Consider the following 115,343-nt stretch of genomic DNA (forward strand, 5'->3'; position numbering starts at 1 on the left):
AGCTAGGCCAGTAGACCAGGCTTTTACGCAAGTGTAACGATGAAAAACATCGTTACAGCGAGAAGCAGGCCCAGCGGATCAGCCGCAATGATGAAAAACATCGTTGGAGGCAGAGCTAGGCCAGTAGACCAGGCTTTTACGCAAGTGTAACGATGAAAAACATCGTTACAGCGAGAAGCAGGCCCAGCGGATCAGCCGCAATGATGAAAAACATCGTTGGAGGCGATACAGAGTCGCTGAGCAACCGCGAATTAGCGGTCAAAAAAGAAAGCCGTTAGGGGGAACTCCTTGTCCTTAGCGGCTTTTTTTGTAATTTCACAAAAAAAGTTTCTGATGTTATGAAACTTTACAAACTTCTTTCATATAAATTGACCCATGGGGATAGCGCATTTACAATGAAACAAATCTTGATCAAGAATGGTTAACATTTACATAGTTATCGAGGTGATGGGTAGTGGCGCTAACGCTTCAGAAAGTGAATGAACTAACACTGGAAGGGTTCGTCGAGGCATTCGGCCCTTTGTTTGAGCACTCCCCTTGGGTAGCAGAGCGGGCGTGGAGCTCTAGGCCCTTCATAGCAAAGCAGGATCTAATCAGCAGTCTAGAAAGGGAAGTGTGGCGCGCAGATCGGGAAGAGCAGTTGGCTCTGCTGCGAGCCCACCCTGATTTGGGAACGCGAGTTCGCATGACGGACCATTCCGTAAATGAGCAGGCTGGAGCGGGCCTGAACCAGTTATCACCGGAAGAATATGAGCAGTTTCTCCAGCTTAACAAGCAGTACACGGAGGCTTTTCAGTTTCCGTTCATCATGGCCGTCAAGGGCCAGACCAAGGAGACGATTCGCGAAGCGCTGAGCCAACGCATTCATCGAGAGGTGAAGGAGGAGATAGGCAAGGCTTTACAGGAGGTTTGCAAAATCGGGCGGTTCCGCCTAGAGGCTGTGCTAGTAGACGAAGCGGAGGGGAAAGCGATGAAGAACGGATCTGAGAGAATCATGTACTACGGAAAAGGAGACGTATGGGTGTACAGGTCCTACGCAAAGCCGCTAACCAATCTTACGATAATACCTGAATCTGGTTTTGTGGGACGAGACAATATACTTTTTGGGATGAATATCAAGGTGGCGGTTAGCGGAGAGAAGTTTTTCACTTCTTTTACAGAAGGGGATAATACGCTGGTCGTGGCCACGGACTCCATGAAAAACTTTATCCTGCGCAAAGCTGGAGAATATGAAGGCGCAACGGCTGAAGGATTCCTCGCATTCGCAAGCCGTAAGCTGCTAGAGACATATCCTCAGATGACAGGCGTGAAAATGACAGCCGATCAAGTTGCTTTTGATGCTTTGCCGGTACCGGGAGCTGGAGGTTTCGAGAATGGCAATCTGGTTTACCGGTATTCACAGAATGAGCATCCGACAGCCAAGGTAGAGATTACGCGGACGGAAGAAGGCAGCGCTATTCTGGAGCATGAAGGCGGTATTGCCGATCTGAAGCTAATTAAGGTGAAGGGCAGTTCATTCGCAGGTTTCGTACGAGATGAGTATACAACACTGCCAGAATCTTATGATCGCCCGCTCTTTATTTTCCTAGATATCGCTTGGAGCTATGAAGAAGTGGAGGATGCGCTGGACTCGGATCTAGGACGTTATGTGGCTGCTGAGCAAATTCGGGACATCGCACATACGGTATTTCATGAGCAGCACTCGCCATCGATCCAAAATCTCATCTACCGTATCGGACAACGCGCGTTACTTAGGTTTCCGCAGTTAAAAGAGGTTCGGTTCGAATCGAATAACCGTACTTGGGAAACGATTCTGGAGCAGGCTACGGCAGGTGAAGGAAAGGTGTTCACAGAGCCGAGACCTCCGTATGGTTTTCAAGGCTTTTCGATGACAAAGCGTGATCTGGAGGGACTATAAGCTATGAGCGCCGGACTAACAACGCACGTTCTGGATATCAGCCAAGGCAGACCCGCCGAAGCTGTACGTATAGAGCTATACCGACTTCAGGAAGGAAGGGCAGAGCTTCTTCGTGCGGACGTCACGAATGCGGATGGCCGGTTACAAGGGCCGATGTTAAGCGGGGAAGATTTGGTGCTTGGAACTTATGAGTTAGTTTTCCATGTCGGTGATTATTTCAGGGAAACGGGAGTCTCTCTATCCGATCCTCCATTTCTGGATCATGTTCCCATTCGTTTCAGCGTTGCGGCAGTAGACAGCCATTATCATGTCCCCCTCTTGATTGCGCCGTGGGGATATAACACATATAGAGGAAGCTAGTGTTTGATAAAAAGCGGGGCTATATCTACGTCCGAGGGAGGATTTCACATGGATGATAAACAGTTTGACCTCGTGATTCGCAAAGGTACCGTTGTCCTCATGGATGCTGTGCGGCAGGTAGACATCGGTATTCTGGGCGGCAAGATTGCTGCGCTAGGAGAAAATCTCAAGTACACGGAGCAAACGCCTGTTTATGAGGCGGAGCACCTGCATATTCTGCCCGGCATGATAGATGCTCACGTTCATTTCAACGAACCGGCGCTTGGTCACTGGGAGGGGTTCGCGACTGGCTCGGCTGCTCTCGCAGCTGGCGGATGTACAACATTCATCGATATGCCGCTTAATGGTGTCCCTCCAACTGTAAGGCTCAGCGCTCTAGAACAAAAGTTGGAAGCAGCTGCAGGACACTGCTTGGTCGATTATGCGCTGTGGGGCGGACTGGTTCCGGGCAATCTCGGGAATCTGCAGGAGCTGGCGGAAGCCGGTGTCATTGGCTTCAAGGCCTTCATGTCTTGTCCCGGCGGAGAAGGAGAAGATATTTTCGCTGAGGTGGACGAAGTAACCCTCTATAGAGGGATGCAGGAGATCGCCCGCTTGGGGCTCGTGCTCGCTCTTCATGCTGAAAGCGAAGAGATCGTAGCCAAGCGAGCCGCTAAGGCTCAAGCGGAAGGCAGACACGGAGCGCTCGACTTCGTCGCAACGAGGCCGATTGCTGCGGAGCTGGAAGCGGTGAACCGCGCGCTGTGCTACGCAGAGCAGACGGGCTGCCGGCTGCACTTCGTGCATATTTCCAGCGCGGAGGGTGTGCAGGCCATCACGGAGGCGAAGGCCAAGGGGCTAGACGTCACGGTGGAAACGTGTCCGCATTATTTGGCACTGACCAGCGCCGACCTGGTGCAGCTGGGACCGGTTGCGAAGTGCGCGCCTCCACTGCGCACGGCGGAAGATCAAGACCGGCTGTGGGCGGAGCTTATAGCCGGGCGGCTCGACATCCTCGCTTCGGACCATTCCCCATGCCCGACTTCCATGAAGCAGGGGGATTTCTTCGAAGCGTGGGGCGGTATCTCCGGGGCGCAGAGCTCCATGGAGCTGATGCTGGATGAGGGGTATCTTCGCAGAAATGTGCCGCTGCCTGAGTTGTCGAGGATGCTTTCGCTTGAGCCTGCCAAGCGTTTTGGCCTGTATCCTCGCAAGGGGGTTATTGCTGTCGGAGCGGATGCCGACCTCGCACTAGTTGATATGAGCAGGGGCTATACCCTGCAGGCGAAGGATTTGCTTTATCGCCACAAGCATAGTCCCTATGTGGGGCGGACGTTCGGGTGCCGTGTGAAGACGACATTTTGCCGTGGAAGCAAGGTGTATGAGCTTGGAGAAGGAGTTGCGGAAACGGCTGATGGTGCGTGGTTACGTCCCACAGTGATCGTTGGAGGTGAGGTCGGTGGCTAAAAGAGTACCGGATTCACGCGATCTGCTGTCCCAATTCGGAGAGCGGATGCTTGAGGAGCTTACGGAGCTTTCCTCCTATGGCGCTGATGCAGAAGGAGGAGTGACTCGGCTCCTTTACACAGATCCATGGCTTCAGGCGCAGCGAGCGATTGTTAGCAAAATGCAGCAGCTAGGGCTGGAAGCCGGTTTCGATGCGGTTGGCAATGTATTTGGCACATTGCCAGGCAGTCAGCCCAGTGCGAAGCCGATACTGACAGGATCGCATATCGATACGGTCAAAAACGGTGGCAAATACGATGGCGCATTCGGTGTCGTCGCCTCGATGATGGCGCTCGGTTATTTGAAAGCAGCTTACGGGACACCGAAGCGGACATTAGAAGCCGTCTCGTTCTGTGAAGAAGAGGGAAGCCGCTTCCCGCTTGCCTATTGGGGCTCCGGGCATGTCACAGGCGCAAGATCCTTGCTGCTTGCGGCCGAGATTGCCGATCAGGGCGGCGTTACTTTGCTTGAGGCGATGCGGCAAGCTGGCTTTGATACTGCAGCGAATGGGCAGCAATATCCGGCAAAACGCGAATTCATTGGCGGCTATATCGAAATTCATATCGAACAAGGTTCTATTTTAACCTATAAAAAGAAACAAATTGGCATTGTAACGGCCATCGTTGGCCAAATTCGACTGACCATACAGGTAACAGGCAGCTCCAATCATGCGGGAACAACGCCAATGAGGATGCGCAAGGATGCGCTCGCAGGAGCGGCCGAAATGGTGGCAATAACGGAGCAGATGGCCCTTGAGGCAGGAGAGCCGCTTGTTGCTACTGTCGGGCGTTTGGAAGTGAAGCGGGGAACCTCGAATGTGGTGCCGGGAGAAGTGGAGTTCACACTGGATATTAGGCATACTGACGAGCCGGAGATGCGTACATTTTGTGTAAGATTGCTAACAAAGCTCGAAGAAATCGCGATGCGAAGAGGGCTTACTATAGAAACGATTCAAAATTTACATGCTCCACCAGTCGCTATGCAGGAAAGCCTTTCGAATGAAATTGAGGCTGCCTGTGAAGCCGGCGGATTTCAGCATATGCGGCTGCCGAGCGGTGCAGGACACGATGCTCAGCTGTTCGGACCCATTTGTCCGACGGCGATGATTTTCGTACCAAGTGTTGGCGGCATAAGCCACAGTCCTGAGGAATTTACGGAAGCGGGTGATCTAATTGCCGGATTCCACACACTGGTTCACGTGTTATACCAATATGGCTATGGGGGAAAAGCAGATGAAATTCTATAAAGACTTGTCGCCCTCGCTGAGAACCATTATGACTCCCGGACCTGTAGAAGTCGATCCTCGGGTGCTTCGTGCAATGTCGTATCCGATTCTGGGGCAGTTCGATCCGGAATTCACAGAACTGATGAATGAAACGATGGAAATGCTTCGCGACGTGTTTCAAACGAGTAATCAATGGGCTTTTCCAGTAGATGGCACATCGCGTTCTGGCATTGAAGCCGTACTTGTAAGTGTCATTGAACCAGGAGATAAGGTGCTTGTTCCTATTTATGGACGTTTCGGTCACCTGCTTGTGGAAATCTCTGAACGCTGCGGCGCAGAGGTTCTCATGTTGGAGCGGGAGTGGGGTTCTGTTTTCGACACACAGGAGATCATAGACGCGATCCTAAGGGAAAAACCGAGCATCGTGGCGATGGTCCACGGCGAAACGTCCACGGGCTGCATCCAACCGCTTGATGGGATTGGCGCAGCATGTCGGGAAGTAGACGCGCTGCTTGTCGTGGATGCGGTAGCAACGATTGGTGGTGTCCCGGTGCAGACGGATGCTTGGCAGCTCGATGCTGTCATCGGCGGGACACAGAAGTGTCTGTCTGTCCCGTCCGGGATGTCGCCGATTACCTATAATGATCGTGTTGAGGCTAAGGTGTTACGGCGTAAAACGATCGAACGGGGGCTGCGCGAGAAAGGGGCGGCTGTTTCCAGCTTGAAGCCTGTGGCGAGCAACTATTTCGACCTGGGTATGCTGCAGGATTACTGGAGCCCGAAGCGGCTCAATCACCACACGGAAGCGACATCCATGCTCTATGCTTTGCGCGAAGGGCTGCGCCTAGTCCTGCAGGAGGGACTGGAGGAACGTTACCTTCGGCATAAACGTCATGAAGCTGCGCTGGTCGCCGGCCTGCAAGCCATGGGGCTTACGCTGTACGGGAACCCGGACTGCAAGCTGCCGGTCGTAACCTGCATCCGTATTCCGGATGGGATTGACGGCGAGTCCGTGCGTTCGATGCTGCTGAATACGTTCGGGATTGAAATTGCCAGCTCTTTCGGGCCGCTAAAAGGTCAGATTTGGCGAATCGGTACGATGGGCTTTAGTTGCAGTCAAAAGAACGTACTCCACGTTCTTGGTGCTCTGGAAGCTGTTCTCCTCTGGCACAGAGCCGATGTGAACGTTGGTGCAGCGCTGCAAGCAGCCCTAAATCAATATGCTCGCAAGGAGGAGGAACAGCCATGTTAAACATCATGCCGCGAGCGGAACGTGCCATGGTTGCTACGCCTCATTATTTGGCGAGCAGCGTGGGGAGCGCGATTCTGCAGCAGGGAGGCAATGCTTTTGACAGTGCGATTGCGATTAGTGCGACACTTGGCGTTGTTTATCCGCACATGACGGGCGTTGGCGGGGATGCTTTCTTCCTGATGTATGATGCAGCAACAGGTACTTATACGGGCTTCAACGGAAGCGGGAAGTCTGCTGTGTTAGCGAACCCTGATGTCTACAGGGCTAAAGGCTTGCAAGCGATTCCGCAGAGAGGGATTCTAAGCGCGATCACGGTGCCGGGTATGGTGGATGCCTGGTGGCAGGTGTGGGAGAAATACGGCAGACTGCCGTGGGAGAAGCTGTTGGAACCCGCAATTGCTTATGCAGAAAAAGGATTTCCGATTTCACGCAATTTACGCTTCTGGATGAAGAAGGATGAAGGATTTATTCGATCCTCTGAGCAGCTTAGCGCGCTTTATATGCCTGGCGGTGAGCTTTTGAAGGAAGGAGATCGACTGGTTCAGAAAGAGATGGCGGAGACGCTGCGCCAGATTGGGCGGGACGGCCGGGATGCTTTTTACAATGGCGTTGTCATGAAGGCTGTTGTGGAAAATATACAGCGGGATGGCGGATTGCTGCAGGAGGAGGATTTCACGAGTTATGCCGGAGAATGGATGAAGCCGCTCTCTAGTACGTACCGTGGATATGAGATTTTCCAAATGCCACCGAACTCGCAAGGATTCACAGCGTTAATGATGATGAATATGCTGGAAAATATAGAGGTAAGTGCGGTTCCCAGGGCTTCAGCCAATTTTTATCACATCATGTCAGAAATTATTAAGAAGGCATTTAAAGACCGTGATTTGTATTTGACAGATCCGAACTTTCGAGAGATTCCGCTGGAGCATCTGCTGTCCAAGGCTTATGCCAAGGAGCTCTGGCAGGCGATTCAAGATGAGCCGTTTAAGGTAAGTGAACACTTGTCTCCGGCAATCGGTCAAGATACGGCTTATGCAGCTGTGGTTGATGAGGCGGGCAACTCTGTTTCCTTCATTCAAAGCTTGTATTTCGACTTTGGCGCTGCGTATGTCCCGGGGGATACGGGAATTATTATGCAAAATCGGGGCTCATTTTTCTCGCTGGACTCTGCGTGTGCGAATGTGCTGGAGCCGAAAAAAAGGTCGTTCCATACGTTAATGCCGGCTATTGTCAGTAAGGCAGGTAAGCCATACATGCTATATGGCACACAAGGCGGGGAGGGTCAGCCGCAAACGCAGCTTTCCATCTTGACCGGTGTGCTGGACTATGGATTGTCGATTCAAGAAGCGATAGCACTGCCCCGTTGGGTTTACGGACGTACGTGGGGGGAAGATGGAGATGCTTTAAAGCTAGAACATCGTCTGGATGATGAAGTGTATGCCCGTCTCCAAAGATGGGGGCACCATGTAGAGCCAGTGAAAGCATGGGATGGCATTATGGGCCAAGCGCAGGGGATTGTCATTGATGAGAGGGGCTTCATGAGCGGAGCTGCGGACCCGCGAGGTGACGGTTTAGCAATCGGCTGGTAACACGATAAGGCTATATAAAGCGAGGTGCGGTGAGTGATGGAAGCCTACGACATTTTACAAGCGGTAGAGAATTGTGAGCAGTCAGCTGTGCTGGCGACGGTCATTCATGTGGAAGGGCATGCCTACCGTAAGCAAGGGGCCATGATGCTGTTGCTCACGGATGGCAGCTTGTACGGGAGCATCTCCCCGGGCTGTCTGGAAGCCGATCTATCGGGCTATGTGCCTTTAGTCGAGGCATCACAGAAGCCGCAAATGATTGAGTATGATATGCGGCCTGCCGATGATTTCGGCTGGGGCGAAACGATCGGGTGCGGCGGGTTAATTCGCATTCTGCTGGAACCAGTGACAGGTGAGCTGCTTGTTCACCTTCTAACGGCCAAAGCGGCCGTGGATCGAGGGGAAGTTGTACAGCTTACACGCTCGTTTACGGAGGGGTATTCCGATACGCAGTATAAGTTGTGCGGTATCGATAAGGCTGCTTCTACTTCTGACCACAATTCGTTGTCTAATGCGTATGTCTACACTTTCAAACCTAAGCCTAGAGTCATCGTGTTTGGAGCTAATCAAGACGCTATCCCGCTTGCAGGGCTGGCTGTAAGCAGCGGATTTCGCGTAGTGGTCGCGGACTGGCGCGATGCTTACTGCACGGAGGAACGTTTTCCCGGTGCGCAGACGGTAGTTGCTTTTCCAGGAGAGCTGGTTGAAAAGTTAAGATTGACCTCATCTGACTACGTCGTGGTCATGAGTCATCAGTTCGATAAAGATGCTGAGTTCGTGCGGGGAGCCATGAAATCGCGACTGCGCTACCTCGGCATTATGGGCTCACGTTCGCGATCCGAAAGACTGCTGGATGGTGTGGAGCCGCCCAAATGGGTGCATTATCCCGTTGGCTTAAACATTGGCTCTGAAGGTCCTATCGAGAATGCTATCAGCATTGTAGCGGAATTGATTCGTATAAAGCGTGGTGTACGCGCAAATGAAGATTGGAGCACCTCCGTCAGATCAGGAGATATCCAAGGGTCCTGCCCATGGTGAACGCCAGGAAACGAAAGATCGTTGGCGTCTATCTGGCAGCCGGAAGCTCTAGGCGAATGGGGACATCGAAGATGTCCTTAGAACTGGCGAAGGGTGTTCGGCTAGGTGGAGTTGCTCTCCAGCAAGCGCTGAACTCTGAGCTATGGAGTGTAGTTGTTGTCGTGCGCGAAGGCGACTCCTTGGATTGGCTGCCGGCATCTGCTTTAGCACAAATGCTGCAGGGGCGCTGCCAGATTGCCTTCTGTCCAGATGCAGAAAGCGGAATGGCGCATTCTCTGCGCACGGGCATTCAGACGGCCAAGGAGCTGGGGGCAGAGGGGATTATGGTTCTGCTGGCAGATCAGCCATTCATCGATGAGGGCATGTTGTTAGGCCTCACGAATGCGTTCAATGAGCATGCAGGAGAGGATTTTATCGCCAGCGGGGATAAGGGTCAGCCGAAGCCTCCGCTCATTATGGGACCGAGCATGTGGCAGGCTGCAGCTTCGCTCGAAGGGGATGTCGGGGCGCGGTCCCTGTTTCGCTCGGCATTGTATCTGGGACGTATCATTGAGGCAAACGAATTGCATTTCATGGACATAGACACTGCAGACCGATATGAGGAGGCAAAAAAGCTGTTTGCCGATTACTTCATGTCAATTTAAATGACATAATTGTAGCCGAAAGTGCATTATTACTAATGATGCGCTATTTTTTTATACAAAAACACAAAATGATGTTAAGTTAGTTGACTCTGTTTTTGCAAATTGTTTATAGTTGATCTAATTTAACTACGGATAATATGTGAAAAACAGCGGTTCAGTTTACGCTGAGGAGGTTTTGTTCATGTCAGTTCCTTTGTACCAGCTGCCAGAGCAGCAGCCTTCGGTGTGGCAGCCGACGAGCGTAGAGGAAGCCATGCAATTAAAACAGCAATGGGGAGACAACTCGGTGTTGATCTCAGGTGGCACATGGCTTCGCACACGATGGGAAAATGGTCTTTCGTCGACCCCGCAGCACTTGATCAGTTTGGGGAGCATTCCAGCTCTTTCGGGTTTAACCATTGACACTTTAGGTCATGTTCATATAGGTCCAGCCTGTTGTTTGTCTGATTTGATGGAGAATGAGCTGATGAGGCAGCGATGCGGACTGTTGGTGCAAGCTTGTTCTGAGATTGCAGCGCCTTCTGTACGAAATTTAGCTTCGATCGGAGGCAATGTGGTAACCCGTACGGGAGATCTCATTCCTGTTCTCCTTGTTATGGATGCTCAGGTGGGTTGGTCAGATGGGCAAAAGGAGCGTATGCTGCCGCTAAAGGAGTGGCTGGAAAGTAAGCATTTTACCTCCTATGAAATGATGACCAAGATTGTGGTGCGAGCTTCTGAGCAGGATCATACAGGGCGGATTGAGGCAAAACAGACTGAGGCAGAGCAGCAGACTAACGTGGAGCTGAACAAGGCAGAACAAATCGATCAGGACGCGAGCCGGTCCCATGAGTTTTATTTAAAGGTGGGACGCAGGGAGGCGTTTACCCCATCTGTTGTAACAGTTGCGGGCAGTTTAAGGATGGATGCGGACGGAACCATTGCCGCTATCGCATTAAGTGCAGGCGGAGGAAGCGCTATTCCGGCGAGGTTCACAGAGCTGGAGGATGCGGTCACAGGTAAGCTTTTATCCAAAGAGGTCCTGCAAACTTTGCACAAGGGAGTGTCTGAAGGGTTCGAGGCTGTAGCTGATGATTACGCAGGTGTTGCTTACCGGAAGATGACGGCAGCGAATCTCATCGTTTCCGAGTGTTATAAAGCTTGGCGAAAAGGGGGCGGAGTCTATGCTCCTAGGTCGTGATACGTATGCGAAAAAGTGGATCATTCGTCCCGATGGTGAAGAAAAGGTCACGGGAAAGCTCCAATACCTCACGGATTTAACAGCACCGGGTATGCTGCATGGGAAAGTGCTGCGAAGCAAGTACCCGCATGCGTGGATACTCTCCATAGATACGAGCAAAGCCAAAGCGACCGCGGGTGTTCGCGCCGTTATTACAGCAGAGAATGTGCCGGGCATGAATTTGTTCGGCATTGCCTTTCCTCACCAGCCTGTCCTGTGCCACGAACGTGTCCGATACATTGGTGATGCTGTGGCGGCTGTAGCAGCGGATACAGAGGAAATCGCGGAGTACGCGCTTAGTTTAATAGAAGTTGTCTATGAGCCGCTGCCCGTTGTAGACAATCCAGAAACGGCACTGGACGACGGGACTGTGCTCCTCCATCCCGATGGCAATCTGCTGCATCGAACTCATTTGAAGCAAGGTGAAGCGGAGTCTTCTTTTGCAGAGTGTGCGCACATTGTAGAGGAGACTTATTACACTCCGAGGCAAATGCACACGTACATGGAAACAGAGGGCGGTCTATTTATTCCGGAAAATGATGGCCGACTTACGGTGTACTCGCCAACGCAGCATGGCTATAAGGATCGGATGCAGCTAGCCCGTATTCTCGCCATGGAAGAAGAGCAGATTCGCGTAGTATCCAGTCCAATTGGCGGATCATTCGGCGGGAAGGATGAGCTGAATGTGCAGCCATTTGGCGCCATGCTTGCGCTTATGACGGGCGCTCCCATCAAAATGCACAATTCCCGCAGGGAGTCAGTCATTGCCGGGATCAAAAGGCATCCGATGCGGATCACAATGAAAACAGGTACAGATGCAAATGGACACCTCATTGCACATCAAGTCAGTATCCTTGCAGATACAGGCGCTTACGCAACGCTGGGCTGTGAGGTGTTGAACTTTGCAACTGAACATGCCATAGGGCCTTATACAATTCCTCATATCGATGTAAAAGGGACTAGTGTTTATACGAATAACGGCGTATCCGGGGAGTTTCGGGGCTTTGGCGGCAATCAGGTGATTTTTGCCGTGGAGAGTCAGATCGAGCGGCTGGCTGAGAAACTCGGGATGGATGCTTGGGAGCTGCGCAAGCTGAATCTGCGCGCACCGAGTGATCCCGGGCCGATGGGCCAAGAGATTGTGCCGACCGAAGGCGCCAGCCAAGTATGGCACAAGGCGCAGGAATCGCCGCTTTGGGCGAAACGGGGCAAGCCGCAGGTCAGCAGCCAGGAGCCGTGGCTGCGCCGAGGCGTCGGCGCCTCGATAGTGATGCACGGTGCCGGGCTCGGCCTCGGCATTCCGGATCACTCCGGCGGACGCATCGAGCTCACGCCGGAGGGCAAGATCCAGGCCTCCTTCGGCTTCGAGGAGTTCGGGCAAGGGCTTTATGCAGCACTCACGCTGATGCTGCAGGACTGCTTCGGCTGCGCCGCCGATGACATCCGTATCGTCATCGGCGATACCGACCGCGTGCCGAGCAGCGGCTCGAGCACGGCGTCCCGCGCGACCACGATGATGTGGCGCGCCCTGCAGCGGCTGAAGCCGCCGTTCGTGCAGGCGCTGCTGGAGCAGGCGGCTGATCTTGGCGGCTTCGCGCCGGAAGAACTGACAACCGGCGTAGGCGGACTCCATCGCAGTGGCGATGGGGAGGGGCAGCCGGTTGTGACGTATGCGCAGTTGGCGGCGGCTGCCGATCAGGCAGCGAAGCCGATACTGGCGCAGACCGTGTTTGACTACCCGACGACACCGGCGGGGCAGGTCGGGGCGCATTATTTGTACTCCTACGCAGCAGCTGTCGTGGAGGTGGAAGTGAACATGCTGACAGGACGGGTGAAGGTGATTCAAACCGATCACGTTATTGCAGCAGGGCCTGTCATTAATCCGATGGGCTTCCTCGGTCAAATCGAGGGAGGCAGCGTAATGGCATTGGGCTTCACCTTAACGGAGGACGCCGCCATGCAGGAGAGCTCCTATGTAAGGCATAATTTGGACACTTACCTGATTCCAACTTTTCAAGATAGTCCGCAATTGATTCGTGTAGAAGCGATTGAAGAATTACCCGAGGGCGATACATTCGGCCCGCGTGGGGTAGGCGAAATCGGCAGCGTCGGATTGGCGCCTGCGATTACGGCAGCGGTTCGGCAAGCAACCGGCATTTGGGTGAACCGGCTGCCGATTTCACCGGAACATATCGTGCAGTCCATCGATTGGTTAGAAGGGGTGGAGGCCATTGATTAATACAACGTATGTACTCGAATGCTCCATTAACGGGAAAGAGATTGCAATTCCGGTTCCTGCTTCCAAGCGGATGTCAGATATTTTAAGAGACGACCTGCGTTTAACTGGAACCAAAGTTTCTTGTGAGATTGGACGATGCGGCGCCTGCATGGTGCTGCTTGATGGGAAGCCAGTGAATGCGTGTCTGTTAATGGCTTATCAAGCGGCAGGCAAGCAGGTGACCACTATTGAGGGGATATCCGGAGGGGAAACGCTGCATCCTGTTCAACAAGCCATGTTAGAGGAAGGAGGGCTGCAGTGCGGTTATTGTACCGCAGGGATGGTTGTCACGTTAACGGCCTTGTGGGCCAAGAACCCCGCCCCAACGAGAGCGGAGGCCGAGCAAGCGCTGTGCGGCAATTTATGCCGCTGCACCGGGTATGAAGGGATTTTCAGAGCGGTAGAACGATGTGGTTTGTCGATAAAAAGAGAGGGGTAGAAGCCATAATGCCAAGAAAACTGATGTTGTCCTTAACTGCTATCTTCCTAATGATCCTATCCGCTTGCTCCAGTTCACCCACATCAACGACGAGCACCACGACAGCACCAGCAAGCTCCCCTGCGGCAGCTTCGACGGCAAGTACAACCCCTGCATCAACAGAGAAAAAGCTGCCAAGAGTCGCCTTTGTTTATATCGGAGTGCCCGGTGACGGAGGTTGGACTTATGAGCATGATCAAGGCCGTTTGATGATGGAGAAAGAGCTGGGTATCAAAGCGACTACGGTTGAAAATATTCCTGAGGGTCCAGATGCGGAGCGGGTTTTCGAAGAGTTGGCACAGAAAAACGATATCATTTTCGGAACCTCTTTTGGCTATATGGACCCGATGTATAATGTGGCACAAAAGCATCCGAATGTGAAATTCCTCCACGCCACAGGCTACAAAACACTGCCTAACATGGGCACGTACATGGGACGCGAGTATCAAAGCGCCTACCTCGTCGGCATGGCCGCCGGCAAAATGACGAAAAACAATCATATGGGCTATGTGGGCGCGTTTCCAATTCCAGAAGTCATTTACACCATTAATGCTTTCACCTTAGGTGCACAAAGCGTGAATCCGAACGTGGACGTTTCCGTCGTTTGGAGCAATACCTGGTTCGACCCGGCAACAGAGAAGCAAGCGGCAATATCACTTTTGGACAAAGGCGTTGATGTGCTGGCTGCCTATCAGGATTCGCCTGCGGGCATTCAAGCGGCTGCTGAGCGCAAGGTTTGGGGCATCGGCAACGATTCCGACATGGGTCGATTCGCACCGGAAACGTACATTTCCAACCCGAAATGGAACTGGGGCCCTTACTATGTGAAAGCTGTAAAAAGCGTCATGGACGGCACTTGGAAATCGGAAGCTTACTTCGGCAGCATGAAGGAAGGCATCACTGAAATGGCACCGCTTGGCAAAAATGTGCCAGCTGACGTGAAGGAGCTTGTCGAGAAGAAAAAGCAGGAGATTTTAGCGGGAACCTTCGATGTGTTCCAAGGCCCAATTGTCGATCAGGATGGCAAAGTCCGATTTGAGCAGGGTAAAAAGATGACGGATGAAGAAATCCTGGGTACAACTTGGTTTGTTAAGGGCATTAAAGGTGTCATTCCGAAATAATGAGGGAAGGTTGTGTGTAGGACGATGACGATACAAGATAGGACTCTTCTTGATGAATGGCATCCGGTATTGTTGTCGTCGGCGCTGACGGATCGACCGGTTCCTGTTGTTGTACTGGGGGAGAAAGTGGCTGTTTTCCGTACCTCTGAGGGTGTTCACGCCTTCAAAGACCTGTGCATTCATCGGGGCGTGCCGCTCTCACTCGGCAAAGTGAAGGGAAATGAGCTCGTCTGCGCCTATCATGGCTGGTCTTATAACGGCTGCGGGACGTGTACGCGAATTCCTTCACTACCTGCTAATCGGGCTATTCCCTCGAAGGCGAAAGCTTTTGTCTACACCTGTGTGGAGGCGCACGGATTTATCTGGGTTTGCTTGGGGACGCCGGCAGGCCCGCTGCCGAGGGTGAGTGCTTATATCCCGGAAGGCTTCAAAGAAGTATGGATGGGGCCGTATACCCTGCAAGCCGCAGGGCCTCGTATTATTGAGAATTTCCTCGACGTATCCCACCTTATGTTTGTTCATGAGGGTCATCTGGGCGATAGTAATTATGCTGAAATTGGCGATTATCAGGTACATGAGGAGGACGGTGTCCTCACCTCGGAGGAAATCGTCGTCTACCAGCCCGATCCTGATGGGACGGGACGTGGGGTACATAGCCGTTACGTGTACGAAGTGTATGGCCCGCTTAGTGTTGCTTTTACCAAAAGAGATCGGGATACGGATCATATCTTCCGTTTGTTCCTCATGGTGCTGCCGGAATCCGAGCAGCGCAGCCAAGCTTTCATGCTTAAGCAGCGGAACTATGCGTATGAGGAGCCGGATGAGATGTTCATCCAGTTCCAGGATCTGCTGATCGAGCAGGATCGTGTAATGGTCGAAAATCAGAAGCCGGAGCTGCTGCCGCTTGATCTTCAGGCGGAGCTGCATTTGAACACCGACCGATTAAGTATTGCGTATCGCAAGCGGCTTCGTGAATTAGGTGTGACGTTTGGGACGGCGTAGTTGTGGTGAAATGAGTAGGGCTATCGAAGGGGCTGGGGAAGGCCTTTTTGGTAGTCCTTTTTGCATGGTAAGCCGTGGATATGGGAACTGTGGTCCTTTATTTTTGCGATTTAGAGCAGTTTGGAAGCCAAGGGGAACTATGATCCTTTATATAAGCGAGATTGGGCAGAATGAGGGTGAATTTGAGGGAATAAGGGACTGTGGTTCCGTTTGTACAGTGATTTATGCGATATTGGCTAAAATAGCGGACTCTAGTTCCTTTTAACATTATCTTTATCTATGTTGATTCGCCTTGTGGGTTCGGTAGGTCTATCAATGAGGATTTCTCGCCGTAGCAGCTCATTCAAGAGAAGGTCTATGAATTCATCTTCGAGCTCTAATTCTATCGCTTCCAAATAAGCCTTAATTAAACTTTCAAGGCTTAGTGCATGTAAGTGCATCTTACTACCTCTTTCATGTTGTCATCGTTTTCTTCCATTTTTAATTAATGTCATCCTTCGGGAATGGCGCAGCCATGTGTAGTAGCTTCGTAGATCGCGCAGCTCTATACTTTCGCTCATTTTCCCGAGGAACGTAATCACGATCATTTTATGTAAGGGGTCACCTAGCAGATCTGTCTCTGTCTCATCGACTACAAATTGAGCAACAAAAAGCAAATCATCATCGATCACATAGACATCTTCTTCGTTCCTGTAATAAGAAGCGATGCTACCGCTCTTTAACTTTTCCCACAGTAAGGCATAAATGTCATCGAGTTGGGTCGATTCGTTACCGAGACGAGTGCGATATCGGCTGTGCGCATGATGGGTGATGATGATGTCGACCACTTTTTTATCGGAAAGTTTGATATAGAAGGGGTCGTAGGTACTCCATCGATTCATTGTTTTATCTCTCATACCTAGATCTCCTCTCAACTCAGAATAAGATGATTATATGAATTTCCATATATATACTAATTATCATATAATTTGTTTCACTTCTTCACATCGCAAATGTATATGGATTGTATGCAAACTTTTTGCGCGAAGATGTAAAATATGTGCGTGAAAATGCAAAAAAGATTGCATAACAGCTAAATGCTGGTTATACAATCCTTTTTGTTTTTGGTAAAATAAGGTTGGCGAAATTACCACCAGTTACAGATCGGCTCTGTTTGTTTCTTTTCTTTAATTGTAAAGATTTTCATTACCGCCGACGTTTCCTCTTGAGAAATACCAGCTAATAGAGGAGTTGAAACTTGATTTAGCTCGATATTTTTAAGCATGTGTACGACATCGTGCAGTTTCGGAGCTAACTGAATGTTCAGCATATTAGGACTCCCTTCATATATCTTAGTAATTGCTAGATATATTGTATCAAATAGTTGGAGGTATGTGGAAGATGAGAAAAAGTAAAATGTATATATTTGTCGTAAGTATTTTGGTCCTAGTATTTTTACAATTATGGTGTTCTTCGGTAACATTCCATCACCCTTATGTTGGTATATATATATCATTAAATAACCAGGAGCAATGGGAAGTTGTCGAGTCTCACCCTGAGAGTGCAAGCGCGAAGTTAGGCATTGCGGTAGGGGATATTGTCAAACTAATTGACGGGTTACCTCCAGAAGAATCACAGGTTGTCGTGAAATGGGGAGCTATCGAACAGGCAGATACATTGCTTATTTCGAAAAATGGGATGGATAGCGAGTATCATGTGGAGAGCAGCACAACGATATATGATATGATCCCGCTGGTTGAAGAGTTTGTCTGCCTATTTTTAGCAGGCATTCTCTTATTGAAATTACGTCGCTCACAGTCAGCTAGGTTGCTTGCCGCGGTATTTTTAACTATGGCTGTTATTTATATGAGCCTTGGCGCCTCGATACGAGGAGATCTAGTTGGAAAACTATTAATAGCAAACTTTATGACAATATTGCCTGTTGTGTTTTTACATTTTATAGTCGTGTTTTTTATTGAAAAGGGAGAAGTACAATTATCTACTCGATTCATTAAGTATTTGTACGCCATTTTGTTAGCTGGGGTTATGCTAAGAGTGCTATATTTTTTTCCATCGATGCAAAAGTTATATCGTTTGGACGGTTCCGTAACATTAGGAGTATTTATTATTGGCTTCTTAATTAATATAAGTGTAATAGCCTATATGTATTTTAAAGTGCGGAAACAACACAGTTATTTATCAAGCATAGTGAAAAGTGTGTGTTTTTCGCTATTTATTTCTATTTTCCCGATCATTTGCTTATCTTTTTTACCTAAACTTTTTCTGGGAAGTTGGGTTATTGATGGGATTTATACAAGCTGGATCATTATGTTATTTCCCATTTCTTTTATTTACTTAATTGCTTCCAATCAACTTTATGATATTGGTCTTGTCGTTCGTCGGTTTCTGTTCGCAGGTCTTATGGCGATCATACCTGTTAGTTTATTTACGGGGGCGTATGCCTTTCTATTTAGCAATGAAGTGAACGAGAAGCAGATTTTATTTGTTTTCATAGGATCGACAATACTGGTTTCCCTATTGCTCTATGCAGCCGAATATTGGACAACTCGCCTAGAACCTTTTCTTTTCCCTAAGAAGCATGTTTTGCAACAAGCGTTAAAGAAAATTTCTAAAAGCCTAGGTGCTATCTCAACTCTTAGAGAGTTGAAAGATATTATCCTTGTAGACATTGTGAACACGATGCAAGTTTCAGGAGGTGCGATTGTTTTTCTGCATAGGGATGAGATAGAAATTATTATGCAAGGTGAAATTGATGCTTTAGAAATCGAACAGTTGGTGAAGGGGTCAATCTTACTTAATCATCCGGACTATACAAGTATAGAGATGTCGGGGCATGAGGCATACACAGGCTATTTGATCATGACGCGCAAAAAAACCAATACATTCATTTCAAAAGAAGAGAAGCAGTGGCTCCAACTCATTACTTCTTATTTGGAAATTAGCTTGGAGAATGTGCACTTAATTCGCAAGCTAACGGTTAATTTACAACAGTTTGCGGCTCAGCTTCCGCATGAAGGGGTAGCGCAAGATATCCAATGGTTTCGTAAGGTAATGTTTGAGCTTCAAGAAGAAGAGCGGATTCGTATTGCGACGGATTTGCATGATACGACGATGCAGGATTTGTTTTTCCTTAAAAGGAGAATTTCCTCCATTGCTGATAATGGTACTTTGATGAAATCCGATCAAGATCAGCTAAATAATATGAATAATTTTGTTGATATGATTAATGCGAGTCTGCGTCAGAGCTGCTTTGAGCTTAATCCACATTTATTGAGAGAAGTAGGGTTAATTCAAACTCTTCAAATGTACATTGAGAAGGAAGCATACACGACTTCATTTGAGCTTTCCATTGAAATAAGTTCTGATTCTAGAATTGAAAGTAAAGATTTGCCGACAAAACGTCATATATTCCGTATTGTTCAGGAGCTATTAAATAATGCAAAGAAGCACTCACAGGCGGAAAGAGTCAGATTTGTAATTGAAGAAGCTAATCATCAATTCTATTTACACTATGAGGATGATGGCATTGGCTTTAATGAGCTTAATGAAGGAGTACAAAAGGAAATCGGGGCTTCTGGTATGGGAATCGAACAAATAAAAAGTAGGGTTATACATATGGATGGTAAGATGGATCTGAGTACTCTGAAAGGTAAGGGAATGACGTTTAGAATGTGGATTCCGGTTGAGGAGGTCAGTTCTGTATGAGCGATGTTATCAAAACATTAGTTGTCGATGACCATCCTTTATTCGCTAGGGCAACGAAAGCTTTGTTGGAACAAATGGATCGGATCGAAGTCACTAGGGTTGTCAGTAACGCGAAACAATGTCTGGAACAAGTTGCACTTCTACAGCCTGGACTTGTTTTTCTTGATTATCAACTGCCTGATCAAAGCGGAATGGAAGTAGCAGCGGAAATCAAACGCAAATATCCACACATTCATATTGTTATATTTACGGGGATTGAATTAAGCAGTATTTACAATAAATTAATTGAAACGAAAGTAAGCGGCATTCTGTCTAAAGAATCAAATGAACGGACGATTATTAATATGGTGAATTGTATACTGGATGGTCAAACGATGCTGCCGTTATCTTTTTTTCATCAGATGCAATTGAACGTCGTTACGGATGTGACAGAAGATTTCTCATTGCAGGATGAGGAAGTGAATATGTTGAATATGCTCATGAAGGGCGCCACTCACGAACAAATTGCAGATCAAATTTATATGAGTAAACGCACGGTAGATAATTATTTACGGAAAATTTACGATAAATTAGGTGTGAAGTCCAGAACGGAAGCGCTGCAAAAGTTCATAAAAAGCAAGTATTACGATTAAGTGGAGCAAATCATTGACACCTAAAGAACATGTACTCTACTATAAACATAAAGTAAGAGGCAGTGGCTTCCTGTTATATGCATAAACATGTAAATAATCTTAAGAAGACCGGGAAGGCATTAGCCTTTTCCGGTCTTCTCTGCTGTTTAGACGAAGTTTCCATTCTTTACCATAAGAGACAGAAGTGAGGCGAATGGAGCATGAAGCAAAGCGTAGAAGAACATATGATTCGATTGGTGGACGAGTACATTGAAGTAAAGGGTTTAAATGAGCTTCTGAAATCTTTCATTGCCGATAAAGAGAAAGAGAATGGAGCGTGGGCGAAGGTTACGCTTTGCACGCATTATATGTTGGGTGGAGATTCTCCGCATATTGAGCGCTACGCGGCACTCGTGGAGTTGGCCAACTTAATCTTGGACATTGTGGATGATCTGCAAGATCAGGATCAAGAGGACAAGCCGTGGATGAAGTGCTCGCAAGCGGAGGCATTGAATGCCATTCTGGCGCTGCTAATGGGATTCTTTGGAGAGTTGGGGCATCTGCAAGTGAAGTCGGAATGGTTAGTAGAGGTGACGAGGATCATTGCGCGTTCGATTAACGGTCAGCATAAGGATGTGGTGAATGCTGCAGAGACGGTTGAGCATTATCTGGAGATGACGCAGGAGAAATCCGGCTCTCTCTTTCGCTTGGCGTGTTTCATGGGATATGTGACGGTGGATCCCCCGCGGGGGACGATTGAGCAGCTTCATGAGTTGGCCGATTGTATCGGGCTCATTCATCAGATTCAGAATGATATGCGCGACATCGTTCGCATTGATGTGAAGAATGATTTGTACGACAAGAAGCGTACGTTGCCTATCTTGTATCTGCTATCCGTTGAGGACGAAAGGTTTACTACATTAAAGGAGTACTATGATGGGAAAATTACATCGGATGTTCTTCTGCAGGAGAAGGAAGCGTTTATTCAAATGATCACGGACTCTGGATGCCTAGAGTATGGACGAGTTGTGCAGTCGATGTGTGTTCAAAAGGCGGAGGAGATTTATGAGAAACTGCAAGCTGTTTCTCCTTGGAAGGAAAGGTTCCGGGAGGTGACGTACGGTAGTTTTAGGGAGGAAGGATAAGGCTGCCAAACACGAAGGAGTTTGGCCCGCCGCTTGATGGATTGGCTTAGGAATATGAAAGCCGATAGACTCAATCGCGTGTGTGCGATTGGGTTTATCGGCTTTTTTATATAGTATGAACTGGAAAAACTCCTGTTAAATTGGTTCAATACACCCGTTTCTGTGTTAATTCGTGTTATTAACGGGAGGAATTCCATGTAAAGATGCTGACACCGGGTCGTTCGTCGAAATAGCGGTAGTTTTTCCTGATATTCAGTGGTCTCGTAGAGCACGGTGGTGGTAGTGGGCGAGGACAAGACAGGACGCATGTCCAGCTGTGATGTGAAAATTTATTGTCTTGAGATCATTGACAATCATTATCATTTAAAATAAAATAAATACTATATTATAATAATTATAAAAAAGAAATTATTCTCACCGTGAGGAGGATGTTGTACATGAGTCAGAACCCCAATTACTTAACGACTAACCAAGGCGCACCGGTAGGCGACAACCAGAATTCCAGAACAGCAGGCCAGCATGGACCTACGCTTCTGGAGGACTACCATCTACTTGAGAAAATTGCGCATTTCGACCGGGAGCGCATTCCAGAACGTGTCGTGCATGCGCGCGGAGCGGGAGCTTTCGGAACGTTTAAGGTAGAGCATGCGATGAACCGTTACACCAAAGCGGCGTTCCTCGGTGAAGAAGGCAAAGAAACATCGGTATTCGTTCGCTTTTCGACCGTTATTCACGGTCAGAGCTCACCGGAAACGGCACGTGATCCGCGGGGCTTCGCGGTCAAATTTTATACGGAAGAAGGCAATTACGATCTGGTCGGCAACAATCTTCCGGTATTCTTTATCCGTGATGCGATGAAGTTCCCAGATATGGTGCATTCCCTGAAGCCAGCGCCAGATACGAATGTGCAAACACCGGACCGCTATTGGGATTTCATGTCGCTCACGCCGGAGTCCACGCATATGCTGACCTGGGTCTTTTCGGATTATGGCACACCGGCTAACTACCGGGAGATGAATGGTTTTGGCGTGCATGCTTTCAAATGGATTAACTCCTTTGGCAATTACGTGTATGTGAAATATCACTGGAAGCCGCATCAAGGTGTACGCAATTTGTCCAAAGCGGAAGCGTCCGTCGTGCAAGGAGAAGATTTCAGCCACGCCACGAGAGATTTGTACGATGCCATCGCTAGCGGCAATTTCCCGAAATGGGATCTGCATGTACAACTGCTCCAGCCGGAGGATCTGGATGCGTACGATTTCGATCCGCTGGATCCGACGAAAGTATGGCCGGAAGACATCATTCCTCTGCACAAAGTAGGGACGATGACGCTGAATCGCAATCCGCAGAACTTTTTCGCTGAGGTTGAGCAAGCTGCTTTCGCTCCGAGTGTGTTAGTAGCAGGAATTGAGCCGTCCGAGGACAAGCTGCTGCAAGGGCGTCTGTTTTCCTATCCCGACACGCAAAGACATAGGCTGGGTGCCAACTACCTGCAAATTCCGGTGAACTGCCCGTATGCTGCGGTACGTAACAATCAGCGCGACGGAGCTATGCAAATGAAGCCGCAGCCCGGCAGTGTGAACTACGAGCCGACCCGTCATGCCGATGCTCCTAAGGAGGCGCCGGAGTACCGAGATAGCTCCATGCCGCTTCAAGGCCAGGCAGCCAGGCAAAAAATGGCCAAAACGAATGATTTTGCCCAAGCCGGAGATACATTCCGCAGCTTCAGCGAGCGGGAGCAGGCTAATTTCATTTCCAATCTGCTCGGCGACCTTTCTTCTGTTCATGAGAAATCGAAGTTACTGGCTATCTGCAATTTCTATCGTGCAGACGCCAAACTGGGTGAAGCCCTTGCAACTGGCCTCAATGTAGACATTTCCGGTTATTTGCAGCATTTGAACCGATAAGAACGCACATGTGCGTCGGCAATCATAGACTATAAAATGAAAAATCGCAGAGGAGGTTTCCATGATGGCAAAGCATGATCTGAACCAAGCGCTGCAGCGGATGCGCGCCAAAAACATCCCCCTAACCCCACAACGGTACGCGTTATTGGAATTTTTATACGAGCAGGGCAGTTACACAACGGTCAAAGAGATTTGCGAAGCGTTAGTCGTCAAATATCCGACGATCAATGCAATGACAGTGAACAGCTCACTGCATGTGTTCAAGCAGCTCGGTTTGGTGAAAGAGCTTTCCGTGATCGGAAGCTCCATGCGGTATGAAGCTGCGCTAAGTTCATGAGCAGCTAAAAAAAATAAGCGCCCCACTCGCTACAAAGAAGCTCTCTCACAGCTTCACGTAGTGGATGGGGCGCTTTTTGGCATGCTGATTATATCTCACTTAAAATCAGACAGCGGAATCGGAAACTCTAGAATGCCGAGCGCATAAGGGGCATATTCGTAGAGCCCGAAATAAACGACGACGGTGTCATCTTTTAAATAAAAGCCCTGATCGTTACGAATAGACTCGAACGGCTCAATAAGTTCATAATCTTTCGCTTTCAATTGCTTCTTAATCTCTTGATTGATAATAGTCTTGTAGTTAGCATTGTTCGAAGTCACCTGCTGAAGATTCAGCTCATTCCCCGTATCCAAATCGAACGTATGAGCATCCCAAGAATAGAACCCGTGTGCACCACCAGAAAATGTATAAACAATAAAATAGAGACTTAGCTTATGGTCCTGATTATAAGTAACTTGATAGTTCACGTCGAACGTGTTCGGGAAATCAGGTGCTGTACCGCTGTTCTCTTCGGTAAGATCTGTTAATTGCTGGATCGCCGCGGCTTTATATTTGGATATCTCATTTTGGATGAATGTATTAATCTTCGCGCTCGCAGCGGCATTCACCCAGCCTTCAATCTGCGGATACTGCAGGCTGATGCTCCGATTATCGGTCTTCGTTTGCTCCTCGGACTTGTTCGTCAGCTTAAGTTCATTTTCCTTAATTTTGGAAATGCTCACGACACGGCTTTCATCGTTGTAACCGATCTTATAGCCCATCTGCTCCAGAAGCAGGCGAAGCGGCAGGTAGGTAGTTCCATCGATAATGACAGGTGGCAGAGGCGCGAAGAAAGTGTGACCATTCAGCGAATATTGCATGCTTTGGTTTTGCATGCTCATGGTCTTATTAGGCCCGGTGACGGTGACGGTTTTGGTCGCTGCATCCCACGACGTCGTCAAACCCAGCTGTTTGCTAAGAAAAGCGAGGCCGACATAGGTGTCGCCATCCTTCGATTTGCCGCCCGGAACACTCACCAGTTGATCGCCAATCTGAATATTAATCGTTGCGAGCTGTACGCTGAAATCAGTGCTATCCGACTGTGCATACACGCTTGCCTGCTGCGGGAGAAGAGCTGGACTTACAGCGACTAGCAGGGCTGTAGCCAATGCGATTTTTGCTGTGAACATCTTCTTTTTCATTTGAACTCTCTCCTTTTTGAAGTCATCTATATAATTAGACGATATTTGCACGGAAAAGTTTGTGGGATTCTTCGGATTTGTCGAAAAAAATGTGAGCATGACCTTCTTCATTTTACCCTATTTCCGTATATGTCTAACATAGAAGGGAGGGTTGAAATCAGAATGTAGATTCAAACAGGTGTTTATTGGTAAAAAAACGTCCAAAAACGAACTATTCAAAAGATTTACCTGAAAATCGTTCGTTTTTTGAAATTGACATGACACGTCAGTTGGTAGTAAACTAGGGAAGCGGGAAATGAAGCCGCACTAATTGAAAATGTCGAATCAACTCGTATAAAATCAGGGATAAGGCCTGAAAGTTTCTACCCAAAAACCATGAATTTTTGGACTACGAGGAAGCGAATGAGGGGAACCATAGGAAGATGATGGTCTTTTTGCATTCGGTTCTTTTGCTGTCCAGCGGATAGAATCATGTATTCTAGCTCTGGGCATTTTTTGGGTTAAAGGGTTTTACCATATTTACCATACAATAGAGAGTGGGTTAGTGATGACGGTACGTGTTGGTGTCATAATGGGAAGCCAGTCGGATTGGGAAACGATGAAGCACGCATGCGACATATTGGAAGAGCTGGAAGTGCCTTATGAGAAAAAGGTGGTTTCCGCGCACAGAACGCCAGATCTGATGTTCGAATATGCAGCCGCAGCGGCAGGCCGCGGCATTCAAGTCATTATCGCCGGAGCAGGCGGAGCGGCGCATCTACCAGGAATGGTAGCAGCCAAAACGGAGCTTCCGGTTATTGGTGTTCCAGTCAAAACGTCGACGCTGAATGGTCTTGATTCTTTGCTTTCGATCGTACAGATGCCGGGCGGCATTCCAGTTGCCACGGTGGCGATCGGGCACGCGGGCGCAACGAATGCAGGCCTTCTGGCTGCGCAAATCCTGGGCGCTTTCGACCCTGAGCTGCAAGCGAAGGTTAGAGCCCGCCGCGAGCGCATTGCGCAAACGATCATTGAAAGCAGTGACCTGTTATGACAGAGGCAACAGGTGGTAAGGTCATCAAGCCCGGAGGCACAATCGGTGTCTTGGGTGGCGGGCAATTAGGCCGCATGCTGGCCTTGGCCGGTCGCAACATGGGGTATCGCTTCGTAACGCTCGATCCCACAGAGGACGCGCCTTGCGGACAAGTCGCAGATGAACAGATTCTTGCGAACTTCGACGATGTCGAAGCGGCGCGGAAGCTTGCGGCGTTATCCGATGTGATCACTTACGAATTCGAGAACGTTGATGCTCACGTAACTAGCATTCTGATGAATGAATCCTATGTTCCTCAAGGAAGCGAGCTTCTATATACGACTCAGCATCGTCTTCGCGAGAAGAGAGCTATTGAGGCTGCAGGCGTTCCGGTGGCCCCTTATGCGGAAGTCAAGAGTGCCGCAGAGCTGAAAGATGCGGTCATCAAGTTCGGCACACCGTGTGTGCTCAAAACAGCAACAGGTGGTTACGACGGCAAAGGCCAATGGGTCATCCGCTCTTTAGATGAAGTAGAGGAAGCCTACGAAACGCTCAGCCGGGCCAAAACCGAGCTCGTTCTCGAACAATTCATTCATTTTGATAAAGAATTATCCGTTATTGCAGCAAGAAGCCCTCGTGGTGAAGTGAAGGCATTCCCTGCAGCGGAAAATATACATGTACATAACATCCTGCATCAATCCATCGTGCCTGCCCGCATTCCAGCGGATGTGCAGCAGGAAGCCGAGAAGCTGGCGACGCAAATCGCCGAATCACTTGGCGTGATTGGATTGATCGCCGTAGAGCTGTTTCTTACGAAGGACGGTCAGCTATACGTGAATGAACTTGCACCACGTCCGCACAATTCCGGTCACTACACGATGGAAGCGTGCCGCACGTCGCAGTTCGAGCAGCATGTTCGAGCTATATGCAACTTGCCGTTAGGTTCAACGGAGCTTTTAACACCAGTCGTTATGGTGAATTTGCTTGGCGAGCATATCGAACCCCTCCATGGTCTAATCGACCAGCCTGGTTTCTTGGAGGATACAGACTTAGGCGTTAGCGCCAAGGTTCATCTGTACGGGAAAAAGGAAGCAAAAGAGAAACGTAAGATGGGACACATCAATTTGCTAACAAGCGATGCCCAGCACGCACTGACTTGGATAGAACGCACACGCATTTGGGAAAGTAAGTAAATGATAATTATTGGAGGAACGGCAAAATGATCGAACGTTATACACGCCCCGAAATGGCGAGCATCTGGACTGAGCAAAACAAGTTTCAAGCATGGCTCGAAGTTGAAATTCTATCCTGCGAGGCTTGGGCTGAGCTAGGCGTAATCCCGAAAGAAGATGTGAAAGTGCTGCGCGAGAACGCTAGCTTCAACATCGACCGCATCTACGAAATCGAGCAAGAAACACGTCATGACGTTATTGCTTTCACAAGAGCGGTATCCGAGACACTGGGGCCTGAGCGCAAATGGGTTCACTACGGTTTAACTTCAACAGACGTTGTAGATACGGCACTTGGTTACTTGTTAAGACAAGCCAACGAGATTTTGGACAAAGATATTCAGAAATTCATAGAAATCCTTCGCAATAAAGCGATTGAACATAAAGATACAGCCATGATGGGCAGAACGCATGGTGTGCATGCAGAGCCAACGACATTTGGACTCAAGATGGCGCTTTGGTACGAGGAAATGAAGCGTAACCTGGAGCGTTTCCGTTTTGCCGCTGATGGCGTTCAATTCGGTAAAATCTCCGGCGCAGTAGGCACATACGCGAACATTGATCCGTTCGTAGAGCAATACGTGTGCGAGAAGCTCGGCACGAAAGCAGCTCCAATTTCCACACAAACGCTGCAGCGTGACCGTCATGCGGAGTATATGGCTACTCTGGCGTTGGTTGCAACGTCCCTGGACAAATTCGCGACAGAAATTCGCGCCCTTCAAAAGAGTGAGTTCCGCGAGGTGGAAGAGCCGTTTGCCAAAGGTCAAAAAGGTTCCTCCGCGATGCCGCACAAACGCAATCCAATTGGTTGCGAAAGCATTTCCGGTCTGTCCCGTGTGATTCGCGGACATATGGTTTCCGCTTACGAGAACGTGACGCTTTGGCATGAGCGCGACATTTCGCACTCTTCCGTTGAACGTATCATCCTGCCGGATGCCACGCAGCTTCTGAACTACATGCTGAATCGTCTGGGCAACATCATCAAAAACTTGACTGTGTTCCCTGAGAACATGAAACGCAATATGCGCAGCACGTACGATGTGCCTTTCTCTGGCCGCGTCATGACGAAGCTGATTGACAAAGGTTTCTCCCGTGAGCAAGCCTACGATACAGTTCAGCCTAGAGCGATGCAAGCGTGGGAAGAGCAACGTTCTTTCCGTGAAATCGTTGAGAGTGCGTCAGTGATCACCGAAGCTTTGAGCCCAGCTGAAATTGCGGATTGTTTTGATCCAAGCTGGCATTTGAAACATGTGGCTACAATCTTTGACCGTTTAGGTCTGAAATAGAAGGCATTTGGGGAGAGAAAGGATGGGTTGTCTGTGGCAGGTAAAATCCTTGATTCAGCAGTTGAACTCGTAAAAGCGCCTCTTGTTCACAAAGGCAAAGTGCGCGAGCTGTATGATTTGGGTGAAAATTTCCTGATCGTCGTTACGGATCGGATTTCAGCTTTTGATTACATTTTGAAACCCGGTGTTCCTGAGAAAGGCTACGTGCTTAACGCGCTCAGCAAGTACTGGTTTGATATAACGAGCGGTTATATGAAGAATCATATCGTTCACACGGATGTCGAGCTGCTTCAAGACATTATTCCGGATGCGGAAGCGAGAGAGCTTCTGAAAGAGCGTATTATTGTGGCGAAAAAAGCGGAGCGCATCTCCATTGAGTGTGTCGTTCGTGGATATATCACAGGCAACGGCTGGAGACAGTACGAGAAAACCGGTGAGATCAACGGCCTTAAGCTGCCTGAAGGATTGCGTAAAAACCAACGTCTGCAGGACCCTATTTTCACTCCAGCAGCGAAAAATGATGTAGGTCACGACGAGGACATCTCTATTGAACAAATGATTGAGTTAGTTGGCGAAGAACTGACGTACGCACTGCAAGAGCGCAGCATTATGTTATATTCGCTAGCCCATTCCATTTGTGAGCGTAAAGGCATTATTTTAGCAGATACGAAGTTTGAATTCGGCTTTTATGCAGGTGAACTGATTATTATTGATGAAATTTTCACGCCGGATTCCTCACGTTATTGGTCGGAAGATAAATATGCCTTGGATATCGAGATTGATTCCATGGACAAAGAGCCTGTTCGTACGTACTTGGCGGGTTCTGGTTGGGATAAAAACAGTGAGCCCGATGAGCTTCCAGCGTCTGTCGTGGAAGAGACTGCGAACCGATACAAAGAGATTTTGCACCGTCTAGTCGATTCAGAAAATTAGAGCAAGCACATACGAGGAGGAGAATAGAAATGAAAGCAACGGTCTACGTAACGATTAAGCAGAACGTATTGGATGTTCAAGGAACAGCGGTGCAAGGAGCGCTTCATTCCATGGGTTTTGACGAAGTGGGTAAAGTGCGTATTGGGAAATACTTGGAGCTTGAACTAGGCACGACTGATAAAGCAGAAGCAGAAGCACGCGTGAAAGCCATGTGCGAGAAGCTGCTTGCGAACACGGTTATTGAAGACTACCGCTACGAGTTGGCGTAATAGAGACCAGGAGAGGGAGGAAACGTCATGAATTTTGCGGTTCTTGTATTTCCGGGATCTAACTGTGACATCGACTGCTTCAAAGCAGTTGAGGACACGATCGGACAACCGGTTGATTATGTATGGCATACGGCGGACGATTTGTCCAAATACGATTGCATCCTCGTACCAGGTGGATTCTCTTATGGGGATTACCTGCGTTGCGGAGCGATTGCGCAATTTACGAACGTGATGAAAGCTGTGGCTAAAGCTGCGGAAGAAGGCAAGTACATTCTAGGTATTTGTAACGGATTCCAAGTATTGACGGAAGCCAAATTGCTGCCAGGCGCGTTGCTGCGCAATAGCGGTATGAAGTTCCGCTGCCACGACACGATGCTGAAAGTAGAAAACAACACAACAGCCTTCACACGCGATTACGCAGAAGGCGAGCTTATCAATATTCCAATCGCACATGGCGAAGGCAACTACTACTGTGACGCTGCTACTTTGAAAGAATTGCAAGAAAACAATCAAATCGTTTTCCGTTATGAAGCAGGGGCTAACCCGAACGGATCGGTGGATGACATTGCAGGAATTAGCAATAAAGCAGGCAATGTTGTAGGTATGATGCCCCATCCGGAGCGCGCCATTCATGAGATTCTGGGCTCCGCAGACGGCAAGAAAATGTTCACATCTATTCTAAGTGCTTGGAGGGAAAAACATGACGCAGCAGCTATCCGCTAAGGAACCAACAGCCGAACAAATCGCGGAACAGAAAATTTACAAGCAAATGGGCGTAACGGACGAAGAGTTTGCCAAAATTTGCGGCTTCCTTGGACGTAATCCTAACTATGTGGAGATCGGCGTATTTAGCGTTATGTGGTCCGAGCATTGTTCTTACAAAAATTCCAAACCGGTGCTTCGCAAATTCCCAGTTACAGGACCTCGCGTTCTGATGGGACCTGGCGAAGGCGCAGGGATCGTTGATATCGGGGACAACCAAGCGGTTGTTTTCAAAATTGAAAGTCATAACCACCCTTCCGCTATCGAGCCTTACCAAGGTGCGGCAACAGGTGTGGGCGGTATTATTCGTGATATTTTCTCCATGGGTGCGCGCCCAGTGGCTTTATTAAACTCACTACGTTTCGGTAAGCTGCAAAATGACCGCGTGAAATACCTGTTCGAGCACGTTGTATCCGGCATCGCTGGTTACGGGAACTGTATCGGGATTCCGACAGTTGGCGGCGAAGTGATGTTCGACGAGAGCTACGAAGGTAATCCGCTCGTTAATGCGATGTGCGTGGGTCTTATCGACCACGACAAAATCCAACGCGGTGTTGCCAAAGGTGTAGGGAACCCAGTCTTCTACGTGGGTCCGGCAACGGGCCGCGACGGTATCCACGGTGCGACATTCGCATCCGAGGAGCTGACGGCTGAGTCCGAAGCGAAACGCCCAGCGGTACAAGTGGGCGATCCGTTCATGGAGAAGCTCGTACTGGAAGCGTGCTTAGAATTAATCGATTCCGGCATCGTGCTCGGAATTCAAGATATGGGCGCGGCGGGGCTTACCTGCTCCAGCGCAGAGATGGCAAGTAAAGCCGGCAACGGCATGGAGCTTTACCTGGATGAAGTTCCGCAGCGCGAAGAGGGAATGACAGCTTACGAAATGATGCTGTCCGAGTCGCAAGAGCGTATGCTTTTCGTTGTTGAGCCGAAGCATGAGGCGCAAGCTAAGGGCATTTTCGAGCGCTGGGGTCTGCACTGCGCGAAGGTCGGCAAGGTAACCGACGACGGTTACCTGAAGCTGATTCACCACGGTGAAGTCGTGGCGAACATGCCGGTAGGCGCACTCGTTGACGAGTGCCCGGTTTACAATAAGCCGAGCAAGGTTCCGGCTTATTATGAAGCAAACGCAGCGATCGATACAACGCGTTACCCAGAGGTAACGAAGCTGACGGATGCGCTGAAATCGGTGCTCGCGTCCCCGACGGTGGCGAGCAAAGAGTGGGTTTACAACCAGTATGACCACATGGTTCGTACCGATACAGCTGTGCGTCCGGGTTCGGATGCAGCGGTAGTCACCATTCGCGGAACGCGCAAAGGTCTTGCGATGACAACCGACTGCAACGGACGTTATGTGTACTTGGATCCAGAAGTAGGCGGACGGATCGCTGTTTCTGAAGCAGCACGTAACGTTGTCTGCTCCGGCGCTGAGCCGCTTGCTGTTACGGACAACTTGAACTTCGGCAGCCCGGACAAGCCTGAGATCTTCTGGCAGCTGGAGAAATCCACAGATGGTATGGCGGAAGCTTGTCGCTTCTTGGATACGCCGGTTATCGGAGGTAACGTTTCTCTGTATAACGAGAATGCCAAAGGCGCAATCTACCCAACTCCAGTTATCGGGATGGTAGGTCTGGTGCATGACATCGACCACATCACGACACAAAGCTTCAAAAAAGAAGGCGACATCATCATCCTGCTCGGCGAGACGAAAGCTGAACTCGGCGGCAGCGAATTCCAATATGTGATTCACGGCGTAACGGAAGGCCGTCCTCCTGAGCTAGATTTAGCGACAGAGAAAAGCCTTCAAAACACAGTACTTAAAGCAATCCAAGAAGGTCTTGTCGCTTCTGCGCATGACTTGTCCGAAGGCGGCTTGGCCGTTGCTTTGGCAGAAAGCTGCATCAGCGGCCGCGTAGGCGCTGAAGTGAACGTAGCTTCCGAGCTTCGCGCAGATTTCGCATTGTTCAGCGAATCCCAATCCCGTATTTTGCTAAGTGCTTCCCCGGACAAAGCGGATGCTCTTAAGCACTGGGTTGCTTCGCAAGGCGTGCCTTACCAAGAAATCGGAACAGTTACGGGTACAGAACTAACCGTCAAAATCAACAACGAACAGCGTCTCCAGTCTTCTGTTAACGAGCTGGCGAAAGTCTGGAAGGATGCGATTCCATGTCTAATGGCATAAAACAATCCAAGGCCCTAAAGCTGCCTGCGGCTCCCCTGGTTAATCTGGGAGATCAGCAGCACGAGCTTTGGACAGGGGAGTACTTCAACGAAGGTGTAGGCGGCCATGGCGGATTGTTTGATAAGCTGAATGAAGAGTGCGGCGTTTTCGGGGTGTATGGTCATTCCGAAGCATCTTCTCTATGCTACTATGGACTTCATGCTTTGCAGCACCGTGGACAGGAAAGCGCTGGTATTTGTACGGTAGAAGATGGCAAGTTTAACTACTATCGTGGAATGGGGCTCGCCAAAGAGGTATTTACGAATGAGAATTTGTCACCTCTGACAGGTTCCACTGCGATTGCACACGTAAGGTATTCCACAGCAGGCGAGAGCAAGCTGGCAAATGCACAGCCGCTTGTGTTCAAGTATCGTGAGGGCGACCTTGCGATTGCAACAAACGGCAACCTGGATAATGCGAATATTATCAAGCGTGAGCTTGAGCGTAAGGGTTCGATTTTCCAAACAACAAGCGACACAGAAGTGCTAGCTCATCTGATTGCCCGTTCTGAGCATGATGATATCGTGGACGCGGTCAAAGACGCTTTGACGCAAGTCATCGGCGGTTTTGCCTTCCTGATTATCACCAAAGACAAACTGATTGCTGCGCTTGATCCGAACGGCTTGCGTCCATTCATGATCGGCCGTCTCGGCGATTCCTACTTGTTCGCTTCTGAGTCCTGCGCTTTCGATGCAGTGGGAGCTACGTATTTCCGTGATGTTCAGCCAGGCGAACTCATCGTGCTGGATCGTGACGGGTTCCGTTCCGAGCAGTTCACGGAGAGCGGCCGACGCGCGATTTGTGCAATGGAATATATCTACTTTGCTCGTCCAGACAGCGACATCGATACAGTAAATATTCACTCCGCGCGTAAGCGGATGGGTAAAAAGCTGGCGATGGAAGCTTTCGTCGATGCAGATGTGGTGACCGGCGTACCGGATTCAAGTATCTCTGCGGCGATTGGTTTCGCTGAACAAACGGGTATCCCTTATGAGCTGGGGCTGATCAAGAACCGCTACACGGGCCGGACGTTCATCATTCCAAGCCAGGAGCTTCGTGAGCAAGGTGTCAAAATGAAGCTGAGCGCCGTTCGCAAGGTGGTCGAAGGCAAACGTGTTGTGATGATCGATGATTCGATCGTTCGCGGGACAACGTCCCTTCGAATTGTTAATTTGCTTAGGGAAGCTGGAGCTACGGAAGTGCACGTGCGGATTTCTTCGCCGCCTTTCATGAATCCATGCTACTACGGCATTGATACACCGGATCGGAAAGAGCTGATTGCTGCGATGAACTCTATCGAGGAAATTCGCAAAGCGATTAACGCGGATTCCCTGCATTTTCTAACTAAAGATGGGCTGCTCGATTCCATTGGTCAAGGATCGGCAGGTTCCCAAAGCGGGTATTGTACAGCTTGCTTCGATAATACGTACCCGACAGAAATCGTGGATGTTACGAAGGTTGGTTGTGCTTGCGATTAAAGGATAGGGGAAGGCCTTCGGGCTTCCCAATATATATAGACAAATATAAGGAGTGGTTGCGAAGTGTCGGATGCTTACAAAAAGGCCGGAGTCGATATCGCGGCAGGTAACGAAGCAGTAGAACGGATGAAAAAACACGTCAAACGGACTTTCCGTCCTGAAGTGTTAACTGACCTCGGTGGCTTCGGCGGGCTGTTCAGCTTGAACAAAGACAAGTATGAGGAGCCTGTGCTCGTATCTGGTACAGATGGCGTGGGCACGAAGCTGAAGATTGCTTTTGCAATGGATAAGCATGATACGATTGGGATCGACGCAGTTGCTATGTGCGTGAACGATATTATTGTTCAGGGCGCTGAGCCGCTGTTCTTCCTTGACTATCTCGCTTGTGACAAAGTAGTTCCAGAGAAAATTGAGGCTATTATCAAAGGGATCGCTGACGGTTGTGCGCAGTCTGGCTGCTCACTCATCGGAGGCGAAACGGCGGAAATGCCTGGCATGTATGCACAAGGGGAGTATGACATTGCCGGCTTTACGGTTGGAATCGTCGACAAGAAAAAGATCATCGATGGTACAACAATCCGTCCTGGAGACGTAGTGTTAGGTCTGGCTTCAAGCGGTGTGCACAGTAACGGGTTCTCTCTTGTGCGCAGGCTTTTGCTGGAAGAGAAAGGGTACACGCTTCAAGGGCATGTGGAAGAACTGGGCGATAAGCTTGGCAACGTGCTGCTAGAGCCAACTAAGCTTTATGTGAAGCCGATTCTGGCGATGCTGGAAGACGTAGCGATCAAAGGCATGGCGCATATTACAGGCGGCGGTTTTATCGAAAATATTCCGCGTGTTCTGCCTGACGGCGTGAACGTGGATATCCAATACGGCTCATGGCCGATCCTGCCGATCTTCTCTTTGATGCAGCGTGAGGGCGGCATAACGAACAACGATATGTTCCGCACGTTCAACATGGGGATCGGAATGGTTATTATCGTAAATGCCGATGATGCGGACAAAGCGGTTGCCGCAGCGGAAGCGCAAGGCGAGAAAGTTTATCGTCTAGGCGTTGTTACTGAAGGTGAGCGTGTCGTAACATTCCAAGGAGCTGAGGTGTAATGCAGCCTTATCGAGTAGCAATTTTTGCTTCGGGCAGCGGTACGAATTTCCAAGCCATTGTGGATCAGGTACAGAAGGGGAAGCTTGATGTCAGCATCGAGCTTCTTGTCTGTGATCGTCCTGAAGCTTACGTGGTGGAGCGCGCAACAGAAGCGAAAGTGCCTGTGTTCGCGTTCCGTCCCAAAGAATATGCAAATCGAGAGGCTTATGAAGCCCTTATTCTTAAGGAATTGCAAGAGCGGCAAGTTGATCTAATCGTGATGGCCGGTTATATGCGCATCATCACGAATGTACTGGTTGAGCCGTTTTTTGGCCGGATGATCAACGTGCATCCTTCGCTGCTGCCGTCCTTTCCGGGCGTGCGCGCGATTGAACAAGCCGTTGAGTACGGCGTGAAACAAACAGGCGTCACCGTGCACTTCGTGGACGGTGGGCTGGACTCTGGCCCCATCATTGCGCAGCGCGCCGTGGAGATCCACGAGCACGAGACAGCGGAATCGCTCGCAGAGCGGATTCATGCGGCGGAGCACGTGCTGCTGCCGCAGGTCATTCGCTCACTGCGTGAGGGCCGCGTGAGCATGGATGGCCGCAGGGTTAGTATCAAGCTGTAGGTTAGAGTCGGCGGGGAAGGCATGAAGGATTAAGGTCGGACGTGACATGTCATGGTGATCCCATTCGGTGTTCGGTGCTGTTCGAGGGATCAATTACATGCAAAATGTGCAGCAAATATGTGCTATTTGGCTGTATGGAGAGAATTTGGTGTATTTAGTACAGCAAATTTCTGCATTTTCGGTGATTTGGATGCGTATTTGCCTGATTTGATGCACCTTTTGCAGGTTTTTTCTTTTTTGCGCCGAGATTCGCTCCTTTTGATGCGCTTTTTACATGATCTGTGTGATGGGATTCGGGAAGTTGAGTAGCTAGTGTTTGGATCAGGGGATGGCTGAGTGAAACGGGCGTCAGTGTTGTGAGTGTTGTTTTACAGCGCTAACTGTGTGTGAGCGTGGAACAGGCATGAGCAGCGAGAGTTAAAATAGTTTTACCACGTTAAATAGACAAATTTACTTTTCTGGGAGGAAGAACCGTGGCAATCAAAAGAGCACTGATCAGCGTGTCCGATAAAACGGGGATCGTTGAGTTCGCGGGCGAGCTGGCGAAGCTGGGCGTTGAGATTATATCTACTGGCGGTACGCAAAGTTTGTTGAAGGATAAAGGGGTGCCGGTTATCGGTATTTCCGAGGTTACAGGCTTCCCTGAGATCATGGATGGCCGCGTCAAAACGCTGCATCCAGCTGTTCACAGTGGACTTCTGGCAGTTCGTGACAACGAAGAGCATCAAGCGAGCATGAAGAAGCTCGGCCTGGATTATATTGATCTGGTTGTCGTGAATTTGTACCCTTTTGCTGAGACAATTGCGAAGCCGAACGTCTCTTACGAAGACGCGATCGAGAACATCGATATTGGCGGTCCGACCATGCTTCGTTCAGCGGCAAAAAACCATGCGTTCGTATCCGTTGTTGTCGATGCTGCTGACTATGCCAAAGTGCTTGAAGAAGTACAAGAGACTGGCGATACAACACTTGAAACGCGCAAACAACTTGCAGCCAAAGTGTTCCGTCACACGGGCTCTTACGATGCTTTGATTGCAGACTATTTGTCCAAGCAAATGGGCGAGCCTTACCCAGAGCGTTACACAGTTACTTATGAGAAAATGCAAGATCTTCGCTACGGAGAAAACCCGCATCAAAGCGCGGCGTTCTACCGCAAGCCGAATGCAGTTGCCGGCAACATTACTACGGCTGAACAGCTTCATGGCAAAGAGCTTTCCTACAATAATATTAATGACGCTAATACTGCGCTTCAAATCGTTAAGGAATTCAGCGAGCCTGCCGTTGTTGCAGTTAAGCATATGAATCCTTGCGGTGTAGGTATCGGCAGTAATGTGCTTGAAGCTTACCAAAAAGCGTACGCAGCTGACCCTACGTCCATCTTCGGTGGAATCGTTGCAGCTAACCGTGCGGTTGACGAAGCAACAGCGCAATTGCTGCATGAGATTTTCCTAGAAATCGTCATTGCGCCAGATTTTACACCAGAAGCACTTGATATCCTTTCCAAAAAGAAAAATATCCGCCTACTCAAAGTGAGCGGCTTAGATAACATCGCTGGCCGCAAGGCTGAGCCAATCGTTACAACCGTTGAGGGCGGTATGCTCGTGCAAGATAGCGATGCTTACCAACTGACAGAAGCAGATCTGAAAGTCGTATCTGAGCGTCAGCCGACGGAAGAAGAGATGAAACAGCTGCTTTTCGCATGGAAAGTAGTTAAGCACGTTAAATCTAACGCCATCGTACTTGTCGCTGACGACATGACGGTCGGTGTAGGCGCTGGTCAAATGAATCGTGTAGGAGCAGCGAAAATCGCAATTGAGCAAGCAGGGGACAAGTCGAAAGGCGCCGTTCTTTCCTCCGATGCTTTCTTCCCAATGGGCGACACGCTTGAAATGGCTGCGAAAGCAGGCATCACAGCGGTTATCCAACCGGGTGGATCGATCAAAGATGAAGAGTCCATTCGCGTAGCGAACGAGAACGGAATCGCGATGGTCATGACGGGCGTTCGTCACTTCAAACACTAAAAACAACTGAGAATGCTCACGATTCGAGTGCGGAACGTGGGCATTCCCCATGAAAGGGACTGGTGACAAGAAGATGCGTGTATTAGTTATTGGACGAGGCGGGCGCGAGCATGCCATTGTATGGGCACTGAGCAAAAGCCCGAAAATCAGCAAGCTTTTCTGCGCACCGGGGAACGGCGGTATTGCAGGATTGGCGGAATGTGTGCCGATTACGGAACTTCAATTCGAAGAGATCAGCACGTTCGCGAAAGAGCAGGCAATTGACCTTGTTATGGTTGCTCCTGACGATCCGCTCGCAGCAGGTCTTGTGGATCACTTGGAGTCCAAAGGGATTGAAGCGTTCGGACCTCGCGCGAATGCAGCGATCATCGAAGGAAGCAAAGTATTTATGAAGGAGCTCCTGAAAAAATACAACATTCCTACGGCGGCGTACGAGACTTTCGACGCGTATGAGCCGGCTCTTGCTTACCTGCGTTCGCAAAAAGCGCCAATCGTTATCAAAGCGGATGGACTAGCTGCTGGTAAAGGCGTGACGGTTGCGCAAACGATGGAAGAAGCGGAAGCGGCGCTTCGCGATATAATGGTGGATCAAGTGTTTGGCAAATCCGGCGCGAGTGTGGTTATCGAGGAGTTTCTGACAGGGCAAGAGATGTCACTGCTTGCTTTCGTAGATGGCTCTACGGTTCGTCTGATGGTGCCTTCGCAGGATCATAAGCCTGTCTATGATGATGACAAAGGACCGAATACAGGCGGAATGGGCACGTATTCACCGCTGCCGCATATCCCTGAGTCTATTGTGCAGGAAGCGCTTGTGAACATTGTACAGCCAACTGCTGATGCGATGGTTAAAGAAGGCCGACCGTTCAAGGGCGTGCTTTATGCGGGTCTGATTTTGACTCCGAACGGTGTGAAAACTATCGAGTTCAATGCGCGCTTCGGCGATCCAGAGACGCAGGTTATTTTACCTCGACTCAAAACCGATTTGCTTGATATTTTCCTTGCCATCAATAACGGAACGTTGGCTGAGCAGCCAATCGAGTGGAGCGAAGAAGCAGCGGTTTGCGTAATCGTCGCTTCTGGCGGTTACCCAGGGCCTTATCCGAAAGGTTTGCCGATTACAGGGCTTGAGAATGTGCAGGATTCCTTCGTGTTCCACGCAGGAACAGCTCTGGAGAACGGGCAGATCGTGACGAATGGCGGACGCGTTCTGGGCATCACAGGCATCGGTAAAGACATTATCGAAGCTCGTCAGAAAGCTTATGCGGATGCGGACCGGATTCATTTTGACGGGAAGCACTACCGGACGGATATTGCGATGAAAGCTTTGAAATAGAACAATGAAAAAACACAGTGTCTTTCTTGCGGGAAAGGGCTGTGTTTTTGCTTTTTGTAGGGAGGGGGAAGGGGCAAACCATTACTTATCTTTCCCGCCGCGGATATATTTGTCTTTGTTTTTGAATTCATACCAGATGGCGAGGAGTACGCCGACGATGAGCGCTAGTGATATCCAGTTATCCACGATAAAGTGCCAGAGGGTGTTCATGCGATTGCCTCCTTGGGTGTGCCTTTCGAATAGTTTTGGCTGCTGCTGTGCGTTTCATGCATGGTTAATGGACAGATAGGGGAGAACGGTGTGATGATTGTGGGAAAAAGGGCGATGCAGTTGGTCGCGGTGCCGGTCTTGCTGGTTGGCTTGGTCGCTGCTTGTGGCGGCGAGCAGGCTGGTGTAGGGAAAGCGAATAGCTTGCTGGCGGTAGAAGCGCCGGCTGTGAGCGTGCCGCCGGTAGCTGCGGCGGTTGCGCCGACGCCTGAGCCGCCGGCGGCAGCGGTGCGAGAGCCAGAGCGAGCCGTGCAGGGGCTGGAGCCAGAGGCAGCGTCAGTGGTGCAGCAAGCGGCGCAGCCGGTGCAAGTGCCGGCACCAGCGGTGCAGGAGCCGAGGTCAGCGCCAGCGCCAGTGGAATCGCTAGCTGCGGTGCACAAGCTGGTGATGCTGGACCCGGGGCATCAGCGTCAGGACAACAACGCGCCCGAGGCCGTAGGCCCGGATACGCGAGAGACAAAACCAAAGGTCAGCTCCGGCACCGTCGGCGTCCGTACGAAGAAACCAGAATATGTGCTGAACCTGGAGGTTTCGCAGTTAATCAAGGCCGAGCTGATGAAGCGAGGCATCGAAGTTGCGATGACCCGCGAGTCGCACGAGGTCGATATGTCCAACAAGCAGCGCGCGGATATGGCTAATGAGGCTGGTGCGGCGCTGGCTGTACGCATCCATGCGGATGGGGATAGCTCGCCGAAAACCAGCGGGTTTTCGGTTTTGTATCCATCGGCTAGCGTAGCTTCGCTAAAGCCATTTGCAGCGGAAAGCCGGCAAGCTGCCGGTTTCATTGCCGAGCAGCTAAAGGCTGCGACAGGGACGCCAGGCAGAGGGCTGTCGGCGCGCAGCGACCTGTCCGGATTTAACTGGTCCAAGGTGCCAGTCGTGCTGGTTGAGCTCGGTTTCATGACGAATCCTGAAGAAGATGATCGGCTGTCGGAAGCCGAGTACCAGCAAAAGCTCGCCGTCGGTATTCCAGATGGTATTGAACAGCTTTTGAGCGCTCGTTCGCTCGCCAGATAGCCGCCTAGCCATTGAGCCATCCAGCTACCTGCCACCGCCGCCTGCTGCCCGGCCACTCACCGCCACTCGCCGCCCACTAACCAGCCCACCAGCTAGAGGGTTTCATTGGAGTGAATCCAACGAAAAGACGGATATGGTAGTTGAAATCTTGATTTGATTGGATGAAATCCAATAGGGTGAGCTTTATGAGGCTCTAAAAAGGCGAAATTCATAGGTTACATTGGATTCTGTCCAACGAAAAGTAAGATTGTAACCTCAAAATCGTTCATTCATTGGATTTCATCCAACGGCCCTTGAAAATAGAAGACAAACTCCCTGAGTAAATCCAAGGAGTGGGCAGGCAGGTGCTGCCATATCTCTCATAACTGGGGAATGATATTGCTGGGTTTTATTTTGTAACAGTAGAGAATACTGTAGAATATTGGTAAAATGTTTCCAATCCGGACGAAGGGGTGATTTGTCATGCTGCCAGCCTTTTTTATTGCACATGGAACACCGAATTTGGCTATTGAGCAGCATGCTTACACCGAGTTTTTGCACAAACTGGCGAAGAGCATACCGCGGCCCAAAGCGGTCGTTGTATTCAGCGCTTATTGGGAGAGTCCTGTGCAGACGATTAGCTCAGCGATTCATCCGGAGATGATCTATCCTGTTTCGGGAGTATCAGAAAAGGTTTATAGCATTAAGTACCCAGCTAGAGGCGATTTGACGCTGAGCTTGCACATTCAGCAGCTGCTTCAAGAGGAAGGCATCCGCTGTGAATTGGATGATGAGCGAGGATTGGACCATGGGGTATGGGCGCCCCTGTACATGATGTACACGGATACGCAGATTCCAGTGGTGGAGCTCTCGGTGAATCCGAGGTTGACGCCGGAAGAGCACTACCGCATCGGTGCGGCGCTCGGGCCCTTGCGAGAGGAGGATGTTCTCATCCTCGGAAGCGGTGGGACCGTGCACAATTTGCGCCGGTTGGATCGGAATAATCCGGTACCTCAGCTGTGGGCGGTGGAATTCGATGAGTGGCTGGCGGAGCAGCTCGAAACGTGGAATCTTGAGGCGCTCGTGAGGTACGACGAAAGAGCGCCGCATGCGGCTGTGGCGGTGCCGACGCCGCAGCATTTTGCGCCTTTGCTGCTGGCACTGGGTGCGGCAGATGGCGCACGACGAGCGAAGCTGCTGCATCACAGCTTCCAGATGGGCACGCTCAGCCTGTGCTGCTGGATGTTCGGCGGCTTGAAGAAGCCGCAGCGATTCCTGGATTAAGCGCCGCCGGCGCTAGTCGAGGAATCGCTCTTTGAACTCTGGCTTCGGCAGCATGCAGTGCTCGGCCTTGCCGAACCAGCGATAGCGGTTCCTCGCGATGAAGGCATAGCCCAGATTCCGCAGCGGAGCCGGAATGACGATGGCCGCATACGCTAGCGGGTAAGCGCCGCGCAGCCGCCGGGCAATGCGCAGCGCCGCCGTCGAGCGGGTGTAGGCGCGCCCGCCCTCAATCAGCACAATGGTGCTGATGTTGTCCGTGGGCAGCCGGTGCTGCTCCAGCAGCTTATGCCCGGCTGCCGACTGCAAGGACGCGAAGCGGAAATGGCCCTTCGGGTCGTTCCGCAGGATGAACTGCACAGCTCCGCTGCATAAATTGCAGACGCCGTCAAACAGAATGACGGCTGTTCCGTTAGCGGGCTTGGTCATGGGCGATGCCTCCTTTGATGGATGTTGGCTGCTTTGGGATAGCTGCATGCATTAGTTCTGCAGCTGAACTTGACTGCATAGCCAGCTAGGTTCTCCTCACCGGACTCCTAGCCCAAGCAGATGATGTAAAAAGTACAGCAAATCTGTTGATATTGGCGTGCTGATAAGTCATACCTGCATTTTGTACATGTAAATCAGCCCAATTGGCTCGATACGCTCCAGAATCACACAAAGAGATGTATGTTTTGCATCTTTTTCGCGAAATTGGCGGTAAGCGCCGGATTTTACTGTACTTTCTACATGATGTTGGCCGGCAACATGCCGCCACTTATCCTTCTCCTCTACTATACCTAATTATCGATGGACGCGCATCCAGCTGCAGCCAATCCGATTCGCGACTCAAAAAGTCTTCTATTTCTCTCTTGCCTAGCATATACATTTCATAGAACAATAGATGAAGAGAAGAGGTGCCTATTGATGAAATCATTGTCCCTATCCCGTCGCAAAAGAACTCTCAGCGCCTGGTTCGTCCTCGGCTGCTCTGTCCTAACCATTGCCGGCTGCAGCGATACACCTGTTTCCCTGCCAACGACAACGCCAGACACCGCAGCAGCAACGCCATCTGCTTCTACGCCAGCCACGAAGCCTGCGGCTACGGCGGTAGAAACAGAGCTGCCCTACAAATTCCCGCTGACCGGGCTTCCTTCCGCCAAAGAAGTGAAGACCCGTCCTTTCATGGTCATGGTCGAAAATGCCCCCCAAGCCAGGCCGCAAACAGGCCTCGATCAGGCTGACATCGTCTACGAAATTCTCGCAGAAGGCGAGATTACTAGATTCGTCTCCGTGTTCCAAAGCCACGAGGCCCAAACGATCGGTCCGGTGCGCAGCATTCGGCCTTATTTTGTAGAGATCGGCGATGCGCTGGATGCTGTTATCGTTCACGCGGGCTGGAGCCAGGAAGCGATGGACATGATGGCAGGACGCAAGCTGTCGCATCTCGATGAGGTCTACGGCGATGGCGCCTACTACTGGCGCTCGACGGAACGTAAGGCTCCGCACAATCTCTATACCTCTGTGGATAAAATGAAAAAGGGTGCCGAGGCGCGCAAATTCCGCTCCGAGTGGAACGGACCGCTGCTCACTTTTGCCAAGGATGATGGTCAAAGTAAACTCACCGGCGCTGCCGTGCATTATATTCTGATTCCTTATCTGCAAGGGTATTTCGCTTCCTATGAATACAATGCTGCTGAAGGCGTGTACATGCGCAGCATGGAGGGCAAGCCGCATCTCGATAAGGAGACCGGCAAGCAGCTGCAAGCCAAGAATCTGCTCGTGCTGGAAAGCAAGCACAAAATCGTAGACAAAGAAGGGCGCCGTGAGGTAGACGTATTCGGCCCTAACAAAGGTGTCATCCTGCAAGAAGGCAAATCCCAGCAGATTACTTGGGAACGCAAAAACGGCATGCTGCGTGCCTACGCAGAAGATGGCAAAGAAGTGCCGCTGCTGCCGGGTAACACGTGGGTGCAGATTGTGCCGGAGGGAACGGCGCTTAAGATGGAGTAACGCAGATTGCAGATTTAACAATCTCTTAACATTCCAATAATCATGCTAATACATTGATCCCCTATGATTAAAAGTCATGGGGGGGAATATCATGAACAAATTTCAACGTAAAGTTTCAGTACCCATTTATACGGTATTTATCTTACTGCTATTTGGCATATTCGGAATTAGCTATACAATCTGGGGGAACCAAAACGCTAGAGGAACTAAGGTTGGAGCTGCAGAAGCAGCGTCAGAAGCGACGGTTGGGGTTACGAAAGTCGTCTGGTGGCACGCGATGAGCGGCGAGAATGGCAAAGTGGTGGACAAACTCGTGTCTGCCTTCAATGCGTCGCATAAAGATATTACGGTAGAAGCCGTCTATCAGGGGTCCTATTACGATAGCCTGACCAAGTTGAAAGCGTCCATCGGTTCAACCATTGCCCCTACAATGGCACAGGTGTATGACATTGGAACCCGATTTATGATCGATTCTAGGGCTATTACGCCGATTCAGCAATTTATCGATCGGGAGAAGTACGATACGTCCCAAATGGATGAAGCTATTATCAATTACTATACAGTGGACAACACACTGTTTTCGATGCCTTTTAACGCATCCAATCCGATCTTGTATTACAACAAAGATTTGTTCACTGCAGCTGGGCTGAATCCGGATAAGCCGCCCGTGTTGTATGAGGACCTTAAGAAAGCAGCGACTAAGCTGACAAAAGGCGGCGTAACAGGCGCTTATTTTGGTACACACAGCTGGTATATGGAACAGTTTGCTGCCAATCAAGGGGAAGAGTTGGTTAATAACGGCAATGGCCGCGATGGGCTAGCTACCGCTTGGCAGTTGAATGGCGAAGTTGGTGTTAAGGCGCTTGCTTGGTGGAAGGAACTTGTGGACAGCAACGTAGCCATCTACTCGGCAGGCAAAGGGGATACCTCGAAGAAAGCATTCGCCGAGGGGAAGGTTGCTATGATTTTCGATACAACGGCCGCATTGCGTGATATCCTGGATTCGGTTGAAGGCAAGTTCGAAGTCGGAACAGGCTTTTTTCCCAAAGCATCCGAGACGGCGAGTGGCGGCGTGGGGGTCGGAGGCGGGAGCAACTGGATCATGAACAGTAAGTCCGGGGAAGAGCAGCAGGCTGCTTGGACGTTCATGAAGTATTTGTCAGAGCCTGAACAACAAGCGATTTTTCATGTGAATACAGGTTATTTTCCAATTACGAAGAAAACGTATGAGCTGCCGATTGTGCAGGAGAACATGAAGAAATACCCGCAGTTCAAGACGGCGATCGATCAACATAACGCTTCGAAGTTAAATAAAGCGACGTTAGGCGGCGTTCTAGGTGTATACCCCGACGCAAGGAAGCTTACCGAGGAAGCCGTCAATCAGGCTCTGAGCGGCCAGCAATCGCCGCAGGCAGCACTCGATATGGCAGCAACCGAAATTAATGCGAAAATAGAAGCATATAATCATATATTGAAATAAACGCAAAAAAGCACCCCGATTCGGGATGCTTTTTTTCTTATAGCTTTGTTTTGCGATATTCGCCGGGGGATGAGCCTGTCCGGTTTTTGAACATCCGGTTAAACGAAGAGATGTTCCGATACCCCACTTGAATGCTGATTTCTTGAATGTTCAAGTCGGTCGCATGCAACAATTTCTTCGCATTGTTCACTCTTCGGTCATGCAAATGTTCCATGAAGTTGGCACCTGTCTTCTCTTTGATATAGGTCGAGAGGTAGGAAGTGCTAAGATTTAGTTGAGCGGCCAGTACATCGAGCGAGAGATCCTCAGCATACTGCTCATGGATCACACGCAGGACACGGTCAACGATGGGATCGTTGGCTTCTTTTTTCACGCGGATGATCTGAGTCACGGCACGGAAATAAGCCTGGAACGTTATCTGGTATTCCTCGAGCGTACAGCATTGTTCTAATTGGAGCAGGAGTGGCTTAAGCTGCCATAAGGACTCTGTTTGAACTTTGTAGAACTCTAGCACCATCTTGGCCTTGTCAGTCACAGCAAGCGTCATATGCCTAAACACATCTACAGACGCTTCTTTATGGTCAAGCTCTTGCAGCCATGGAAGGATGAGATCGAGCGTTTCCTGCTCCTTGCCTGCCTTCAGTACTGCGGTTAGATCCTGCTCCTGAGCAAGCGTTAAGACATAAGTAGAGCGATCCGAGCGGAACTCGGTTATCGTTTGCGTTTCATCCAGGAGTCTAGCTTGCATGGCCATTTCATTGACTTGGCGGTAGGCATATCCGAACTGGATCGAATGCTCAAACGCAGAACTTACAGCCGCCGTTACTAAACAGTAGCACTTATCTTGATCGAGAACCTGCTTCAACTGCTCTAGCATAGCTAGGATACGATCCCTTTCATTGCCGGGAAAAACAGATAGAAACTGATGATGCTCGATCTGAAAGGTATGGGAGTCAGGAATGGTTTCATCCGCAAACCGTTTGAGATGCGCACCAGTCGACTGTGAGATTTGCTCCTTGCTCAGCGGGGCTTCAACAAAAGCGGCTGCTCGAAAGCGAAGCTCATAGAGAACGATGGTGTAGGTTTCCTCAGTACCCTGAATGTGCGGCCACTCACCCGATTCCATATTGATATTTTTTAACTTATTGATGAAGTGATAGTTAGTTAGCTCGGACTGCTGATCCTTCAGCTCCTGCTGAATTTGACCTTTCTCCTTAAGCAGCTGGCGTACAGGATGATTGATCCGTTTGCTGAAAAAGATCGAGACAACGAAGGCGATAAAGATTGAAATGCCAAGCAGGATGATCACGAGATTATCCAAACGAAGGATTTTGGCTGCAAAATCAGGGTTGGTAACCCGCATGATGAAATGCAGGTTGTCTTCATTTTGATAATCGACATAATAAATCCCGTTTTCTAGCAGATACACACGCTCAGCGGGTGGGGATGACAATAGTGACTCTGGCAGCTTACTACCACTACGATTGGTCTGATAAATAAGGTCTTGCCCCGGTCCCATAATGGTTAAATCCAGATCGGGATTCTCCTTGAGAAGCGCGTCCCGCAAACGATCGGCGTCGATCATGGCGATCAACATATTATCAGCCAGTGACGGCTTGATGGAATAAGGAATCAATGTTTTGGCCGTTGGATCAGCGGTTGTAGCCCCAAAGGCTGTGGCAGGATGAAGTACGAAATTCTCCGTACGTTGAAACTGCGACTGCCAATAAGGAAGCGGGTATGGCTGGCTGGCATACAGATTTGCAAACAATTCTTCGTTCGTCCCTGGACCAAATTTATTAATAGCCAGATTCGCAGAACGAAACAATAGGATCATATTATCCAGATAAAGCTCTGAATCACCTACGATGCTTTGGATGTCCAGAACAATGGGACGAGTGGTGAGCGTCTCGGCATCTTTCTTAAGAATCACTTGATTGTTAAGGGTAATGACATCTTTATCTGTGAATTGCTTGAAAAGGGCCTCCCTGATTTTATCCAACTGAAACTGATAACGTTCCGCCACTTTCTGCAAAGTGAGGTGATTCTGTTCGATCATCTCGCTGCGAAGGTGGCTTTTTAGCATCCAGAAGATGAGCAGGCTAAAAGAGGAGAAGATCAGAATCAGAACGATGAAGCTGGTTAATACGGACCGAAATAGTGATTTATTTAATGAAAAAATAGTCATAAGTCGCAGGCCCCTTTGATCGTTACGCTGTTGACTTCCGGCGATTTATATACCTTTAATTGTAGACCATTATCCTTGTTAAGGGTATGGGCTTTTTTTTGGAAGCTTTGCACTTTTACCGATGAGGCGGTTCATAAAAGCTTAAAAAACCAATCGAAACAATGGGGAAGGATCGAAAATCATGTGTATAGGCAAGGCAACGGCCCTCTAGATATGATGGGCAGGTAACGAACGAGGCTCATGGGGAGGAGAGGCAAGTTAAGGTTCGAATGAGCAAGATCAGTTGATGAATGAGGGGATAGGAACGAAATGAAACACATGCGTGATAGAACCGTGACCAACATCTATAAGAGCTTTTTTGCTTTTGCTTTAGCGGTAATCGTATGCATGACCTTAGCCGGTTCAGTGGGAGCTCATGCATCCTCGGCGGGGTATTCCGATATCAAGGTTGGTGCAGATACCGTGCAATACCACCTGTCGATTTTGGAGGCTGACTTCGTTCATATTTTCCCGGATAAACCGGATGGGGGAGACAAGATTAGCGATAAACAATTGTCGAGTTCCATTGAAGCTCTAACGAAGCTTGTTGATGACGGGCTTATCGTAACGGGAGACGGGAAAGTTGGATCAGGGGTTATTACCGCTGTAAAGCACGAGAAACGAGCCACGATGGAAATGATCGGTATGGATATCCGATATAAATTCGCTGCTCCTGTGAAGCAATATCTGATGCAGTACAATTTCTTCTGGTACAGCGGGGTCGATGTAAACCATAGCAACTATGCCACGATTCAGGTCGGTGGACAAACCATCCAGCAAGTACTTGGCAGTCAAAATTATATTGTGCAGATTCAAGGTCCTGGCGCAGCTGCTGGAAATCCGTCAGCAGTGGCAGCACCTGCAGCCCTTGATGCGAAGCCTGCCGTGAATATAGCGGCGACTTCTTGGGTGAGTACGCTCAAGACTTACGTCCTCATGGGGATGAAGCACATTTGGTCGGGGCTTGATCACATGCTGTTCGTGCTTGGCCTCCTGCTAGCTGCTGAGCAAAGGGTATGGAAAATAGTGCGATTGATTACAGCCTTTACAATAGGTCACTGCATTACACTAGTCCTATCTTCTCTAGAGGTCGCTTATCTCTCACCGAAGATCGTCGAACCCTTAATTGCGCTTAGCATTCTGTATATTGCTGTAGAGAATATATGGAAGAGAAAAGAAAGTGCGCGCGTAATCGTTACATTGTTGTTTGGCCTTGTGCACGGATTCGGATTTGCCGAGGTGCTGCGAGGAACGTTGTCTGGACATATGGCCCTTCCTTTATTTTCATTCAACCTGGGTGTAGAAATTGGACAGCTTGTGGTCGTAGCGATTGTGATTCCAGTGCTTCTGTGGATTAAACGTTTGCCGGTGCAAGTTAAATGGAATCAATACGCTTCCGGGATCATTGGGGTGTTCGGGCTTTACTGGTTGATTGAGCGCATTATTAGCCAATAAAATTTTTTGTGATGAGGGGACGTTATCAAGTTGGTTAAAAAGAGTTTCAAACGATGGGTATCCGGCGCGACCATAGCCGGTATGATGTTCAGCATGTTGACCCCTATGGGGGCAAATGCCGTAGAGAATGACGCGCAAATCAGCGCGGTTGATTATTCGAAATTACCTAAGCTGATGATTACGGAGCTTGTTCCGGATACAGCGAATATCAGCAGTGCAGACGCTTATGAAACTATTGAAGTTTATAACAATACGAACAAAACGCTTGACTTCAAAGATTACAATCTGGTGTATCGCTTTCCAGGAACGAACAACGTTTGGGCGCCTTATAAGAATGGGAACCCAAATGGGAGCATGAAGATTCCTGCGCAATCCTCGATCGTCCTGTGGGTGATGAATACGGATAAAGGTATTAATTTAAATCTGAAAGCATCGGATTTTAATCAGAACTTCCAAACAAATCTGCAAGAAAATGTGAACCTTTTCCGTGTTGACGGCGGTGCCGGCATGGCCAACGGCGGCCCAAGAGATTTGGTCATTCAAGAGAAAGACGGCACGGATATCTCGGTTGCCAGCTACCAAAATGATGAACAAACGAAACCGGAAAAAGGGATTTTCTATCGTTTTCCAGTGGATGGAACGAAAAACATGGTGATGTATGGCTCAGCGACCGACGATAATGCGGCCGCTGCGACCCCAGGGACTATCGACCCTACTCAGGTTCCGCCTGTTCCGCTGTACTTCTCTGATCCTCCTGTCATCGGCCATACGCCGGTTAACCAAGCTGATCAGAAGAACGACTTGATCTTGCAAGCTCAGGTTGCTAACACAGAGCAGAATGAAACAGTATCTGCTGCCGTGTATTATCAGTTGGCATCCCAATCGAGCTATGAATCCGTACCTATGACAGTGACGGGCAGTAATCAATATCAAGCTGTCATTACTAAAGACAAGCTAACTGAAAGCCAATTGAATTACTACATTCAAGCGAATGACGGTTTCAGCACGGTGAGATCGAACGTTTACAACGTAAATATTACGCTTGATCAATCCGACTATTCAAAAGTTCCACCGCTTATGGTGACCGAAGTCGTTCCGGATTCCACGAATGTGGGCACGGCGGACGGTTATGAGTTCATTGAAGTTTATAATAATACGGATCAACCTGTTAATTTTAAAGACTATAAAGTCGTCTACCGTTACACGGATTCAGGTCCAGATGCAGACGTTCCATGGCCTGCGGACAAAGAAGACATGATGATTCCTTCGAAGGGCACGCTCGTCTTCTGGATTATCAACAATCAGAACATGAATACACCAGTAGCCGACTTCAATGCCAACTATGGCACGAATCTGGTTGAAGGCACTAACATCGTGCGCGTGCATAGCGATGGGATGGCGAATGGTTCCAACCGCGGTCTCGTGATTGCTACGAACACAGGCATCGAGCTTTCGGCAGCTTATTATGGTAAGGACGATGTCAGTACCAACAAAGGTATTGTCTATAAATTCCCGACGAGCGGCAACACAATGGTCAAATCCAGCGCAGTCGCAGCTACTCCGGGAAGTATAACGCCGGGTCAAGTGCCACCACAGACCGTGAACGTCACGCCGGATACACTTAAGCCTACGCTCAAGGATCTGACCAAAGAGAGTGCAATCGATCAAGCCTTAGATCTCGAAATTATCGGAGAGGCTAAGGACGAAACATCGCTCAAAACGGTAGCCCTCTACTATAAAACGGACAAGCAGTCCCAATACAACAAGAGGTACTTGAAAGAGAGCTTCGCGGATACTTTGTACCATTATATGATTTATTCGCCAGAGCTTATCGGAAACTCTTACTTGGATTATTATTTCACTGCTTCCGACGGTACGAATGAGACTATCATTCAGACGAAGCGTGTTCAAATTCAAGGTGGTTCCGACCATTCCAACCTGCGCTTGAACGTGAAAGACGGTGACATCGTCTCGCAAACGAAAGTGCTGAAAGGAACAGGCGAAGGCGTCAATCCGGACAGCCTGAAACTTGCTATCGACGGCAGCGATCTGACGCAGCAGTCGACTTATCATGCCGTGGAGCATGATGCCTTCTTCGCTTTTGAAGTAATGGGCGTGAACTACTATTTCAAAAACGGTATTACCCAAGGGGAAGAAATTCTGTCGATTTTCCAAGACCCTATTAATAGCTACAAAACATTATCCATTCCACTAAAGGCTGAACGGCTCAAAGAAGGCAGCAACGCGTTCCAGATTCGCGCTGGTTCCAAGGCTTCACCGTTTGATGATCGGCCAGCAGAGAATAAAGACAATTTCGAAGTGAAGAATGTACGCCTCGTTTTCGCAGACGGTACGGTCGTCTATGACCCGAAATATAGCGATCCTAACAAGGTAATCAAAATTGGGGATTCTTCTGGTCTGTCACCGGTGATTGATTTCAACTTCGCCATTCCATCCACTCAGCTGGCTTCCAAAGCACATGATTGGAACACGACTTTAACGAGTGATGGTGATCATCAGGTTACGGTTAGTGAGACGACATACGGTTCGGTTACTTCCAACATAAAGGTGGATAATACAGCTCCTGTTGTGGTGCCTTCCATTGAGGAGAAAATGTACCGTGGTAACTTCACAATCGATGCGAACGTAACGGATGCATTAGCTGGGGTAGACAAGGTTGAAGCTACATTAGACGAGCAACCGATCACGCTGCCGATGGTTACTTCATCTGCTCAACTGCCGAGCGGAAAGCATGTTTTCAATGTTAAGGCAACGGATAAAGTTGGTAATGTGAAGGAAGTAACTGTTAATTTCGAAGTACCCAATGAAATGCCGGATATACCAGTACAAGTCGGTCCGGGTCAAGGAGCGTTTGGCTTAGAAAACTCAGCTTCACTTAGCGTAAAAGTAAGCGATCCGATGAATGATGATTTGAAAGTCACGTTTAATCAAGGCTTCAAATACGATGCAAGCACACAGGGAACGTTCACAGGCTATCGCGGCGCTGCGGATACAGAACCTCCGAAGCAGGAGAAACCTGCAACTGAAGCGGCTATGACCCCTGAAGATTATGGAAAAATCAGCAGTGTTGACGGCAACTATCTCACCGATGATGCTGTCGAGAAATTCCCGTATCAACGTTTTGAGGTCGCGTTAGACCCTGCGGTTCAAAAAACGGACGAAGTGGTCATTGACTGGAAAGGGAAGTCCCTGGAAGGCCGCAAAGTTTCCTTGTATGCATGGAGTCCAAGCAAGCTTGCGTGGAGTCAACTGAAAACCGTTATCGCGGGCAGCGAAGATTTCGAGCTGAAAGCGAGCGTTCAAGCCGGCGATTATGCCAATAGCGGGAAAATTCAAGTGATGGTGCAGGACGAAATTGCCGTCACGCAGGATCAAGCCGCTGATAGCGACTATGATTTCTCCTTCGTGTGGATGTCCGATACCCAGTACTATTCCAAGAGCTATCCATATATCTATCAAAAAATGGTGAAATGGATCTCCGATCACAAAGAAGACAACAAAATTAAATACGTCATTCATACCGGCGACATCGTTGATAATGCCGACCAAGAGTACCAATGGATTGAAGCCGATAAAGATATGAAAGTTTTGGAAACGGCAGGAATCCCTTACGGGGTGCTTGCAGGTAACCATGACGTAGGCCACCAAGATAATGATTACAGCTATTACGACAAGTGGTTTGGTGAGGATCGTTTCAAAAACCAACCGACCTACGGCGAATCTTACGATAACAACCGCGGTCACTATGACTTAATTTCCTCGAACGGTAACGATTTTATCGTCGTATACATGGGTTGGGGTTATGGAGACAAAGAGATTGACTGGATCAACGAAGTGTTGAAAAAGTATCCGAACCGCAAAGCGATTCTGAACTTCCATGAATTCATGCTCGTTTCCAATAACCGCGCGCCAATGGCGGAAAAAGTTTTCGAACGTGTTATTAAGCCGAATAAGAACGTAATTGCTGCACTATCTGGTCACTATCATGACGCTGAGCTGAAAGTCGATCCAATCGACGATAACGGCGATGGCGTGCCAGATCGCAATGTGTATCAAATGCTAGCGGACTACCAAGGCGCGCCTGAAGGCGGACTTGGATATATGAGATTGATGCAATTTGATTTGAAAAACGGCAAAATCAACATGAAGACTTATTCGCCTCATTTGGACGACTACAACTTCTATGATGATATACCTGAGAAAGACGAATTCAGCCTGGATCTGAATTTGGATGCTGTAACTAAACGTGTAGCTACAGATTATATCGGTGTGAACGTGTATACGAACAAAACGATCGGAAGCGTAGCGAGTGTGAAAAGCGGGGACATTGCCTCTGTAACATGGCCGAACCTTACTCTAAATATGACCTATCAATGGTACGCTCTCGCAGAAGATCAATATGGTGGATCGAGACAATCCGATATTTGGAAATTCAATACTAGTCATCAAGAAGAGTCAAGCGACGGTGGTGGTGGTGGAAGTGTGCCAGCGAGTCCTACGGAAGCAACGATCCCTATGGACGGTGGTACAGTAACTTTGGAAGGCGCTAAGATTGTCATTCCAAAAGGTGCGATACCAAGCGACATTAAGGTTACAGTAGCTAAAATTTCCGATGCAGCTTCGCTGCCGGTAGACCCATCATCTAAGCTGATTAGTGATGTGTTCGAAATTAAGAAAGACAAAGAAGGTACATTTAGTAAAGCTATCGAAATCACATTGCCTTATGATAAAAGCAAAGTGGATCTAGAACAGTCAGATGTTAGCTTGTATTGGTTTAATGAAACAACGAAAGCTTGGGTTCAATTAGATAACATTGTTATTGATAAAGTGAAAGGTACCGTAACTGGTTCTGTTACTCACTTTACGAAATTTGCTGTTATCTCTAACCCGAAACAAGAGACAAAACCTGATTCTGGTACCGTTAATTTGACTGATATCAAAGGACACTGGGCAGAAAATAACATTCTTGAACTAGTGAAAGCGGGATCCATTAACGGTTATGAAGATGGCACATTTAAACCGGAAAACCGCATCACACGAGCTGAATTCGTTTCAATCGTGGTGAAATTCCTGAAATTAAACGAGCAAGGCAGCAGCAATAAATTCGCTGACGTTGCGAACCACTGGGCGAAGAACGCGATCGCCACAGCTGCAGCGCAAGGCATTATCACAGGATACACAGATACAACATTTGGTCCGGATGATTTCATTACCCGTGAGCAAATGGCAGAAATCATAGTTCGTGCCGCTCATTTGGACAAAGTGGCAGGGAATACGAGCTTCACCGATAACGCTGCGATCTCTGATTGGGCACAAGCGGCAGTAGCTACGTTAACCTCCAAAGGGTTCATGAACGGTTATGAGGACGGTACATTGAAGCCGCAAGGATTAACAACTCGCGCGGAAGCATCTGCCCTCATTCTAAGAACATTGAAAAAGTAGAAATGAAAAGGCTCCTTCGTCTGAAAAGACGGGGAGCCTTTTTTCACTATCTGCGTTTGCGCTTAGCTGTTCCAGATTTGGAACCGCCTTTGCGTCTGCCGGCTGACCCGGATTTCTTACGGCGTTTACGCTTCGGTTTGAACACTTCAACAGAGTCTCCCGAGGCTACTTTCCCTTTGCCCATGGCGCCAAAGATCGTTTTCACCATTGGAGCCATTTGCTGAAAGCTGGACATGAACTTCTGAACCTTGCCCATCGTGCCGAGGATGCCGTCAATGCCGCCCATCCGCTCAACGAAGCCAGAGATTTGCTTCATGTTGAGACCGCTCAGCGGGTTAGAGCTGCCGCCTGCAGCGGCGCCACCACCGCCTCCTCCTAGGAGGTTGCTGAGGAAGTTACCGCCACCGCCACCGCCCGTGGAACCGGCATTGCCGCCACCGCCGCCGAAGAAGCCGCCACCACCACCGGTGTTACCACCGCCGCCACCGCCAAACAGTCCGCCGTTACCGCCATTACCGCCGCCACCGCCGCCAAAAAATCCACCACCACCGCCGACATTGCCAGCGCCTCCGAAGAAATCACCGCCTCCTTGGAAAGGAGTAGGGAGACCTCCGCCTTGAGCGAAATCCCCAAGTGAATTGCCTCCGCCTAAGCCGGGATACTGACCGAATGCGCGATCATCACCAAGTTGCGGAGGTAAAGTTGTGAGGCTTCTTGTATGCACTTCAGGACGCTTACCGCCATTACCAATGATTTGTCTAGGGTTATTCACTGGGATTCACGATCCTTTTTATCAGATTTGTCTCCTACAGGATATGTCACTTGCCTATCGTTGGTATGGACGAATGTCACGGGTCCTAGATATTTGTCACAATTCATCCCATTAACGCATAGAAATTTTAACGTTTCGCAATCCTAAAGGGAGGATTTAAAGCGGGCGTGTCGAATGATACTCAGGAGCTTACTATATTAAGCTAACATGCCTTTCTACCAGGAGTTGATAACGTATGCAATTAAAAAAATTAAATGATAAAGCAATAGACCAACTTTTTGAGGCCATACTGACCCTTAAGGATATAGAGGAGTGCTACGTCTTTTTTGATGACCTATGCACCGTGAACGAGATTCAATCGCTTTCCCAGCGCCTAGAGGTTGCCCGTATGCTGCGCAAAGGCTGCACGTACAATCAGATCGAAGCGGAAACTGGCGCATCAACAGCTACGATTTCCAGGGTTAAGCGCTGCTTGAACTATGGCAATGACGGTTATATCCTGACATTAGATCGTTTAGGACGTTAATCATTTGTATCATAAAAGAATTTAAGATCCTGCATTACCAAGTGTAATGCGGGATTTTTCCTGTTTATTGAGGGCTCAATTGACATGTGAGAACACTTTCGTTAGCATAGGATTGTAGCCATGGATAGAACGGGTGGGGAGAACATAATGAGTAAGGTTGGTGTCCTGGTTATAAGCCATGGATCAAGGGATAAAGGCTGGGTTGACCTCGTTGACGAAGCCGTAACTGCGGTTCATTTGCCGGCAGACGTTCCTATTTATGCCTCATATCTGGAGCTGGTGGAAGGTCGGTTGATTCAAGACGGTATTTATAGCTTGGAGGCGCAAGGTGTGACGGATATCATCGTCGTTCCCCTGTTCGTGTCCTCTGGGAGTACACATATTGATGAAATCAGCTACGCCTTGGGAGTCATCGAACAGCCGCTGCTGGAGACGGACATGAAGCCTTTTGATATCAAGGCACGGATTCATTTTACATCGCCAATTGATGACGATCCTGTTATTGCTGAGATTATGTATGCGAAAATCAAGGAACTGTCTGAATCGCCAACGCAGGAAATCCTTCTGCTGATTGGGCACGGGAGTCAAGAAGAGGGCTTTCATCAGAAGTGGCTTCATGGCTTAGAGCAGTTAGCTGAGCGTTTGAAAGCTTTAGGCGGCTTTGACGAGGCGGATGCTGCTATGCTGTTACCGGATCAAGTGCATGCTAAGATGACAGAGTGGGCGCTTAAGAAGCCTGGCCATACTGTTATTGTGGCGCCGCTTTTTCTGAGTGAGGGCTATTTCACGAATCAAGTAGTCCCTTCCCGTTTGAAGGGATTTGCATATAAATATAATGGACGGGCGCTGCTGCCAAGTCCGCTAATTTCCAAGTGGATGGAGAAGCAGATTGCTTCCGCAAATTCGAGACGGTGAACAGGTGATGAGACACAATGGTCAAAAGAGCAAGACTGATCTATAACCCGACTTCTGGACGGGAAGAAATGAAGAAACGCCTGCCAGAAATCCTTCAGCGCCTAGAGCGCGGCGGCTTCGAAACATCCGCTCACGCGACAATCGGTGAAGGGGACGCCACACTTGCCGCGGCTGAGGCTGTGAATCGTGGCTTTGATCTTATTATCGCCGCAGGCGGAGACGGTACCTTGTGCGAAGTCGTGAACGGTATGGCCGAGAGAGACGGGCGGCCGCCGCTGGGCATTTTGCCGCTGGGGACGACCAACGATTTTGCCCGCGCGCTCGGCATTCCCAAGAATCTGGAGCAGGCCTGCGACCTGATCATCCAGCAGTACACGACCGACATTGATGTAGGCAAAATCAACAACCGCTACTTCATTAATATCGCCGGCGGAGGCTCGATGACTGAGTTAACGTACGAAGTCCCGAGTAAACTCAAAACCATGATCGGTCAGTTGGCCTATTATATGAAGGGACTCGAAAAGCTGCCTAGGCTCAAGCCTATCGAGCTGTACGTCAAAGCTGGCGATCTCGAGTTTCACGATGAAGTCATGATGTTCCTTGTTGGCAACACGAACTCGGTCGGCGGCTTCGAGAAGCTCGTTCCGGAAGCTAGAATGAATGACGGGTTGTTTGATGTTCTAATACTACGCAAGTGTAATCTTGCGGAGTTTATCCGAGTGGTCACACTCGCGCTGCGCGGAGAGCACTTAAGTGATCCGAATCTGATTTATTTTCAGACGAATCATATCGAAATTAATTCTCCGGACTACGTCCAGTTGAACTTGGATGGCGAATTCGGCGGCACGCTGCCGTGCGTCATGACGAACCTGAAGAGTCACCTCCAGATCATTGTCGATGAGTCGGGTCAGTCGATTTATAAGAAGACGCTGATTGAGACGTTGACGACGCCGTTTCATTTGAAGGAGCGGCAAAGTGATGAGGAGCAAGAGGGGCAACCTTTTCCACCTCATAGGGAATAATGGCGGCGCGAAATAATGGTAGAAACAAGAGTGAGGGAATTATGAGAACAAAAGATAGAAGAACGAAGTCCTCTGCTCCGAAAGCAGCGCCGGCCTGGATGGCGGATCTGCCGGTGCAGATCGGACAGCAATACGAGGCTGAGATCATTGGGATCAGCCATGATGGGGAAGGGGTAGGCCGTGTGAACGGCTTTACCCTTTTTGTCGCTGGTGCGCTGCCTGGTGAGCGTGCTCTGGTGCGGGTGGAGCATGTGAAGAAGCAGTATGGGTATGCGCGGCTGCTTGAATTGGTGGAAGAGAGTGCGGAGCGGGTTATGCCGGTTTGTAGCATTTATGAGGAGTGTGGCGGCTGTCAGCTGCAGCACCTGAGCTATGAGGCGCAGCTTCGCGTGAAGCGGCAGCAGGTTGTGGATAATTTGCAGCGGATTGGGAAGCTGGATGTGAGCTCGGAAACATCTGAGGGCATTGTTGTCCATCCCACGCTGGGGATGTCCGATCCTTGGCGGTACCGGAACAAGGCGCAGGTTCCTTTTGGGGAAGAGCGTGGCGGCCTTATTGGCGGATTTTATGCGCAGGGTAGCCATCGCATCATCGATATGGAGGAGTGCCTGATCCAACATGAGGCGAACGACGAGGTCGTTGCTCGGGTGAAGGAGATTGGCGCTAGGTTGGGCATTCGTGCTTATGATGAGGAGCGTAATGCTGGACTGCTGCGCCATGTCGTCGTCAAAGTTGGCTTCCGCACGGGCGAGATCATGGTCGTCTTGGTGACCAACGGCAGCACGATTCCGCGTGTGGACGAGTGGATTGATGGTATTAGGGCTGCGCTGCCATCAGTGAAGAGCATTTGCCATAACATTAATGTGAAGCAGACGAATGTTATTTTTGGGGATGAGACTCGCGTCCTGTGGGGCAGCGAGGTTATCTATGACTATATCGGCGATGTGAAATTTGCCATTTCCGCGCGATCTTTCTTTCAAGTGAACCCCGTTCAGACGGAAGTTTTGTACGGGAAGGCTCTCGAGTACGCCGGGTTGACCGGCGATGAAGTCGTTGTCGATGCCTATTGCGGCATCGGGACGATCTCCCTGTTCCTGGCGCAGCGCGCGGGACAGGTCTATGGCGTTGAGATCGTCGAAGAGGCGATCGCGGATGCACGGAAGAATGCCGAGCTCAACGGCATGACGAACGTGCATTTCGAAGCGGGCCCTGCGGAAGTGGTCCTCCCCGAGTGGACACGTCAGGGCATTCGCCCCGACGTGATCGTGGTGGACCCGCCCCGCAAGGGCTGCGACGCCGCGCTGCTTGCGACGATCCTAGAGCTGCAGCCGCGCCGCGTCGTCTATGTGTCGTGCAGCGCATCGACACTGGCTCGCGACTTGCGCGTGCTGGTTGATGGGGGCTACGGCGTCGCGGAGGTGACGCCGGTGGATATGTTTCCGCATACGGTGCATGTGGAGTCGGTGGCTTTGTTGGTGAGGTATGATGTGAATATCTCTCAAAGTCATCTCAAGTCCTAAATAGTCATCTCAACGCCTAAATAGTCGTCTCACCAGCCGAGCGAAACTCAGGTATCCACTCCTGTTTTCCTCGGCTATTTCTTTAAATCAGGGGCTAGGATTTAGGGGGGAGGGAGGACTTTGAACTCCTCAGACTCCTTGATATAACAGGCATTCCTCAATATTTTACTCCGATGAACTTCCCCTAATCCATTTCTTTTCCCCTGTACTTCTCCTGCTTTTCTCCCTGCCTTTGAGTCGACTTTAATTGCTCGTTTTACCCCGATTTTCTCCGATTTGCCCCCGACTTTTATCCGATTCGTAAGACGACTTTAATTGCTCAGAGTGGAACAGGGATTTAGGGGGAAGAGCGTTAAAGCCAGGCGGGACAAGGGGTTTGGGGGATTTGAGGGGGAGGGGGCTTGAGATGACTATTTAGGACATTGACATAGTAGGGTTTTTAAAACAGGTTGGTCGAGAGTTTCTGATAGTTCTACTGGCTGAGGGTGTAGGGAAGGATTCAATCAGAGGTCATACTCGCTAGAGTAGAAAACTATTATTGTTACATTGTCTGTTTCGATTGTTTTGACTTGATACAACGGGAATATCCACATCAGTTTGTATAGAAGAGCAGGGGACAAGTAAGGTAAAATCGGGTCTGGAATATCTTCGACTGGTTTGTTGGATAAATGATCAGAACATCAACTGGTAATTGCTTCATAATCATGCTTGGTTAAAGATGATCTTTAGCAATTCAATTGTCAAGTGCTGGTTACAATCTCTTGTGATATGCTATTAAAAACTGGGAAATGAAGGGGGTGAAGATAAAGTGAGAATTACAATGCGAGAGATTAAACCGCTTTATGAGAATGCAAAGGGACTGTATTTTGGTAAAGTGAAACTTGATGTAGCCATACTTACACTAAATACTAACTACGGAATCAACCAAAATTCGATGAAAGATTACTTCAACTGTTTCGAAGCTATGATGGATGGAAGAGTATACAAACGAACGATAAACAATGAAGCAACGGACTATTATTTGCAACAGATATACGCAGAATATGGTAAAGACCAATTGAATAAAGCTTTAGAGTCCGCACGTAAGCACGTTGAATACTATCAATCTCAAAAGAGTGGTACATTGAGAGGGATTGGAAAACTTATAGAAAAGTACCTTAATGCGGTCTGAACCTAGTGCAGACATCACAGAGGGAGAATTGCAAAATGAATAGAAGTAGACTACAGAAATTTTGGGTAATCATATTAGCATTCCTTTTACTAACAGGATGTACATCAGTTCAAAATGAAGCGACTCAGAATAACAACCAAGCATCAGAGTCAACTTTTTCAAAAGAGTCAGAGTCGCCGCCTAAACATCAGGTAGCAGATACAACCAAAGTTGAACCGAAAATTGAGGCAAAGGGTGAATTAAGGGTCTACTTTATCGATGTTGGGCAAGGAGCTTCACAGCTTATCATCGGACCTGCGGGTAAGACAATGCTTATCGACGCAGGAAATAATGATAAGGCAATGGTTGTAGTCGATTATCTAAAGAATCAGAAAGTCAGTAAAATTGATATATTGGTGGGAACGCATCCTGACGCTGACCATGTCGGGGGATTGGATAAAGTTATTGATACGTTCGATATTGGCAAGATCTATATGCCAAAAGTACAATCAAATACGAAAACCTTTGAGGATGTTCTATTGGCGATCCAGCGGAAAGGATTGAAGGTATCGACAGCTCAGTCAGGATTAACGCTTGATTGGGAGTCCGATGTGGCAGTAAGTATGATTGCTCCCGTTCATCAGTACGAAGAGACAAATGACATGAGTGCAGTAATTCACCTTACATACGGTTCTACCTCGTTCTTGTTTACAGGAGATGCTGAAACGAAATCAGAACAAGATATGATTGCTTCAAAAGTGGATTTGAAATCGGACGTTCTTTTAGTCGGACATCACGGATCTAAGTCCTCAACATCACAAGCATTCTTGAATGCAGTGAAGCCGTCCTATGCTGTAATTCAGGTTGGGAAGGACAATAAATATGGTCATCCTACAGAAGAGGTTTTAAAGCGTTTAGGCAACCAAGGAATCAAGATATATCGGAATGATGAGCAGGGGAATATTGTCTTCACAACGAACGGCAAGGAGATCACAGTTGCAGATAAAAAAGGGGATTTGGTATCAGGAGGAAGTTCTTCTGCTACGAAATCGAATCCACCTGCGGAGGTTAAAGCGACCACAGACCCAAAGCAGAATGAAGACAAGGTGGTGTACAACAATTGCTCCGAGGTTAGAGCGGCGGGCAAAGCACCAATTAAACGTGGGCAACCTGGATATAGCAGTAAGCTTGATCGGGATGGCGATGGCATAGCATGTGAATGAATGGGGAGGGATAGGGATGAGGGGAATAGTTGATCGGCTTGAAGGAGATATTGTTGTCATTGAGATTGATGGGGTTACGAAGGACTTTGCTAAATCGGAAGTGGCCGATGCTGTTAAACCTGGAGATTCAGTAATCCTAATTGATTGCAAATGGTTAACAGATGAAGACGAAACGAAGAGTAGAACTGAGAATGTAAAAGAGATAATGAAGGATGTTTGGGAGGACTAGTAATGGGTTGTGCTAGTGATGGAGAGTGACGGTGTCCGTTTCTTGAAAAGACAGGATGCGAAAAATCTTGCGTTTACTAAGTCTAACAAGTAAGTTGAAAACAAATAAATATAGATCGAATTTGTCGGAAGCACCGCAATACCCCCTTTTTTATGTACAAGGGATATTGCGGTCTATTTGCGTTTCCGAGACAAAGCGGAGGATATAGCAGGGGATCAAGGTTACTTACAGTGGCGTGTGAGTAAAACAGGGAGATGAACTGAAACCGTCAAGATGATATACCAATGGCATTTGTTGTTTCATATGCAGGAAATGTCGAATTAATAGGGAATAAGGGTGTATACTTGACTTATTAATGAGAGTTGTGTATTGGGGGCTTGAGGGGATATGGATAATGACAAGAACTATGACTCCTTGAAAAAGGAGATAGATAAAGCAATAAGTAGAAAAAAGGGATTTTCGGTATACAACGCAACGAATAAAACTGCGGATACCTTTGTAGAAATATTTAATGAAAAGAAACTGTCGTATCAATTTATAGCACTATCTACATTCGTCAAGGACGAGGAACCAGTTAACGATGAAATTCGTGTTGCAATCGTTTTTCAAGATTTGGATGAGTCAGATTTATTGACTAATATCGATAAAATAACTAATAAGGTTATCTATCCGTTATGGTTTCGTGGTGTTTCAATTGTATTTGTCAGCAAATTGGATAAGACAGCTTATTTAGTGAATGATATTGACTCTTCCCTAATACATACAGATTACAAAAAAATAATGAATTTACTCCTCATGGAGCAATTGAATAACTTACTTGATTATGCGAATACCAATGTTTCAACTCCAGGACTGCTTGATTTTGCAAGTGAAGAGATTAGATATACGCCAATTGAGAAGATTTTTAGTGAAAAGTTAATCGAAAGAGGAATACCATTTGAATCACAAGTGAAAATCGGTCGGTTCTATGTCGATTTCATAGTTCAAATAAAAGGCAATAAAGTGATTGTTGAGTGTGATGGTAGGGATTATCATGATGCTAAGAAAGATGCAGAACGTGATAAAGAATTAAATAAAGAAGGGTATAGGATCTTTCGATTCTCTGGATCAAAGATATTCAATGATTGTGATAAGTGCATCGATGAACTCTTGATGAATTTCCAGAACCGTTTGAGTAAGTATGTGTTAGAAGATTTAAACCATGAACAAATGTTCGCAGTTAATCATGTTGCAGGACCGATGAGAGTGTTAGCACCAGCAGGATCAGGTAAGACGAAGACGTTGGTCAACAGAATAGCCCAATTAATAAATAAAGGTGTTGCACCTACAGAGATTATTGCTCTTGCGTTTAATAAAAAGGCTGGAGAAGAAATGACAGCCAGACTAAGTAATCGATTTGGACTTAGCAATGTCGAAGTGAGAACGTTTCATTCTTTTGGAAACGACGTTATAAAGCATAAGTTTAAATGGAAGTTCGATGCCGAGAAGATGGTCAAAACTGAAAGATCTTTCTTGGAAGAAGCAGTGAGTAAGCATGTTGTAGTGCAACGTGAAAGAAATAAAGATCCATTGAATGAATATTTATCCATGTTAAGTAAAGTGAAAAATGAACTACTTCCACTAAGCGAAATGGTCATTGTAAGGGACGAGAAGGCTATTGATTTCGAACCCATATTCTTAGATTACATAAAAAAAAGTACACAGTCTAACTTTTATACCTTTGACGATATGCTTTATTTTGCGGCAAGAATATTACTTTCAGATTCACAACTACGGAGGAAAATACAACAAACATATCGATATGTCCTAGTGGATGAATTTCAAGATCTAAATAAAGTACAACTCTTGTTGTTGCAGATACTCTGTTTGCCCGAAAACAATCTATTTATTGTTGGTGACGATGATCAGATGATCTATGGGTTCCGTGGTGCTGAACTCAGACCAATATTGGAATTCAATAACAGGTATGAAATTACCGCAGATCAGGTATTGAAAATAAATTACAGATCTTGTGGGAATATTGTAAAACATTCGAAGTGGCTTATTGATCATAATCAAGTACGGGTGTATAAAGACATCGTTCCCTACTCTGAGGAGAAAGGAGATGTGTCACTTTTTATCGGTGGAGATCTGACTGAACAAGCAGATCATCTGAGCAAAGTGTTTTTAGAACAGAAAAGTGATGATATTAAGTGGGCTGATTTTGCAATATTGATTCGGCATAATCAATATAAAGATCTTCTCAAAATTGCTTTACATAAACATGGGATTCCTTGCTACACAGAAGGTGGGGGACTCTTTCAGTCCAAGGTAGGTGAAACAATTCGAGCCTATCTACTTGCGATATTCTACCCAGAACGTTGTGATGAAAAAATATTCAAACAGATTCTTAACTATCCCAATAAGTACCTTACCAATGAATTCATTTCTGGGATAAAAAAATGGGAACATTTCATTGACATCGAAGGTAACGGGAATTTACTGAGAAAAATGGATGTCGATAGGTATACACATTTCGTGAAAAAAGTCGTAATGATGAGTCAAGAGTTGAAAGGTGTGAGTCTGCACCAGATCGTCAATTCAATAATCAATGAGTTTGAGTTGACTAATTATTTTAAGGACAATTCAAATGTAACAGATGACTTAGAAAGCACTTCTGATTTCAATCAGTTAGAAATTTTCACTTCGTTATCTGATTATTTTGATTCTGTTGATCATCTATTAACTTATTGGGATGATCAAGAGTTAAAACAAGAAGTAGATGGAGTTATTGTTTCTACCGTTCATAAGACAAAAGGTAATGAGTTTTTGAAAGTAGCATTTTTTAATGTAGTTAAGAGCATTACTGATAAATCAACTGAAACAGGCTTAGAGGAAGAACGAAGGATTGCGTATGTTGCTATTACCAGACCAAAGCAGTCTTTGCTGGTAACTTCTCAAAAAGGAGAACTGTCACCTTTTGTTAGAGAGCTATTTCTAAATCCTGTGTTCTACAAGAAATCAGAACAAGAGTTAAGTGAAAGCTTACCTTTGATACAAGTGAAAATTAACCTTGAGGATGTAAAGATTCAGGATTTTGAGTTTCGGGAAAAGATATTGATTGAAAAGTACCCTGAGTTACAAGGTACAAAGGTGATTATTGGAGGTTTGTTTAAAGGAATTAAGTCGTATATAAGAAAAGTAAAAGTTGATGGAGCACTTAAACAATTCAAGCAATTACAAACGGATAAGAAGTTGGTAAGCAATGAAAAAAATAAATTAGGGAAAGAGAAAACAGAGATATTGGATGAAATAGCAATCAGAAAAGTGATTACAGAAGGCGAAAAAGCATAAAATGTGTAACTCTTCTATATTCAGTCGAAGGGAAGAGAAAGGACTGTCTCAGTATTAAACGGTAAAATTTACCTATTAGTGGAGCGTTGATATTCAGAATGAGTAATCGTATGTAGGGATTTTCTTGTCAGATCATGCCCAATGCAGTATATTATGAGTAATTAAATATTGATCGGATTTGCGGAAGCACCGCAGACAAACCTTAACGGGTTAGGTCTGCGGTGTTTTGCGTTTCCGAGACAAAATGGAGGATGAAAATATGAAATGCTGTACGTTTTGTTCTGCTGAAACAGAGATGCTGTTTAATCACATGATAAATGATATAGGTGCTCTATGCTTGGAATGCTACACAACATTTCATGGATCATGTGCGGTGTGTAGCGATAGTCTGATTCCAGAGGCAGTTGAAGAAGAGGTAAGTTATAGAGTTGAGGCGAAGTTCATTGGGATGGTCGAGAAGAATATCATTGTGTGTGATTGCTGTTATACAGAGATTCTGCGGAGATTTCCAGAAATGATGGTGTGATAAGGTAGTGGTGGATATAGGTTTTAAGTCCTCTCCTTGTCAAAAATATTGAATCACAAATATCGTTCTCATCGTTAAATCGCACTCTCCAATTACTTACGTGAAAATCGTGGATCGCCTATAATAATGTAATAGGGGAAATTTGGAATTTGGGGGAGGGAAGAAAAGTATGGCACTGAAGGACAAGATTGTGAGTCTATTGAACGAAAAAGATGGAATGACGGATCGAGAAATTACAAATGCCATACTCGGTATAAACGAGCCTCAGCAAGCGGTTAATCAGACATGCAGGTCTTTGTTAAGTAAAGGGGTCATTAAAAGGACGAATCGAAAAGATGGTTTAATCGGCAATTATTTAGTTGTCCAAGTGTTGTCAGCGGAAGGACCCCCAGTTAATCAAATGGAACAAACAGCAGAGATCGCTTCAATATTTCGAGAAGACAACCTCAAGCAGATCTTGAAAGATTACCTCCATTCAGAAGGTTGGGAGACTCAAATTGCGTGGGGAAGGATACCAGGAATCGATATTAATGCTATTCGAGGTACGGAACGTTGGATCATTGAGGTGAAAGGCTTGGGTTCATCAAATCCCATGAATGTGAATTATTTTTTAGGTGTTTTGGCAGAAACACTTCAAAGAATGGATGATCCAAATGCAAAATATAGCATTGCACTACCTGATGTTAAGCAGTTTCGTAATCTATGGAACAGGCTACCTCTATTAGCTAAAAAGCGGACAGGCATTTCTGTGATATTTGTAAGTAGTTCTGGAGAAGTGTCTGAGAGTTTGTAGGGAAGGTGAATTCCGATGGAAATGACGATTACAAAAATTTATGAAACCATCAGTGAATACGAAAGACTGCTCGAAATAATTGGAAGTTGTGCGGGAGAAGTTTGCAAGTTATCAAAAATGGAGATCTCCCGCTTATATGGGAAGTCGTATACAGGAACACTCAAGAAAATAAGGTTCCTTGAACGATATGGATTAATTGAAAAAAGTGCAGGCGGATATATACGCACGGAAAAGACATTTATGAAAGACACGCCTATGGCTTTGATACCAAAGATTGTACAATTGATTTGGGAAAGACCAGAAATATATAACAGCTTCAAACAACAAGCCGAACTATTATCTGTTTCAATGTCGGATGTTCAGACAGCCTGGGGCTTTTTCTCGTATTTTTTTGTTTCAAAGAATCAAGGGGATGAAGTGATGATACTTAAAAATTGAGGGAATACCAACTTTTTTAGCATTTTTGTATAAGACAATAAGAGTTTCTGCAGAACCGATCGATTTTCAGGCATTTGTCCTGATCTTCGTTCGGTTTTTTTCTTTTCCAATCGATTATCAAATGCTCAGGATTCCGCCGCTGGTACGCAATGCAATGAATTTTCCTATTTACCAGCTCTAAACAACAGAATGTGAGCGGTAAAATTGTCCGTATAGCCTAAAGAGGGGTTCGACAAGGTAGAACCGTTTTTCGTAATCAAAAAGTTTTACTTTTAGTATGATTGATTATAAAGAGAAACAAACATTAAACTAAAGGGGGAAAAATAATGAAAGTGAAGAGCATCACCAAAATGATGACAAAGGAAATTTGGGAAGAAGTTGAGCTTGAATTGGAAGAGAGCAGTAATAGTATTTTTATGGAATTGGTAGCAAGCGAAGAGGTTTTTGACGAGATTTTCTTGGAGAACGATTTGAAGGAATACTTTATCAATCACTATGATATTCCAATTAGAGTGCTTAGGGATCTAATTGATGAGGCATATCCATTTGTCTCACAGAAAAATGTCGAGTTTCTTCCTCGATTTGAAATTATAAATAGTTCTGATTATGAAAAATACACTCAACTTTATGATATTGAGGTTAAGTCTGAGGTTGCTCTAACGGAACGACAATACGAAATTATAGAAACGGTTGTTGAAGAATTCAAGAGGATTTACGAAGAGTTATTTATGAAGCATATTATTGAAATCGAAGAGGTTCCTGAAAATGAAACTGAAAAATATGGGGAAAGGTTCCGTATTGTAACGATGTGGCCCATTCAATAGAAGCAGGTGTAGATAATACAACTTCGCAAACAGCAATTATAATTTACCGCTGAGCCTACCAATCTTCGGACATTAGTCTTGATTGTGGCTCGGCTTTTTTCTTTCCAAACATTGTTTCAATATCGTAATCCATCAGGTAGCACTCAATCCGTTTCATTGATTTCCTTCAAATCTTTTGCCCATTTCCCTTTCCTTTATTCTGATTCTTTAGTCAATACTATCCCCTTTACCTTCTTATCAACTCCTGCTTTCCCGCATACAACATAGAAGTCTTCAAAAATCAGGAGGGAACTTTTATGGATTTTATGTTTCCAGGTCATGAGGAGAGATTTGAGCAATTGATTAACAAGGATAGGACGCATCCAACGGATAGGGAGCGGCAAGCGTTGTTTTACGTCTTTGCAGGCTATCAGGACTTATGGGATAGGATTGATCATTTTTACGACTTTGAGGGTCGCATGATCCGTCCAGAGTGTTTTGATGAGGTAGATTTAACGAGTAGTTCGAGAGCATTGGTGGAGCTGGCATATAATCTGTACAATAATTATCCGTATGGGACGATTGTCGATTTGTTTGCATGTTTGGATGAGCAGAACAGGGATCTGGCAATCGGGGCGATCAATATGAGGTTTCGTATAGGGGAAGATAGTGTGAAAACAAAATGTGAAGGGGAAGGAGGAGCTGAGGCAGATCTCCTCTTTGCCATATGCACATAAAAATTAGGAATCTGCGTTATAGTGTTTAGCCCGACGACTCAGATGCTCTGAACAAACCGCTTCCTGAACCCGTTGTTCGAATTCTGGATGAATGAATAGAATGCGCAGTTTAAACCAGGATCGACCTAATAATGCAATTGCTTGTTCCCAATCAGTCACTTCAGGTGATCGTTGATGTACAAGGTTTGATAAATCCTCATCATCAAAGAAGTCAGCCAAAGAAGATTCGTTCGTTTCCTTGACGAATATCCATGTATCATCCAACAACCGTTTTCCTAATAAAGAAACAGTTCCGCCTTCTCCGCCTAATACAATGATTTCTTCCCAAGTATCACTCAAATAATCCCCTCCTATCAAAAGATGATTCCTCCGCCAGCGGTTGCGATGCAAGTTCGTTCGACTTGTAGCGTATAGTCCAATTTGCTGAACGTATGGACATAGCGATTCAACGTTACGGTTCCAATATCATTGGTTGTGTGGAATACAATCGTTGGATTGCCTTCGCCGCTGTAATAAAAATGTGGTTCGAGAATTTCTGGTTCTTCCTCGATCATTTCCCAATCATGTTGGTTTTCATGATGACCATCATTAGTTGGAAGAATGACATCTCTTCCCCAACTCGTTCCATGCCACATCGCCCCGAATTCATGCAATTCGTGAAATGCAACAGATGCTTGTAAATAGGACAGGTGGGATTTATCTCCACCAATTGCCTCCATAAAGTCATCCAAGGCAAATGACGGTTTTGGGGCAGATAAGAAATGTTCTTCTAAACACTTACATTCGTTTGGATCAGGAAGATCTGTGTCGGCGGGTATAGCCCAAACAATGCCGTTTCCATTTGCTCCATCGCTGTACTGATATGCCCGTAGCTTGAAGCCTTCTTTGATACGCAGGTGCGAAAAGCCCTTTATAATTGATTCTGGATTGGCAGGGGATCTAAACCAGCCAAACTCAAAATCAGGAAGCCTCTTGAACGGGGGAGAAGGGTCAGGTAGTAAATTGGGTTTGGTTGCAAAGGAAGGGAACCGTTGCTTCTTAAACTTCAGATTATATATTGAAATCAGATCAGCTAACATATTAGGGCGACGAGTAGGAATAAGAGGGCAGGGATGATAGTAGTTATTCGAGTCCCTGTGCTTTTTGCCGAAGGAAGGAACCTTTGATTCATTGATTAAACTCATCCATATCGTCTTTATTTGTTCGAGGTTTATCCAGTTTGAATTTTGTTCGACTCCCCAACCCGTAAGAATCCAAGGGTGAATCTGTAGCTCTTCTATGGGGATTAAAGACTCGCTGATGCTATATTCGCCCGCCTGAACCAGAACCTCAAATTGGTCCACAGCATTTATAGATTTCGCATTCTGGAGGGTAAACAAGTTATAGATATGGAAGCGTCCAGCTAGATAAGCCCTTTCCCTATAAATTTCCTTCAAGAATAGGATTAATTGCTCCATCGTTGGGTCTGTCTTTATCTCCCCTTCAGCACTGCCTACTGTATTCAGCTTTACTTTTAGGTCAGGATTAATCTTATTGAAGTCCGCCGAACCAGGGTTAAGAAGTAGACAAGCCCCAATCGACTGCTCTGATTCGCCCCATTGAATATAAGCTGAAGTTCGAAACGTATGATTGCCCTTTTTGGTGAATGTTCCGTAGGCTTTTGGTTGATTCATATTATCCTCCATCCATATCTTTATTTAGATCAATCCCTATATGATCAGTGATCGTCACACTACCTAAGACGCTGTAGCAAGCATGATAAAGGGAGACAGCAATTTCAGCTTCTCGTTTGCCTTCGCAGTCTACATATTCAATTCCAGATTGAGGGGGCTGTTCATCAACGACGATGACATATCCTTTATCAACGCCATTATTCAGTACGCTTACGTAAAACAATATTCGATTATGTTCTGGTTCCCACCATTCCCATTTTTCATTATATGCTGTCCCAATGATCACCCAATGTCCGTCTGGATTTGGAGTATATGATGAGGAGTTATTTTCTTGCTTTTTAACCAATGTGAGAATGAAGGATAGGATGACGGTAAGTAATATCCAAGCCACGTGTCTCTTTCCTCCACAAGAAGCTTATAATAATGACCACTCAATTATTTGAGTATCCCTGATGCTAACTTATGTTTTCAGCGAAAGCTCGTTTGCAACTTCTCGTAGTACATCACCAATCTTCCCCAAATTGATAACCAAATCAGCAATCTGATCTAGTGGAGTCGGATCTTGATTAATGATGACTAACCTAGCTCCGTTTTCTTTCGCTGTAATCGGAAATGAATTGGCTGGAGAAACAACCAGGGATGATCCAAGGACAATAAAAAGATCAGCTTGCTGAGCTTCATAAACTGCCGCCGCTAATACTTGTGAATTCAAAGATTCGCCGAATAATACGACGGATGGACGAATGAAGCCCCCACAGGTGCAATAAAGATTGTTGTTAGAGTAGTGCTCAGTTGGGTATACCGCTCCACAATCATTGCAATGTAATCGACGAATGGATCCGTGAAGAGGGATAACATTCCGATTGCCAGCGTCTTCATGTAAACCATCTGTGTTTTGGGTGATGATGGACTTGAGTTGAAATTGTTCTGCGAGTGATGTTAATACTTCGTAGCCCCGATGTGGACGAATAGTTTGTAGCCCTTCTATTCGTTTATGGTAGAATTCTACAAATTGATTTCTGTTGTGCTCCATGGCATCGGTACTGGCTAACGTTTGTGGGGCATTTCCTTGCCATAAACCGTCTTTGGAGCGAAAATCGGGGACACCGCTTTCGGTGCTCATACCTGCACCAGTAAATACAACCATATAATTAGATTCCTTTAGCAATCTTGCGAGCAATGGATACACCTCCAATTGATCTTTCTAACCTGATTTAACCATAGGTATCGATCATATATTTGATCGTTCTTACTTTGTTTGCATATATAGAAAAAGACACCTTGATTAGATGCCTTCTGAGTAAAGCAGGAAAATTTTTTTGGCTTCTTCCTTCATCCGATCGACAAGTGATTGTGGTTTGATGACCTTGGCATCACTTCCCCATGTCAAGAGCCAACGGACTAAGCCTTCACTTACAGCGGCGGTAATTTTTATGGAGAAGGTTTGATCATCTACTTTGCGAATGGGGCTATCCTTACCAAAGCGGTCGATAATCACATTGATGAGATGATTATTGAATTGCACTTCAATGAGCTGAGGGTCTCCAGGATACATGTTAAACGTCTGTTTCATATGCTCAGCGATATTAAATTGTGGTTGAGTGAACAGCTCCTCTGAGACATCAACCTGCTTCATCCTATCAACTCGGTAATGCTTGATGCTTGCAGAATCGTCATCCTTGGCTACAAGATAATAGTAGTCGTTGTTCCATACCAGTCCGAGTGGAATAACGGAATACACCTTCCCTTGATGCCGTAGGATAAACTCTTTTTGGACGTTATAGTTCCCATATTGGAAGGTAAGTCTAGTTCGCTCGTTTATGGATGTATGTATCTTGTCTATGTGATAACGAACTTCTTGGTTTTGAGCTTTCATTTCAGGAGGCACGGAGATTTGATGTTGAAGCTTTTTAGCAAGATGATGACTCGTTAAGGTTTTGATCTTTTCGATCAATTGTTTGGTTTCTGATGATGTAATAAATTTGGCTGAAGAGACAGCATCAACAAGCATCCGAAGTTCATAAACGTTAAATTTTCGGTACAGATGATAGTAACTTGCCGTGTTTCGCTTCCCGATTGTTTCCTCAATTGGGAAGTCACTATATTTCAAATGGTCAATTGCACTTTTAATTGTATTCTTTTGGGTGATATACTCGTCTCCAAATTGCTGTTGGAGTTGTTGGTTTATTTCCGACAAAGTTAACGAATGATCATCATCGGTCAATGTAAAGAGAATTTCTCTAATCTTCATAAGTCGCATAGCATTGCTGGCTCCAGACATCCACTCACCCATTTCCTATCATATTTCGGCAACCCCTAACTCCATTATAATGAGAAATCCTCCTGTTGTATCCTTTGCGCCATAGATTAAATGGACGAGCTTGTAACTTACATTAGCTACATTAAGAATAAGATGATTCCGAATGAAAACTGGTTGAAGGTTCAGGTGGATATGCATGAAGCGAAGAGGATCTTTCATGAATATGAGACTATCAAGAAGTCAGGGCATGGGAAGCTAGGGTTATGTATGGGATCGTAATCGGATGAATGCCGATTCTCGATCCTTTGTTTCAGATGTTGTGGACGGTTTATAAAATCCGCCCAGTAAGCAAGGCTACAGTCGATTCAACAGGGTATCCTAGGATTAAGCCAGTCAGGACGTGATCATGTTTTTTCTTCCATGGATCTCCATAATTATACCCGTCAATGAAGTATGAAAGGTCAAGATCACCATGACTTAGAATTATTTCTTCCTCTTCTTCCGTAAGAAGGTTGTAGTTAAGTTTTTGGCTGAATAGTCGGTACGATTCAATAAGATTGTGCAAATCGAAATGATTACTCACTTTACCTTTGTTTGCAATGCCGATTTTATGCTGGAAACGTGGATGACTGTTATCGGATACCTTCCAGACCAAATCAGTCTGCTTAACTTTGTGAATGGTTTCTTCTAATTCCTCTGATGTTACTGGCCAGAAGCCAGTTGGTTTTAGTCCATCGTTTACTGCGTATAACAGTCGATCATTGGTATCTACAAGTTTACCGTTTGCGAAGGTGATAGAATATCCACCGCAAAAGAACAGATTATGCCAACGAACCATCGGAGAATGAAAGGGAATATCCGTGACTCTAGGATATTTATATCTAAGACCAGAATGACCATGGTGCAATACCACCATATCTGAGGTTTCTTTATGATCCCTCCGATAGAAGCCGCTAAAGCCATAGCCATTCTCATCCTGATACCTTCCTTGATTTTGCGTTTCATTCGATACCCATCCATCAACTGCAATTAATGTTTTCATGTAAGACCTCAAACTCCTTTTATTTTTGAATTATTTTTTTTGCTGAATTCCTAACGTCAAGTTGAACTGTTGCTTCATCTGCCCCTACAACTAATAATAGACCTTCATCATCGGCTTGATTACTAAAAACGGTAGAATAGTGTCTGACTACTAAAGCGTAGTCCTAGTATTCAAATCGTCGTTACTCCTCCATTCTGTTTAGGTATTTGATTGTCAAGGAACAAAAAAGACTGATTTTCCCTAGTAACCCATTTCAATCTCGATTTTCTGTACTCAATGGGCAGAAAAATCCCGTTGAGTCTAGTGAAATCAAAAGAAAAAATGGTGAAACTAAGTAAAATCAGCCTTATATGGCTAAAAAGTATTTTGTTTGAAGGGCAATAAAATAAAAGTTTGTGACTAAAAGATAGGATTACTATACAAGATACTTTCGGAGATTGTCAATCAGTATTTTGAGAATATTAATTAGGTGAAAAGGAAAAGGGGATGGGGTCTTGTGGGTATAGGAGACAAGAGGGGCGATTCACAAGGCATATTCAGTTTTGCAAACTATATAGGATGATTCACATTCAACTTTCGGAAAACATAAACCTATATATGTCGAAAAAACATTTGGTACGCATATTCGCCTATAGAAAAGCCGCCTTGTGGTTTTACTGCGAAAGCACTCAGTACATTGCCGAGAATTCACCTTACGGTTCTTTCTTGTTAATATGACTCTGAAATTTCGCTCGGCAAGTCGGAAATCCCAATAAGAGAATAACATTCACTTTTCGCCTTCGCTGGAAACATTGGTTGGTAGGAGAATACACACAGTTGACCTGTTGTGAAAGAGCAATTCAAAAAACAGCGTTATTGTATTCTACATCATGGAAGACCATTGTTGTATGTTCCATCGGTTGGTCATTTCAATGACACGGGGGAAAGCATCACTTTTCGCCTTCGCTAGAAACATTTGTTGGTAAGTTACTTCACACGGTTGATCTGTAGTAAGAGCAAAACAAATAGGTTTTCTGCAATGTATTTATTACAGGCATGACCATGTTTGCATGTTTTAACGTTTCCCTGTATCTATAAAGAGCGGAACAACATTCGCTTTGTAGCTTCGTTTAAACCATTGGTTGGTAACAATTTCACTGGATTGACCTGACATAAGAGCAATTCAAAATGCAGATTTGACGTAATTTTTATACCAGAGAAGATTATCTATGCACGCTCTTTACGTTGGTCTTGTCAATGTACTAGCATCTTGTCCAACTACTTTTTATAGTTACTGATTAGTTCAATACTGTTTACAAGGAAACTGAATTGGGATTATATGGTAATTATTTTCGATTTATGCTATAATTGAGTTACTAGACCATAACAAAAACTATAAGGGTGAATCGACATGAAAAAGAATATCAAAGACTTCCGTCTTAATTGCATAGATGACCAGTAAACACTCAGTCGATAGACTGGGTGTTTTTATATGGTTACATTGGCAACTCAATTGACTTTGAAAGGGGTGATTAAGATGAAAACTTTGGATGCGAAGCAAAAGGTAAAGAGAATTCTCTTAGAAGCTGGTGTGGATTCACTAATGATCGCATGCGGAATTATACTCGCCCACCTTATCAAGCAAATGGCGTAAAGGCAGTGCAGAGAAGGAAGGTAGTGATGGCATATTTATATTAAGCGGCGGCATGGAAACAGCTATTTTTCTTCACTTCATTGCTCATTGATTCGAGCGAATACGATAGGAGCGTGATTCGAAAATGGAGCAGACTCAGGAAATTGATCATTACCATCGATTTATAAGTATTTCAGATAATCAAGTCATATTTGTGATTCCCACAAGACTTCTCGAAAAATCCTCTATAGAAATCGGAGACGTGATTTCTGCTGAGCCAAAAGGTAATGGGCTTCTTCTCAAAAAGGTAAAGCAGGTGAGGAGGAAACGATGAGTAAGCAGATGAAAGAAGAGGCTTTCAATTTTAAAAAAGATGTTGACTTGCAAGAGAGATTCATTCGATCAATTGATGTTGACGAATCAGATGAGGTAGTCATCATTCTGTCCAAAGAAATGTTATTGAAGGCGGGAATAGAGATTGGGGATCCGATTCGCATTGTGGCTAGACCGAACGAACTGGTGATCAGAAAAGAGCGGGGTGAAGATTGATGGTGAAGAAGAGTATGGAAGGAGAGTGGAGCGTTTTGCCGAAGGATGGAGTTTATCCCAAGGTCATCAAGTAGTTTAAGTGGAAACTGGCTCTATTTCTGGCTTGGCGCAGGGTGTGTACTTGTTATCTACTTATTTTTGGATCGCCGAAAGTGAGGGGCTAAATAAAAGGTGATCATTCCAAGATGGAGGAGTGGGAGAAATGCAGTCCTATTCGAAAGAGCAATTGTCTGTATTCATTGGTGTGAGTGAATCATCAATCGATGATTGGATTTATAGCAACCGATTCCTTGGCATTACTCGTGAGAACCAACATGAAATCAACGATCTGACGCTGGTAGCTCTTCCTACTGGAGCGGTTATGTCTATTAGTGAAGTCATAGAGCTTTATAATAAGAATCAAGAGCGATTGAAGTAGGAGGAATGTATTGTGGAACTTACTTGTATGTGTGGCAATACAAAAGAGTCCAGAGTGGGATCCAATCAGTTCTTCATTTTTACCCGCAAAATCGTGATTTACAACATTCCCCATTACTTCTGTTCGCAATGCAATAACGAGTCGTATGACGCAAGAACTTCCATCGATGATGTATTGAGGTATGCTTACGAAAGAAATATGATTGAAATCGATTTTGGGGGATATGAAAGATGACGCTAAAGAGAAAGCGTGTGATTAAGAACCCCAACAGAAAAGACATGAAGATACCCGATATGAGCTTTCCAATCTCGAAGGAAAATCAGAGGTTGTTGGCGAAGTTAAATGGTAGAGCTACTGATGCTACCAATGGAGATTCTTCCATCATCAATAGCTTCGAAAGTATACCGCTGTTCGGTTCGGCTCTACGGAAAATCAGAGTAGCATTTCAGAAAAGGTAGACACTCTTATCCTTGGTCGGGGGAGCTTTTTTCTTAGTTGAATAAGTTTGTGAAGATCGAGATGGGAGAAGCGAGTTAAGTGCTTCTCCCCTACATATTCGTGTGAATTGTTGTTAAATAGATAGTCCAAATCAGAGCTTTTACATGTGAAAGTGCGTGAGTTGTGTAAAAGCTCAAAAAAGTAAATGATTGTGCGTGAGTTATGTAAAAAGTATATCGCCCCGATGTCGTGTGAATCGAATTAGATAGTTAGTAAATCAGAGTTTTTACATATGAAAGTGCGTGAGTTATGTAAAAGCAATAAAACTTGTTACTGTTACACAACGCTCGCAATTTCAATGAGTTCTTTACTAAAAGAAAACTTTTTACGATTTTCATGTACCTAAGAAAAGTTTCTTACCAATTTCATTTACTTGGGGCGTGAAAAATGAGAAAGAATGTGGGGTACACTAAAAAGAAATCAAAATCCAAAGCAAATTGAGGGGATTCGAATGTGTATAACTCGAAACGAATCAAACAGAATATTTTTTGAAACTACCTGTCGGCCATTCGGTCGCCAGGTTTTTTTATATCGCATTTAGTCATCAATTTAATGCTGTGGTCTATAGTCAGCGGTTCTGATAACGAGAAGGTGAAGTAGAGCTACAGCAACGGGTGGGAATGGTTATAAAAGTAGATAAGGGGAGGCTTAACAAATGAAAAATAAGAGGAGTCTGAGTGCTGTGGAAGTTCTGCTTGGTTATGGGCAATTTTTGTCAATAAATGAAGCGGCGGAAGAATTAGGTGTAAGCGAACAACTCGTTCAGAAATTTATCGAGCGTGGTCTTAAAGCAGTTAATGAGAATGGAATTGTGAAAATACACCAATCAACTATTAAGGCATGGAAAGATACGATTTTTGCATTTGAAGCGCAATGGATACATCCGAATAAGCAACTTCAAGATCAAATTTTAGAGGTGAAGTTAGTGTTTATAAATAAACAAATCGCCTCATTTGAAGAGAAGTACCAGGGTACTTTCGAATATCTATTTAGTCATTTTAGTGATAGCCAAATTGATGTATTGGATGAAGCAGTTGACATCTACGATTGGAGAGAATTTGAAAAGCAGAAACTACGAATATTCTCTCAATTGAAACAGGTATGAGGAGGAGGGAGAGGTGAAGTCTGCTACTGTTTTGGAGCTAATTCCAGGATCATATGGCAGTTCAAATGACAACTGGAGCTTCTTCTGGCTTGGTGTAGGGTTCGTACTTCTTATCTACATGTTTTTGGACAATCGTCGGAAGTAAAATAAGGGTAATACGAGGAAGAAGGTTTTAGAATGCGTTCATATCCAAAAGAGGAACTATGCGTAATCTTTGGAGTAAGCGTGGTATCAGTCAATAAATAGATCGAGGAGGGGAGATTCATTGTCATTAGCTGTGACAATCAAGACCAAATCAACGAGCTGACACTGTGGGCTTCTGTGACTCCTGGTTTAATCACGGTCCGTGAAGTCCAGGGGATGTACGAAAAGAATTAGGGGCGATTGAAATAGCAGGGGGAGCGAGAAAAAATGAGAATTGAAGAAAAAGAAACACTCATTAAACTGTTTCGTGAGAACATGGATATTTACATTCCAAATGCCACTGCCAGCGAGCAGAACTACTATATTCGTGGCATAGTAGATGCTTTGATGGCGGTTCCAAATACAATAAGTGATGATGAAGCAAAAGCTATTACTGATGAGCGAAACAGAATCTCAAGTGCAGAAGAAATAGGAGAAGAGATTGGCGTATTAATGGTTGCTAAAAGAATGCTCGACAGCGGAATGAAAATTGACGAGGTTGCTAAAAATACCGACTTTTCGCCAGAAGAGCTGGAACGATTGCTTCAAGACAGAGACGATTTGATAAAAGAAAGAATGCGGAATCGTGGTTACGCATTTGCATTTGAAAAGGAATGGCATCGACAAGAGAGTGAAGCAAAGGAGCAGACGCTTGATTCCAGATTGTGTATCGTTGAGGGTAGAATAAAGATGTATGAAGAACAGTTCGGTGATACTTATGCAAACCTTTTCGGGCATCTTTCCGACTTGGAAATAGACGCTCACCCCGAAGCTGTAGGCATTTTCGATTGGCGAGATCTCGAAAGAGAGGAGGATCGCATTATCCTTGCATTTGAAGATGATTTCACTGATGGGGTTTTTGCGATACCTTCATCTTCGAAAATAAAGGTTCGTGCATTATATAATCATTGCAAACAGGTTGGAAAAGAGCCCTCTGAGCTTACCGAAGAGGAGCTGGAACCGTTTTTGGATCGCCATGAGTAGCACGAATATAATAACGACGAAAAGGGAGGGATCTCGCCGCTGGATAAACTTTTACCAAGTACCGCAGTATGATGAAGGAATGTTTATGAACGTAGAGCAATATGTACGCACGTTATTGCAACAATCACGGAAAACAGAGTGCGTAAGTATTTTGGAGAAGAGCATGCAAACCGAGTATATCCTAACTAGTGATGGAAAGAAGAGAAGCAATCATCCCAAAGCGAAAAAGATTATCGAGAACCCTGATGACAGTGATATACCATTCTAGCAGAGTAAAGTGTCAGTGCAATTTAACGCTGTAACGTGATAAAGTAATGTGATAGGTTTTGTTTGTTTTATAGCGCAGGCGAAAAAGTGAGATATGGTTTTCAAAAGTATGTCTGACAAAGCGTTCTCCTAGAACGCTACGAAAAGTAAATGTGACAATGGATTGGATCATCACAATCCTAATGATTTTTCTGCAAATATAAAGTCTTATCTATGCGAAAACGACAAGGCTTGCTCGAACAGGGTCGAATACCTTTCGAGAAGAGACTCGCATCGGTAAACTGCCCAGAGAGGGGGGATAGTTTGTGGTCAAAGTGAAGAAGGGAGCACAGCTCAAGCCTTGTAAATTTGAGACGAAAATTCCTGTGATGGGCGCAAGAGAATTGGCAATGTCTAAAGAGGCACTTCGATACTTGAAACTAATGGGCAGAAGTATCAAAGCGGACCATCAGGAGGAGGATTCTTAATGTTTATTATTGAGGCTACGGAAAAAAACGGAAAATGGATTTCGGGCATCTTCAAAAATGAAATAGATGCAAGAGAGTACATGGACGAGATTCCTGCGAATTCAAGGCAATTCCAGCGGTTTTACAGTATAGAATTTTACTTCCCTTTCTACATTATTGAAAAGCGTGGGTTTGAATTTGTGGACGAAGTGGGTTTAATAAGTAGGATCAATAGGCAACAGGTAACAGACGATGAGGTTTACTTCATCATTTACAAAATTGAATTCGATTATATAACTGAAAAGCTAGCAATGGATTATATGGGATCCCTTATGCATGTTCACGTGACGCAGGACTTCATGGATCGGTACGGAGTACATGGAGTGGATTATTTGAAAGCGCAGGACTTGCTGTGATTAAAGCCGAAAATGATAGTTGGCAGTAACATGGAAGGGTTGAGATGATGAAGTATTTTATGACTGATATACACGGGGATTTTAAAGGAATGCAGTTGTTACTGAAGCATGCTGGACTAGATTTTTCGACGGACACCCTCGTGTTTGGAGGGGACATGATAAATCGGGGGAAGAACAGTGGAGAGGTCCTTAAATATATCAAGGGTTTAGTGGATACATACCCAAACGTTCATGCGGTTATCGGCAATCATGAGGAGATGATGAAAGATTATTTCCGCAATGGCGATAAAACGTGGATGCATCATGGGGGGAATGAAACACTTCATAGTTTTCAAAAGGTTTTCAAAGGCGATGCTGAGCGGCTGTCACATATAGATTGGGCAACTTCCTTACCCCTTCTTTTCGAAGACGACGAATTTATCTATACTCATGCAGGGCTTAACCCCTATGAGCCGCTGGATAAGCAAAGTCGAGAGATACTGTGGATGTCAGAGTCGGATTTTTATACCATTCCAGGTGATGCACTTTTAACCTTGACGCATAACAAGCCCATTGTTCACGGTCATACGCCTGTCGAATACATTTATTTCGATAATGCTCGTTTAAATGGCGACCTTGGATCGAACACCTATTCTATTGAGGAAGAGAGAGGTCTTGGGTTGGTGAACTTGACTGAGATGACCTATTTTGTTTATAAACAAGCTCAAAAGAAAATTGAGGAGCGAAAGATTGTCCGAATATAGAAGAGCAGGAAGAACAGAAAGAGGGAGTCTCCGCCGCTATAACCTTCAGCCCATTTACCATTACCCGTGTTTCGATGCATTAACGTTATGAAGACTTACCGATATTGTATGCACGATGTATGAGCATGTATGAGGGATGTATGAGGTTTTCAGGGTATAAGGCTCTTGGGCAGTCGACAGTTATGAAAGATGTTCATAACTGTTATGCAACTGTTACGAAAGTTGTATGAACATGCTCTTATTTCTTTCGGTAACATGCAGATTTTTACAAGCTGTATTGTGGATAAAATCTGAATAATTCCCCCACCCCTCCCATCTCTCTTGAACTCTCCTGAACTTTCCTGAACTCCCCTGTTCTACCCTTTCCCTTCGGGCAATAATGCTGGAAAATATTCTTTGGTCAATCGAACAAATACTCGGTGTGGCATGCTATAATTCACACGAATACAAACATTTGTTCTTGTTAGGGGTGAGTCCTATGCGAAGGAAGAGTATTATCCAAATAACAAAATCTAAACCGTTTGGGCATCGAATCCACGTAAATCGCTGGAGGAGATGCCCTTTGCTTTTTCAATACAGTTACAACCTAAACTCTTTCGAAGTAGGTGAGGGCATTGGAAATCAGATTCACAAAGCATTCATTACTGAGATGACGTGAACAAGAGATTTCGCTTAAAAATGTGAAAAGGCAGTTAAAGAAGATGCCTTTTTTCACGGGTAAGATTAGATGGCGACTGAAGGATGGGTATGAAGTGGTTGTTAAACAGAAGGACCGAACATATTGTTGATCACGATCATTGGAATCAAGAAGAGATTGAAGAGTAAACAAGTGAGGGAGGGAAGGGGATTACGGAAAGGTCATAGTTGTAAAGCTGTGGAGGGAGAAGAGAAAGATGAGTATTTCTAATGGCAACATTCCTTTTTCATGGTCTTTAAGTCGCCATAAGTGCTTCTTTGAATGCCAATTAAAATATGCGTACAGCTATTATATCTCGCAAAATGGGTGGAATAAAAGGTCGTCAAGCATTGCTCAAAATAGCTATCGTTTGAAACGACTCCAATCCCTTCCGATGGTTTTTGGCAGTTCAGTTCACGAAGTAATAAACAGAGCTATTGAGGAGAATTCATCGAATTTTATAGTAGATGCGAATGAAATGGGCGAGCGTATAAGAGGAAATCTAAATAAGGCATATCAGGATTCAAAATACAAATTGGATGCCTGGATGGAAGCACCAAACCAATACACCATGCTTCAAGAATTTTATTACAATGGTGATCTGCCGCTGGATAAGATCAGTGAGTATAGAAGCAGAATTGAGCCGACTGTGAAGCATATCATTGCCTCTCAAACTTATCTGGACCTGAGCGAGCGGCGGACAGTGGACGTAATCACTGCTGAACGTTTTCGAATGATGGAGGTTGACGGTATTAATGTTTGGATCGTCATTGATCTTTGCTATCGTGATCTGGAGAGAGGCAAGTTTACGATTGTTGATTTCAAAACCAGCTCATCGACAGCGAACGATTATTATCAGTATTATCAGATGTGCTTGTATGCATGGTTCATTCAACAAGCTTACGAGCTGGACTCGCTAGGAGACATTGAACTTCGGCTAGAGTTCTTGAGTGATGGCACGTGTAAGACATTTACACCTAAAGAAATTGATCTGGATAACGTTTACCACCTATTTCGGACAAGCGTTGAATCGATGTATACATTGCTTGATGATGTTGAAAATAACAAGCCAAAAGAGCAGAATGCATTCCAAAGGACAGAGAATGCGAGGGTTTGTGAGATCTGCAACTTTCGGCAAATATGCCGTATTGCGTAGGAGAAAGAGATGGAAAAGGCATGGATAGAGCAAGGGGGAGAACGAGGTGAGGAGATTAAGTGGGACATGCGTTATAAAAATATCGCTTCAGACTATGATATAAGGTAAAAAATACAGGATTCTCAATAGAGGAATTATGCGAAGGAGTCGTACAAAATGGATGACAAAATGATGGATCAAACAGGTCTACATGCTGAGGATAGTGAGGGTTTCAAGGTTGGACCTAATTTGGGAATCATGCTCAAGCACTACAGGAAACGTGTGAGGGATTTATCTTTGAAGGAATTGGAGGAATTGTCTGGAGTATCATCCGCCTACATCCATCGATTAGAAAGTGGGAGTCGAAAATCTCCAAGTATTACCAAATTATTACAATTAGCGGAGGCGTTGCATATACCAAATAGCGTGTTGGTGGCGACAGTTATAAATCGATCTACTGACGAAGAGGGCGAAGAGACGTTATCGGACGTGCTAATCAAGAATGATTTTCTCGTGAATAGCTTGAAGTTGGATGGAGAAGCCAAGGGGTTGCTTGTCAGAATTACCGAATATATCGTTGATGCAGATTGGAAGGTTAACACAAAGGTTCGTGAGCTATGTGAATTGTCGGAACTTATCGATCAATTGAAAAAAGCCATTTAAAGCAAGGTTAAGAGAGAGGGGTAAAGATACTTTCCCCTCTTTCCCTATTATTAAGGAGCTGAAGAACATGAGTATTCGGGATCTGAGAAGGAATTTCTATTATCGTTGTTCTTGATGAAACACAAAGAGGTCTTAGAGCAAGTGGTTGGCTTTGACATTGAACAAATTTAGAGAAGAGTCATGGGCGATTAAAGATCGACATGTATGGTGTTTGCCCCGATCGACGATTGGATCTTTTTGTAGAATGTCAGGTGAAACGTTCTGATCCGAAACATCTCAATCACAACATACTGAGTATTTTACAGAGTGTTTCCGAGGGGAATGTCATATGGGTAGCCAGTTCGTTCGATGAGAAACACTTGAAGTCGATTCAATCGTTCATGAATCGCAATCATCGAAAGTACATCAATTTCTATTGTCTTGAGTTTCATCCAGATGCATTGGCAAAGGCGGATGCTCTAAATAAAATTTATAAGCTGGATGTATGGAGGCTGAGTAAATAGAATTGCGGATATTCTTTCCAGAATGGTGCATTACTTTGGTCCATATATTTATGAAGGATGGGAAAATGTCATACCAGAAACTAGGGGACAGGAGGAGAGGGGATATTCAAGTGGAAAATTGGATCTCTGGAATCTCGACGATTCACAATTCAGGGAGGTAATAACATCGCTGAACTTTGATCCTGCGGTTGAAAGCTTGTTGTTACAAGAAGTTGAAAATGAGCGTGCTTATGTCAACAGACAAGAACACCTCGGTGAAGCTTTGATGTTACGTCAATAATGAACAAGGGATTCCGCTTACAATGGCGGTTTTTCTTTTTTGTCAGGTATATCATATTGCTTAAAAAGTAAGAATGAAATAACATTAAAGTATTACTTAGGTGGCATGCGAGGTGACAGTTTTGGAGATCAAGTTGTTCTACAAAACACAACGGGAATTGGCAACAGTAGTAAATGGAGTTGTTGATGGCTATTGGGCAGATCTGATTACAGAAGAGGATCTGATCGGCAAAGTGGCAGGTATTTACACTAACAATCCAAAGAAAATCTTAAAAGACAATGCGTTTACGAAAATTCTTCAGCAACAGTGCGGAAAGCGACGACTCGAAGTTATCGAAAAAGTGTTATGTATGCAAGGGATGATTAAGGGAATTAATCCCATTGAAGTTGAAAGCAGGGAGTTGAAACATGACTATCGAATTAGAATATAGTGTAACCATAACTGGGGCATCGTTCCTATTTTATGAGTTGAAGCAGGTAGTAGGGCTTAGGGTTCAAGGGGTAAAAGAAGCAGAAATCAAAGAAAAGGTATCCTCTGAGAATTTGTTTCAATATCAGGTCAAGTCGAGCATTAAGCGAAGCTTGCCATCGGTACTTAGAAGAGCAAGTGTTCTCGACGACACACTTTGTCAGATGGTGTTGGAGCAATCGCTGGAATCAGGTAAGATTATTAATCTGTATGCGATTATGAAAACGGACAAGCTCTTTTTTGAATTTATGAAAGAAGTTATCCAAGATAAGTTTGAATCCGACAATTATCTACTGGAAAAGAAAGACCTTAACCTGTATGTTGCTTCAAAATCGGAGCAGAGTGCACTTGTAGCGAGCTGGACGGAACAGACGATGAGTCGATTAAAGCAAGTGTATGTAAAGGTATTACACGATTCAGGACTCCTGAAAGATAAGAAGACGGGTGAACTAACCAGGATACTGATGGACGAGCAGTTGAAACAGCATTTGATTCAAATTGGGGACATCGCATACGTTAAAGCGATGGGCGAGTGAGGGTAACGTATGGCGAATTTGAATAGTAGGCTCGATAAGATCATACCGAAGATCAAGGAAGATAAGTTCATTGATGGAAGAGGACTCGGTAACGAGATCAGCTTTTATGTATTCGATTATGAGCCAGAGAAGGAACTGGTGGTTCGGGATTATATCCCACATATCTTTAAGGAATTCAGTCATGAGGGTTCAGGTCGTAGGCTCATTGAATTCGATTTGTACAAAATGCTAATTGAAATTGCTAAAGAGAAACGCATCTTTGATCGAATAGCTCAGATGGAGGAGAAGCAGGGAAAGGATGCCTTGTTTAAAGCAATGGCTAACTTTGCAAAGCCTGAAATTTTCCTTCAGAAGATCAAGGAGAAATTGGGAGATCATAATGTCGTATTTATTACAGGTGTAGGCAAAGTATATCCGTTTGTACGTTCTCACAACATCCTTAACAATCTTCAGGAAGTATTGGATAAGACACCTGTCATTATGTTCTTTCCAGGGAAGTATGATGGACTATCGTTACGTCTGTTTGATCGGTTCAAGGACGATAACTATTATAGAGCATTCCGTTTAGTGGATTAAACCAGAGGGGGAAGATCTGTGCTAATCAAAGACATGTTCGTGAAGGACATTGAACGTAGCATTAAAGGTGTAATTAAGGTCGCTCAGACCGATGAGGATAACATTTATCAGGAACTTGATGAATATGTCGTGACAAGAGAATTGAATAAGCACTTATCCAAATTTTACGAGAACTACCAGCAGGGTATTGATGGGAAGACCGATAAAATGGGCGTTTGGATTTCGGGCTTCTTTGGATCGGGTAAATCACACTTTTTGAAGATTCTTGCTTACTTGCTGGAAAACAAGAAGGCTAAGGATAAACGAGCCGTTGATTTCTTCGCTGGCAAAATACAAGATCCAATAGTTCTCGCCAATATGAAAAGAACATCCAACGTTGAAACCGAAGTGATTCTGTTTAACATCGATTCGAAAAGCTCTCTGGACAACAAATCTAAGGAAGATGCGATCCTTCGTGTCTTCACTAAGGTTTTTTATGAGCACCAGGGCTTCTACGGCGACATTTCTGGCGTTGCTGAGATGGAGAAACATCTTACAAAGGAAGGCGTATATGAAGACTTTAAACGGGAGTTTAAGGCGGTTGCAGGCGAAGAATGGGTAGACCGTAGAAACTCTTTCTATTTTGATGCGGATTATGTCATTGGAGCTTTAACGAAGGTTACTTCAATGTCCGAAGAATCGGCGAGAAACTGGTTCGAGAATGGTGTTAATAACTTCGAGATTAGTATCGAAAAATTCTCTAAAGATGTCAAGGAGTACATCGCTCAGAAGGGGGATAACTTCCATCTTATATTCCTAGTCGATGAAATTGGACAATACATAGGTGACAGCAGAAACCTGATGCTTAACCTGCAAACGCTGGCGGAAGATCTCGGAACGCATTGCTCAGGGAAAGTGTGGATCATGGTTACTTCACAGGAAAGCATCGATAGCATCGTAAAAGTGAAAGGCGACGATTTCTCCCGTATCCAGGGACGATTCGACACGAGACTTTCCTTATCCTCCATATCGGTTGATGAGGTCATCAAGAAGCGTATCCTCGACAAGAAGGAGTATGCCGCTGATAAATTGAAGCTTCTTCATCATGAGAAGAGTGCAACACTCAAGAACTTGATGAGTTTCAAGGACAGCACGGCAGACTTGCGTGGATTTGAAAACGATTTGGAGTTTGTGGATGTCTATCCGTTCCTTCCTTATCAATTCAAATTGCTTCAGAATGTTTTCGAGCAAGTACGTAAGCATGGTAGTTCAGGTAAACACTTGTCCGAGGGCGAACGTTCTATGCTTTCGGCATTCAAAGAAGCTGGCTTGCGGTTTAAGGATGCAGAGGAAGGCGCACTAATTCCGTTCTACGCCTTCTACGACACGATTAAAGAATTCCTCACTCCTTCGATTGCAAGGGTTATTGATGGTGCGTATCAAAATCATGCATTACGTGATGATGAATTTAATATGGATCTGCTGAAAGTGTTATTTATGATTAAATATGTGAAAGAGGTTCCTGCGAATCTCGACAATATTGCTACACTTATGGTTACAAAAATCGATGAAGATAAGCTTGCACTGAAAGAGAAGATAAAGGTCTCACTTCGTAAGCTGATTTCGGAAACGCTCATACAGAAAAACGGTGAGTTCTACCTGTTCTTGACGGATGACGAGCAGGATATTAACCGTGAGATCAAGGCGATGAAAATTGAAGAGGATATACTCAAGCGTGAGCTTTCTAATTATATCTACCAAGACCTTTTTGATGACAAGAGATACCGTTATTCGGCGCAGTATCAATTCCCGTACAATCAGAAGATGGACGAGAAGAATATCGGTAATCAAACATCAAGCATCGGCATCAATATCCTCTCGCCGCTGTCGGATCATTATGCTAAATCCGAACAAGAGCTGATGCTAATGTCTTCTGGCACAGGTGAGATGATTCTGAAACTTGGTGCGAATGAGGCATACGTTGAGGAAATGGAAGAGATCTTGAAGATTGATGAGTATCGGAAGAAGAAAAATCCGACACAGCTCCCTGAAAGCATTCAGAACATCTTGAACAATAAGCAAGCTGAGGCAAGAGATCGCCGACGTAGAGTGCGAGATATGATGGAAGAAGCGATTAAGGGTGGTACATTCTACATCAATGGAAATAAAGCGGAGATCAAGGGTTCGACGGTTAAGGAAAGAATTAATGCGGCATTCCTTACGTTGGTCGAGAATGTATATACGAAGCTTAGTTATGTGAAGACATTCCTGGATTCGGAAAATGATTTGAGAGCCATTTTAAGAAGAAATACCGAGCAACTAACTATTGATGGAACAGCGATGAATGCAAACGAATTGGCAGTAAAAGAAGTCATGGACTTTATTAGTCTTCAGGACAGCATTCAGAAGCAAATACGGGTCAAAGCGTTGTTAGATCGTTTCAAGGATAAGCCTTATGGATGGAAGGATCTCGACATCGCTGGCTTAATAGCGGAATTAATGAGAGAACAACGGATTCGCCTGAGACTTAACTCCGAGTATCTGGAACCAGAAGACGGCAATACTGTTAATGCCCTGACCAAAGCGAGTGAGATCGATAAGGTCATTGTTGTGAAACGTGTAATCGTTGATGAGGCGTTGCTGAAAGTTGCGAAAAACATCTGTAAGCAGGTATTCAATAAGACAGATGTGGCAGATGATGAGGATGGGCTGATTAGGGACATTCGAGGTTTGATTGAAAGTCAGGTAAAAGAAATTAATGGATATAAAAGCCGATATGAAGGTAGGAAATATCCTGGAGGCAGTCTCTTAGATCGGGGACTGGAATACTTCGGAGAGTTCACGAAGGGCTTGGACAACGTATCATTCTTTACCAAGCTTCGTGACATGGAAGATGACCTGATATATTGGGAAGAGGATATAACATATGTGAAGAGCTTCTTCGCTTCGCAAAAGGACATCTTTGATAAAGGACTTCGTGCAATCGAGAAGTTTAAAGAGAACCATGTTTATTTATCGGGGAACGAAATTAAGGGCTACGCTGATAAACTACAAGAGATCTTAACGGACGTTCAGCCGTATAAGAAAATCAAGGACATCCCTGAGCTTGTCAATAAGATCGACGAGCAAATCCAGAGTGTTCTTGATGAGAAGAAAGTAGCGGCGAAAAGCGTTATTCAATTGGATATTAATCATTTGACATTGCGTGCGAATGAAGATGGCGTGTCTGAAGAGACAAAGAAACGAATCCAAGTTCATTATGATAACTTGTTCAATACTATGAACACACTTGTCGATATATTCAAGGTGGATGCATCCATAACACAAAGCTCGGCTTTCAAAGACAAAGAAGAACTCGTTATTAATCGTGAAATTCGGGAATTTGATGAGAAGCAACAAGTGGAAGTGCCAGGGACAGGCAGTGGCGGAGGGGATAAACCTCAAGTAGCAACAAAGGCAGTACCTCAGCGTGAACGTGTTAAAGTGAACACCTTACTTTCCACCAAGACACTAAAAACAGAAGCGGATGTCGATATGCTGTTGAATACATTGTCGGCAAAGCTGAAACAGATTATCAAGAGCAATAAGCAGATCGAGTTTATAGATTAATAAAGCGTGCCGTGGTCTATGGCCACGGCACTTAACGATTATATACATTCCTATATAGGATGGTGAACAGTACGGATGAATAAGACAGCACTGAAAAACTTTGCGACGAATGCTCGTAAAGAGCTGATTGAGAAAGTAAAGGCGAAGGCTTTTAAGATAGGGATAACCGAAGAGAGCATAAAGAAAGCTCAGTTTGAGAGTTCGGATGCCATCTATATTGATGGTAAACAGCTCTCGGCGACGGAGAAGAAGCAACGAGAGAAGTTGATTTCACGGATCAGAGAAATTGGATATGCGCAGGTAGTGGAGGAGACTGCTTATACTTGGTTTAATCGCTTCACGGCACTTCGTTTTATGGAGGTAAACAACTATCTTCCTACGAAAGTAAGAGTGTTATCTTCTAGTAATTCAGTAAGCTCTGAGCCTGACATTATAAAAGAGGCATTGACGGTTGATTTAGATGTTGATAAGGAATTGGTATACGAACTGAAGGTAAACAATAAAACAGAAGAACTATTTAAGTATTTGATCATCAAGCAATGTAAGAGTTTGAATAAAGTTCTTCCTTTTATGTTTGAAACGATTGATGACTATAAAGAGATTCTGTTTCCTGATGGATTATTATCGAAAGATTCGTTTCTTCGTGAAATGACAGATATAGAGAAAATTGAAGAATCTCAGTGGAATCATGTTGAGATTATTGGTTGGCTATATCAATTCTATATTTCTGATGAGAAGAGTAGGGTATATAAAGGAACGGGTAGACACAAAAAAGATGAAATACCTTATGTAACTCAGTTATTTACCCCTGATTGGATTGTTAAATATATGGTTCAAAATTCACTCGGGAGATATTGGATTGAATCCCATTCAGATAATAATGAACTAACATCCAATTGGGAGTTTTACATTCAAAGTAATGACGAAAAATTGGATGAAGTAATTGCTCCGTACATTAATAGACAATTAAGAGTAGAAGATATTAAATGTCTTGATCCAGCAATGGGTAGTGGACATATTTTGGTGTATCTTTTTGAGGTCTTTTATGAAATATACATTAAATGTGGATATATGGAGAGAGAAATACCTAAGCTAATAATTGAAAACAATCTATATGGACTTGATATAGATGATCGAGCTTATCAACTTGCTTGCTTCTCTGTTGTCATGAAGGCACTGAAGTATAATAGTAGATTTCTTAGGGTGATTGAAAAAGATGGTATAAACATGAACTTGGCATCAATTCAAGAAACTAATAGTTTTGACAGTAATGATATAACATATTTTGCAAATGGAAATACAGGAGATAGTTTTGAAAAGACAAAAAAATTTATTGATCAATTCCGTGATGCAAAGATTTATGGCTCATTATTAAAAGTTGATCAGTTTGATAGTCAATTCTTCGAAGATAGACTTGAGGAAATTGTTAGTCGTCCTGCTGAGTATTTAGATCAAATAGAATCACGAGAGAGAATAGTCACTTATTTCAAATGTTTGATCTTGCAAGCAGAAATTATGAGTCAGCACTACGATATTGTAATAACTAACCCACCCTATATTGGTTCTCGAAGAATGAATGAAAAATTGGTTGAGTTGTTAAATGTAAATTTTGCTGATTCAAAAACTGATACATGCACTGCATTTATGGAAGTAGAACATTATTTGAAAGCAAACGGATTCTTGACAATGATTAATCAGCATTCATGGATGTTTACTTCAAGCTTTGAGGGATTAAGAGAGAAACTGATCAGGACAAAAACTATTTATTCTATGCTTCATCTTGGTGCAGGAGCGTTTGAGGAGATTGGCGGTGAGGTTGTTCAATCTACAGCTTTTGTACTTAGGAATTATTCAATCGAGGGTTTCAAGGGGGACTATATACGATTAGTTGATTACAGAGATGCAAAGGAAAAAGAGTTAAAAACAATCGAGGCTGTTAAAGATGTTAATGCAAAAGACCGCTACAATGGAGATATAAACAATTTCACTCGCATTTTGGAAAGACCAATTGCGTATTGGATTAGCAATGACCTGTTAAAGTCCTTTATTGAAAGTGTTCCTATTGGAGAAATTGCAGAACCAAAGGCTGGATTATCAACAGGCGATAATACTTATTTTCAAAAAGAATGGTTCGAAGTTGAATTTACAAAAATAGGATTTAACTATCAAGATGTTAGGGATACCGAGAACGGATTGCACAAGTGGTTTCCTTGTAACAGCGGTGGAACTTATAGAAAATGGTACGGTAACAATGAGGTAATTGTAAATTGGGAGAATAATGGAGCGGAGATAAGAAATTTCAAAACAGAGAATGGTAAACTTAGGTCACGTCCTCAAAATATTCAGTTTTTCTTTAAAGAAGGACTGACATGGACGAAAATTAGTTCAGGTAATTTTGCAGTGAGGTACAAAGAGGCTGGATTCATTTTTGATGATACTGGAAGATCAGCTTTTACAAAGGACCCTAAGTTAAATAAAATTATTATCGGATTATTTTGCTCAAAGTTGACATTTGAAGTCCTGAAAATATTGAATCCAACGATGAGTTTCACAAATGGCGATATTTATCGAATTCCATTTTTGAATGATGCAATAAAAGTTTATGGTGAAGATATAGTCCAGTTGGTAGATGCTAATATTGAAATAAGCAAGAATGAGTGGGATTCATTTGAGACATCGTGGAATTTTAGTAAACATCCATTTCTAGGTTATGGATCTGAGGCAGTCTATATTAAAGATGCATATAACGAATGGAGTAAGAATAACTCTCAGTGGGTTTGCGAGATGAAACGTAATGAAGAGAAATTGAACGCAATATTTATCGAAATGTATGGGGTTGAGAATGAGCTAACACCCGATTTGGACGAGTCAGGTGTAACCCTCAGAAAAGCGGATAAAGATATAGATATTAAATCTTTGATCTCTTATATAGTCGGGTGTGTGTTTGGAAGATACTCATTAGATAAAGACGGTATTATCTACGCAGGTGGAAGGTTTAATGTTGAAGAATATCAGAGTATAAGTGTTGATAAAGATAACATTGTTCCAATTCTTGAAGGTGCTTATTTCGAAGACGATGTAGTATCCAAAATAATAGAGTTTATCAAAGTGATTTATGGGGTAGAAACATTAATTGAGAATCTTGAGTACATCGCTATTTCACTTGGCAAGAAAAACGGTGAAACTGCCAAAGAAACGATCAGAAGATATTTCCAAAACGATTTCTTCAAAGATCATTTGCAAACGTATAAGAAGAAACCGATATATTGGCTCTTCACATCTGGAAAACAAAAAGCATTTAACTGCTTAATTTACATGCATCGTTACGACAAATCCACATTATCGAGGATTCGAACGGATTATCTGCATGAGCTTCAAATTCGGATGGATGCGGAGAAGAAAACTTTGCTTGATGTTATTAATGGTGATGGAACAACGAAAGAAATTGCCAATGCGAAAAAAGAGCTAAAGTCACTTGATCTGAAGATTGAAGAGCTTCGTGCTTACGACGAAAAGCTACATCACATGGCTGATATGCAGATCGAGATTGATCTAGATGATGGTGTTGCTGTGAACTATGCCAAGTTCGAAGGCTTACTCGCTCCAATCAAATAATTTAGGTACAATGGGGATATACCAGTAATTGTTGGTGTATCCCTGTTTCAACCTGACAGTAAAGGTGTTGATAAATAATGAATATGGATGAGGTAACAAAGGCACTCCAAGAAGCTTTTCTTCAGCCGCTTGGAGAGGGTGAACAACGGAAAATCATCTTTTGGTTTGATAAAGACCAGGAGTTTTCTGAATACATACATGAGATTAGTATTGAGGGGGTCAGGGTTCATACTCTGAACGAAGGTAACAGCTTTTATACGAAGGTGTTGCTCGAAGAAGAGGATCCCACGTCGAATTATTTGATCTATTCCAACCTAGATATGAGCGTGGAAGACAATTGGCTGTTGGACACGATTCTGTATTCGAAGACCTTCTATGCGGATAAGATCTCCCTCATCATGAATGAGCTGAATATTGATCCTTCTCTTCGAAGTACGGTGAAAAAATACGAGAAGTTCTTTGGGAGTAAGGATAGGAGCAAGAAGTTTAAAGGGTTTGAGGTGTCAGGGTTTACTGAAAAATCGATTGAATTGGTGATGATGAGTGCGCTTTGTAACCTCAAGACTCCAGACTTCGAGGATGTGCTGAAGGTTGTGCTGATGGATTCACTTGATGACAGTGAAAATAAGCACCTGGATTCGATTACGAAGTATGTCGGATTAGATGTATTTTGGAATGCAGTAGCCGAACGTTATGGTTATGAGCCAACTCAAAAGTCACTGAAAACATTGTTCATCCATTTGACCGTCACTGCACTGAGTCATTCGGTCAAAGAAGAACATCTAACGTCGATCAAGAGTTACATAGCCACTCGGAACAAATCAAATGCCTTAGTGTTCATCGACCATTGGATGCATCATAAAACAGATTATCATTTCTATGGTCAATATGCGGAAATGGCTGAGAGAGAAATCAAACTTTCGGATATTGTGAATCAGCTCCCTGTTGAAGAGTTTAAGGCGGCGGATACGTTTCCGTACTTTGATAAAGCCGTCATCATTTATATCGCCAACAGCTTAGAAGATCGTTTAGAGGATTATGATACATATACGAAACTGATTAATCTGCGTAGGGCGAAGCATTATTACGAGCGGTATCAATCCATTTATGAGGCTCTTTACAACACGGTCAAGATGTTTGAATTCCATAAAAAGTACAGCATGGGTATTCCGAAAACACAAGCGGTGGATATGTACCGAGCGTATGTAAATGACTATCACCAAATGGACATGTTCTATCGGAAGTTCTATGTCGCATACGACAATGAATCGAATAGCGAGATCTTGAAGAAGCTCAAAGTGATGGTCGAGAACCTATATACCAACTGGTATATGAGCGAATTAAGCTCGCATTGGTCCGCCGCTGTGCATGATGAATTGAAATCAAGCTGGATACTTCCTGGAATTCAAAGCCAGAAGGATTTCTATCGAAGCTTTGTTGCACAGAAAATCTCCAATGGTGATCGAGTATTTGTTATCATATCAGACGCTCTTCGCTATGAGATAGCGGTAGAGCTTACAGATAAGCTTAACTCAGAGACAACAGGAGCTTGTGACATTCAGCCATTGTTAGGCGTGCTTCCGTCCGTCACGAAGATGGGCATGGCATCACTTCTGCCACATAAGAACTTGGAGATCGATCTGAGTGGTAATGTGCTGGTAAATGGCAAATCTTCAAGTGGCATCGACAACAGGATCAGCATTCTTCAAACCGCAATACCCGATAGCACAGCTATTCACTTCCATGATCTGAAGGATATGAATAAAGCAGGGCGTAGAGAAGCGTTTAAAGGAAAAAAACTGGTATATATCTATCACGATAGCATTGATGCAACAGGCGATAAAGCCGCTACAGAGGTCAACACGTTTACAGCGGCGGAGCGTGCAATCGATGAACTATACGCTATCGTTAAGATTATCAGAGATGACCTGAGCGGTACGAACATCTTTATCACGGCTGACCATGGCTTTGTTTATCAACGTGAAGCATTAGTGGAAACCGATAAGATCGAGAAGGAAGGTATTCCTGCTTTCGAAATCAAACGAAGACATCTTCTTTCGCAGGAAAAAGGGGAGCGAAGCGGTCTTCTTGACATCAACATGGATAGTCTAATTATCAATGAACATAAAATCACCACATATGTCCCGAAAGCAACGATTCGTTTCAAAATTCAAGGAGCTGGAGCCAACTTCGTGCATGGTGGAGCCAGCCTACAAGAGATCGTTGTACCGCTCATTCAATTTAAAAATATTCGTAGTGGGCAGAAGAACAGTCGTGAGATTGAGAAGGTAGACGTGAAGCTTACCAATACGACGAGAAAGATTACAAACAGCCTGTTTAATCTTACTTTCTTCCAGACGGAGAAAGTGGAGGATAAGCGAGTTCCTCGGACAGTGAAGATCTACATGGTGGATGAGAAGGATGCGGTGATTAGTAACGAGGAAATGCTGATCTGTGACCGTACCTCAGAAAAGCCCGATGAACGTACATATAAGCTTCGGTTTGCGTTAAAATCGATTCCATATGACAAGAATAGTAACTATTATCTCATTTCGAAAGATGTTGAAACGAATATCGTTGTCGAGAAAACACCATTTAATATAAATTTGGGGATCGTAAGTGATTTTGATTTTTAGGGGAGGGAGGTTGACTAATGGAAGACATGGGTGAGGAACAATCGTTGGATTTAGATCGGAAACTGAATAATGTTTTTTCGGGCAGAGTTGTTCGGAAAGACCTGACGAAGCTCATGAAAGAAGGGGCAAATGTCCCTGTCTATGTGCTTGAATACTTGCTTGGGATGTATGCGGCGACAAATGATGAGGATAACATTCGGGAAGGAGTTGAGAGGGTTAAGAAGATCCTCTCAGAAAATTTTGTTCGTCCAGATGAAGCGGAGAAGGTTAAATCGAGGATTCGGGAGTTGGGTCAGTATTCGGTAATCGATAAGATCACGGTTACGCTAAATGAGAAGATTGATACATATGTAGCGGAATTTTCAAATCTGGGACTAAAGGGTGTTCCTATCTCGCCGAGCTATGTCAAAGAGTTCGACAAGCTCCTTGCTGGCGGGATCTGGTGCATGCTCAAAATGGAATATTTCTTCGATGAAGAAGTGAAGAACAGTAATCCATTTAGCATCAGTAGTTTGAAACCTATTCAAATGCCTAATATGGATTTGAACGAGGTTATCGAAGGTAGGAAAAGCTTTACCAAAGAAGAATGGATCGATGTACTGATCCGTTCGACAGGCATGGAACCGACTCAGCTTGAGAATAGAGCAAAATGGCATCTTCTGCTTAGACTTGTTCCGCTTGTTGAGAACAACTATAACATGTGTGAATTGGGTCCTCGTGGAACGGGAAAGTCTCATGTTTATAAAGAGATCTCGCCAAACTCGATCCTTGTTTCAGGCGGCCAATCTACGGTTGCTAACTTATTTTACAACATGTCATCGAAAAAAGTTGGACTTGTTGGACTATGGGACACAGTGGCATTCGATGAGGTAGCTGGTATCACGTTCAAGGACAAAGATGGCGTACAGATCATGAAGGACTATATGGCATCTGGGTCCTTTGCACGGGGCAGAGAAGAGAAGGCGGCATCTGCTTCCATGGTTTTTGTTGGTAACATTAACCAGAGTCTTGATTCACTCATTAAGACATCTCATCTGTTTGCACCTTTTCCTGAAGCGATGGCAAACGATTCGGCTTTTTTTGATCGGATGCATTACTATTTGCCTGGTTGGGAAGTCCCGAAGATGCGTCCTGATTTCTTTACGGATAAGTATGGCTTCATCGTTGACTACATGGCGGAATACTTTAGGGAAATGCGGAAGCGTTCGTTTGCGGATGCTCTTGATCGGTATTTTAGGCTCGGTAACAACCTGAACCAGCGTGATGTGATAGCGGTACGTAAAACAGTATCGGGCATGGTGAAACTACTTTATCCGAATGGCGAGTATTCGAGGGAAGACATCGAGGAGATCTTGAAGTACGCTCTTGAAGGAAGAAGACGGGTCAAAGAACAGCTCAAGAAGATCGGCGGCATGGAGTTTTACGATGTCCACTTCTCCTACATCGACAGGGAGACGCTAAGTGAAGAGTATGTATCCGTTCCAGAACAAGGTGGCGGTAAGCTGATACCTGAAGGCATGGGCAAACCTGGTCATGTTTACACCGTAGGTCATGGTGATTCAGGCATGATTGGGGTATATAAGCTGGAGAATCAGGTTGTATCGGGATCAGGGAAGTTTGAGAAGTCAGGCGTTGGAACTCATCGAGGAGCTAAAGAGAGTTTAGATACGGCATTCCGCTATTTCACTTCCAATAGCAAGAGCATCAGCGGCTCAATTAGTACGAAGACCAAGGATTATCTGATGCATATTAGTGATTTGCAGGGAATTGGCTTGACGGACGAACTGGCTATCGCTGAGCTGATTGGATTATGTTCAGGGGCATTGGAAAGACCAGTTCAGGAGAGTATGGTTATTTTGGGCAACATGACTGTTGGCGGTACGATTGCAAAGGTTGAAGAGTTTGCTAATACGCTTCAAGTATGCGTTGATGCTGGAGCAAAGAAGGTGTTGATACCTGCATCTTCTGTTGTGGACTTTCAGACGGTTCCTGCCGATTTGCTGATAAAGGTTCAACCTGTGTTTTACTCGGATGCTACGGACGCTGTATTTAAGGCGTTGGGAGTGAGCTGATCTTATGAATGAAAAGATACACAATATCATGTCTGAACTGGAATATGGTATGGCTTATACGATTACTTATGGTTCGATTGAAAATCAAAAGTGTTATGATTTATGGCTGGACAAAGAAGATACGATTTATTGCCTTCAAGAGATTTTCATGTGTGATGGAGTCGCAGAGGAAGTTGGCGGTACGACTCGACATAATAAAACAGAAATTGTGAGAAAGCTTACGGAATTTTCACTACAAGAACAATTTCATATTCGTGAATGGGATTAAGGATTGAAGTGATTTCACAGCACATGCGGTTAAGGAAAATGGCTATAAGCAGAATAACTCCGTACTTTTCGCTCAAAACGAGTTAAAAGTACGGAGTTTTGTTGTCTAATCTGCCCAATTAGAAGAGATCAGCTATTAGGGTAATGTCATCGTCGCTAATCATGGTATCGGCAAGAGGAGACGACTGACTCAAGGCAGGGGACAAACCTCTCTGGTTTTGCAGGATTTCCATGACGATTTCTCTGATTTCTTCACGTTTTACTGATGCGTGATTGCTCTGCATGTACTGATCTACAGCTTTCGAGATGTAGTCACTTCTGTTCGGAACGCTTTGCAAAAACTCGAACACATGCTGGTACTCTCGCTTGAAAGAAATGGAGATTCGGTTACGCCGCTCCATGTTGTTTTGCCTCCAAGATGGTCAAGAACGATACTGCATTGGACATTTGCGGGTCATTGGAGATTATAGCCCCACTAATCTGCTCTTCAATGTAATCTTTCAATAGCAAAGCCCCGCCTCCTACGAAGATTACATCTCTATTAGCAAAGCTTAGCTTTCGGCTCCGTGCAAAATTAAGGAGATCCCTTATATGGTTCCGCATGTGTTGCTCAATAATGGCTGTGCTTTCCTCCATTTTCTCTCCATTTATAATCAGATATTTATCATGATATATAGCCTCAATATCCGCATCGGAGACTGACAAACCAAAGCGGCTAGAAAATGTATCCGCCAGTTTGCCACGAAGAATATTTACACCTAAATCCGCTGTGGACATACTTCCATATGACGGAATTAATTGATTGTACTCCTGAATGTTTACATTTAGCGATCCGATGTCAAAGATCAATACACGCTTCTTTCGATATAGGTTGATGTCACTGTAAATTGGACCGATTCCCTCTGGAAGCAAAAGGATACTTTCGATGCGGAAGAGATAGGGCTTATTGTTGACGATGATATTGATCGTTTCTCCGTTATTACGAATAAAATCGCTGAATTCATTCTTCTGTTTCTCATTTTTATATAGGCTAATCGGGATATTTACCGCCAAAGAGACTTTACTTAGAACGATGTTTTGCTTTGACTTCTGAAGCAATTGAGAGATGGCGATATAAATGCTGATTCGATGGCTATCATTCTTCTTGCTCAGATTAAAGTCCATTTTTGACTCATCAAGCATATTCCCAACGAGATAACTTTTCCCCTCGAACTGGACGTTAAATGAACCAGGTGAAGTAATATCAGCTCCGAGATCTGTAACTTCCTCGACTTTCGTTTGAAATTTTATTCTTTGTATTGAATCGGTTCGCATGACTCCCTTCGTGTAGCTTTTGCCACTGTCGATTGCAATCAGGTAATGATTAGTATTCATATTGTTTCCCCCTTTGATTTGATAGATTAGTAGATTATATGCAAAAGGCAGATAATTTAATCGTACAATGTCGGATTATTTTGTTTGGTGGTGTCGGACGTTCTGTGGAAGTGTCGCATATAAGAGCAGGGAAATAATTGTTGGAAAAGATAGGTTGAAGGGGACGGTAAAACGATAATACTAGAACGTGGTCGAACATAAATTCCGTTTTGCCTCAGAGACAATCATGTTAATCTTATGGTACATGAGACAATACACCATAGGAGCGCAAGTGCATGAAAACAATTGATGAGTTATTTGAAATAAAGGAAACGAAAAAAGGAGTTTGGAAGCTCCAAGGGGCAAGAATAAAATATTTGAACAAAGAGAAAGGAAAACTCAGTAATGAACTAATGGGAGTTGAGTATTCGAGGGCAGTATTCAAAATAAAGCTTAAAGCCGATCGGAGAATGCAACGAGGGCAATCATATCTGAAGCCAGATAAAGAAGTCATGGGGGCAATACATACCCATTTGCTAGAGAGACAAGCTATGGACTGTTTAACAACACGAGAATCAAGCATAGGTACGGAAGGTCAGATGAAATCGTATTACGAGTTCGATGAGTATGCCATGAAGAGCAACTTATTTGCAGAAGTATTTCCTGAATTGTTTGGTGACATTGCAGAAAATGAGTATTTTGATTGTAGGATCATCACAGGAAATTTTTCCTGGATTTCAAAAGATGAAAAAGGGGTTTATCGGTACTATACCAAGCGAAAAAATGGTCGCACAATGGGTCTAAACATTTACGATCTTATGGAATTATCGGATGGTTTAAATGTGGGTTCACTAAAAGGATTTCAACATGCACGAAAGCAACTTGCTAGGATTTTTAACATCTCACTAGTTGAAGAAGTCTGGAAGGATGTGCATCGTGTCAGCCTTGAAAAAAATCTGACGATATGTGAAGGTTCGGGTGCAAATTTACAACAGCACTTTCCGATATTGACGGACTATCTGAGGAAATATCTACCGCTATTACAATTTTTAAACCAATGGGCTTTGGATCATCTCGACATAAAGTTTGTTTATAAAGACAAGCCGATCATGTTTCTATCCACTACGCATATCGAAAAGATGTTGAACAGCAAGTTTGACCAGACGACCATTTCCAGGGTTATCAATATGCTTACGCTAATTGGAGTTATCTTCAAAGTACCTCATAATAAGCTATCACAGGATGAAATCGAAATAGCTAAAGGCATTGGAAGTGGCAGATCTCGCCGCTGGATAAACTTTTACCAAATACCGCAGTATGATGAACAGATGTTAATGAACGCAGAGCAATATGTACGTATAATCATCAGTTGCGAGCTGAAGGATATTGCAAAAATCACGGAAGACAGAGTTCGTAAGCATTTTGGTGAAGAGCATGCAAACCGAGTATACCTAACAAGTGATGGAAAGAAGAAGAAAAGCAATCATTCCAAAGCGAAAAGGATTATTGAGAACCCTGATGACAGTGATATACCTTTCTAGCAGAGTAAAGCGTTAATGTATTTTAGGGCTGTGACGCACTAAAGTCGTGTGATAGGTTTTGTTTGTTTTATAGCGCAGGCGACAAAGTGAGATACGGTTTTTAAAAGTATGTCTGACAAAGCGTTCTCCTAGAACGCTACGAAAAGTAAATGTGGCAATAGATTGTATCAGCACAATCCTTATGATTATTCTGCACATATTTATATAGTCTTATCTATGCGAAACGACAAGGCTTGCTCGAACGGTGTCAAACACCTAAATGGTTGTATCCAAATGTGTCCACGATAAAATAAAGGTATATCACATTTGTGGATTAGTGGACATTGAGGGGGCAAGGTATTATGAATCAGTTTGAGTTACTTGAGAAGTTAAACAAAACAGGAATTGAAATCAATACAACATATATTGAACAACAAATAATGACACTGCGGGAAGAATTAAATGTACATTTAGAAGTGATAAAGGCATACGTCATTTCCAAAGGGGGTTATCCTACTGCCTGCATGGACTCTGATGAATTTCAGAAACAGTTTATCAACAGTAAGATTTACAAGAACAAAAGGGTTGATCGGCTATCAAACAAACTGGTCGAAGAGCTGTATGATGAAACGGGAGAGAACTACTTTCTAAAACTTTTACATTATCGTAAAGTTGCGGATCGACTGAAAAGGTATCAGAGGCTTCTAAATGAAGTAAAAGAAAATGGCAGGATTACGCCTGTCTTTTCTATAAACTCAGCCCAGAGTATATATACAGAAAAGCCTGCACTCACCTTCCCAATTGAGGAACTAGAACAACTTTTCAGATCGAAATCACAATACTGCGAAACATTGGGGGAAGTGCTCCAATTCATAGCCGTTACAACTCATGATGTACTTGCAGTTGTAAAGACAACAATCTACTATCGAGAAGCTCCCATTGATCAACATCAAAAACGAGTCGATCATGTACAAAAAACGATGAATAGATTCAATACGATGATGGATGCCCTGAACAATAAGACTACAAAGTATGGATCCCTGAAAATCGATTACGAAGAGCAGAAGATCATTGATTGTGACATCCAGATAGAGAAGTTGTTGTTAGAAGAAAAACTTGACTATTGGATGGGCAAGATCCTCCAGACATCAATAACGGGCAATATGAAAATAGTGCGGAACAAGACATTTAAGATCGATGATACGATTACTAGTCTAGCTGTTATTCAAAATGGAACTGACCAATATGTAATTCGATTGAGGGTTAAGAAGAACGGGGACTTTAAAGGATCTGTTGTGATGAATCCAGAGAAGACTGGAACTGTTTTTGACATTCTTCAATGTCGAGAGGTAAATCAGGTTTTTGGGCAAGTCTCTATTTTGAGACGAGCATTTAGACACCGATTAGAGCTTGAGATGATGGCGAACAATGGGGACTTTCTGGCGTGGGAAATAGTAAATGTACTATTCAAGGAAGTACACAATCTTGATCGCAAATCGAAAGATTACAGTCGATTTATACAAAGTATGATCTTAAATAGAGATGCATCATGGATTTTATCGGAGGAGGATACCCCCGAATTAGACGACTATAAGAAATTGCAATCCAAGATTGCCTCAAATGAAATCGAGTTTGAAATGAAACGGATGGAATTGAACAAGAAGAATAGAGTGATCGATGGTCACTGGACAAGCAGTGAAGCTGATCGGAATATGAGAAAGGAGACAAAAATAGAAATGAAAGAAATTGAAAAGCAGATTTACAACCTGGAAAAAGCTTTGAGAGCCGATAGAATGAAAGCACGTAAACATGAAAAAACAGTCGAAAAATCTGTATGGAAAATACTATGGCAGATCGTTGAAAACCAAGCCAAAAATGGTAGCAGGTAATGCCTTAAAGATCAAGCATCAGATATACTGATGCAACCTCAAACCTGGTTCGACACAAATTGGCTATTATCAATTGTGGAATCGAAATAAAATAAGAGTATACAGATGAATGCGAAAGGGGGAAGAAGTGGTGAAAAAAATTAGGAATATCATAGACAGAGATGTTCGGACGTTGAACGTCTATCAGAAGAGCTTGGAGCTGATTGACCGAGTGAAGGCAATCCATGATGCACTGCCGTGGTGGGAAAAAGAGGTGTTGGGTGATCAAATCTGGAGAGCGGCGACATCAATTAGCGGAAACGTAAGTGAAGCAAACGCTCAACTATATCTATCAAGATTTCTCGAAACGGAGGAATGCGGCTTCGCAGATTTTGAAAAGGAAGGACTCTCTACAGAACATACAATTATGTAGTAAGTCGCCCACTGTTTATATGTATACTACTAAAGTCAATTTATCTATTGATACCGCAGGTAAATTAAGGTAAATTTGTAATGGTAGTATTTTATTTGGGGAGATGAAGAAAATGGAAGATACGTTTTTATCAAAGATTGGGAGATTTATTAATGGAAACATTCCAGGAAGAAGTCTTTCGGCGATGGCTTATTATAATCTCCAAAAAGGAAAGCTAGTAGTTGGAGAATGGTTTACAGAACATGAAGAGCTAACCGAAGAACAGAACAAAGTAGCAGATGAAAGATTGAAGGAAAAAATTCTTGAAAGGTTGGAAAAGGTAAAGAATCCCGATCCAGCGGTGGAAGTGCCTGAAAGTGAGAAGATGTCTCTTTGTATTGATCTAGCAACGTTCTTTTATGCTTCCAGATTTTTTAGAGAAGGCTGGGTTGTCGACGAGTATTGGAAAATTTATATAGAGTGTTCAAAGACTAATCAAATAGCATTGGATGGACTCACTGGGTTTTAACTATATTGAAGAGGGGCTTGGATAATATCTCAAGCTCTTTTTTTATATTCCGTAAAGCATATAATAAGAATTTCGGTCGAGTTTGTTTTCAATGTTACTTAACATTGTTATGTAACATTGTGATTCGCATATTAAAAGGGATTTCTATCGTGATGGAAATTGCAAAACACTTGAGTTTTACATAATGGTCCTGTTATGATAATTATGTAACATTAATAAATTTTGTAAATAGGTAGTGGTTCCAATCGACGATCAAGGAAAAGAAAAGTCGGAACACGAAAAATTGTTGGAGAAAATATATGCCATGGACCCAGTAATTGCGGAAGCCGCTCGTAAGTTGAAACGACTATCCGAAGATCCTAATATCGTTCGTCAGTATCATGAGCGGGAAGAACATATTCGTTGTCTTTTTCAAGACGCTCCAGTATGAACTTTTGATATTCTACAGGAAAGAAGGAGGTGCAAAACGATGAAGGTTGATTTTGATTATTATTTTGATAGTCCAAGCCTTATTGTCAAAGGTGCTGACTTCTTGAAAGCAATGAAAAACGATAGAGAATATAATTTGCTACAAATTGCTGTTGATGGTTTTTCATATAAGTTTGATGTGATGTCGCATTTCAATGATGATGTTAACGAAGAACTGAAAAAGTGGATTGTTAAGACTGGGGAGATTGTTTACAACATTAAAGAGAGATGGGTTGCGGGGCATATACTTAATAGTTGGTGCGAGGTATACGTTGTTAATGGTGGTAGACCGACTGCTATTGTTTTCAGTGATAATCACGGAAGAAATTTTGATTTTAATAAAAAAGATCGTCTGGAGTCTAAAAGGGAAGATGAATCATGAAGATGGTTTACCCCCTCAGAGAAAAGAGACAAATTGAGCTTGTAAAGAGTTATTTAAAATCAAAGAGTTTGAGAAATTACCTGATGTTTCAAATAGGAATATCATCTGCGTTACGTATTTCAGATATATTATCGCTAAAAGTCAAACATATTTGGAAACATAAAAAGCCAACAGAGTACATTGAAGTTAATGAGCAAAAGACAGGCAAATATAAACGATTTCCGATCACACCTAACCTTTCTAAAGCGATAAAAGAATATGCAAGTGAAAATGATATGATCGATCCTGAAGTGTTCCTGTTTCGAAGTCGTGAAGGAGACAACAAGCCAATAACGAGACAGCAGGCCCATCGTATTTTGGATAGTGCCTGTGACATGTGTGGAATTGTGGAAAAATTTGGATCACATGGAATGCGTAAGACCTGGGGTTTTTTTGCTTTTAAATCAGGGATAGCGTTAGATTTAATCTCAATAGCTTTGAATCATCGAAGTATTGCTGAGACCAAAAGGTACTTAGGTTTACTCCAAGAAGACTTGGATGACATCTATTTTCAGGTAAACTTATAAAATGTATAAATAGAAAGTGCCATTAGATGATGGCGGGTATAATTCACGTTAAAAAAAACGGAGAATAATGCCTGTCAGATTTCTAATGGCGTTTTTCGTTTTTTGGGCAACGGAGGAATAGAAATGGCAGGAAATTCGGATTGGACTGAAGCTAAATTAAAAAGGTTCCTTGCTGAAGGGAGAGGACAAGGGAGAGGAGAGCTATATCGTCCCTGGTTAACAGTTTCGGATATTCCTAGCCGTGGCAGATCGACAAGAATATTCTCGAATAAAGTAAACCGAATTGTTCATTTACTTACCGACACCCAACTCAGATATTTTTATCTACTTGAATGGAGTGAATCGGTGATCGACATCAATGAGCAGTATCCGCTATTACACATGCAGACTATTCATGATCAGTTCGATGAGAACTTAGTAAAGCGATTGAGCGACAAACAGACAGGCATCCCTCATGTCATGCTTACAACATTTCTAGTGACAGCGATTAATGATCAGGGGAAGGAGTATCAATTTGCCCGCACATTAAAAGATGCGGCAGAGTTGGAAAAGAAGGCAACAATTGAACGGCTAGAATTACAACGGTTATACTGGAAATCCCGTAATGTGGATTTTGGCATCGTCACCTCGAACGAAATTCCTGTTCAACGTAGTAAGAACATTGAATGGGTGTTGCCTGCTTTGAACCTAGAGGAATTTGGATTGGCGAAGCATGAAACGATTCAGTATGCGGAACAACTGTTTGACTGCATTTCGGCAACGGATAATTCCCTGAGTTCTATTCTGAATTCTTTTGATCGGCAAATGCGAGCTGAAGTCGGGACGGGACTGCTCATTTTCCGTCACCTGATTGCCAGCCGAAGGATACAAATCAACTTGGACTTGGAGATGAATTTGGAGAGGACTCCATCGGAATTAAAGGTTATTGTTCATGAACATAGGAGAGGAGGAAGCAAGCATGCTATTGGCGGTTAATACGTTGTATCGGTATGCGGATGATCCAGCACAAATCGAGCGAATTGTATGGATTAGCTCCGATAGAGAAACCTGCTTCGTAGTGAATGTCTTCAACAACTGTTACCCCTATGCAAGACCAGTGTTGGACATTGAAGAGGGTAGCAGAGAAGGTACATATATAATAGAAGAAACAGATCCGTGGTTTCGTTTTTTTGATCTTGAAACAATGCATGAAAAGGAACTAAAGCGATGGAATCAAGCCAAGGAAATCATCGATCTGATAGCAATCAATGGATTTGAACCTAATATATTCTTAACGATTGAACGTGCAAAAATGATTCAAGCCGCATCCGAACAAACGGGCTTACATTCATCGACTATTGCTAAATATCTCAAACGTTATTGGAAGCGTGGGAAAAATCACTACGCACTTTTATCGGATTACGAATCCTGTGGCGGAGCTAGTCAAGAAAGAACACTACATAAGAAAGTGGGTCGTCGTAGCAAGTACACTTCCTTGTATACAGAATTGGTAATCTCGGACGAAGTGAAACGATTTTTTCGCATCGCACTGGACAAGTATTATTACACCACCAAGCCCAACCGACCATCATTGCGATGGGCATATGAACAGATGATCAAGGATTATTTTTCTGTCGAACAAATCACAGAGAACGGAACTGTGATGACGATTGTTGAGGCAGGAGCGGCAGTCCCTACATTTGGACAATTCCGATACTGGTTCAATAAGTGGAGAGATCCGAAACGAGAAGTATTGAGACGGGAAGGGGTACGAAAGTTCCAACAGCAACACAGACCAGTACTAGGGTCAACCCAACAAGATGTCTACGCTCCAGCGGCGGTTTATCAAATCGATGCCACTGTTCTTGATGTTCACATCGTTTCGGAATTTTCAAGAGACAAAATATTAGGTAGACCGATTTGCTACCTGGTGGTTGATGGATACAGCCATCTCATTGTGGGATTACATGTGGCGTTGGAGTCTCCAAGTTGGGCAGGCGGAGCCATGATGGCGTTATTGAACTCATCCGAGGATAAGGTGGAGTTCTGTAATCGTTTTGGAATTGAGATTCGGATGGAGGATTGGCCAATATCAGATGTGATTCCAGAATCCATTTTAGCAGATCGAGGGGAAATGTTATCCTCCAAGGTATTGTCCATGATTGAACATCTCCAGATTGCAGTAAAGAACACGCCCCCATTCCGTCCCGACTGGAAGCCGCTGGTAGAACGTTTTTTCGGCGTGATTCAAAGTCACGTAAAACCTTTTATGCCAGGTGCGGTTTATAAAGATTCAAACGATCGAGGTGTGAAGGACAGACGACTTTATGCAAGCTTGACTTTAGCGGATGTGACGAAGATCCTCATTAAATGTGTGCTTCACTATAATAAACATCACCACATGGCTGATTACATACGAGATGAAAACCAAATTGCTGAAAATGTAGTGCCTATTCCGATTAATCTTTGGAACTACGGTATTCAACACAAGTCGGGCAAACTTCGGCGAGTATCACATGACGTGCTTCGATTTAATATGCTTCCTTCTGAACAGGCAGTAGTAAGCGGGAAAGGAATCAAGTGGCGGGGTATGCTGTACAGTTGTGAAACAGCCCTTAAAGAAAAATGGTTTGTTCGGGCAAGGAACAAGACATTCAAAGTAGACATTTCTTATGATCCTCGCAATGTAAATGAGATCTATGTACGGTTAGGGCAGAGGGATTATGATGTTTGTTACTTGTTAGATTCACAATCTCGATATAGAGGCAAGTCTACAGAAGATGTTCAATACTTGTTGGACGAAGAACGACAAGATAAAGTGAGGCTTCATGATCAGGAATTGGGACAACGAATATCCTTAGCGGCGGAAATTGAAGAGATCGTGAGTGAAGCAGTTGAAAAAACAAAAGTGGAATTAGTTCCTCAATCGAATGCCAAAAGGTTAAGAGATATTCGGGAGAATAGGCGGCAAGAAAAAGAAAGGAACCGAGAGCAGGAACGTGTTGTTTTGGCAGGAGTTCAACAACCGATTACTTCCCCCGCTGGATCAAACGAGCAAGAAAATGAAGATGAAACACCTCACTATTTAGATCTATTTAAACAGTTACAGCAGGAGGGGTTACATGGAAATCATTAGTTTGCCCAATGGAACAGAGGCGGCAGTGGCGCAATACAAAGAACAACCCATTAAGGATTATGGAGGGAATCCATTTATCGAGTGCCTGCCTCCTATCCTGTCGCCGAAACAGGTGATCGAGCAGTTAGCATATTACCCTGCATTTGAACCGAATGAGCGATTGTTGGATCCACATATGCGTGTTCACCTACTCCGAAGGTTGTTTCAATACTTCCAACCGACTCATGAACACATTCAGCTTGAACAAGCAATCTCAACCATGCTTCGAAACGGATATGTGGATCGGAATCCATTTTCCCAAAATTACGTTAGATGGAGAGCAGAAAATCTCAAGGAACAAGGGGGAAGTCCTATCGGTACTCCCCTTCAAAACTCAACTTCTAAATCTTTGACCCTGATTGGCATTTCGGGGTCTGGCAAGACCAGTTCCCTGTCAAAAATCCTTTCTCTCACTCAACAGGTCATCGTTCATTCGAAATACAGGGGAATGGACTTTCCGAGATACCAACTTACACATTTGAGGATTGAGGCTCCATATGATGGCAGTTTGAAGGCACTTTGTTTGCAATTCTTTCTTATCATTGATGCTTTGCTAGGGACGAATTACATGGAGAAGTATGGAAGTGGACATAAATCCACCAATATCATGATACCGATTATCTCAAACTTGCTTCAAAATCTAGGATTGGGAATTTTGATTATCGATGAAATCCAGCATTTGAGCATGTCTAAAAGTGGAGGAAGTTCCGCAGTTCTAAACTTTTTTACAACACTCATTAATACGGCAAATATCCCAATTATCTTGGTAGGTACGCCAAAGTCGCTAGGCGTGTTGCAATCCGAGTTTCGGCAAGCACGAAGAAATTTCAGTGGGCACGGCAACTTTTTTTGGGATCGGTTACAGAAAGATGCCACGTGGGACTTATTTCTGAGTGGAATCTGGAAGTATCAATGGATTCGAAAACCAATCGAACTAACTGATGAAATCTCCTCCATTTTTTATGATGAGACTCAAGGAATTCCCGATGTTGTTATTAAGCTTTGGATGATGATACAGGTAAAGGCAATTACGTCTGGTAAAGAAACGATTTCAGGAGCATTTGTTCGTAAAATTGCCAATGAACAGCTAAAACTTATCAGACCCATGATTGTTGCGCTTCGCAGGGGACGAACAACGGAATTGCTTAATTACCAGGACATCGTTATGCCTGATGTTTCAGAGTTAATAAATAAAGAGCAGTCGCAAATCAATGTACAAACATTCATCAAGGAGACTCAAAAGCATTCTGAACTCAGACAAAAACAAGCACACAACCTCAAAGAAAATGCAGGTATACGCCTTCAAGTGTTGGGGCTATCAGAAAAACAAGCTAATGAGTACATTAGCAAAGCAATAAGGCAACAGCCTGGGATTATTGAAGTAGACAAACTTGTTCAATCGACATATTTGCTTTGGATGAACGAAGGAAGTACCCCAATTGAGAAAAGCCAAGGTAGTCCTAAAGAGACAGCAGACGATCTACGAACGATTGTAAGTGTCGGTTCGAAAGAGGGACTATCTGCATACGAGTCTTTTAAGAAGGCAGGAGTAGTAAGAAATGACTTTGAATATACAGGGTGAAACAGAAAATGATGATATTTTTCCCTACCCCTTATCCAGACGAGTTACTCTATTCAATGATTGGTAGATATAAAAAGTGGTCAGGTGAGCCGAATCACCGTAATATGTTGCAACATATATTTGGAAACAAGCATATTACGGCTTCCGTGGATCTCCCTTCTAAAATTGGGGGATTAATCGAGAGACTGCCGATTACTTCTCAAATTACAGAAGAACAGTTGATTAGGGAACACACGTTGTTTCCCTTTTATTCGGCATTTTTGCCCCCTGACCAAGCGAAGGCGGTATATAAATCGATGGTTGATGGATTTGGAAATGAAGTTTATTCTCGGCTTGGTGTGATGGGAAGTTCAGTAAGGCGGTATAATTGGATTCGATATTGCAGGGAGTGCCTGTCCCGTGACATCGAGATCTATGGTGAACGTTATTGGCACAGGATGCATCAGATTCCTGGATTAGATGTGTGTGTTGAGCATGGAATTCATCTTATAGATAGTGAAATCCATATACACGGGGAAAACAAATATAAGTTTATAGCGGCGGACGAATGGAATAGTCCTCTTAATTGTTTTGCCAAGGAAACACAATCGAGCGATATTGTGAAATACCAACTGCTTAGCGAAAGTGCAAAGATGCTTCTACGCAACAAGTATCCATATCGAGCGTTTGATTGGTTTGAACAATTTTACTGGAATAAGCTAAAAGAGCTAGGGTATTCGAGTGTACTAGGGCATAAAGTTGATCAAGATCGGCTTTGTCGGGATTTTATTTCTTATTTTGGTGTGGGTTTTCTTGAACGTTTGCAGTCAGGAATCCATACAAAAAACAATTGGCTAAAGCAGTTGACCAGGAAGCATCAGAGGACATTCCATCCTGTCCGTCATCTATTATTTTTGCAATTTCTAAACTCTGATCCAGATGAAGTGCTTTTACATAATGATCTATACAAGCCATTCGGTTCTGGACCATGGCAGTGTTTGAATCCTGCCGCAGATCATTATGAAAAATTTGTTGTTAATGAGGTTGCTTTGACCGTGAAGGACAAATTAGCTATTGGCACATATCATTGCTCGTGTGGGTTTATCTACACCCTTCGTGCTGGTGAAGACGTAAAAAAAATAAGGGTCAAGCAATTTGGGATGACATGGGTAGAGGAATGTAAACGGTTAGCCGATTCGGGAATGAGTTTGAAAGCGATTGGTAGACGGCTTGGTGTAAGTCTACAGACAGTTAAAAAATATATAGCGAAAGATGGGCAGGAAGAGGGGGCGCAGTTAGAACAAGAACAGCAACGAGCAGAGGATCGTGTGTTGTGGAAGGATTTGCAAAAGAAGTATCCGTTAATGTCCAGAACAGAGTTGAGAGAATTTAATCCTACACTTTTTAATAGGTTGTATCGTTCAGATCGAGTTTGGCTTGAAGAGGAATCGCCATCAAAGGTAATCAAGAGAGTTGCATCAAAGCCACGGGTTAACTGGGAAAGTCGTGACCAAGAGATTGTTGAGAAAATCAAAGACGCAATCATCGTTATTCAATCAAAGAGGGGGAAACCGAAACAAATTAGCAAAAGCTCGATCGGTCATGAGATCGATCATAAAAATCTACTGGATAAGTATCTTGATAAATTACCCTTATCAAAGTCTTATTTAAAAGTCGTGGTTGAGAACAACGAACAGTATCGATGGCGGAGAATCAAATGGGCAATTGAAGAACTGAAGCGGGAAGGAAGACACTATTCCAAATGGGATGTATTGCGTAAGGCAGGAGTTCGTCCTGAAATGATAAATGCATCAATCGATCATATAATGCTAAGTTTGGATGATTCATTTAAAAAGGATAGGGATGGCATTATAGCCGAGCTGATGGAAAGTATAAATAATAACACGTAAAAACCGCAGTTTCGGTGTGGTGAGACTGCGGTAATGATTTTTTTCTTATTTTCTTATGAAGAAGAAATGGTCTTTAGATCTTAGTCTCAAACATTTGTCGATATAGGAACCTTTATACGATCCTTAGCGATAACAGTTCCATTATAAACGATGTAGCATTCGACGATATGTTCGCCTCTGAATGATGTCTTTTCATACTTATTTCCATTAGCCTTATCTCGAACAATTTGACCTCTGATGCAGTTACGTCTCCTTGCCTCTTCACCTCGATTTAAAACTTTCCAGTAAATATCGTACGAGGGCTTGTCTATTTGATTATGGATATAGTCCTCAAATTCGTTTTCTTCAATATAGAAATGTAAATTCTTACTTGCGAATAAGGGGAGTCTGTCTTTGAGCATATATCGTAGTTTATGCGGTCTCCAACCATCCTGGGTTACATCACAATCAATCTTTAAGTTAAAGCGAATGTCGATAGGGAATAAATTTTCAATAAACTCCTCCGTCTGGCTAACATTTGAGCTGAACTCAGCACGTTTTGCAACAATGCTTTCGGTCGAGGCTTCAGGTGCAGGAAATATATCTCCAAATATTTCCTGTAGTATTTCATAAAGATCTTCACTTTCTTCAGTAAGTCCCTCAATTTTATTGTAAGCTCTTGTTGCTCTACTCACAAAAGTACCTTTTTTGTTATATACTTTTTGATTACTTCCCAAAGCAAACCAATACTTTTGTTCTTTATTACGTGTTTTTAAGAAATAAAATAGGTCTTTAAAGAGTTGGAGATAGTTCTCAAATGTAGCTTCTTTATAATCATCATATTCTTCGAGAAAGCGATATACCAAAGTGTCAATGAGGAGTCCACCAAATTTAAAGCCGCTACTGTTTTTCCAAGCACGAATCATATTGCAAATATACCGATAATTATTATTAGTATCATTGATGGTCTTAATGCTTTCATCAAGTTCTGGTAATGGGTCGGTTCTTTTCCATGAACCACCATCGTTTGAATCAGGATAGTCAAATGCTCCATCTGACCGTTCAAATGCTGGACAAACTTCAGCTATAAAATTAACGCTAGTAAAAGTAACAACCACAACTTGTCCGTCGCCACGTACTATAGTATTTGGGTATGTTTTTTTGATTTCTTTTTTTATATCTTGGAGAAGTTGGGATTGTATATTTCCCTCACGATTGTCATATTGTTGCTTTAGTTCTTTAGGCAACACGAACAACAAGTCTAAGTCACTTACACCCTTGACAGCAGTTGTCCTTCCTAAAGAGCCAACAACATAGCGATGGTCCTCGTTGCTTTCTGATTCCCAATAAGCTTCATTAAGCCTTTTCGTTATTCTCCCAACTCTTTTATCAATTTCTTCTGTATTATCTATCTCTAATGAATTTGCAAAATCAGAAAATGCCTGAGATAACATGAAACATCCCCAATCTTAAAAAAGTATTGATGCAATAATAATTACTATGATCAAAAGGGCAACTGTAAATCTAAAGGAGACGGGCACCTTATCTCTCCATGTAAAGGACTTTTGTTCATTAATCCATTCATGCTGTGCTTGAAAGAAAAATTTATAATGGGCATACCAATCACTCAAAAGAATTTGTTTGGAAATGTTGATTCGATAATATTCTTCTAATAAACGTTCCATTTCCACTTCCTCTGATTGAAAGGTTTCTTCTTGGGATAATTTCACTCTATAATAGAGGGTACGAAGTTTATTGTGAATTACGGTTAACTGTGTTCCGATTTCTCTATACCTTTCCTTTTCTGAATTGTAAAGGCTTATAGTTAATGCAATGATGCTTAGAAAGATTAGGATCAAAGAAATCTCACTATTGTATGTAAAGCTTGGTCTGTAAATTTGCCATACCCCAATAAGTAAGCTGAAAGTGGCGAAGACACCAGGTATCTTCTCTACTATATCGAATGTAGCAAAATGTTTCTTAGCACCGAATAAAACGTTGTAGCCATTCTCGGCTAAGCTACGTAATAAATAGTTTTTATTCATGGTCTCCCCCTAATTGGACATAGCTAGAACGGGAATGAATGTTCCTGTTTAATTGTATATCATTGGAAGAACAAAGTAAACCAAAGTAGAGACCTGAAATATTTCATCATTGGCAGTTTCAAATATTGAGGGGGAATAATGTGGTATTCAGTAAATATTCCTATCATTTGACTGATAGGAGAAACATTGAAAGTATACTTGAGCATAAAAAGCTCTTTTCCTCAAATTCATTAAAACGCATGCATGGTTTGGAAATTAGTGATTATTTACGAAGATTTCAAGATAGGATTCTTTTGAACGACGGCGTTTATCTGAATAAACAAATATTCATTCCTGAATGGGGAATAGAGGGAGATGCGGATGGCTTTTTTGTGAAACTCGACTCTTACGTCTTTTTTTGGAACGATCTACAACGTAAAGGGAAAATGCAAGCTTCAGATGTGGAATATGTTTGTTTAAAATTTTTAACAGAGGAACTGCTTCGAAAATATTCAAGCAAAGTGAGTCTGTGTGAATATAACTCTGGAAGTTTTTTTCAAATGCATGAGCCGATTTTAAGGGAGAAAGATGAAGAAGCCATTAGAACTGAACATCCAGATATGTTCAGGAGAAAGACCTACAATAAAAGTATCGATATATTTATCGAATACAACAACGGTAACTTCTCTTTATCCAAGAAAAATGCCAAGGTAAGGGAAATACTTGTTGAAGGGGAAGTTGATTTTTCGGACATGGAAATGAGTGTAGAATGAATTCTGTAATGCCCTTTCCCTATAAAATTCAGTTCTTACGTGATTAGCAATCAAAGCTATCTCAAAGCCTAAAGAGTCGTGTTACGAGCCGATCGGAAATCAGGTTCTTTCCTGGTATTCCTCGGCTTTTTTATGCAGTTCATTTAGGCATCAGACATTAAAAATAAGATTTCTGTGAGGAGGTCATAAGATTCACATGTATTTCGTAAATGAAAAACGGATAGAAAATAGAGGGGCAAGGCAGACGATTAATGGGAGGGGGGAGTGCTCAGTCACTTTAATTTATCTTCTACTTGGAAGGGATTATCAAAAGACGTAAACTATAGATAAGTTTATGAGGCATACGATTGTTGAGGAGATGATATAAGTGAAGGCAGTTGAGACAAACTTACTTAAATTTTTACAGGGCACGAAGCAATTTATCATTCCTATTTATCAACGTAAATATAGCTGGACTATTAATCAATGTCGCCAACTTTGGAATGATATTGTACGAGCGGCGGAAGATGACAAAGTGAAAGGTCACTTTGTAGGCTCAATTGTTTATATTGAGCGTGGATTGTATCAAATTTCTTCCGTTCCTCAGTTGCTCGTCATCGATGGACAACAACGCATGACCACTTTGACATTATTCCTACTTGCATTGGGGAAAGCCATAGAGGATAGTGGTCAAACCTGGGATATTACAAAGAAGAAAATTATGAACTACTATCTTGTAAACAATGAAGAAGAGGGAGATTTTTATCACAAGCTCATCTTAACGAAAAGTGATAAGGACACGCTGATTAGCTTGGTTTCAGATAAAAAACTCCTTGAAGAATATTCAGTGAGAGTAATGGAGAATTTCAACTTTTTCCTCGAATCCATTAAAAACAGTGGCATTGATTTGAATAAGCTCAATGAGGGTATTTCAAAATTGATTGTAGTGGATATATCGTTGGATCGTGATCATGATAACCCTCAATTGATTTTTGAAAGTCTGAACTCGACAGGACTTGACCTTTCACAAGCCGATTTAATTCGAAACTTTGTCTTAATGAGACTGGAGCCAAAGGAACAAACTGATCTATACAACGAATGTTGGTATCCGATGGAGCGTAGTTTTGGCAATCTAAATGATTCGGCAATATTTGATCGTTTCATGCGTGATTACTTAACTGTGAAAACGGGGAAAATCCCAAATATTCAGGATGTATACTCGGTATTCAAGGATTACGTATATCAGCAAGATGGTCAATCCGTTCATGAGATCGTAGCGGATATTTATCGCTTCTCGAAATTCTTTGTATGTCTAGCATTTCAAACTGAAAAAGATAAGGGAATCAATCAAGTGTTAGAGGATATAAATACATTAAGAGTAGATGTATCTTATCCGTTCTTACTTGAGGTCTACGATGACTTTGTACAAGAAAAGTTATCGAAGGAAGATTTCATTTCGATTCTGAAGTTGGTTGAAGCATATGTATTCCGCAGAGCGATTTGTGGGGTTCCAACTAATTCGTTGAACAAGACGTTTGCAACGATTAGTAAAGAAATCAATAAATTGAACTACTTGGAGAGTACAATTGTAGCGTTCTTGAATAAAGATTCACATCGACGGTTTCCTAAAAATGAAGAATTTATAAATGAATTAACCGTAAAAGATGTGTACAACTTCAGAACCCGCAATTATTTACTTCGTAAGCTTGAGAACTTCAATCGCAAAGAGATAGTAGACATCGAGAGTTACACGAT

General features: G+C 44.5%; 102 protein-coding genes and 1 riboswitch (1 of these 103 running past the window's edge). Of the genes, 84 read left to right on the top strand and 18 right to left on the bottom strand.

Annotated elements, in window-relative coordinates; translation table 11 throughout:
- Positions 1–152 precede the first annotated feature (152 nt).
- The 14 genes from AC58VC_RS33670 to AC58VC_RS33735 all read left to right on the top strand — a co-directional run bounded on the left by AC58VC_RS33670 (position 153) and on the right by AC58VC_RS33735 (position 15,606).
- On the top strand, positions 153–278 hold the full coding sequence (locus tag AC58VC_RS33670; RefSeq protein ID WP_497375619.1) for a hypothetical protein: 126 nt from the start codon (positions 153–155) through the stop codon (positions 276–278).
- A gap of 176 nt (positions 279–454) precedes the next feature.
- Positions 455–1,918: a factor-independent urate hydroxylase gene (gene pucL, locus AC58VC_RS33675; RefSeq protein WP_497375621.1), complete on the top strand. Its 1,464-nt coding sequence runs from the start codon at positions 455–457 to the stop codon at positions 1,916–1,918.
- Positions 1,919–1,921: 3 nt separating this feature from the next.
- Positions 1,922–2,278, top strand: coding sequence for a hydroxyisourate hydrolase (uraH, locus tag AC58VC_RS33680; protein ID WP_497375623.1), 357 nt, complete (start codon positions 1,922–1,924; stop codon positions 2,276–2,278).
- A 48-nt stretch (positions 2,279–2,326) separates the two neighbouring features.
- Positions 2,327–3,724, top strand: a complete 1,398-nt coding sequence (locus AC58VC_RS33685; protein WP_497375624.1) for an allantoinase — start codon at positions 2,327–2,329, stop codon at positions 3,722–3,724.
- Positions 3,717–5,009 carry a M20 family metallo-hydrolase gene (locus AC58VC_RS33690; RefSeq protein WP_497375626.1) on the top strand — a complete coding sequence of 431 codons (1,293 nt, stop codon included), beginning with the start codon at positions 3,717–3,719 and terminating at the stop codon, positions 5,007–5,009. The genes AC58VC_RS33685 and AC58VC_RS33690 overlap by 8 nt, the downstream gene beginning before the upstream one ends.
- Complete coding sequence (locus AC58VC_RS33695; RefSeq protein ID WP_497375628.1) at positions 4,996–6,240, top strand: pyridoxal-phosphate-dependent aminotransferase family protein; 1,245 nt, start codon at positions 4,996–4,998, stop codon at positions 6,238–6,240. The genes AC58VC_RS33690 and AC58VC_RS33695 overlap by 14 nt, the downstream gene beginning before the upstream one ends.
- Complete coding sequence (gene ggt, locus AC58VC_RS33700) at positions 6,234–7,829, top strand: gamma-glutamyltransferase (protein ID WP_497375629.1); 1,596 nt, start codon at positions 6,234–6,236, stop codon at positions 7,827–7,829. Before AC58VC_RS33695 ends, ggt begins: the two co-directional genes overlap by 7 nt.
- A 36-nt stretch (positions 7,830–7,865) precedes the next feature.
- Complete coding sequence (locus tag AC58VC_RS33705) at positions 7,866–8,864, top strand: XdhC family protein (RefSeq protein ID WP_497375631.1); 999 nt, start codon at positions 7,866–7,868, stop codon at positions 8,862–8,864.
- Positions 8,858–9,508: a nucleotidyltransferase family protein gene (locus tag AC58VC_RS33710; RefSeq protein WP_497375633.1), complete on the top strand. Its 651-nt coding sequence runs from the start codon at positions 8,858–8,860 to the stop codon at positions 9,506–9,508. Before AC58VC_RS33705 ends, AC58VC_RS33710 begins: the two co-directional genes overlap by 7 nt.
- 181 nt (positions 9,509–9,689) lie before the next feature.
- Positions 9,690–10,688, top strand: a complete 999-nt coding sequence (locus AC58VC_RS33715; RefSeq protein ID WP_497375635.1) for an FAD binding domain-containing protein — start codon at positions 9,690–9,692, stop codon at positions 10,686–10,688.
- Positions 10,672–12,966, top strand: coding sequence for a xanthine dehydrogenase subunit D (gene pucD, locus AC58VC_RS33720; protein ID WP_497375637.1), 2,295 nt, complete (start codon positions 10,672–10,674; stop codon positions 12,964–12,966). Before AC58VC_RS33715 ends, pucD begins: the two co-directional genes overlap by 17 nt.
- Entirely contained in the window at positions 12,959–13,444 is a 486-nt protein-coding gene (locus AC58VC_RS33725) for a (2Fe-2S)-binding protein (protein ID WP_127455571.1), read from the top strand. Before pucD ends, AC58VC_RS33725 begins: the two co-directional genes overlap by 8 nt.
- An 8-nt stretch (positions 13,445–13,452) precedes the next feature.
- A complete protein-coding gene (locus AC58VC_RS33730) occupies positions 13,453–14,604 on the top strand; it encodes a BMP family ABC transporter substrate-binding protein (RefSeq protein ID WP_497375639.1) in 1,152 nt (383 codons plus the stop codon).
- A 24-nt stretch (positions 14,605–14,628) separates the two neighbouring features.
- Complete coding sequence (locus AC58VC_RS33735; protein ID WP_497375641.1) at positions 14,629–15,606, top strand: Rieske 2Fe-2S domain-containing protein; 978 nt, start codon at positions 14,629–14,631, stop codon at positions 15,604–15,606.
- A gap of 251 nt (positions 15,607–15,857) precedes the next feature.
- Here AC58VC_RS33735 and sda read toward each other — a convergent pair whose 3' ends face one another.
- The 3 genes from sda to AC58VC_RS33750 all read right to left on the bottom strand — a co-directional run bounded on the left by sda (position 15,858) and on the right by AC58VC_RS33750 (position 16,915).
- Positions 15,858–16,046, bottom strand: coding sequence for a sporulation histidine kinase inhibitor Sda (gene sda, locus AC58VC_RS33740; RefSeq protein ID WP_497375643.1), 189 nt, complete (start codon positions 16,044–16,046; stop codon positions 15,858–15,860).
- A gap of 21 nt (positions 16,047–16,067) precedes the next feature.
- On the bottom strand, positions 16,068–16,502 hold the full coding sequence (locus tag AC58VC_RS33745; RefSeq protein WP_497375645.1) for a hypothetical protein: 435 nt from the start codon (positions 16,500–16,502) through the stop codon (positions 16,068–16,070).
- A 230-nt stretch (positions 16,503–16,732) separates the two neighbouring features.
- Positions 16,733–16,915: a hypothetical protein gene (locus tag AC58VC_RS33750; protein ID WP_497375647.1), complete on the bottom strand. Its 183-nt coding sequence runs from the start codon at positions 16,913–16,915 to the stop codon at positions 16,733–16,735.
- 71 nt (positions 16,916–16,986) lie between these two features.
- Between AC58VC_RS33750 and AC58VC_RS33755 the strand changes: the two genes are divergently transcribed.
- The 5 genes from AC58VC_RS33755 to AC58VC_RS33775 all read left to right on the top strand — a co-directional run bounded on the left by AC58VC_RS33755 (position 16,987) and on the right by AC58VC_RS33775 (position 23,311).
- Positions 16,987–19,311 carry a sensor histidine kinase gene (locus tag AC58VC_RS33755; RefSeq protein WP_497375649.1) on the top strand — a complete coding sequence of 775 codons (2,325 nt, stop codon included), beginning with the start codon at positions 16,987–16,989 and terminating at the stop codon, positions 19,309–19,311.
- Positions 19,308–19,943: a response regulator transcription factor gene (locus tag AC58VC_RS33760; protein WP_497375651.1), complete on the top strand. Its 636-nt coding sequence runs from the start codon at positions 19,308–19,310 to the stop codon at positions 19,941–19,943. The genes AC58VC_RS33755 and AC58VC_RS33760 overlap by 4 nt, the downstream gene beginning before the upstream one ends.
- Before the next feature lie 200 nt (positions 19,944–20,143).
- Positions 20,144–21,067: a polyprenyl synthetase family protein gene (locus AC58VC_RS33765; protein ID WP_497375653.1), complete on the top strand. Its 924-nt coding sequence runs from the start codon at positions 20,144–20,146 to the stop codon at positions 21,065–21,067.
- 437 nt (positions 21,068–21,504) lie between these two features.
- Positions 21,505–22,974, top strand: a complete 1,470-nt coding sequence (locus AC58VC_RS33770) for a catalase (protein WP_497375655.1) — start codon at positions 21,505–21,507, stop codon at positions 22,972–22,974.
- A gap of 64 nt (positions 22,975–23,038) precedes the next feature.
- On the top strand, positions 23,039–23,311 hold the full coding sequence (locus tag AC58VC_RS33775) for a Fur family transcriptional regulator (RefSeq protein ID WP_497375657.1): 273 nt from the start codon (positions 23,039–23,041) through the stop codon (positions 23,309–23,311).
- A gap of 95 nt (positions 23,312–23,406) precedes the next feature.
- Here the strand turns inward: AC58VC_RS33775 and AC58VC_RS33780 are convergent, their stop codons facing one another.
- Complete coding sequence (locus AC58VC_RS33780; RefSeq protein ID WP_497375659.1) at positions 23,407–24,492, bottom strand: stalk domain-containing protein; 1,086 nt, start codon at positions 24,490–24,492, stop codon at positions 23,407–23,409.
- Between the two features lie 309 nt (positions 24,493–24,801).
- Positions 24,802–24,903: riboswitch (purine riboswitch) on the top strand.
- Positions 24,904–25,039: 136 nt separating this feature from the next.
- Here AC58VC_RS33780 and purE point away from each other — a divergent pair.
- From purE to purD, 12 genes are all read left to right on the top strand, one after another.
- The gene (gene purE / locus AC58VC_RS33785) at positions 25,040–25,525 is read left to right on the top strand and encodes a 5-(carboxyamino)imidazole ribonucleotide mutase (protein WP_497375661.1); all 486 of its coding nucleotides are present in this window, start codon (positions 25,040–25,042) and stop codon (positions 25,523–25,525) included.
- Entirely contained in the window at positions 25,522–26,697 is a 1,176-nt protein-coding gene (gene purK / locus AC58VC_RS33790; protein ID WP_497375663.1) for a 5-(carboxyamino)imidazole ribonucleotide synthase, read from the top strand. The genes purE and purK overlap by 4 nt, the downstream gene beginning before the upstream one ends.
- 26 nt (positions 26,698–26,723) lie before the next feature.
- Positions 26,724–28,019 carry an adenylosuccinate lyase gene (gene purB, locus AC58VC_RS33795; protein WP_497375665.1) on the top strand — a complete coding sequence of 432 codons (1,296 nt, stop codon included), beginning with the start codon at positions 26,724–26,726 and terminating at the stop codon, positions 28,017–28,019.
- 33 nt (positions 28,020–28,052) lie between these two features.
- Complete coding sequence (locus AC58VC_RS33800) at positions 28,053–28,952, top strand: phosphoribosylaminoimidazolesuccinocarboxamide synthase (protein WP_497375667.1); 900 nt, start codon at positions 28,053–28,055, stop codon at positions 28,950–28,952.
- Between the two features lie 29 nt (positions 28,953–28,981).
- Positions 28,982–29,221 carry a phosphoribosylformylglycinamidine synthase subunit PurS gene (gene purS / locus AC58VC_RS33805; protein ID WP_145668805.1) on the top strand — a complete coding sequence of 80 codons (240 nt, stop codon included), beginning with the start codon at positions 28,982–28,984 and terminating at the stop codon, positions 29,219–29,221.
- A 27-nt stretch (positions 29,222–29,248) separates the two neighbouring features.
- Positions 29,249–29,944 carry a phosphoribosylformylglycinamidine synthase subunit PurQ gene (gene purQ / locus AC58VC_RS33810; RefSeq protein ID WP_497375668.1) on the top strand — a complete coding sequence of 232 codons (696 nt, stop codon included), beginning with the start codon at positions 29,249–29,251 and terminating at the stop codon, positions 29,942–29,944.
- Positions 29,922–32,165, top strand: a complete 2,244-nt coding sequence (gene purL / locus AC58VC_RS33815; RefSeq protein WP_497375669.1) for a phosphoribosylformylglycinamidine synthase subunit PurL — start codon at positions 29,922–29,924, stop codon at positions 32,163–32,165. Before purQ ends, purL begins: the two co-directional genes overlap by 23 nt.
- Positions 32,150–33,682, top strand: a complete 1,533-nt coding sequence (gene purF, locus AC58VC_RS33820) for an amidophosphoribosyltransferase (RefSeq protein WP_497375670.1) — start codon at positions 32,150–32,152, stop codon at positions 33,680–33,682. The genes purL and purF overlap by 16 nt, the downstream gene beginning before the upstream one ends.
- Before the next feature lie 63 nt (positions 33,683–33,745).
- A complete protein-coding gene (purM, locus tag AC58VC_RS33825) occupies positions 33,746–34,786 on the top strand; it encodes a phosphoribosylformylglycinamidine cyclo-ligase (protein ID WP_497375671.1) in 1,041 nt (346 codons plus the stop codon).
- Complete coding sequence (purN, locus tag AC58VC_RS33830) at positions 34,786–35,397, top strand: phosphoribosylglycinamide formyltransferase (RefSeq protein WP_497375672.1); 612 nt, start codon at positions 34,786–34,788, stop codon at positions 35,395–35,397. The genes purM and purN overlap by 1 nt, the downstream gene beginning before the upstream one ends.
- Positions 35,398–35,870: 473 nt before the next feature.
- Positions 35,871–37,418, top strand: a complete 1,548-nt coding sequence (gene purH / locus AC58VC_RS33835; protein ID WP_497375673.1) for a bifunctional phosphoribosylaminoimidazolecarboxamide formyltransferase/IMP cyclohydrolase — start codon at positions 35,871–35,873, stop codon at positions 37,416–37,418.
- 73 nt (positions 37,419–37,491) lie between these two features.
- On the top strand, positions 37,492–38,751 hold the full coding sequence (purD, locus tag AC58VC_RS33840) for a phosphoribosylamine--glycine ligase (RefSeq protein WP_497375674.1): 1,260 nt from the start codon (positions 37,492–37,494) through the stop codon (positions 38,749–38,751).
- A gap of 81 nt (positions 38,752–38,832) precedes the next feature.
- On the opposite strand, the gene AC58VC_RS33845 is transcribed toward purD, so the two are convergent.
- Positions 38,833–38,961: a hypothetical protein gene (locus AC58VC_RS33845; RefSeq protein WP_268894310.1), complete on the bottom strand. Its 129-nt coding sequence runs from the start codon at positions 38,959–38,961 to the stop codon at positions 38,833–38,835.
- A gap of 444 nt (positions 38,962–39,405) precedes the next feature.
- Between AC58VC_RS33845 and AC58VC_RS33850 the strand changes: the two genes are divergently transcribed.
- Positions 39,406–40,035, top strand: a complete 630-nt coding sequence (locus tag AC58VC_RS33850; RefSeq protein ID WP_497375772.1) for an N-acetylmuramoyl-L-alanine amidase — start codon at positions 39,406–39,408, stop codon at positions 40,033–40,035.
- Between the two features lie 462 nt (positions 40,036–40,497).
- Complete coding sequence (locus tag AC58VC_RS33855; RefSeq protein ID WP_497375675.1) at positions 40,498–41,298, top strand: DODA-type extradiol aromatic ring-opening family dioxygenase; 801 nt, start codon at positions 40,498–40,500, stop codon at positions 41,296–41,298.
- 12 nt (positions 41,299–41,310) lie between these two features.
- Here AC58VC_RS33855 and AC58VC_RS33860 read toward each other — a convergent pair whose 3' ends face one another.
- The gene (locus AC58VC_RS33860; RefSeq protein WP_497375676.1) at positions 41,311–41,724 is read right to left on the bottom strand and encodes a thiol-disulfide oxidoreductase DCC family protein; all 414 of its coding nucleotides are present in this window, start codon (positions 41,722–41,724) and stop codon (positions 41,311–41,313) included.
- 477 nt (positions 41,725–42,201) lie between these two features.
- Here AC58VC_RS33860 and AC58VC_RS33865 point away from each other — a divergent pair, with 477 nt between their 5' ends.
- Entirely contained in the window at positions 42,202–43,287 is a 1,086-nt protein-coding gene (locus AC58VC_RS33865; protein ID WP_497375677.1) for a DUF3048 domain-containing protein, read from the top strand.
- Between the two features lie 91 nt (positions 43,288–43,378).
- Positions 43,379–44,767: an ABC transporter substrate-binding protein gene (locus tag AC58VC_RS33870; protein WP_497375678.1), complete on the top strand. Its 1,389-nt coding sequence runs from the start codon at positions 43,379–43,381 to the stop codon at positions 44,765–44,767.
- A 37-nt stretch (positions 44,768–44,804) separates the two neighbouring features.
- Here AC58VC_RS33870 and AC58VC_RS33875 read toward each other — a convergent pair whose 3' ends face one another.
- Positions 44,805–46,955, bottom strand: coding sequence for a helix-turn-helix domain-containing protein (locus AC58VC_RS33875; RefSeq protein WP_497375679.1), 2,151 nt, complete (start codon positions 46,953–46,955; stop codon positions 44,805–44,807).
- 309 nt (positions 46,956–47,264) lie between these two features.
- On the opposite strand from AC58VC_RS33875, the gene AC58VC_RS33880 reads away from it, so the two are divergent.
- Together AC58VC_RS33880 and AC58VC_RS33885 are read left to right on the top strand one after the other, a co-directional pair.
- Complete coding sequence (locus tag AC58VC_RS33880; RefSeq protein ID WP_497375680.1) at positions 47,265–48,449, top strand: HupE/UreJ family protein; 1,185 nt, start codon at positions 47,265–47,267, stop codon at positions 48,447–48,449.
- Between the two features lie 30 nt (positions 48,450–48,479).
- On the top strand, positions 48,480–53,912 hold the full coding sequence (locus AC58VC_RS33885) for an S-layer homology domain-containing protein (protein WP_497375681.1): 5,433 nt from the start codon (positions 48,480–48,482) through the stop codon (positions 53,910–53,912).
- A 46-nt stretch (positions 53,913–53,958) separates the two neighbouring features.
- Here the strand turns inward: AC58VC_RS33885 and AC58VC_RS33890 are convergent, their stop codons facing one another.
- On the bottom strand, positions 53,959–54,684 hold the full coding sequence (locus AC58VC_RS33890) for an aminotransferase (RefSeq protein ID WP_497375682.1): 726 nt from the start codon (positions 54,682–54,684) through the stop codon (positions 53,959–53,961).
- Positions 54,685–54,919: 235 nt separating this feature from the next.
- Here AC58VC_RS33890 and AC58VC_RS33895 point away from each other — a divergent pair, with 235 nt between their 5' ends.
- From AC58VC_RS33895 to AC58VC_RS33950, 12 genes are all read left to right on the top strand, one after another.
- On the top strand, positions 54,920–55,210 hold the full coding sequence (locus AC58VC_RS33895) for a YerC/YecD family TrpR-related protein (RefSeq protein WP_497375683.1): 291 nt from the start codon (positions 54,920–54,922) through the stop codon (positions 55,208–55,210).
- 147 nt (positions 55,211–55,357) lie between these two features.
- Positions 55,358–56,125 (top strand): sirohydrochlorin chelatase, encoded by a 768-nt coding sequence (locus AC58VC_RS33900; RefSeq protein WP_497375684.1) that lies wholly within the window; start codon positions 55,358–55,360, stop codon positions 56,123–56,125.
- 17 nt (positions 56,126–56,142) lie between these two features.
- Positions 56,143–57,147, top strand: coding sequence for a diacylglycerol kinase (locus tag AC58VC_RS33905; protein ID WP_497375685.1), 1,005 nt, complete (start codon positions 56,143–56,145; stop codon positions 57,145–57,147).
- Between the two features lie 41 nt (positions 57,148–57,188).
- Positions 57,189–58,667, top strand: coding sequence for a 23S rRNA (uracil(1939)-C(5))-methyltransferase RlmD (gene rlmD, locus AC58VC_RS33910; RefSeq protein WP_497375686.1), 1,479 nt, complete (start codon positions 57,189–57,191; stop codon positions 58,665–58,667).
- A gap of 808 nt (positions 58,668–59,475) precedes the next feature.
- Positions 59,476–59,838 (top strand): hypothetical protein, encoded by a 363-nt coding sequence (locus AC58VC_RS33915; RefSeq protein WP_497375687.1) that lies wholly within the window; start codon positions 59,476–59,478, stop codon positions 59,836–59,838.
- Between the two features lie 35 nt (positions 59,839–59,873).
- On the top strand, positions 59,874–61,040 hold the full coding sequence (locus AC58VC_RS33920) for an MBL fold metallo-hydrolase (protein ID WP_497375688.1): 1,167 nt from the start codon (positions 59,874–59,876) through the stop codon (positions 61,038–61,040).
- Between the two features lie 16 nt (positions 61,041–61,056).
- Complete coding sequence (locus AC58VC_RS33925) at positions 61,057–61,269, top strand: DUF3006 domain-containing protein (RefSeq protein WP_497375689.1); 213 nt, start codon at positions 61,057–61,059, stop codon at positions 61,267–61,269.
- 387 nt (positions 61,270–61,656) lie between these two features.
- Positions 61,657–64,602: a UvrD-helicase domain-containing protein gene (locus AC58VC_RS33930; protein WP_497375690.1), complete on the top strand. Its 2,946-nt coding sequence runs from the start codon at positions 61,657–61,659 to the stop codon at positions 64,600–64,602.
- A gap of 695 nt (positions 64,603–65,297) precedes the next feature.
- Positions 65,298–65,921: a MarR family transcriptional regulator gene (locus tag AC58VC_RS33935; RefSeq protein ID WP_497375691.1), complete on the top strand. Its 624-nt coding sequence runs from the start codon at positions 65,298–65,300 to the stop codon at positions 65,919–65,921.
- Between the two features lie 15 nt (positions 65,922–65,936).
- A complete protein-coding gene (locus tag AC58VC_RS33940) occupies positions 65,937–66,359 on the top strand; it encodes a hypothetical protein (protein ID WP_497375692.1) in 423 nt (140 codons plus the stop codon).
- A gap of 326 nt (positions 66,360–66,685) precedes the next feature.
- Positions 66,686–67,183, top strand: a complete 498-nt coding sequence (locus AC58VC_RS33945) for a hypothetical protein (protein ID WP_497375693.1) — start codon at positions 66,686–66,688, stop codon at positions 67,181–67,183.
- Between the two features lie 296 nt (positions 67,184–67,479).
- Complete coding sequence (locus AC58VC_RS33950) at positions 67,480–67,899, top strand: DUF6075 family protein (protein WP_497375694.1); 420 nt, start codon at positions 67,480–67,482, stop codon at positions 67,897–67,899.
- 3 nt (positions 67,900–67,902) lie between these two features.
- On the opposite strand, the gene AC58VC_RS33955 is transcribed toward AC58VC_RS33950, so the two are convergent.
- From AC58VC_RS33955 to AC58VC_RS33975, 5 genes are all read right to left on the bottom strand, one after another.
- On the bottom strand, positions 67,903–68,238 hold the full coding sequence (locus AC58VC_RS33955) for a hypothetical protein (protein ID WP_497375695.1): 336 nt from the start codon (positions 68,236–68,238) through the stop codon (positions 67,903–67,905).
- Positions 68,239–68,252: 14 nt separating this feature from the next.
- Positions 68,253–69,572 (bottom strand): hypothetical protein, encoded by a 1,320-nt coding sequence (locus AC58VC_RS33960; RefSeq protein WP_497375696.1) that lies wholly within the window; start codon positions 69,570–69,572, stop codon positions 68,253–68,255.
- 1 nt (position 69,573) lies between these two features.
- A complete protein-coding gene (locus tag AC58VC_RS33965) occupies positions 69,574–69,963 on the bottom strand; it encodes a hypothetical protein (protein WP_497375697.1) in 390 nt (129 codons plus the stop codon).
- 69 nt (positions 69,964–70,032) lie between these two features.
- Positions 70,033–70,752: an NAD-dependent protein deacylase gene (locus tag AC58VC_RS33970; RefSeq protein ID WP_497375698.1), complete on the bottom strand. Its 720-nt coding sequence runs from the start codon at positions 70,750–70,752 to the stop codon at positions 70,033–70,035.
- A 105-nt stretch (positions 70,753–70,857) separates the two neighbouring features.
- Positions 70,858–71,823 carry a helix-turn-helix transcriptional regulator gene (locus AC58VC_RS33975; protein ID WP_497375699.1) on the bottom strand — a complete coding sequence of 322 codons (966 nt, stop codon included), beginning with the start codon at positions 71,821–71,823 and terminating at the stop codon, positions 70,858–70,860.
- A gap of 162 nt (positions 71,824–71,985) precedes the next feature.
- Between AC58VC_RS33975 and AC58VC_RS33980 the strand changes: the two genes are divergently transcribed.
- Positions 71,986–72,111: a hypothetical protein gene (locus AC58VC_RS33980; RefSeq protein WP_497375700.1), complete on the top strand. Its 126-nt coding sequence runs from the start codon at positions 71,986–71,988 to the stop codon at positions 72,109–72,111.
- A 49-nt stretch (positions 72,112–72,160) separates the two neighbouring features.
- Here the strand turns inward: AC58VC_RS33980 and AC58VC_RS33985 are convergent, their stop codons facing one another.
- Positions 72,161–72,874, bottom strand: a complete 714-nt coding sequence (locus tag AC58VC_RS33985; RefSeq protein ID WP_497375701.1) for a hypothetical protein — start codon at positions 72,872–72,874, stop codon at positions 72,161–72,163.
- 1,942 nt (positions 72,875–74,816) lie between these two features.
- Between AC58VC_RS33985 and AC58VC_RS33990 the strand changes: the two genes are divergently transcribed.
- The 21 genes from AC58VC_RS33990 (at position 74,817) to AC58VC_RS34090 (ending at position 97,111) form a co-directional block, all read left to right on the top strand.
- On the top strand, positions 74,817–75,035 hold the full coding sequence (locus AC58VC_RS33990) for a hypothetical protein (protein ID WP_497375702.1): 219 nt from the start codon (positions 74,817–74,819) through the stop codon (positions 75,033–75,035).
- Between the two features lie 202 nt (positions 75,036–75,237).
- Positions 75,238–75,453 (top strand): hypothetical protein, encoded by a 216-nt coding sequence (locus tag AC58VC_RS33995; protein ID WP_497375703.1) that lies wholly within the window; start codon positions 75,238–75,240, stop codon positions 75,451–75,453.
- Positions 75,454–75,480: 27 nt separating this feature from the next.
- Complete coding sequence (locus AC58VC_RS34000) at positions 75,481–75,687, top strand: YgiT-type zinc finger protein (RefSeq protein ID WP_497375774.1); 207 nt, start codon at positions 75,481–75,483, stop codon at positions 75,685–75,687.
- A 919-nt stretch (positions 75,688–76,606) separates the two neighbouring features.
- Positions 76,607–77,056 (top strand): helix-turn-helix domain-containing protein, encoded by a 450-nt coding sequence (locus tag AC58VC_RS34005; protein WP_497375704.1) that lies wholly within the window; start codon positions 76,607–76,609, stop codon positions 77,054–77,056.
- A 13-nt stretch (positions 77,057–77,069) separates the two neighbouring features.
- A complete protein-coding gene (locus AC58VC_RS34010) occupies positions 77,070–77,201 on the top strand; it encodes a hypothetical protein (RefSeq protein WP_497375705.1) in 132 nt (43 codons plus the stop codon).
- 266 nt (positions 77,202–77,467) lie between these two features.
- Entirely contained in the window at positions 77,468–78,223 is a 756-nt protein-coding gene (locus AC58VC_RS34015) for a hypothetical protein (protein WP_497375706.1), read from the top strand.
- Positions 78,216–78,491: a hypothetical protein gene (locus AC58VC_RS34020; RefSeq protein WP_497375707.1), complete on the top strand. Its 276-nt coding sequence runs from the start codon at positions 78,216–78,218 to the stop codon at positions 78,489–78,491. Before AC58VC_RS34015 ends, AC58VC_RS34020 begins: the two co-directional genes overlap by 8 nt.
- Before the next feature lie 304 nt (positions 78,492–78,795).
- Positions 78,796–78,957 carry a hypothetical protein gene (locus AC58VC_RS34025; RefSeq protein ID WP_497375708.1) on the top strand — a complete coding sequence of 54 codons (162 nt, stop codon included), beginning with the start codon at positions 78,796–78,798 and terminating at the stop codon, positions 78,955–78,957.
- Positions 78,957–79,352 (top strand): hypothetical protein, encoded by a 396-nt coding sequence (locus tag AC58VC_RS34030; RefSeq protein WP_497375709.1) that lies wholly within the window; start codon positions 78,957–78,959, stop codon positions 79,350–79,352. The genes AC58VC_RS34025 and AC58VC_RS34030 overlap by 1 nt, the downstream gene beginning before the upstream one ends.
- 44 nt (positions 79,353–79,396) lie before the next feature.
- Entirely contained in the window at positions 79,397–80,095 is a 699-nt protein-coding gene (locus AC58VC_RS34035; protein ID WP_497375711.1) for a metallophosphoesterase, read from the top strand.
- Between the two features lie 893 nt (positions 80,096–80,988).
- Complete coding sequence (locus tag AC58VC_RS34040) at positions 80,989–81,927, top strand: PD-(D/E)XK nuclease family protein (RefSeq protein WP_497375713.1); 939 nt, start codon at positions 80,989–80,991, stop codon at positions 81,925–81,927.
- Positions 81,928–82,083: 156 nt separating this feature from the next.
- Positions 82,084–82,569, top strand: a complete 486-nt coding sequence (locus tag AC58VC_RS34045) for a helix-turn-helix domain-containing protein (protein ID WP_497375715.1) — start codon at positions 82,084–82,086, stop codon at positions 82,567–82,569.
- Positions 82,570–83,094: 525 nt separating this feature from the next.
- Positions 83,095–83,352, top strand: coding sequence for a hypothetical protein (locus AC58VC_RS34050; RefSeq protein WP_497375717.1), 258 nt, complete (start codon positions 83,095–83,097; stop codon positions 83,350–83,352).
- 112 nt (positions 83,353–83,464) lie between these two features.
- Complete coding sequence (locus AC58VC_RS34055) at positions 83,465–83,782, top strand: TIGR04540 family protein (RefSeq protein ID WP_497375719.1); 318 nt, start codon at positions 83,465–83,467, stop codon at positions 83,780–83,782.
- Positions 83,760–84,356: a DUF1819 family protein gene (locus AC58VC_RS34060; RefSeq protein WP_497375721.1), complete on the top strand. Its 597-nt coding sequence runs from the start codon at positions 83,760–83,762 to the stop codon at positions 84,354–84,356. Before AC58VC_RS34055 ends, AC58VC_RS34060 begins: the two co-directional genes overlap by 23 nt.
- 9 nt (positions 84,357–84,365) lie before the next feature.
- Positions 84,366–84,932: a DUF1788 domain-containing protein gene (locus AC58VC_RS34065; RefSeq protein ID WP_497375723.1), complete on the top strand. Its 567-nt coding sequence runs from the start codon at positions 84,366–84,368 to the stop codon at positions 84,930–84,932.
- 18 nt (positions 84,933–84,950) lie between these two features.
- Entirely contained in the window at positions 84,951–88,520 is a 3,570-nt protein-coding gene (gene brxC / locus AC58VC_RS34070) for a BREX system P-loop protein BrxC (RefSeq protein WP_497375725.1), read from the top strand.
- Between the two features lie 75 nt (positions 88,521–88,595).
- Positions 88,596–92,135: a BREX-1 system adenine-specific DNA-methyltransferase PglX gene (gene pglX / locus AC58VC_RS34075; RefSeq protein ID WP_497375727.1), complete on the top strand. Its 3,540-nt coding sequence runs from the start codon at positions 88,596–88,598 to the stop codon at positions 92,133–92,135.
- Positions 92,136–92,212: 77 nt separating this feature from the next.
- The gene (pglZ, locus tag AC58VC_RS34080; RefSeq protein ID WP_497375729.1) at positions 92,213–94,771 is read left to right on the top strand and encodes a BREX-1 system phosphatase PglZ type A; all 2,559 of its coding nucleotides are present in this window, start codon (positions 92,213–92,215) and stop codon (positions 94,769–94,771) included.
- Positions 94,772–94,788: 17 nt separating this feature from the next.
- Complete coding sequence (gene brxL / locus AC58VC_RS34085) at positions 94,789–96,843, top strand: protease Lon-related BREX system protein BrxL (RefSeq protein WP_497375730.1); 2,055 nt, start codon at positions 94,789–94,791, stop codon at positions 96,841–96,843.
- Between the two features lie 28 nt (positions 96,844–96,871).
- A complete protein-coding gene (locus AC58VC_RS34090; RefSeq protein WP_497375732.1) occupies positions 96,872–97,111 on the top strand; it encodes a hypothetical protein in 240 nt (79 codons plus the stop codon).
- Positions 97,112–97,229: 118 nt separating this feature from the next.
- Here AC58VC_RS34090 and AC58VC_RS34095 read toward each other — a convergent pair whose 3' ends face one another.
- Both AC58VC_RS34095 and AC58VC_RS34100 read right to left on the bottom strand, forming a co-directional pair.
- Positions 97,230–97,511 (bottom strand): hypothetical protein, encoded by a 282-nt coding sequence (locus AC58VC_RS34095; RefSeq protein WP_497375734.1) that lies wholly within the window; start codon positions 97,509–97,511, stop codon positions 97,230–97,232.
- Positions 97,498–98,484, bottom strand: a complete 987-nt coding sequence (locus tag AC58VC_RS34100; RefSeq protein WP_497375739.1) for a ParM/StbA family protein — start codon at positions 98,482–98,484, stop codon at positions 97,498–97,500. Before AC58VC_RS34100 ends, AC58VC_RS34095 begins: the two co-directional genes overlap by 14 nt.
- Positions 98,485–98,759: 275 nt before the next feature.
- Here AC58VC_RS34100 and AC58VC_RS34105 point away from each other — a divergent pair, with 275 nt between their 5' ends.
- The 11 genes from AC58VC_RS34105 to AC58VC_RS34155 all read left to right on the top strand — a co-directional run bounded on the left by AC58VC_RS34105 (position 98,760) and on the right by AC58VC_RS34155 (position 110,833).
- On the top strand, positions 98,760–100,004 hold the full coding sequence (locus AC58VC_RS34105; protein WP_497375743.1) for a hypothetical protein: 1,245 nt from the start codon (positions 98,760–98,762) through the stop codon (positions 100,002–100,004).
- A 341-nt stretch (positions 100,005–100,345) separates the two neighbouring features.
- Positions 100,346–101,872: a hypothetical protein gene (locus AC58VC_RS34110; RefSeq protein ID WP_497375745.1), complete on the top strand. Its 1,527-nt coding sequence runs from the start codon at positions 100,346–100,348 to the stop codon at positions 101,870–101,872.
- A 130-nt stretch (positions 101,873–102,002) separates the two neighbouring features.
- Positions 102,003–102,284: a four helix bundle protein gene (locus tag AC58VC_RS34115; protein ID WP_497375747.1), complete on the top strand. Its 282-nt coding sequence runs from the start codon at positions 102,003–102,005 to the stop codon at positions 102,282–102,284.
- Between the two features lie 112 nt (positions 102,285–102,396).
- Positions 102,397–102,792, top strand: coding sequence for a hypothetical protein (locus AC58VC_RS34120; protein WP_497375749.1), 396 nt, complete (start codon positions 102,397–102,399; stop codon positions 102,790–102,792).
- A 304-nt stretch (positions 102,793–103,096) separates the two neighbouring features.
- Positions 103,097–103,222, top strand: a complete 126-nt coding sequence (locus AC58VC_RS34125; protein ID WP_497375751.1) for a hypothetical protein — start codon at positions 103,097–103,099, stop codon at positions 103,220–103,222.
- Positions 103,223–103,261: 39 nt separating this feature from the next.
- Positions 103,262–103,642 carry a hypothetical protein gene (locus tag AC58VC_RS34130; RefSeq protein WP_497375753.1) on the top strand — a complete coding sequence of 127 codons (381 nt, stop codon included), beginning with the start codon at positions 103,262–103,264 and terminating at the stop codon, positions 103,640–103,642.
- Positions 103,639–104,208, top strand: a complete 570-nt coding sequence (locus AC58VC_RS34135; RefSeq protein ID WP_497375755.1) for a tyrosine-type recombinase/integrase — start codon at positions 103,639–103,641, stop codon at positions 104,206–104,208. Before AC58VC_RS34130 ends, AC58VC_RS34135 begins: the two co-directional genes overlap by 4 nt.
- 123 nt (positions 104,209–104,331) lie before the next feature.
- Positions 104,332–105,183 carry a TnsA endonuclease C-terminal domain-containing protein gene (locus tag AC58VC_RS34140; RefSeq protein WP_497375757.1) on the top strand — a complete coding sequence of 284 codons (852 nt, stop codon included), beginning with the start codon at positions 104,332–104,334 and terminating at the stop codon, positions 105,181–105,183.
- Positions 105,167–107,323, top strand: a complete 2,157-nt coding sequence (locus AC58VC_RS34145) for a transposase (protein ID WP_497375759.1) — start codon at positions 105,167–105,169, stop codon at positions 107,321–107,323. Before AC58VC_RS34140 ends, AC58VC_RS34145 begins: the two co-directional genes overlap by 17 nt.
- Complete coding sequence (locus AC58VC_RS34150; protein ID WP_497375761.1) at positions 107,310–108,944, top strand: ATP-binding protein; 1,635 nt, start codon at positions 107,310–107,312, stop codon at positions 108,942–108,944. The genes AC58VC_RS34145 and AC58VC_RS34150 overlap by 14 nt, the downstream gene beginning before the upstream one ends.
- Positions 108,941–110,833, top strand: a complete 1,893-nt coding sequence (locus AC58VC_RS34155) for a TnsD family transposase (protein ID WP_497375763.1) — start codon at positions 108,941–108,943, stop codon at positions 110,831–110,833. The genes AC58VC_RS34150 and AC58VC_RS34155 overlap by 4 nt, the downstream gene beginning before the upstream one ends.
- Before the next feature lie 86 nt (positions 110,834–110,919).
- Here the strand turns inward: AC58VC_RS34155 and AC58VC_RS34160 are convergent, their stop codons facing one another.
- Positions 110,920–112,266: a nucleotide-binding domain-containing protein gene (locus AC58VC_RS34160; RefSeq protein ID WP_497375765.1), complete on the bottom strand. Its 1,347-nt coding sequence runs from the start codon at positions 112,264–112,266 to the stop codon at positions 110,920–110,922.
- Positions 112,267–112,281: 15 nt separating this feature from the next.
- Positions 112,282–112,857 (bottom strand): SLATT domain-containing protein, encoded by a 576-nt coding sequence (locus AC58VC_RS34165; RefSeq protein ID WP_497375767.1) that lies wholly within the window; start codon positions 112,855–112,857, stop codon positions 112,282–112,284.
- 140 nt (positions 112,858–112,997) lie between these two features.
- Here AC58VC_RS34165 and AC58VC_RS34170 point away from each other — a divergent pair, with 140 nt between their 5' ends.
- Positions 112,998–113,609, top strand: coding sequence for a DUF7002 family protein (locus AC58VC_RS34170; RefSeq protein WP_497375768.1), 612 nt, complete (start codon positions 112,998–113,000; stop codon positions 113,607–113,609).
- Positions 113,610–113,976: 367 nt separating this feature from the next.
- Positions 113,977–115,343, top strand: the 5' portion of a protein-coding gene (locus AC58VC_RS34175) for a GmrSD restriction endonuclease domain-containing protein (RefSeq protein WP_497375770.1). 721 nt of this gene lie beyond the right edge of the window; the window shows 1,367 of its 2,088 coding nt (coding positions 1–1,367); it begins with the start codon at positions 113,977–113,979; its stop codon lies beyond the right edge, outside the window.

The organism is Paenibacillus sp. J22R67, from assembly GCF_059692175.1.

Excerpts from the sequence above, each read along its gene's own strand:
- AC58VC_RS33670 (WP_497375619.1), top strand. The coding sequence starts at position 153 with ATGAAAAACATCGTTACAGCGAGAAGCAGGCCCAGCGGATCAGCCGCA.
- uraH (WP_497375623.1), top strand. The coding sequence starts at position 1,922 with ATGAGCGCCGGACTAACAACGCACGTTCTGGATATCAGCCAAGGCAGA.
- AC58VC_RS33685 (WP_497375624.1), top strand. The coding sequence starts at position 2,327 with ATGGATGATAAACAGTTTGACCTCGTGATTCGCAAAGGTACCGTTGTC.
- AC58VC_RS33695 (WP_497375628.1), top strand. The coding sequence starts at position 4,996 with ATGAAATTCTATAAAGACTTGTCGCCCTCGCTGAGAACCATTATGACT.
- ggt (WP_497375629.1), top strand. The coding sequence starts at position 6,234 with ATGTTAAACATCATGCCGCGAGCGGAACGTGCCATGGTTGCTACGCCT.
- AC58VC_RS33705 (WP_497375631.1), top strand. The coding sequence starts at position 7,866 with ATGGAAGCCTACGACATTTTACAAGCGGTAGAGAATTGTGAGCAGTCA.
- AC58VC_RS33710 (WP_497375633.1), top strand. The coding sequence starts at position 8,858 with ATGGTGAACGCCAGGAAACGAAAGATCGTTGGCGTCTATCTGGCAGCC.
- AC58VC_RS33715 (WP_497375635.1), top strand. The coding sequence starts at position 9,690 with ATGTCAGTTCCTTTGTACCAGCTGCCAGAGCAGCAGCCTTCGGTGTGG.
- pucD (WP_497375637.1), top strand. The coding sequence starts at position 10,672 with ATGCTCCTAGGTCGTGATACGTATGCGAAAAAGTGGATCATTCGTCCC.
- AC58VC_RS33730 (WP_497375639.1), top strand. The coding sequence starts at position 13,453 with ATGCCAAGAAAACTGATGTTGTCCTTAACTGCTATCTTCCTAATGATC.
- AC58VC_RS33735 (WP_497375641.1), top strand. The coding sequence starts at position 14,629 with ATGACGATACAAGATAGGACTCTTCTTGATGAATGGCATCCGGTATTG.
- sda (WP_497375643.1), bottom strand. The coding sequence starts at position 16,046 with ATGCACTTACATGCACTAAGCCTTGAAAGTTTAATTAAGGCTTATTTG.
- AC58VC_RS33745 (WP_497375645.1), bottom strand. The coding sequence starts at position 16,502 with ATGAGAGATAAAACAATGAATCGATGGAGTACCTACGACCCCTTCTAT.
- AC58VC_RS33750 (WP_497375647.1), bottom strand. The coding sequence starts at position 16,915 with ATGCTGAACATTCAGTTAGCTCCGAAACTGCACGATGTCGTACACATG.
- AC58VC_RS33755 (WP_497375649.1), top strand. The coding sequence starts at position 16,987 with ATGAGAAAAAGTAAAATGTATATATTTGTCGTAAGTATTTTGGTCCTA.
- AC58VC_RS33760 (WP_497375651.1), top strand. The coding sequence starts at position 19,308 with ATGAGCGATGTTATCAAAACATTAGTTGTCGATGACCATCCTTTATTC.
- AC58VC_RS33765 (WP_497375653.1), top strand. The coding sequence starts at position 20,144 with ATGAAGCAAAGCGTAGAAGAACATATGATTCGATTGGTGGACGAGTAC.
- AC58VC_RS33770 (WP_497375655.1), top strand. The coding sequence starts at position 21,505 with ATGAGTCAGAACCCCAATTACTTAACGACTAACCAAGGCGCACCGGTA.
- AC58VC_RS33775 (WP_497375657.1), top strand. The coding sequence starts at position 23,039 with ATGGCAAAGCATGATCTGAACCAAGCGCTGCAGCGGATGCGCGCCAAA.
- AC58VC_RS33780 (WP_497375659.1), bottom strand. The coding sequence starts at position 24,492 with ATGAAAAAGAAGATGTTCACAGCAAAAATCGCATTGGCTACAGCCCTG.
- purE (WP_497375661.1), top strand. The coding sequence starts at position 25,040 with ATGACGGTACGTGTTGGTGTCATAATGGGAAGCCAGTCGGATTGGGAA.
- purK (WP_497375663.1), top strand. The coding sequence starts at position 25,522 with ATGACAGAGGCAACAGGTGGTAAGGTCATCAAGCCCGGAGGCACAATC.
- purB (WP_497375665.1), top strand. The coding sequence starts at position 26,724 with ATGATCGAACGTTATACACGCCCCGAAATGGCGAGCATCTGGACTGAG.
- purS (WP_145668805.1), top strand. The coding sequence starts at position 28,982 with ATGAAAGCAACGGTCTACGTAACGATTAAGCAGAACGTATTGGATGTT.
- purQ (WP_497375668.1), top strand. The coding sequence starts at position 29,249 with ATGAATTTTGCGGTTCTTGTATTTCCGGGATCTAACTGTGACATCGAC.
- purL (WP_497375669.1), top strand. The coding sequence starts at position 29,922 with ATGACGCAGCAGCTATCCGCTAAGGAACCAACAGCCGAACAAATCGCG.
- purF (WP_497375670.1), top strand. The coding sequence starts at position 32,150 with ATGTCTAATGGCATAAAACAATCCAAGGCCCTAAAGCTGCCTGCGGCT.
- purN (WP_497375672.1), top strand. The coding sequence starts at position 34,786 with ATGCAGCCTTATCGAGTAGCAATTTTTGCTTCGGGCAGCGGTACGAAT.
- purD (WP_497375674.1), top strand. The coding sequence starts at position 37,492 with ATGCGTGTATTAGTTATTGGACGAGGCGGGCGCGAGCATGCCATTGTA.
- AC58VC_RS33845 (WP_268894310.1), bottom strand. The coding sequence starts at position 38,961 with ATGAACACCCTCTGGCACTTTATCGTGGATAACTGGATATCACTAGCG.
- AC58VC_RS33850 (WP_497375772.1), top strand. The coding sequence starts at position 39,406 with ATGCTGGACCCGGGGCATCAGCGTCAGGACAACAACGCGCCCGAGGCC.
- AC58VC_RS33855 (WP_497375675.1), top strand. The coding sequence starts at position 40,498 with ATGCTGCCAGCCTTTTTTATTGCACATGGAACACCGAATTTGGCTATT.
- AC58VC_RS33860 (WP_497375676.1), bottom strand. The coding sequence starts at position 41,724 with ATGACCAAGCCCGCTAACGGAACAGCCGTCATTCTGTTTGACGGCGTC.
- AC58VC_RS33865 (WP_497375677.1), top strand. The coding sequence starts at position 42,202 with ATGAAATCATTGTCCCTATCCCGTCGCAAAAGAACTCTCAGCGCCTGG.
- AC58VC_RS33870 (WP_497375678.1), top strand. The coding sequence starts at position 43,379 with ATGAACAAATTTCAACGTAAAGTTTCAGTACCCATTTATACGGTATTT.
- AC58VC_RS33875 (WP_497375679.1), bottom strand. The coding sequence starts at position 46,955 with ATGACTATTTTTTCATTAAATAAATCACTATTTCGGTCCGTATTAACC.
- AC58VC_RS33880 (WP_497375680.1), top strand. The coding sequence starts at position 47,265 with ATGAAACACATGCGTGATAGAACCGTGACCAACATCTATAAGAGCTTT.
- AC58VC_RS33895 (WP_497375683.1), top strand. The coding sequence starts at position 54,920 with ATGCAATTAAAAAAATTAAATGATAAAGCAATAGACCAACTTTTTGAG.
- AC58VC_RS33900 (WP_497375684.1), top strand. The coding sequence starts at position 55,358 with ATGAGTAAGGTTGGTGTCCTGGTTATAAGCCATGGATCAAGGGATAAA.
- AC58VC_RS33905 (WP_497375685.1), top strand. The coding sequence starts at position 56,143 with ATGGTCAAAAGAGCAAGACTGATCTATAACCCGACTTCTGGACGGGAA.
- rlmD (WP_497375686.1), top strand. The coding sequence starts at position 57,189 with ATGAGAACAAAAGATAGAAGAACGAAGTCCTCTGCTCCGAAAGCAGCG.
- AC58VC_RS33920 (WP_497375688.1), top strand. The coding sequence starts at position 59,874 with ATGAATAGAAGTAGACTACAGAAATTTTGGGTAATCATATTAGCATTC.
- AC58VC_RS33925 (WP_497375689.1), top strand. The coding sequence starts at position 61,057 with ATGAGGGGAATAGTTGATCGGCTTGAAGGAGATATTGTTGTCATTGAG.
- AC58VC_RS33930 (WP_497375690.1), top strand. The coding sequence starts at position 61,657 with ATGGATAATGACAAGAACTATGACTCCTTGAAAAAGGAGATAGATAAA.
- AC58VC_RS33935 (WP_497375691.1), top strand. The coding sequence starts at position 65,298 with ATGGCACTGAAGGACAAGATTGTGAGTCTATTGAACGAAAAAGATGGA.
- AC58VC_RS33940 (WP_497375692.1), top strand. The coding sequence starts at position 65,937 with ATGGAAATGACGATTACAAAAATTTATGAAACCATCAGTGAATACGAA.
- AC58VC_RS33945 (WP_497375693.1), top strand. The coding sequence starts at position 66,686 with ATGAAAGTGAAGAGCATCACCAAAATGATGACAAAGGAAATTTGGGAA.
- AC58VC_RS33950 (WP_497375694.1), top strand. The coding sequence starts at position 67,480 with ATGGATTTTATGTTTCCAGGTCATGAGGAGAGATTTGAGCAATTGATT.
- AC58VC_RS33960 (WP_497375696.1), bottom strand. The coding sequence starts at position 69,572 with ATGAATCAACCAAAAGCCTACGGAACATTCACCAAAAAGGGCAATCAT.
- AC58VC_RS33975 (WP_497375699.1), bottom strand. The coding sequence starts at position 71,823 with ATGAAGATTAGAGAAATTCTCTTTACATTGACCGATGATGATCATTCG.
- AC58VC_RS33980 (WP_497375700.1), top strand. The coding sequence starts at position 71,986 with ATGATTCCGAATGAAAACTGGTTGAAGGTTCAGGTGGATATGCATGAA.
- AC58VC_RS33985 (WP_497375701.1), bottom strand. The coding sequence starts at position 72,874 with ATGAAAACATTAATTGCAGTTGATGGATGGGTATCGAATGAAACGCAA.
- AC58VC_RS33990 (WP_497375702.1), top strand. The coding sequence starts at position 74,817 with ATGAGTAAGCAGATGAAAGAAGAGGCTTTCAATTTTAAAAAAGATGTT.
- AC58VC_RS33995 (WP_497375703.1), top strand. The coding sequence starts at position 75,238 with ATGCAGTCCTATTCGAAAGAGCAATTGTCTGTATTCATTGGTGTGAGT.
- AC58VC_RS34000 (WP_497375774.1), top strand. The coding sequence starts at position 75,481 with ATGTGTGGCAATACAAAAGAGTCCAGAGTGGGATCCAATCAGTTCTTC.
- AC58VC_RS34005 (WP_497375704.1), top strand. The coding sequence starts at position 76,607 with ATGAAAAATAAGAGGAGTCTGAGTGCTGTGGAAGTTCTGCTTGGTTAT.
- AC58VC_RS34015 (WP_497375706.1), top strand. The coding sequence starts at position 77,468 with ATGAGAATTGAAGAAAAAGAAACACTCATTAAACTGTTTCGTGAGAAC.
- AC58VC_RS34020 (WP_497375707.1), top strand. The coding sequence starts at position 78,216 with ATGAGTAGCACGAATATAATAACGACGAAAAGGGAGGGATCTCGCCGC.
- AC58VC_RS34030 (WP_497375709.1), top strand. The coding sequence starts at position 78,957 with ATGTTTATTATTGAGGCTACGGAAAAAAACGGAAAATGGATTTCGGGC.
- AC58VC_RS34035 (WP_497375711.1), top strand. The coding sequence starts at position 79,397 with ATGATGAAGTATTTTATGACTGATATACACGGGGATTTTAAAGGAATG.
- AC58VC_RS34040 (WP_497375713.1), top strand. The coding sequence starts at position 80,989 with ATGAGTATTTCTAATGGCAACATTCCTTTTTCATGGTCTTTAAGTCGC.
- AC58VC_RS34045 (WP_497375715.1), top strand. The coding sequence starts at position 82,084 with ATGGATGACAAAATGATGGATCAAACAGGTCTACATGCTGAGGATAGT.
- AC58VC_RS34050 (WP_497375717.1), top strand. The coding sequence starts at position 83,095 with ATGGTGCATTACTTTGGTCCATATATTTATGAAGGATGGGAAAATGTC.
- AC58VC_RS34060 (WP_497375721.1), top strand. The coding sequence starts at position 83,760 with ATGACTATCGAATTAGAATATAGTGTAACCATAACTGGGGCATCGTTC.
- AC58VC_RS34065 (WP_497375723.1), top strand. The coding sequence starts at position 84,366 with ATGGCGAATTTGAATAGTAGGCTCGATAAGATCATACCGAAGATCAAG.
- pglX (WP_497375727.1), top strand. The coding sequence starts at position 88,596 with ATGAATAAGACAGCACTGAAAAACTTTGCGACGAATGCTCGTAAAGAG.
- pglZ (WP_497375729.1), top strand. The coding sequence starts at position 92,213 with ATGAATATGGATGAGGTAACAAAGGCACTCCAAGAAGCTTTTCTTCAG.
- brxL (WP_497375730.1), top strand. The coding sequence starts at position 94,789 with ATGGAAGACATGGGTGAGGAACAATCGTTGGATTTAGATCGGAAACTG.
- AC58VC_RS34090 (WP_497375732.1), top strand. The coding sequence starts at position 96,872 with ATGTCTGAACTGGAATATGGTATGGCTTATACGATTACTTATGGTTCG.
- AC58VC_RS34095 (WP_497375734.1), bottom strand. The coding sequence starts at position 97,511 with ATGGAGCGGCGTAACCGAATCTCCATTTCTTTCAAGCGAGAGTACCAG.
- AC58VC_RS34100 (WP_497375739.1), bottom strand. The coding sequence starts at position 98,484 with ATGAATACTAATCATTACCTGATTGCAATCGACAGTGGCAAAAGCTAC.
- AC58VC_RS34105 (WP_497375743.1), top strand. The coding sequence starts at position 98,760 with ATGAAAACAATTGATGAGTTATTTGAAATAAAGGAAACGAAAAAAGGA.
- AC58VC_RS34110 (WP_497375745.1), top strand. The coding sequence starts at position 100,346 with ATGAATCAGTTTGAGTTACTTGAGAAGTTAAACAAAACAGGAATTGAA.
- AC58VC_RS34120 (WP_497375749.1), top strand. The coding sequence starts at position 102,397 with ATGGAAGATACGTTTTTATCAAAGATTGGGAGATTTATTAATGGAAAC.
- AC58VC_RS34125 (WP_497375751.1), top strand. The coding sequence starts at position 103,097 with ATGGACCCAGTAATTGCGGAAGCCGCTCGTAAGTTGAAACGACTATCC.
- AC58VC_RS34130 (WP_497375753.1), top strand. The coding sequence starts at position 103,262 with ATGAAGGTTGATTTTGATTATTATTTTGATAGTCCAAGCCTTATTGTC.
- AC58VC_RS34135 (WP_497375755.1), top strand. The coding sequence starts at position 103,639 with ATGAAGATGGTTTACCCCCTCAGAGAAAAGAGACAAATTGAGCTTGTA.
- AC58VC_RS34140 (WP_497375757.1), top strand. The coding sequence starts at position 104,332 with ATGGCAGGAAATTCGGATTGGACTGAAGCTAAATTAAAAAGGTTCCTT.
- AC58VC_RS34145 (WP_497375759.1), top strand. The coding sequence starts at position 105,167 with ATGCTATTGGCGGTTAATACGTTGTATCGGTATGCGGATGATCCAGCA.
- AC58VC_RS34150 (WP_497375761.1), top strand. The coding sequence starts at position 107,310 with ATGGAAATCATTAGTTTGCCCAATGGAACAGAGGCGGCAGTGGCGCAA.
- AC58VC_RS34160 (WP_497375765.1), bottom strand. The coding sequence starts at position 112,266 with ATGTTATCTCAGGCATTTTCTGATTTTGCAAATTCATTAGAGATAGAT.
- AC58VC_RS34165 (WP_497375767.1), bottom strand. The coding sequence starts at position 112,857 with ATGAATAAAAACTATTTATTACGTAGCTTAGCCGAGAATGGCTACAAC.